At 61.2% G+C, this 113059-nt stretch carries 104 protein-coding genes, 1 tRNA gene and 1 other RNA gene (2 of these 106 running past the window's edge); 64 read left to right on the top strand and 42 right to left on the bottom strand.

What is annotated here, in order from left to right:
• From G7026_RS17880 to efp, 16 genes are all read left to right on the top strand, one after another.
• A protein-coding gene (locus G7026_RS17880) for a glycosyltransferase family 4 protein (protein ID WP_181072264.1) crosses the window boundary here: on the top strand, positions 1 to 994 show its end. It extends 1580 nt beyond the left edge of the window; the window shows 994 of its 2574 coding nt (coding positions 1581-2574); the start codon falls outside the window, past its left edge; its stop codon occupies positions 992 to 994.
• Positions 995 to 997: 3 nt separating this feature from the next.
• Positions 998 to 2095 carry a CDP-glucose 4,6-dehydratase gene (gene rfbG / locus G7026_RS17875; RefSeq protein ID WP_181072263.1) on the top strand — a complete coding sequence of 366 codons (1098 nt, stop codon included), beginning with the start codon at positions 998 to 1000 and terminating at the stop codon, positions 2093 to 2095.
• Positions 2092 to 3042 (top strand): NAD-dependent epimerase/dehydratase family protein, encoded by a 951-nt coding sequence (locus tag G7026_RS17870; protein WP_181072262.1) that lies wholly within the window; start codon positions 2092 to 2094, stop codon positions 3040 to 3042. Before rfbG ends, G7026_RS17870 begins: the two co-directional genes overlap by 4 nt.
• On the top strand, positions 3035 to 4012 hold the full coding sequence (locus G7026_RS17865) for a glycosyltransferase family 2 protein (RefSeq protein ID WP_181072261.1): 978 nt from the start codon (positions 3035 to 3037) through the stop codon (positions 4010 to 4012). Before G7026_RS17870 ends, G7026_RS17865 begins: the two co-directional genes overlap by 8 nt.
• 9 nt (positions 4013 to 4021) lie before the next feature.
• Entirely contained in the window at positions 4022 to 4798 is a 777-nt protein-coding gene (gene rfbF, locus G7026_RS17860; RefSeq protein WP_181072260.1) for a glucose-1-phosphate cytidylyltransferase, read from the top strand.
• Positions 4756 to 5823, top strand: coding sequence for a lysylphosphatidylglycerol synthase transmembrane domain-containing protein (locus tag G7026_RS17855; RefSeq protein WP_258190324.1), 1068 nt, complete (start codon positions 4756 to 4758; stop codon positions 5821 to 5823). Before rfbF ends, G7026_RS17855 begins: the two co-directional genes overlap by 43 nt.
• Before the next feature lie 16 nt (positions 5824 to 5839).
• The gene (locus tag G7026_RS17850; RefSeq protein WP_181072259.1) at positions 5840 to 7138 is read left to right on the top strand and encodes an NAD(P)/FAD-dependent oxidoreductase; all 1299 of its coding nucleotides are present in this window, start codon (positions 5840 to 5842) and stop codon (positions 7136 to 7138) included.
• Between the two features lie 51 nt (positions 7139 to 7189).
• On the top strand, positions 7190 to 9130 hold the full coding sequence (locus G7026_RS17845; RefSeq protein WP_181072258.1) for a hypothetical protein: 1941 nt from the start codon (positions 7190 to 7192) through the stop codon (positions 9128 to 9130).
• A gap of 50 nt (positions 9131 to 9180) precedes the next feature.
• Positions 9181 to 10326: a glycosyltransferase family 4 protein gene (locus G7026_RS17840; RefSeq protein WP_181072257.1), complete on the top strand. Its 1146-nt coding sequence runs from the start codon at positions 9181 to 9183 to the stop codon at positions 10324 to 10326.
• Positions 10323 to 11432: a glycosyltransferase family 4 protein gene (locus tag G7026_RS17835; RefSeq protein WP_181072256.1), complete on the top strand. Its 1110-nt coding sequence runs from the start codon at positions 10323 to 10325 to the stop codon at positions 11430 to 11432. The genes G7026_RS17840 and G7026_RS17835 overlap by 4 nt, the downstream gene beginning before the upstream one ends.
• 10 nt (positions 11433 to 11442) lie before the next feature.
• Positions 11443 to 12399 (top strand): UDP-glucose 4-epimerase family protein, encoded by a 957-nt coding sequence (locus G7026_RS17830; RefSeq protein ID WP_181072255.1) that lies wholly within the window; start codon positions 11443 to 11445, stop codon positions 12397 to 12399.
• Positions 12396 to 13406, top strand: a complete 1011-nt coding sequence (locus G7026_RS17825; RefSeq protein WP_181072254.1) for an MraY family glycosyltransferase — start codon at positions 12396 to 12398, stop codon at positions 13404 to 13406. Before G7026_RS17830 ends, G7026_RS17825 begins: the two co-directional genes overlap by 4 nt.
• A gap of 114 nt (positions 13407 to 13520) precedes the next feature.
• Complete coding sequence (locus G7026_RS17820) at positions 13521 to 15533, top strand: polysaccharide biosynthesis protein (RefSeq protein WP_181072253.1); 2013 nt, start codon at positions 13521 to 13523, stop codon at positions 15531 to 15533.
• Positions 15534 to 15676: 143 nt separating this feature from the next.
• Positions 15677 to 15773: signal recognition particle sRNA small type (gene ffs / locus G7026_RS17815), an RNA gene on the top strand.
• A 172-nt stretch (positions 15774 to 15945) separates the two neighbouring features.
• Complete coding sequence (earP, locus tag G7026_RS17810; RefSeq protein WP_181072252.1) at positions 15946 to 17082, top strand: elongation factor P maturation arginine rhamnosyltransferase EarP; 1137 nt, start codon at positions 15946 to 15948, stop codon at positions 17080 to 17082.
• 42 nt (positions 17083 to 17124) lie between these two features.
• Positions 17125 to 17691, top strand: a complete 567-nt coding sequence (gene efp / locus G7026_RS17805; protein ID WP_003280508.1) for an elongation factor P — start codon at positions 17125 to 17127, stop codon at positions 17689 to 17691.
• Positions 17692 to 17879: 188 nt separating this feature from the next.
• Here the strand turns inward: efp and G7026_RS17800 are convergent, their stop codons facing one another.
• The 5 genes from G7026_RS17800 to coxB all read right to left on the bottom strand — a co-directional run bounded on the left by G7026_RS17800 (position 17880) and on the right by coxB (position 24076).
• The gene (locus G7026_RS17800; protein ID WP_181072251.1) at positions 17880 to 19328 is read right to left on the bottom strand and encodes an SLC13 family permease; all 1449 of its coding nucleotides are present in this window, start codon (positions 19326 to 19328) and stop codon (positions 17880 to 17882) included.
• A gap of 164 nt (positions 19329 to 19492) precedes the next feature.
• Positions 19493 to 20320 (bottom strand): cytochrome c oxidase assembly protein, encoded by an 828-nt coding sequence (locus G7026_RS17795; protein WP_181072250.1) that lies wholly within the window; start codon positions 20318 to 20320, stop codon positions 19493 to 19495.
• Positions 20311 to 20673 (bottom strand): hypothetical protein, encoded by a 363-nt coding sequence (locus tag G7026_RS17790; protein ID WP_181072249.1) that lies wholly within the window; start codon positions 20671 to 20673, stop codon positions 20311 to 20313. The genes G7026_RS17795 and G7026_RS17790 overlap by 10 nt, the downstream gene beginning before the upstream one ends.
• Entirely contained in the window at positions 20673 to 23186 is a 2514-nt protein-coding gene (gene ctaD, locus G7026_RS17785; protein ID WP_181072248.1) for a cytochrome c oxidase subunit I, read from the bottom strand. The genes G7026_RS17790 and ctaD overlap by 1 nt, the downstream gene beginning before the upstream one ends.
• Positions 23183 to 24076 carry a cytochrome c oxidase subunit II gene (gene coxB / locus G7026_RS17780; RefSeq protein ID WP_181072247.1) on the bottom strand — a complete coding sequence of 298 codons (894 nt, stop codon included), beginning with the start codon at positions 24074 to 24076 and terminating at the stop codon, positions 23183 to 23185. Before coxB ends, ctaD begins: the two co-directional genes overlap by 4 nt.
• 147 nt (positions 24077 to 24223) lie before the next feature.
• On the opposite strand from coxB, the gene G7026_RS17775 reads away from it, so the two are divergent.
• Complete coding sequence (locus G7026_RS17775) at positions 24224 to 24688, top strand: DUF2231 domain-containing protein (RefSeq protein ID WP_181072246.1); 465 nt, start codon at positions 24224 to 24226, stop codon at positions 24686 to 24688.
• Positions 24689 to 24738: 50 nt separating this feature from the next.
• Here G7026_RS17775 and G7026_RS17770 read toward each other — a convergent pair whose 3' ends face one another.
• Together G7026_RS17770 and G7026_RS17765 are read right to left on the bottom strand one after the other, a co-directional pair.
• Entirely contained in the window at positions 24739 to 25155 is a 417-nt protein-coding gene (locus tag G7026_RS17770) for a CopD family protein (protein ID WP_181072245.1), read from the bottom strand.
• A 148-nt stretch (positions 25156 to 25303) separates the two neighbouring features.
• The gene (locus tag G7026_RS17765; protein WP_181072244.1) at positions 25304 to 26158 is read right to left on the bottom strand and encodes an ion transporter; all 855 of its coding nucleotides are present in this window, start codon (positions 26156 to 26158) and stop codon (positions 25304 to 25306) included.
• Between the two features lie 207 nt (positions 26159 to 26365).
• Between G7026_RS17765 and moaA the strand changes: the two genes are divergently transcribed.
• The 9 genes from moaA to G7026_RS17720 all read left to right on the top strand — a co-directional run bounded on the left by moaA (position 26366) and on the right by G7026_RS17720 (position 39940).
• Positions 26366 to 27361 (top strand): GTP 3',8-cyclase MoaA, encoded by a 996-nt coding sequence (gene moaA, locus G7026_RS17760; protein WP_181072243.1) that lies wholly within the window; start codon positions 26366 to 26368, stop codon positions 27359 to 27361.
• A 325-nt stretch (positions 27362 to 27686) separates the two neighbouring features.
• Positions 27687 to 31175, top strand: a complete 3489-nt coding sequence (gene smc / locus G7026_RS17755) for a chromosome segregation protein SMC (protein ID WP_181072242.1) — start codon at positions 27687 to 27689, stop codon at positions 31173 to 31175.
• A 204-nt stretch (positions 31176 to 31379) separates the two neighbouring features.
• Positions 31380 to 32198, top strand: a complete 819-nt coding sequence (gene zipA, locus G7026_RS17750; RefSeq protein WP_181072241.1) for a cell division protein ZipA — start codon at positions 31380 to 31382, stop codon at positions 32196 to 32198.
• A gap of 309 nt (positions 32199 to 32507) precedes the next feature.
• Positions 32508 to 34877, top strand: a complete 2370-nt coding sequence (gene ligA, locus G7026_RS17745; RefSeq protein WP_181072240.1) for an NAD-dependent DNA ligase LigA — start codon at positions 32508 to 32510, stop codon at positions 34875 to 34877.
• 567 nt (positions 34878 to 35444) lie between these two features.
• A complete protein-coding gene (locus G7026_RS17740; RefSeq protein ID WP_181072239.1) occupies positions 35445 to 36911 on the top strand; it encodes a flagellin in 1467 nt (488 codons plus the stop codon).
• A 75-nt stretch (positions 36912 to 36986) separates the two neighbouring features.
• Complete coding sequence (locus tag G7026_RS17735) at positions 36987 to 37349, top strand: flagellar protein FlaG (RefSeq protein ID WP_181072238.1); 363 nt, start codon at positions 36987 to 36989, stop codon at positions 37347 to 37349.
• An 82-nt stretch (positions 37350 to 37431) separates the two neighbouring features.
• A complete protein-coding gene (fliD, locus tag G7026_RS17730) occupies positions 37432 to 38892 on the top strand; it encodes a flagellar filament capping protein FliD (RefSeq protein ID WP_181072237.1) in 1461 nt (486 codons plus the stop codon).
• A gap of 278 nt (positions 38893 to 39170) precedes the next feature.
• Positions 39171 to 39548, top strand: coding sequence for a flagellar export chaperone FliS (gene fliS / locus G7026_RS17725; protein ID WP_181072236.1), 378 nt, complete (start codon positions 39171 to 39173; stop codon positions 39546 to 39548).
• A gap of 95 nt (positions 39549 to 39643) precedes the next feature.
• Positions 39644 to 39940, top strand: coding sequence for a flagellar protein FliT (locus G7026_RS17720; protein ID WP_181072235.1), 297 nt, complete (start codon positions 39644 to 39646; stop codon positions 39938 to 39940).
• 83 nt (positions 39941 to 40023) lie between these two features.
• On the opposite strand, the gene ppnP is transcribed toward G7026_RS17720, so the two are convergent.
• Positions 40024 to 40305 (bottom strand): pyrimidine/purine nucleoside phosphorylase, encoded by a 282-nt coding sequence (gene ppnP / locus G7026_RS17715; RefSeq protein ID WP_181072234.1) that lies wholly within the window; start codon positions 40303 to 40305, stop codon positions 40024 to 40026.
• A 69-nt stretch (positions 40306 to 40374) separates the two neighbouring features.
• Positions 40375 to 40983 carry an exonuclease domain-containing protein gene (locus G7026_RS17710; RefSeq protein WP_181072233.1) on the bottom strand — a complete coding sequence of 203 codons (609 nt, stop codon included), beginning with the start codon at positions 40981 to 40983 and terminating at the stop codon, positions 40375 to 40377.
• A 482-nt stretch (positions 40984 to 41465) separates the two neighbouring features.
• Here G7026_RS17710 and G7026_RS17705 point away from each other — a divergent pair, with 482 nt between their 5' ends.
• Positions 41466 to 41717 carry a YkgJ family cysteine cluster protein gene (locus tag G7026_RS17705; protein ID WP_181072232.1) on the top strand — a complete coding sequence of 84 codons (252 nt, stop codon included), beginning with the start codon at positions 41466 to 41468 and terminating at the stop codon, positions 41715 to 41717.
• Between the two features lie 354 nt (positions 41718 to 42071).
• Here G7026_RS17705 and G7026_RS17700 read toward each other — a convergent pair whose 3' ends face one another.
• On the bottom strand, positions 42072 to 43076 hold the full coding sequence (locus G7026_RS17700; RefSeq protein WP_181072231.1) for an alpha/beta fold hydrolase: 1005 nt from the start codon (positions 43074 to 43076) through the stop codon (positions 42072 to 42074).
• 267 nt (positions 43077 to 43343) lie between these two features.
• On the opposite strand from G7026_RS17700, the gene G7026_RS17695 reads away from it, so the two are divergent.
• The 4 genes from G7026_RS17695 (at position 43344) to G7026_RS17680 (ending at position 49140) form a co-directional block, all read left to right on the top strand.
• On the top strand, positions 43344 to 45602 hold the full coding sequence (locus G7026_RS17695) for an ATP-binding protein (RefSeq protein WP_258190323.1): 2259 nt from the start codon (positions 43344 to 43346) through the stop codon (positions 45600 to 45602).
• A 12-nt stretch (positions 45603 to 45614) separates the two neighbouring features.
• Positions 45615 to 46088: a response regulator gene (locus tag G7026_RS17690; RefSeq protein ID WP_181072229.1), complete on the top strand. Its 474-nt coding sequence runs from the start codon at positions 45615 to 45617 to the stop codon at positions 46086 to 46088.
• 84 nt (positions 46089 to 46172) lie between these two features.
• Positions 46173 to 48593 (top strand): response regulator, encoded by a 2421-nt coding sequence (locus G7026_RS17685; protein ID WP_181072228.1) that lies wholly within the window; start codon positions 46173 to 46175, stop codon positions 48591 to 48593.
• On the top strand, positions 48577 to 49140 hold the full coding sequence (locus G7026_RS17680) for a biliverdin-producing heme oxygenase (RefSeq protein WP_181072227.1): 564 nt from the start codon (positions 48577 to 48579) through the stop codon (positions 49138 to 49140). Before G7026_RS17685 ends, G7026_RS17680 begins: the two co-directional genes overlap by 17 nt.
• On the opposite strand, the gene G7026_RS17675 is transcribed toward G7026_RS17680, so the two are convergent.
• Positions 49118 to 50026 carry a DUF6685 family protein gene (locus G7026_RS17675; protein WP_308811813.1) on the bottom strand — a complete coding sequence of 303 codons (909 nt, stop codon included), beginning with the start codon at positions 50024 to 50026 and terminating at the stop codon, positions 49118 to 49120. The two genes, G7026_RS17680 and G7026_RS17675, sit on opposite strands and share 23 nt — an antisense overlap.
• A 182-nt stretch (positions 50027 to 50208) precedes the next feature.
• Here G7026_RS17675 and G7026_RS17670 point away from each other — a divergent pair, with 182 nt between their 5' ends.
• On the top strand, positions 50209 to 50430 hold the full coding sequence (locus tag G7026_RS17670; RefSeq protein ID WP_181072226.1) for a DUF2835 domain-containing protein: 222 nt from the start codon (positions 50209 to 50211) through the stop codon (positions 50428 to 50430).
• Positions 50431 to 50499: 69 nt separating this feature from the next.
• On the top strand, positions 50500 to 51531 hold the full coding sequence (locus tag G7026_RS17665; protein WP_181072225.1) for a quinone-dependent dihydroorotate dehydrogenase: 1032 nt from the start codon (positions 50500 to 50502) through the stop codon (positions 51529 to 51531).
• A gap of 84 nt (positions 51532 to 51615) precedes the next feature.
• Here G7026_RS17665 and rmf read toward each other — a convergent pair whose 3' ends face one another.
• Entirely contained in the window at positions 51616 to 51831 is a 216-nt protein-coding gene (rmf, locus tag G7026_RS17660) for a ribosome modulation factor (RefSeq protein WP_138408564.1), read from the bottom strand.
• 366 nt (positions 51832 to 52197) lie between these two features.
• Here rmf and rlmKL point away from each other — a divergent pair, with 366 nt between their 5' ends.
• Positions 52198 to 54375 carry a bifunctional 23S rRNA (guanine(2069)-N(7))-methyltransferase RlmK/23S rRNA (guanine(2445)-N(2))-methyltransferase RlmL gene (gene rlmKL, locus G7026_RS17655; RefSeq protein ID WP_181072224.1) on the top strand — a complete coding sequence of 726 codons (2178 nt, stop codon included), beginning with the start codon at positions 52198 to 52200 and terminating at the stop codon, positions 54373 to 54375.
• Positions 54376 to 54415: 40 nt separating this feature from the next.
• Here rlmKL and dacB read toward each other — a convergent pair whose 3' ends face one another.
• Positions 54416 to 55873, bottom strand: a complete 1458-nt coding sequence (gene dacB / locus G7026_RS17650; RefSeq protein ID WP_181072223.1) for a D-alanyl-D-alanine carboxypeptidase/D-alanyl-D-alanine endopeptidase — start codon at positions 55871 to 55873, stop codon at positions 54416 to 54418.
• Positions 55874 to 56128: 255 nt separating this feature from the next.
• On the opposite strand from dacB, the gene G7026_RS17645 reads away from it, so the two are divergent.
• On the top strand, positions 56129 to 56476 hold the full coding sequence (locus G7026_RS17645) for a YggL family protein (protein ID WP_181072222.1): 348 nt from the start codon (positions 56129 to 56131) through the stop codon (positions 56474 to 56476).
• Here G7026_RS17645 and G7026_RS17640 read toward each other — a convergent pair.
• From G7026_RS17640 to G7026_RS17615, 6 genes are all read right to left on the bottom strand, one after another.
• Positions 56457 to 57560, bottom strand: a complete 1104-nt coding sequence (locus G7026_RS17640) for an FUSC family protein (protein ID WP_181072221.1) — start codon at positions 57558 to 57560, stop codon at positions 56457 to 56459. The two genes, G7026_RS17645 and G7026_RS17640, sit on opposite strands and share 20 nt — an antisense overlap.
• A 4-nt stretch (positions 57561 to 57564) precedes the next feature.
• Positions 57565 to 58896 carry a deoxyguanosinetriphosphate triphosphohydrolase gene (locus G7026_RS17635; RefSeq protein WP_181072220.1) on the bottom strand — a complete coding sequence of 444 codons (1332 nt, stop codon included), beginning with the start codon at positions 58894 to 58896 and terminating at the stop codon, positions 57565 to 57567.
• Positions 58897 to 59104: 208 nt separating this feature from the next.
• Complete coding sequence (locus G7026_RS17630) at positions 59105 to 59428, bottom strand: hypothetical protein (protein WP_181072219.1); 324 nt, start codon at positions 59426 to 59428, stop codon at positions 59105 to 59107.
• The gene (locus G7026_RS17625; protein WP_181072218.1) at positions 59425 to 59805 is read right to left on the bottom strand and encodes a phage holin family protein; all 381 of its coding nucleotides are present in this window, start codon (positions 59803 to 59805) and stop codon (positions 59425 to 59427) included. Before G7026_RS17625 ends, G7026_RS17630 begins: the two co-directional genes overlap by 4 nt.
• Before the next feature lie 17 nt (positions 59806 to 59822).
• Complete coding sequence (locus tag G7026_RS17620; RefSeq protein ID WP_181072217.1) at positions 59823 to 60233, bottom strand: DUF883 family protein; 411 nt, start codon at positions 60231 to 60233, stop codon at positions 59823 to 59825.
• A gap of 183 nt (positions 60234 to 60416) precedes the next feature.
• Complete coding sequence (locus G7026_RS17615) at positions 60417 to 61727, bottom strand: OprD family porin (RefSeq protein WP_181072216.1); 1311 nt, start codon at positions 61725 to 61727, stop codon at positions 60417 to 60419.
• 469 nt (positions 61728 to 62196) lie between these two features.
• On the opposite strand from G7026_RS17615, the gene G7026_RS17610 reads away from it, so the two are divergent.
• On the top strand, positions 62197 to 62433 hold the full coding sequence (locus G7026_RS17610; protein WP_181072215.1) for a glutaredoxin family protein: 237 nt from the start codon (positions 62197 to 62199) through the stop codon (positions 62431 to 62433).
• 13 nt (positions 62434 to 62446) lie between these two features.
• Here the strand turns inward: G7026_RS17610 and G7026_RS17605 are convergent, their stop codons facing one another.
• The 4 genes from G7026_RS17605 to mobA all read right to left on the bottom strand — a co-directional run bounded on the left by G7026_RS17605 (position 62447) and on the right by mobA (position 63816).
• Positions 62447 to 62626 (bottom strand): hypothetical protein, encoded by a 180-nt coding sequence (locus tag G7026_RS17605; protein WP_181072214.1) that lies wholly within the window; start codon positions 62624 to 62626, stop codon positions 62447 to 62449.
• A gap of 147 nt (positions 62627 to 62773) precedes the next feature.
• A tRNA-Pro gene (locus tag G7026_RS17600) sits at positions 62774 to 62850 on the bottom strand.
• Between the two features lie 99 nt (positions 62851 to 62949).
• Positions 62950 to 63168: a YgdI/YgdR family lipoprotein gene (locus G7026_RS17595; protein ID WP_181072213.1), complete on the bottom strand. Its 219-nt coding sequence runs from the start codon at positions 63166 to 63168 to the stop codon at positions 62950 to 62952.
• Between the two features lie 51 nt (positions 63169 to 63219).
• Positions 63220 to 63816 carry a molybdenum cofactor guanylyltransferase MobA gene (gene mobA, locus G7026_RS17590; RefSeq protein ID WP_181072212.1) on the bottom strand — a complete coding sequence of 199 codons (597 nt, stop codon included), beginning with the start codon at positions 63814 to 63816 and terminating at the stop codon, positions 63220 to 63222.
• A gap of 66 nt (positions 63817 to 63882) precedes the next feature.
• Here mobA and moaB point away from each other — a divergent pair, with 66 nt between their 5' ends.
• Positions 63883 to 64422, top strand: coding sequence for a molybdenum cofactor biosynthesis protein B (moaB, locus tag G7026_RS17585; protein ID WP_181072211.1), 540 nt, complete (start codon positions 63883 to 63885; stop codon positions 64420 to 64422).
• Positions 64419 to 65627 carry a molybdopterin molybdotransferase MoeA gene (locus G7026_RS17580; protein ID WP_181072210.1) on the top strand — a complete coding sequence of 403 codons (1209 nt, stop codon included), beginning with the start codon at positions 64419 to 64421 and terminating at the stop codon, positions 65625 to 65627. Before moaB ends, G7026_RS17580 begins: the two co-directional genes overlap by 4 nt.
• On the opposite strand, the gene G7026_RS17575 is transcribed toward G7026_RS17580, so the two are convergent.
• From G7026_RS17575 to G7026_RS17520, 12 genes are all read right to left on the bottom strand, one after another.
• Positions 65608 to 65991, bottom strand: coding sequence for a VanZ family protein (locus G7026_RS17575; protein ID WP_181072209.1), 384 nt, complete (start codon positions 65989 to 65991; stop codon positions 65608 to 65610). The genes G7026_RS17580 and G7026_RS17575 overlap by 20 nt on opposite strands.
• Positions 65992 to 66087: 96 nt before the next feature.
• Positions 66088 to 67188 (bottom strand): polysaccharide biosynthesis/export family protein, encoded by a 1101-nt coding sequence (locus G7026_RS17570; RefSeq protein ID WP_181072208.1) that lies wholly within the window; start codon positions 67186 to 67188, stop codon positions 66088 to 66090.
• Positions 67189 to 67649: 461 nt separating this feature from the next.
• On the bottom strand, positions 67650 to 68417 hold the full coding sequence (locus G7026_RS17565) for a WecB/TagA/CpsF family glycosyltransferase (RefSeq protein WP_181072207.1): 768 nt from the start codon (positions 68415 to 68417) through the stop codon (positions 67650 to 67652).
• Complete coding sequence (locus G7026_RS17560) at positions 68407 to 69288, bottom strand: glycosyltransferase family 2 protein (RefSeq protein WP_181072206.1); 882 nt, start codon at positions 69286 to 69288, stop codon at positions 68407 to 68409. Before G7026_RS17560 ends, G7026_RS17565 begins: the two co-directional genes overlap by 11 nt.
• Positions 69248 to 70501: a hypothetical protein gene (locus G7026_RS17555; RefSeq protein ID WP_181072205.1), complete on the bottom strand. Its 1254-nt coding sequence runs from the start codon at positions 70499 to 70501 to the stop codon at positions 69248 to 69250. The genes G7026_RS17560 and G7026_RS17555 overlap by 41 nt, the downstream gene beginning before the upstream one ends.
• A gap of 42 nt (positions 70502 to 70543) precedes the next feature.
• Complete coding sequence (locus G7026_RS17550; RefSeq protein ID WP_181072204.1) at positions 70544 to 71794, bottom strand: Coenzyme F420 hydrogenase/dehydrogenase, beta subunit C-terminal domain; 1251 nt, start codon at positions 71792 to 71794, stop codon at positions 70544 to 70546.
• Between the two features lie 48 nt (positions 71795 to 71842).
• On the bottom strand, positions 71843 to 73072 hold the full coding sequence (locus G7026_RS17545; protein ID WP_181072203.1) for an oligosaccharide flippase family protein: 1230 nt from the start codon (positions 73070 to 73072) through the stop codon (positions 71843 to 71845).
• A 3-nt stretch (positions 73073 to 73075) separates the two neighbouring features.
• Positions 73076 to 74263 carry a polysaccharide pyruvyl transferase family protein gene (locus tag G7026_RS17540; protein WP_181072202.1) on the bottom strand — a complete coding sequence of 396 codons (1188 nt, stop codon included), beginning with the start codon at positions 74261 to 74263 and terminating at the stop codon, positions 73076 to 73078.
• 40 nt (positions 74264 to 74303) lie between these two features.
• Entirely contained in the window at positions 74304 to 75383 is a 1080-nt protein-coding gene (locus G7026_RS17535) for a glycoside hydrolase family 5 protein (RefSeq protein WP_375138213.1), read from the bottom strand.
• A gap of 276 nt (positions 75384 to 75659) precedes the next feature.
• On the bottom strand, positions 75660 to 77873 hold the full coding sequence (locus G7026_RS17530) for a polysaccharide biosynthesis tyrosine autokinase (RefSeq protein WP_181072201.1): 2214 nt from the start codon (positions 77871 to 77873) through the stop codon (positions 75660 to 75662).
• Positions 77874 to 77890: 17 nt separating this feature from the next.
• Positions 77891 to 78328: a low molecular weight protein-tyrosine-phosphatase gene (locus G7026_RS17525; protein WP_181072200.1), complete on the bottom strand. Its 438-nt coding sequence runs from the start codon at positions 78326 to 78328 to the stop codon at positions 77891 to 77893.
• 172 nt (positions 78329 to 78500) lie between these two features.
• Complete coding sequence (locus G7026_RS17520; protein ID WP_181072199.1) at positions 78501 to 79934, bottom strand: undecaprenyl-phosphate glucose phosphotransferase; 1434 nt, start codon at positions 79932 to 79934, stop codon at positions 78501 to 78503.
• A 353-nt stretch (positions 79935 to 80287) separates the two neighbouring features.
• Between G7026_RS17520 and yegS the strand changes: the two genes are divergently transcribed.
• The 3 genes from yegS (at position 80288) to G7026_RS17505 (ending at position 83170) form a co-directional block, all read left to right on the top strand.
• Positions 80288 to 81214 (top strand): lipid kinase YegS, encoded by a 927-nt coding sequence (gene yegS / locus G7026_RS17515; protein WP_181072198.1) that lies wholly within the window; start codon positions 80288 to 80290, stop codon positions 81212 to 81214.
• 164 nt (positions 81215 to 81378) lie between these two features.
• Complete coding sequence (locus G7026_RS17510; protein ID WP_181072197.1) at positions 81379 to 82311, top strand: chemotaxis protein CheV; 933 nt, start codon at positions 81379 to 81381, stop codon at positions 82309 to 82311.
• 55 nt (positions 82312 to 82366) lie between these two features.
• A complete protein-coding gene (locus G7026_RS17505; RefSeq protein WP_181072196.1) occupies positions 82367 to 83170 on the top strand; it encodes an MOSC domain-containing protein in 804 nt (267 codons plus the stop codon).
• 42 nt (positions 83171 to 83212) lie between these two features.
• On the opposite strand, the gene G7026_RS17500 is transcribed toward G7026_RS17505, so the two are convergent.
• A complete protein-coding gene (locus tag G7026_RS17500) occupies positions 83213 to 85138 on the bottom strand; it encodes a transglycosylase SLT domain-containing protein (RefSeq protein WP_181072195.1) in 1926 nt (641 codons plus the stop codon).
• Between the two features lie 228 nt (positions 85139 to 85366).
• Between G7026_RS17500 and G7026_RS17495 the strand changes: the two genes are divergently transcribed.
• Both G7026_RS17495 and G7026_RS17490 read left to right on the top strand, forming a co-directional pair.
• On the top strand, positions 85367 to 87274 hold the full coding sequence (locus G7026_RS17495) for an ATP-binding cassette domain-containing protein (RefSeq protein ID WP_181072194.1): 1908 nt from the start codon (positions 85367 to 85369) through the stop codon (positions 87272 to 87274).
• A 27-nt stretch (positions 87275 to 87301) separates the two neighbouring features.
• On the top strand, positions 87302 to 87994 hold the full coding sequence (locus tag G7026_RS17490; RefSeq protein WP_181072193.1) for a DUF6901 family protein: 693 nt from the start codon (positions 87302 to 87304) through the stop codon (positions 87992 to 87994).
• Between the two features lie 37 nt (positions 87995 to 88031).
• On the opposite strand, the gene G7026_RS17485 is transcribed toward G7026_RS17490, so the two are convergent.
• Positions 88032 to 88472 carry a universal stress protein gene (locus tag G7026_RS17485; protein ID WP_181072192.1) on the bottom strand — a complete coding sequence of 147 codons (441 nt, stop codon included), beginning with the start codon at positions 88470 to 88472 and terminating at the stop codon, positions 88032 to 88034.
• 248 nt (positions 88473 to 88720) lie between these two features.
• On the opposite strand from G7026_RS17485, the gene G7026_RS17480 reads away from it, so the two are divergent.
• The 3 genes from G7026_RS17480 to G7026_RS17470 are packed head-to-tail and all read left to right on the top strand — an operon-like array spanning position 88721 to position 90543.
• Positions 88721 to 89194 carry an MFS transporter gene (locus G7026_RS17480; RefSeq protein ID WP_181072191.1) on the top strand — a complete coding sequence of 158 codons (474 nt, stop codon included), beginning with the start codon at positions 88721 to 88723 and terminating at the stop codon, positions 89192 to 89194.
• 42 nt (positions 89195 to 89236) lie between these two features.
• Positions 89237 to 90019, top strand: coding sequence for a class II glutamine amidotransferase (locus G7026_RS17475; protein WP_181072190.1), 783 nt, complete (start codon positions 89237 to 89239; stop codon positions 90017 to 90019).
• Positions 90013 to 90543 carry a DUF2937 family protein gene (locus G7026_RS17470; protein WP_181072189.1) on the top strand — a complete coding sequence of 177 codons (531 nt, stop codon included), beginning with the start codon at positions 90013 to 90015 and terminating at the stop codon, positions 90541 to 90543. The genes G7026_RS17475 and G7026_RS17470 overlap by 7 nt, the downstream gene beginning before the upstream one ends.
• A gap of 91 nt (positions 90544 to 90634) precedes the next feature.
• Here G7026_RS17470 and G7026_RS17465 read toward each other — a convergent pair whose 3' ends face one another.
• Positions 90635 to 90964, bottom strand: coding sequence for a YnfA family protein (locus G7026_RS17465; protein ID WP_181072188.1), 330 nt, complete (start codon positions 90962 to 90964; stop codon positions 90635 to 90637).
• A gap of 205 nt (positions 90965 to 91169) precedes the next feature.
• Between G7026_RS17465 and G7026_RS17460 the strand changes: the two genes are divergently transcribed.
• On the top strand, positions 91170 to 92705 hold the full coding sequence (locus tag G7026_RS17460) for a catalase (RefSeq protein ID WP_181072187.1): 1536 nt from the start codon (positions 91170 to 91172) through the stop codon (positions 92703 to 92705).
• A gap of 168 nt (positions 92706 to 92873) precedes the next feature.
• The gene (sstT, locus tag G7026_RS17455; protein WP_181072186.1) at positions 92874 to 94124 is read left to right on the top strand and encodes a serine/threonine transporter SstT; all 1251 of its coding nucleotides are present in this window, start codon (positions 92874 to 92876) and stop codon (positions 94122 to 94124) included.
• Between the two features lie 91 nt (positions 94125 to 94215).
• Here the strand turns inward: sstT and fabB are convergent, their stop codons facing one another.
• Entirely contained in the window at positions 94216 to 95433 is a 1218-nt protein-coding gene (gene fabB, locus G7026_RS17450; protein ID WP_181072185.1) for a beta-ketoacyl-ACP synthase I, read from the bottom strand.
• 11 nt (positions 95434 to 95444) lie between these two features.
• Positions 95445 to 95960: a 3-hydroxyacyl-[acyl-carrier-protein] dehydratase FabA gene (gene fabA / locus G7026_RS17445; protein WP_138407528.1), complete on the bottom strand. Its 516-nt coding sequence runs from the start codon at positions 95958 to 95960 to the stop codon at positions 95445 to 95447.
• 362 nt (positions 95961 to 96322) lie between these two features.
• Here fabA and G7026_RS17440 point away from each other — a divergent pair, with 362 nt between their 5' ends.
• The 9 genes from G7026_RS17440 (at position 96323) to G7026_RS17400 (ending at position 103388) form a co-directional block, all read left to right on the top strand.
• Positions 96323 to 97348 carry an NAD(P)H-dependent glycerol-3-phosphate dehydrogenase gene (locus G7026_RS17440; protein WP_181072184.1) on the top strand — a complete coding sequence of 342 codons (1026 nt, stop codon included), beginning with the start codon at positions 96323 to 96325 and terminating at the stop codon, positions 97346 to 97348.
• 18 nt (positions 97349 to 97366) lie between these two features.
• On the top strand, positions 97367 to 97705 hold the full coding sequence (locus G7026_RS17435; protein WP_181072183.1) for a DUF4389 domain-containing protein: 339 nt from the start codon (positions 97367 to 97369) through the stop codon (positions 97703 to 97705).
• Positions 97702 to 98166 carry a phosphohistidine phosphatase SixA gene (gene sixA, locus G7026_RS17430; RefSeq protein WP_181072182.1) on the top strand — a complete coding sequence of 155 codons (465 nt, stop codon included), beginning with the start codon at positions 97702 to 97704 and terminating at the stop codon, positions 98164 to 98166. The genes G7026_RS17435 and sixA overlap by 4 nt, the downstream gene beginning before the upstream one ends.
• Before the next feature lie 222 nt (positions 98167 to 98388).
• Positions 98389 to 98832, top strand: coding sequence for a hotdog fold thioesterase (locus G7026_RS17425; protein WP_181072181.1), 444 nt, complete (start codon positions 98389 to 98391; stop codon positions 98830 to 98832).
• Positions 98833 to 98956: 124 nt separating this feature from the next.
• Positions 98957 to 99763 (top strand): alpha/beta fold hydrolase, encoded by an 807-nt coding sequence (locus G7026_RS17420; RefSeq protein ID WP_181072180.1) that lies wholly within the window; start codon positions 98957 to 98959, stop codon positions 99761 to 99763.
• Positions 99760 to 100617 carry an alpha/beta fold hydrolase gene (locus tag G7026_RS17415; protein ID WP_181072179.1) on the top strand — a complete coding sequence of 286 codons (858 nt, stop codon included), beginning with the start codon at positions 99760 to 99762 and terminating at the stop codon, positions 100615 to 100617. Before G7026_RS17420 ends, G7026_RS17415 begins: the two co-directional genes overlap by 4 nt.
• A gap of 105 nt (positions 100618 to 100722) precedes the next feature.
• A complete protein-coding gene (locus G7026_RS17410) occupies positions 100723 to 101385 on the top strand; it encodes a glutathione S-transferase family protein (protein WP_181072285.1) in 663 nt (220 codons plus the stop codon).
• Positions 101385 to 102203, top strand: a complete 819-nt coding sequence (locus tag G7026_RS17405; protein ID WP_181072178.1) for a DUF4892 domain-containing protein — start codon at positions 101385 to 101387, stop codon at positions 102201 to 102203. Before G7026_RS17410 ends, G7026_RS17405 begins: the two co-directional genes overlap by 1 nt.
• Positions 102204 to 102323: 120 nt before the next feature.
• Positions 102324 to 103388: an AI-2E family transporter gene (locus G7026_RS17400; protein ID WP_181072177.1), complete on the top strand. Its 1065-nt coding sequence runs from the start codon at positions 102324 to 102326 to the stop codon at positions 103386 to 103388.
• Positions 103389 to 103404: 16 nt separating this feature from the next.
• On the opposite strand, the gene G7026_RS17395 is transcribed toward G7026_RS17400, so the two are convergent.
• Positions 103405 to 104406, bottom strand: coding sequence for a patatin-like phospholipase family protein (locus G7026_RS17395; protein ID WP_181072176.1), 1002 nt, complete (start codon positions 104404 to 104406; stop codon positions 103405 to 103407).
• 170 nt (positions 104407 to 104576) lie between these two features.
• Here G7026_RS17395 and selD point away from each other — a divergent pair, with 170 nt between their 5' ends.
• From selD to G7026_RS17375, 4 genes are all read left to right on the top strand, one after another.
• On the top strand, positions 104577 to 105611 hold the full coding sequence (gene selD / locus G7026_RS17390; RefSeq protein ID WP_181072175.1) for a selenide, water dikinase SelD: 1035 nt from the start codon (positions 104577 to 104579) through the stop codon (positions 105609 to 105611).
• On the top strand, positions 105611 to 106744 hold the full coding sequence (gene mnmH / locus G7026_RS17385; protein WP_181072174.1) for a tRNA 2-selenouridine(34) synthase MnmH: 1134 nt from the start codon (positions 105611 to 105613) through the stop codon (positions 106742 to 106744). Before selD ends, mnmH begins: the two co-directional genes overlap by 1 nt.
• Entirely contained in the window at positions 106741 to 107019 is a 279-nt protein-coding gene (locus G7026_RS17380; RefSeq protein ID WP_178077442.1) for a hypothetical protein, read from the top strand. The genes mnmH and G7026_RS17380 overlap by 4 nt, the downstream gene beginning before the upstream one ends.
• 82 nt (positions 107020 to 107101) lie before the next feature.
• A complete protein-coding gene (locus G7026_RS17375; protein ID WP_181072173.1) occupies positions 107102 to 107710 on the top strand; it encodes a flavin reductase family protein in 609 nt (202 codons plus the stop codon).
• Positions 107711 to 107713: 3 nt separating this feature from the next.
• Here G7026_RS17375 and G7026_RS17370 read toward each other — a convergent pair whose 3' ends face one another.
• Entirely contained in the window at positions 107714 to 110398 is a 2685-nt protein-coding gene (locus G7026_RS17370) for an HAD-IC family P-type ATPase (RefSeq protein WP_181072172.1), read from the bottom strand.
• A 170-nt stretch (positions 110399 to 110568) separates the two neighbouring features.
• Between G7026_RS17370 and G7026_RS17365 the strand changes: the two genes are divergently transcribed.
• The 3 genes in view from G7026_RS17365 to G7026_RS17355 are tightly spaced (at most 22 nt apart) and all read left to right on the top strand, a layout consistent with a single transcriptional unit that may run on beyond the window.
• On the top strand, positions 110569 to 111486 hold the full coding sequence (locus G7026_RS17365) for an AAA family ATPase (protein ID WP_181072171.1): 918 nt from the start codon (positions 110569 to 110571) through the stop codon (positions 111484 to 111486).
• 22 nt (positions 111487 to 111508) lie between these two features.
• Complete coding sequence (locus G7026_RS17360; protein WP_181072170.1) at positions 111509 to 112477, top strand: DUF58 domain-containing protein; 969 nt, start codon at positions 111509 to 111511, stop codon at positions 112475 to 112477.
• Positions 112474 to 113059: the 5' end (the start) of a transglutaminase TgpA family protein gene (locus G7026_RS17355; protein ID WP_181072169.1), read on the top strand. 1409 nt of this gene lie beyond the right edge of the window; the window shows 586 of its 1995 coding nt (coding positions 1-586); its start codon is at positions 112474 to 112476; its stop codon lies off the right edge, out of view. The genes G7026_RS17360 and G7026_RS17355 overlap by 4 nt, the downstream gene beginning before the upstream one ends.

Here is a 113059-nt window from a genome sequence, read left to right as displayed (position 1 = left end):
AGTAGGCGATAGCGCAATAGAGTATGGTTCCGGCGATGTTTTTTTAGGCCTTGACCTTCAGCATCACGTCGTGATCCGGCAGCAGGCGGCCCACCAGGAGATGAGAAACTCAGGAGTGAGGGTCTATTTCGTCGTATACGACTTGCTTCCGGTCGTCATGCCAGAAGTATTCAGGGATTTTATTAGTGCCCTGCATAATGAATGGCTCGAGGCAATTTCAAGAAATGACGGCCTGCTCTGTATATCGCATGCAGTTGCAGAAGACATGCGGCAATGGCTGGAAACTCACCCTGTAGAACGCCATCGCCCACTTCAAATTAGTTGGTTTCACCTCGGCGCGGACGTTGAGAACTCTGTTCCAACTAAGGGGCTTCCGGACGATGCCGCTGACGCGCTCGCCAAGTTCAAGGCGTGTCCTACCTTTCTATCAGTAGGTACCATCGAGCCGCGCAAAGGCCACGACCAAACGTTGAAAGCTTTCGAGCGACTTTGGAGCGAAGGGGTCGAGGCGAATTTGGTTCTGGTAGGTCAGGCGGGGTGGAACGTCGATGAACTCATTAATGACATCACACAGCACGAATTACTGGGTAAACGACTTTTCTGGCTGAAGGGAATCAGTGACGAGTATCTGGAGAAGATCTACCAGAACGCTACCTGCCTGGTGTTCAGTTCTAAAGGCGAGGGCTTTGGCCTACCACTGATCGAGGCAGCGCGGTTTGGACTGCCCATTATTGCCAGGGATATTCCCGTTTTCAAAGAGATAGCGGAGGACAACGCCCATTATTTCGACGGAAACAACCCCGAGGATCTGAGCGAAGAGATCAAGGCCTGGCTGGCGCTCAGAGCCAGTGGCTCGCATCCATCATCTCTTAATATGAGATGGCTGACATGGAAACAAAGCGCTCAGCAGCTAACTAAGTTACTAGTACCGAAGGGCGGGGACTCCTGTAGCGCCCCTCAGGGGTCTACAGCTGGCATTTTGAATAGGAGCTAGAGCATGCCGTCGACACTAGATTTCGAAGCAGCGTTGAAAGGGAAGCGGGTATTAATTACCGGCCATACGGGCTTCACCGGAAGCTGGGTCTGCGCATGGCTTACTTCCATCGGCGCTGAGGTTACCGGCTTTGCTCTGAAGCCTGATACTTCCCCGTCCCTTTACGAGGCACTTGGGCTCGCTTCCTGCATCCAGGGGCACCTAGGGGATATATGCGACTACGATGTTGTGCTCGGCGCAATTCAGCGTTATCAGCCGGAACTGATTCTTCATCTCGCGGCGCAGCCACTAGTCCGGCGATCTTATAGAGAGCCGCGCTATACATTTGCCGTCAATTCACAAGGTACGGCAAATGTATTGGACGCTGCTCGGGCGGTGAGCTCTGTGAAAGGTGTGGTTTGTGTAACCACGGACAAAGTCTACAAGAACAATGAATGGGACTGGCCCTATCGGGAGAATGATCCTTTGGGGGGTAAGGACCCCTACAGTGCCTCTAAATCGGCGGCCGAAATGGTCATTCAGAGTTATGTGGCGTCGTTTCCCTGGGCTAATGGTGCTGGGCCAGCAATAGCCATTGCGCGAGGTGGCAACATCATTGGTGGGGGTGATTGGTCTGAAGACCGGCTTATCCCTGACTTCGTAAGAGCTGTCGTCAGCGGTGAAACATTGACCCTAAGGTACCCCGCTGCGACGCGACCTTGGCAGCATGTGCTAGCTCTGGTTCATGGTTACATGGTGCTGATGGCAGGCCTTCTCTCTGAGAATCCCGAGAAGTACGCGCGGGCATGGAATCTGGGGCCGCATGATCTGCGTCAATACTCGGTGCGTGACGTATTGGAACTATTATCTGCACATTGGGAGAGACCAAAGCTGGATTACATGGCTGCGCCGTTACATGAGGCCGGAGCGCTTGCTCTTGATAGTTCATTGGCCCGTAATCTGCTCGACTGGTTTCCTCCATGGAACACGGAACAAGTGATCATCAGGACCGCAGAGTGGTATCGCGACTATTACCGCGATCCTGACGGAGCCTCTGCAACGACACATGCCCAGATTGCGGACTGGCGATCGGCGTTGCTAGAGCAGAAGCCAGACAAATGAGAGTAATGGTGACGGGAGCATCTGGGTTCGTTGGGCGTAGACTAGTATCGAAACTAGCTCATGAGGGGCATCAAGTACTGGCTGTAGTGCGAAATCCATCTTTCAGGCCGGGCGTCGGGGTGGAGAGAATTCTGTTGCCGCAAATGGACATGCCGAGCCTATCGGAAGGCCTTGGAAAGCATTCTGTCGACGTCGTTATCAATCTCGCGGCAGCCGGTGTCAGCCCCAATGACCGTGACTTAGCGGCGCTTACCAACACCAATGCTTCCCAGCCTCCAGCCTTAGTCGCGCTTGCGAAGGATCATGGGGCGGTTGCCTTTATTCACATCGGAAGCAGTGCGGAATATGGTCCTCTGCCAGGCCCCACCCGTTATGCCGAACGGTCTCCTCTAGAATGCCAGAAACTCTATGGCGCGACTAAGGCTGCCGGCACTCTTCTTACGATGGCTAGTGGCACTGCACTTGGTTTGCCGACAGCGTGTCTGCGTTTGTTTAATATCTTCGGTCCTGGTGAATCCGCTCACCGCCTCTTCCCATCTCTGGTATCGCGCCTAACTCGAGGGGAACGGGTAGCTTTGTCCGAAGGTACCCAAGTTCGTGATTTCATGCATGTGGATGAAGCCTGCAGCGCAATCATTCATGTGCTCGACTCGCTAGTGTGCAGCCCAACGCTCGCGGGTATCTATAATGTTGCGACTGGACAAGGCCATACTGTAAGGGACTTTGCTGAGAAGGTGGCTGATATGGTAGGTAAGTTAGAGCTATTAGATTTCGGAGCCATTCCGTTACGGGCCGATGACTTACCCTATGTAGTAGGTGACCCATCCGCGTTTGAAGAAGCTTTCGGTTGGTCGCCGACATTGAGCTACCAAGATGGTGTGAAGGCCGCGGTTGTGGAGATGCAGGGTTTAACTTCACGGTGTCAGGACGGGATAATCGATGGTTAACAAAAAGGAAGGCAGCGTACTGCCGCTTGTGTCTATATGTATTCCTGTACTAAATGAGGCAGGAAATATAGAGGCTCTTTATAAGCGGCTGTGTTCGTTGGCGACTCGAATGACTGGTCAATGTCGGCTCGAGTTCGTTTTTTCTGATAATCACTCATCTGACGAAACTTGGGGCCAGCTAAAAATTCTCGCAGAAAAAGACGCACGGGTTCGGGCGGTGCGCTTTGCCAAAAACGTAGGGTTTCAACGCTCTATCCTCGCCAACTTCATGCATGCGCAGGGTGATGCGGTAATGCAGATCGATGCCGATCTGCAGGATCCGCCGGAGATGCTTGAACAATTCTTCGGAGAATGGGTTCGCGGGTATCATGTTGTGTATGGCGTTCGTAGAAAGCGTCGTGAAAATGTTTTTATCAGTCACTTCCGACGTCTCGGATATTGGTTCATTGATATGGTGAGCGAGCATCCGATTCCCAGAGATGTGGGTGATTTCAGGCTGGTGGACAGAAAGGTTATCACTGCTCTTTGTAAAATGAAAACGCCGAGCCCATATTTGAGGGGAATGATTGCCGGGCTGGGCTTCAGTCAAACAGGTATCGTCTATGATCGAGAGGCGAGAGTTGCTGGTGAAAGTAAGTTTGGGCTTTCGAGGCTTATTCGATTGGGCCTAACTGCCGTTTTCAATCACTCATCGGTGCCGCTGCGATTCGCGACGTTGGCGGGCTTGGTTATGCTTGGCGTCAGCGTCTTGGGATCCTTTTATTACCTTGTTCTCAGAGCTTTGCATCCAGAGCTGCCTCAAGGATTGGCTAGTATCCATATATTGGTCCTATTTAGCACAGGGTTGCAATCATTGTTATTAGGCATGATCGGTGAATATCTACTAAGGATTTATTTAATACTTAGGGCTGAGCCGGTAGCTATAGTGGAGCAAAGCCTAAATTTCTCACAGGACGAGCTAAAACTCTGAGGATTGACAATGAAAGCAGTGATACTGGCTGGAGGCTTAGGTACCCGCATTGCCGAGGAGTCGGACACCAAACCTAAGCCGATGGTAGAAATCGGTGGAAAGCCACTTCTTTGGCACATCATGAAGACCTATGCCCATCATGGCGTGAAAGACTTCGTTATATGTCTTGGATATAAGGGCTATGTAATCAAAGAATTCTTCTTTAATTATTATCGGCATATGGCTGATATGCAGATCGACCTTAAGACCGGCGAGCATCGGATATTGGATAGCCAGTCGGAAGACTGGCGTGTCACGCTTGTGGATACCGGCCCGGATTCGATGACAGGAGGTCGGTTGAAGCGGGTAGCGCCTTATCTGGATGATGAACCGTTCTGCCTGACCTATGGTGACGGCCTCGCAAACATCGATATCGCTGCCGAAATCGCGTTTCACCGGAAGCATGGCAAGCTGGCAACTGTCGCGGCTGTTCAGCCACCAGGCCGATTCGGCGTGCTGAATATTGATGAGTCGATGAACGTCAGTAGCTTCGAGGAAAAACCCAGCGATGAGATCGGTTGGATCAACGGTGGTTTTTTTATCCTAGATCCTTCAGTTATCAAATACATCGACGGCGATGAAACATCGTGGGAGCGAGAGCCTTTGTCGTCGCTCGCTCGCGACGGGCAGCTGGCTGCGTTCGAGCATGCAGGCTTCTGGCAGGCCTGCGACACATTGCGTGATAAGCGCGAGCTGGAACGTCTTTGGGCTTCTGGTTCTGCGCCCTGGAAGGTCTGGCAACGCTAATGGGCTCATCGCATGATCCATCTGCGAAAGCGCTCGCCGGAAAATGGCTCCCTCATCTAGCCGGATGGGGCATCTCCCTAGGCTGCCTGGTCTTCATTGCAAGCCAAATCGAGTTTCCCGCGGTTGCTGAGGCTTTGGTCGTTTTTAACTGGCCGTATCTCGCGGTAGCCGTGGTGTCGCTCGCGTTTGGATATCTGTTCCGGATCGTGCGGTGGTACCTGATGCTTAGAAGCGCCGGCGCTTTGGTGACGTTGCAGAGCTGCGCCGTTCCGTTTCTAGGCTCTATAGCGTTGAATAATGTTCTGCCCCTACGCCTGGGAGATCTTGTTCGCGCGCTAGTGTTTCCAGTCGCCATAGGGCTTAGCCGGGTCACGGCGACCGGTAGTCTTCTTATAGAACGCCTCGTGGACCTCCTAACGCTTCTCGCGGTGCTTGGGGTCGGCCTAGCCTATAGCGGCAAGCTAGATGTCCCTCCGTGGCTACCGGAGGTAACGATGGGACTCAGCGTCTTCGGTGGTCTTGCGCTATTGATGGTGTTTCTGTTCAGCGGGCTTATTGCAAGTTGGCTCGAGTCCAGATTCGCGTCGCGCGCAACGGCTATATCTGGGCGGGTGGCTTTGCTGGTGGCTACGCTGCTGCGCAGCGTGGAGAGCATGTCACGGCTTAGGGCTTTGCTTGCAGTGTTCGGCTTGTCCATCCTCGTCTGGTTGGGGGAAGCCGGGTTGTTCCTCTCCTTGCTACATGGTTTTGGCTTTGATGCAGGTCTCTCCGTCGCAGTGATCGTGATGGCGATTGCGACACTTTCTACCTTGGTGCCTTCATCGCCGGGCTATGTTGGCCCGTTCCACCTCGCCGCGTACGCCGCGATCACGATGCTGGGTGGAACTCCCGAGCAGGCAGCGGGGTTCGCTGTCTTGTCCCATCTGAGTCTCTGGGTGCCTACCACGCTTGCCGGCACTCTCTGTATGGCAATCAAGCCTAAAATATTTAAAGGGCTCCGGGCGAAAGCTGCGGTGCTCAATTAAAAAACTGGATACATATATGACTTATGACAGCGTAATTGTTGGCGGTGGCTTCACCGGTCTCACTGCAGCATATTTTCTCGCGAAGAAAGGGCAGAAAGTGCGGGTAATTGAGGCCGATAGCTCGGCCGGCGGCCTTGCGGGTACGTTCGAGTTCTCGGACGGAGTCACGCTGGAAAAGTTTTACCATCATTGGTTCAACAATGATGAGTACGTGCCCGCCCTCGTAAAAGAGTTGGGCATGGAGGGCGATGTGATTACGCTGCCGTCTCGCACCGGAATGTATTACAACGGTCGAATGTGGAAGCTTTCCACACCGCTTGACCTACTTCGCTTCAAGGCGCTTTCGCTAGTGGACAGAATCAGGCTGGGCCTGCTGGTATTTCAGGTGCGCCGGGTCAAAGACTGGAAGACCATTGAACATCTGAGCATACGCGAGTGGCTCGAACCCTTGTGCGGGAAGGCAGTTTATCGGACGGTTTGGGAGCCTCTGATTAACTCCAAGTTTTCGGTCTATGCCGAGGACGTCAACGCGGTGTGGTTCTGGAAAAAACTGGTTCTGCGCGGAAGTACCCGCGACAGCAAGGGGGGCGAGCAGCTCGCTTATTTCAAGGGTGGTTTCGGCCGGCTGGCAGCCGCCATGGTCACGAAGATTGGAGAAATGGGCGGCGAGGTTAGCTTCGGAACGAAGGTGCTTGGTCTGCAAACAGAAGGTAACCAAATAACGGCCTTGAGCACCAGCCTGGGAGAGGTGTTGGGCAGGAATTTTCTGTTTACTCCCGCGTTTCCGATCATTGCCGACATATTTGAAGGTCATGCTCCGGAGCAGTGGCTTACCGCGCAGCGTCGCGTTAAGTACCTAGGCAACATGTGCCTTGTGCTACGGCTCAATCGCAGCCTCTCCGAAACCTATTGGCTAAACGTGAACGACCCTGGCTTCCCCTTCGTGGGCGTTATCGAACATACCAATTTCGATTCGCCCGATAATTACGGAGGCGACCATATCGCCTTTCTATCCCGGTATTTAGCTGTTGAAGATCCTGTTTGGAGCTACAGCGATGAAGAGTACGTGGAGTTCGCGCTAGGCCATTTGAAGCGTATGTTTCCTGAGATGGACCGTTCTTGGATCTTGGATCATAAGGTATGGCGTGCGGAGTACGCGCAGCCTGTCACCGAACGTGGATATTCGAAATATGTGCCGGGCCGAGAAACCCCTTATGTGAATGGATTTATATCGACCATGGCACAGATTTATCCGGAGGATCGAGGCACGAACTACGCGATACGTGAAGGGCAGGCGGTCGCCAACTCAATGTGACTGGCCTCGCTTGATTAGCGGGGGAATGCTTAATTATGGGGTGTGAGTAGAATGTTGACGGGTTTAAGCGCGAAGCTGCAGTCTCGGGTAAATATGCTCGCCCCTTTTTTGGTGATCGTATTAATTATTGGTTTGTTATTTTTCACGTTAGCTATTCTTCCGGCGATAAGGGTTGGCGATGGCTCTGAGTATTACGGTCTTTATCTAGCTTTTGAGTCGGCCTTTCATCCATGGATGACGTCGGACGTTTTTTCTTCTTATCAAGCGTTCGCAGATAGTAGAGCCGTGCTTGGTTTGGTTTCAGCTGATCAACTTGCATCTGCATTTCCAACTTTGAGGTTAGGCGATACAGCTGATTTTAATCATTTTTGGTTTTACAGCTTCCTGGCTTTTTTGATTGGATACCCCCTTTCTATAAGCCCCCATAGCGCGTTTTTGGTTTTGCATGGGGCTTTATTTACTGTGCCGGCTTTTATGTCCTTTCTTTATTATCGCTGGTTAGGGTTTGGCGTATTTTTTTTGTTTAGCCTAAGTACGCCGCTTATTTGGTTTTCGAACAAGGCGCATACGGAGTTTTTAACTTACTGCCTGGGTTTGGCTGCGGTATTAGCCGTGTTGCAAGCACGTTATGTGGCTGCGGCTTTTTTTATGGCTGTGGTCTCCACACAAAACCCAAGTTTCGCATTGCTGGCAGGCTTGCTGCTCTGCTTTCGGATATTTCAGTTATCCGAAAAGCAGTATTCTTTTGGGGATGTAGTTGCCATTGTTTGTACTGTGCTGCTTGTGCTTTTGCATCCCGTTTATTATTTTTTACGTTTTGGAGTGGCTACGCCGCAGCTGCTCGCCGGCGGGGCCGATCTTGGCAAAAATATTGGTTACTTCTACATTTGGTTGGTGGACCCGGATATTGGTTTATTGCCAAATTGGCCGCTCGGGGTGCTGTTGCTAATATTTGCATTCGTTGGTTTTAGGCTTTTTCGCCGCGGCCCTGATTTTTTTGAAAATAGGATGGCGTGGTTATTTTTTCTTGTTTCTTATTTCTTGGTTTCGGTTTATTCACATTCCTCAACAGTGAACCTGAACTCAGGGGCAACTATTAATATAGCAAGGTATTCCCTGTGGTATATTCCGTTATTTTTCCCAATTGCTTTGATTGCTGCTAAATGGCTTGTGCTTTCGCGAGCTAGATGGGTTTCAGCTTTTTGTATTATTATTCCTTTTTTAGGTATAGCCTTGCTAACCTTTTTTCCTGCTAAATATGAGTCATATACCACTCCTACGAGGCTATCTTATTTTTTACAGAGCCGTTTCCCCGCGCTTTATGATCCGCCACCGGAAGTTTTTTTGGAGCGTTTTTCTGGCGTAGGCGAAGCTGCAGATAAAAAGCGTGCCCTTGTAGTTGGCCCTGATTGCAAGAAGATTCTATTTATCCCAGGTGATACAGATCTGCTCGTGACCACGCCGAGAGGATGTCTCCTGAGTCAACAGCGTTTGGCCGAGCTTCTGGAGTCTAAGAACTATCAGAGTGAAACTTATTTTCGCTTGACATCGGATGAGATGCGGTCTTCGGCGCTGCGTATCGAGCCGGGCGTGCGGTATGAATTCAAGCGAGGCGGTAGCGGCAACTTCGCGCTAGGTGACGGCTGGGGACGTGGTGAGGACTGGGGGGTGTGGTCTGAAGGTGCCCGAGCGAACCTCCATATACCATGTACTGTTGGGCGCGATTTAAGCGTGGTCATTAATGCGGGTGGCTTCGTATATCCCGGCCGGGACTCGACTGCGTTGGAAATCTCCGCTGCAGGTATAAAATTATGGTCAGGGGGCCTCAGTGACGCTCGGGATATACCACTGACAATTCCGGCCAGTGGCTGTGTGGAGGGCTCACTACATATTTCCTTTGACTTGGCTAATCCCCAGTCGCCCTTGCATGCAGGCTTGTCTAATGATCCAAGAGTCGTTGGCGTCTCGCTCTATTCGTTCCGGTATGAATAAGAACCAGACGGCCATTGTTGGGTGCCTATGACCAACTGGCTGCTACGCCGATGAACCTAATCCTCTCCGTCGACCCAGTCCGTTTTCCGTTAACCGGTATCGGTCGCTATACCTACGAACTCGCCCGCGTCCTCGAAAGTACCGACGGCGTTAAACGCTTGCGCTACTTCTCCGGTGCACGCTTCGTCTCGGGGTTGCCTAGCCCGAGCGATACCTCCGATAGCGGGCATGGCCTGCGACGTATGGTGCAAAAAAGCGCTCTGGCGATTGAGGCTTACCGGGTGTTGATGCCGTTGCTCCGCGCGCGTGCATTACGCGATTGCTCAGACGCGCTGTACCACGGCACCAATTTTTTCATCCCGCCGTTTCCCGGAAAAAGCGTCGCCACCTTTCATGATTTGTCACCGTTCACGTGGGCGCATTGCCATGCACCGCAGCGGATTCGCTACCTGCAAAAGGAGCTCGGCAAGACGCTCGAACGAGCTGATGCGTTGATCACCGATTCCGAGTTCACGCGCCGCGAACTCGCCGCGTATTTTTCATGGCCAATCGAGCATATCCATGCGGTGCCCCTGGCGAGTTCGGAGGAGTTTCGTCCGCGCACGGCGGATGAGCTGCGCGATGTGCTGGCTGGTCATGGGCTTGAGCCGGGAGGCTATAGCCTGTTCGTCGGTACCCTGGAGCCGCGCAAGAACATCGAGACGCTGCTCGATGCATACGGGCGATTGCCTGCACCGTTAAAAAAGCGCTGGCCATTGGTGCTGACTGGTTATCAGGGCTGGCGCAACGATGAAATACGCAAACGCTTGGATCAGGCAGTGGACGAGGGGTGGGCCAGGCATCTGGGGTTCGTCCCAAGCGAGGACTTGCCATTGCTGTTCGCAGGGGCGCGTCTATTCACCTTTCCGTCCCTGTATGAGGGGTTCGGCTTACCGGTTCTGGAGGCGATGAGCTCGGGGGTGCCGGTCGTTTGTTCCAACAGCTCCTCGTTGCCGGAAGTCGCCGGTAACGCGGCGTTGATGTGCGACCCACAGGACACCGTAGCACTGACCGAGCTGATTGCCCGGGGGTTGGAAGATGAATCGTGGCGCGTTTCGGCGATCACCGATGGATTGACTCATGCTGCCTCATTTTCCTGGCAGCGCTGTGCCATGCAGACCATGGATGTCTATAGACGGGTGCTGAGCGTCGGATGATCAAGGTTCTTCATTTCTTCAAAACGTACTGCCCGGAGACCATGGGTGGTATCGAGCAAGTGATCTTTCAGCTCGCCGAGGGCGGTGCCGCCCATGGTATATCTCCGGAGGTGCTGTATCTGAGCCCCAGGGGTAGTGCGCGTTGCGAAACGGTCGGCCACCATGTGGCGCACCGCTCCCGGCTCGACTTGCACCTTGCATCGACCGGCTTGTCCTGGTCGGCCATCGGGGACTTTGCCGAGCTGGCCGAGCAGGCCGATATCGTTCATTACCATTTCCCTTGGCCATTCATGGACGTCGCGCATTTTGCCGCGCGCATCCGGAAGCCGTCGGTCGTGAGTTATCACTCGGATGTGGTCAAGCAGAAGCTCCTGATGAAACTCTATGCCCCCTTGATGCATCGCTTTCTTGGTCGTGTCGACCGCATCGTGGCGGCGTCACCGAACTACGTGCGAACCAGTCCTATTTTGCAGCGCCACAGGGAGCACGTCAGCGTGATTCCCTACGGGCTGGATCGCCGCACCTATCCGGTGCCTCGCCCCGAAAGGCTAGATTACTGGCGTAACCGCTTGGGCGAGCGGTTCTTTCTGTTCGTCGGCGCGCTTCGCTATTACAAGGGGCTCGACTACCTGCTAGAGGCGGTGCGCGGAACCGAGCTGACTGTCGCGGTGGTCGGGACCGGGCTCGAAGAGCCGAGGCTTCACGAGCAGGCCCGGCAGATGGGGCTGGGCAATCTACATTTGTTAGGCAGGTTGCCCGATGAGGACAAGGCTGCACTGCTAACGCTGTGCCAGGCGTTCGTGTTTCCTTCGCATCTGCGTTCGGAGGCCTTCGGTATTTCCTTGCTGGAGGGTGCGATGTATGGCAAGCCCTTAATCTCATGCGAAATCGGCACTGGTACCACCTTCATCAACGTCAACGAGGAGACGGGGCTGGTCGTGCCGCCTCGCGATCCGCTGGCACTTCGTCAGGCGATGCTGAGATTACAGCGTGAGCCGGAACTGGCTGCGCGCATGGGGAAGAAGGCCGCGCAGCGCTTCGAGCAGTTGTTTCGTGCCGAGTCGATGCTGAGCGCTTATGCCGAGCTCTATCGTGAGCTGGTGTGATGGAAATGCCATGCGCGTATTGGTGACCGGGGCATCTGGTTTCGTGGGGGCCGCACTGGTAACCATGCTCAAACGTCAGGGGCATGACCTTGTCGCCGCGACGCGCGGTCCTGTATCGGTCCCTGTGGACGGGGTCGAATATCATGCCGTCGGAGATATCGGCAACGCGCCGGACTGGCAAGCCGTATTGCCGAATATTGACGTGGTGGTGCATGCGGCGGCTCGTGTGCATGTGATGGATGAGCGTAGCCAGGACCCTTTGCAGGCCTTTCGCCGCGTGAATGTCGTTGCGACGCTCGACCTTGCGCGTCGGGCGGCTGAGTCGGGTGCGCGCCGCTTTATTTTCATCAGCTCGGTCAAGGTCAACGGCGAGTTCACCCTGCCGGATCGCCCCTTTCGGCCAGACGACGAGCCCGCGCCGCTCGACCCCTACGGCATTTCCAAGCTCGAGGCGGAGCAGGGCCTGCTGGCGCTTTCGCGCCAGTGCGCAATGGATGTGGTGATCATTCGTCCCGTACTGGTCTACGGCCCAGGCGTAAAGGCGAATTTCCGAAGCATGATGAACTGGCTTTGCCGGGGTATTCCGTTGCCCCTGGGGGCGGTAGCGAATCGCCGTAGCCTCGTGGCGCTCGATAATCTGACCGATCTGGTGGCGACATGCCTGGCCCATCCGGCTGCGGCCGATCAAATCTTTCTGGTGAGCGATGGCGAGGACGTATCGACTCCTGAGCTGCTGCAGAGAATGGCCGGCGTGCTAGGGCGTCGCGCGCGGCTGGTGGCGATTCCAGTTGGCTGGATGACTGCATTTGCCCGTGTGTTGGGCAGGGGAGCCATAGTCCAGCGCCTGTGCGGCTCTCTGCAAGTGGATATCACCAAAAATGAAACTCTGCTGGGGTGGAGGCCGCCGGTCTTAATGAATCAGGCGCTCGCCAGGACCGCGGCGGACTACCTGGAGCATCGATCTTGAGTCTGTGGTGGCTACCGTTGCTGTGTTTGCTCGCCTCTTGGGTGCTGACCGGTCTGGTGCGCCGCTACGCGCTGGCTCGAAGTCTGTTCGACATACCTAATGCCCGCAGTTCTCACACCCTTCCGACGCCGCGTGGCGGCGGTGTTGCCATCGTCGTGACCTTCCTCGTGACGTTGCCGCTTCTGGCAGCCGAAGGCCTCGCCAGCTGGCCGTTGGTCTGGGCGTTATCGGGAGCCGGCGGCGCGGTGGCCTTGTTGGGATTTCTGGACGATCACGCCCATGTTTCCCCGCGTTGGCGTCTGGCGGGGCATTTTCTCTGTGCGACGTGGGCATTGTTCTGGCTGGGTGGTGTACCTGCCTTGAATTTGTTTGGCATCGACGTCCAGTTGGGCTGGTTCGGTCAAGCGCTGGCGGTCATAGCTCTGGTCTGGCTGCTCAATCTCTACAATTTCATGGATGGCATAGACGGCATCGCCAGCATCGAGGCGATCACCGTGTGCCTGGGCGGTGCGTTGCTCTATCACTGCGTAGGGCAACCTGACCTGATCATATTGCCGGCGCTCCTGGCTGCTTCGGTATCTGGATTTCTGCTGTGGAATTTCCCGCCGGCAAAGATCTTCATGGGTGATGCAGGAAGCGGATTTCTGGGGATAGTGCTCGGCGTCTTTTCGCTACAAGCGGCCTGGGTATCACCGCCGTTGCTGTGGGGGTGGATCATACTGCTTGGGGTATTCGTGACCGATGCGACTTTCACCCTGGCTGGCAGGCTGCTGCGCGGCGACCGGGTCTTTGAGGCGCATCGCAGCCATGCTTATCAGCACGCCTCGCGCCGTTATGGAAGCCATCGCCAGGTGAGTCTCGCAGTCGGGCTGATCAACCTGTTCTGGTTACTCCCCATCGCCATGGTCGTAGCCCTGGGATATCTAGATGCGGTCCTCGGTCTTGCTGTGGCTTACATTCCGCTTCTGCTACTCGCCAAAGGATTCAGGGCTGGGGCGGTGGAGTAACAATCGGGTGGGCTGGTATGGAGATATTTTCCAACGTTGCGCTGCGGACATTGTTATTCGGCAAAGGTCTGATGGCGCATCAGTCGTAACAATTCATTGGAACAAGGGTGACCGGTGTTAAGAGTCGCTGAAAATCTGCGTTGCCGACTGGTTAGCCTTCCCCGTCGGTCCAAGCGCGCCATTCAGGTGGTCGTAGATGTGCTGCTAGTGTGGGTAGCACTCTGGCTGGCGTTTGCGGTCCGTCTGGGAGAGGTCAAGGATATAGAGCCGTTAGGGGGGCATCTCTGGCTGTTCCTGCTGGCGCCGATGATTTCCGTTCCTCTGTTCATTCGGCTCGGCATGTATCGGGCGGTGATGCGTTACCTAGGCAACGATGCCTTGATTGCCATCGCCAAGGCTGTGACCCTCTCGGCGCTGACGCTGTCGCTGGCGGTGTACTGGTACCAGGACGCGCCGAAGCTGATCCCCCGTTCGATGGTATTCAATTACTGGTGGTTGAGCCTGGTGCTGATTGGCGGCTTGCGCTTGGTGCTGCGCCAGTACTTCATGGGGGACTGGTTCTCCTCCAACCACACGCTCAATTTTCAAGGACGGGATGCAGGGCTCACCAAGGTCGCGGTATACGGGGCGGGTGTCGCCGGTAACCAATTGGTCGCCGCGCTGCGACTTGGTCGTGCGATGCGGCCCGTGGCGTTTATCGATGATGATCCGAATATCGACAATCGGGTCATTGCCGGTTTGCGTGTATACAGCGCCGCTCATATCAGCCAGATGATCGACGATACTGGCGCCGAGGAGATTCTTCTGGCGGTTCCTTCTACTTCGCGCGGCCGTAGGCGGGAAATACTCGAAGCGCTGGAGCAATACCCTCTACATGTGCGCAGTGTGCCGGCGTTCCATGATCTGGCCAGTGGCACCGTACGGGTTGAAGATATCCAAGAGGTGGACATCGCCGACCTGCTTGGACGAGACGCGGTCCCGCCAGACCGGGCCCTGTTCGAAAAATGCATACAGGGCCGTGTGGTCATGGTGACGGGCGCGGGAGGTTCTATCGGCTCGGAGCTTTGTCGCCAGATACTTGCCACCCAGCCCAGCACCTTGCTGCTTTACGAACACAGCGAATTCAACCTCTACCGCATTCACACGGAGCTGGAGGAAGTCGTGGAGCGGGTGTCGCAGCCCATTCGGCTGGTGCCGATTTTGGGGTCCATACGCAACCCCCAGCGTCTGGAAGACGTGTTGCGCACCTGGGAGGTGGAAACCATCTACCACGCCGCCGCTTACAAGCATGTGCCGATGGTTGAGCACAATGTCGCAGAGGGGGTGCTCAACAACGTGTTCGGTACGCTCCATACCGTGCAGGCGGCCATCCGCTCAGGCGTCAGCCATTTCGTACTGGTATCGACTGATAAGGCGGTGCGGCCGACCAATGTCATGGGAAGCACCAAGCGGGTCGCTGAAATGGTGCTGCAAGCCCTGGCGCGCGAGACCGCTCCGGTGCTCTTTGACTCAGACCCGGTGCATCACGTGAACAAGACGCGGTTTTCCATGGTGCGCTTCGGTAATGTGTTGGGGTCCTCCGGTTCAGTCATTCCTCGCTTCCACGAGCAGATTCGAGCCGGTGGCCCGGTGACCGTGACGCATCCCAACATTACCCGCTATTTCATGACTATTCCGGAAGCGGCACAGCTGGTCATTCAGGCAGGCTCGATGGGCGAGGGCGGAGATGTCTTCGTGCTGGACATGGGGCAACCGGTCCGTATTGCCAAGTTGGCCCAGAAGCTCATCCACCTGTCGGGACTCAGCGTGCGTTCCGAGAAGAATCCGCAGGGCGATATCCCAATTGTCTATACGGGGTTACGGCCAGGAGAAAAGCTCTACGAAGAGCTGCTGATTGGCGAGAACGTCAGTCCGACCGAGCATCCGATGATCATGCGGGCGGCAGAGGAATGCATGAGTTGGGACGACCTGAAACAGTTTTTGGGCAGGCTGCACAAAGCGGTGATGGACGACGACTATCCCGCTGTCCGCCTGCTGCTGCGCGAGGCGGTGAGTGGCTACATGCCCGAAGGGGAGATCGTCGATCTCATCTACCAGAAGCGTCGCGCCGGTCCCAGCGACCTGTGAAGGTCTATTGGGCTTCGGCCAGCGGACATTGCGCGGCTGTGGCATTTTGTCGGTGCAATTGATGGGCGGCGCAGGTTGTAACTTGCTCGCAAGCCGGTACAATGGCGCGGCTCGCCGCCAGGCGGGTTTCGTTATGGTGGCCCTGCCGGTCCCCCCGCAACGATCAGCCGTGAACCCGGTCAGGTCCGGAAGGAAGCAGCCGCAGCGGTGACATTGTGTGCCGGGGTGTGGCTGGTAGGGTCGCCTCCATAACGTCAGGCCTGTCGATGACAGGCTCCAGTCAATGGCTGATCAGCCACTTCGCTCTCTCGATTCTCCTTATTATCAAAAATTGCCTGCGCTCGATGCGCGGCGCTGCCGTGCCTGCCTCGGATAGAGCGACAATCAACGTTTTCGCCTAATGGAGCTTCTCGTGGCTGCAAGACCTCTATGGGACATCTTCTGCGCCGTGGTGGACAACTATGGCGACATCGGCGTGACTTGGCGCCTGGCGCGGCAGCTTGTTGCCGAGCACGGTCAGGCGGTGAGGCTGTGGGTCGATGACCTGGAAACCTTCGTCGCGCTGTGCCCGGGAGCGCGGGCGGATGTACAGAGCCAAGTCCACGCGGGCGTCGAAGTTCGGCACTGGCCGCGCGAGTGGCTCGGTGCCGAGCCGGGCGATGTGGTCATCGAGGCGTTTGCCTGCAACCTGCCGCAGGCCTACATCCAGGCGATGTCTGATAGCGGACGACGGATCCTCTGGCTCAACCTCGAATACCTCAGTGCAGAGGGCTGGATCAAGGGCTGCCATACGTTGCCATCGCTGCAGCCGAACGGGCTGCAGAAGTACTTTTTCTTTCCGGGCTTCGAGTCGGAAACCGGCGGCTTGATACGTGAAACTGGTCTGCTCGACGAGCGCCGGGCGTTTCAGCGGGCCGCTTCGCGCGAAGCCTTTCTCGGTCAGATGGGTGTCACCGTGCCGGACGGGGCGCAGGTCGTTTCGCTGTTCGCCTACGAAAACGCTGCGGTGGCAGGCTGGCTCGACGCGCTGGCCGAGGGGTCGGAGCCGACATTGCTTCTGGTGCCGGTTGGTCGCGTGCTGGCCGATGTGGAGCGCTGGCTCAACGAAGGCCAACTGATGGCTGGCACGCAACGGCAGCGCGGAGCGTTGCAGATCGCGGTGCTCCCGTTCATGACCCAGGATGAGTATGACCGTCTGCTCTGGTGCTGCGATTTCAATGCGGTACGCGGCGAGGAGTCCTTCATTCGCGCACAATGGGCGGGTCGGCCACTGGTCTGGCATATCTATCCGCAGGAAGAGGGCGCCCATTGGGACAAGCTGCGGGCGTTCTTCGAGCTGTATGCCGATGGCCTCTCCACTGCAGCTCGCGATGCGCTCTGGGCGTTCTGGCAGGCCTGGAACGCAGGGCAGGGCGCGGGACAGGCTTGGCGCCAGATGCGCGAGCACCACGCCGAGCTGGTGAACCATGCCGAGCGATGGACGCAGATTCAGACCAGCAACGGTGATCTGGCCGCAAAGCTGGTGTTTTTTTACACAGATTGGCTATGATACGCGGCCTGTTTTTTGTCTCTAATCCCATCGGATATTCGTATGAAAACCGCACAAGAGTTTCGTGCCGGCCAGGTGGCCATCATCAATGGCGCGCCCTGGGTTATCCAGAAAGCCGAATTCAACAAGTCCGGCCGCAACAGTGCCGTGGTCAAGATGAAGCTGAAGAACCTGCTCAACGGTTCTGCCACCGAGACCGTGTACAAGGCCGACGACAAGCTCGAGCCGGTTATCCTCGAGCGCAAGGAAGTGACCTATTCCTACTTCGCCGACCCGCTCTACGTGTTCATGGACGATGAGTTCAACCAATACGAGATCGAGAAAGATGATCTCGAAGGCGTCATGACCTTCATCGAAGACGGCATGACCGACGTCTGCGAAGCGGTGTTCTACAACGACAAGGTGATCTCCGTCGAACTGCCGACCACCATCGTTCGTGAAATCGTCTACACCGAGCCGTCCGTTCGTGGCGACACTTCCGGCAAGGTCATGAAGACCGCCCGCCTGAAGAACGGTGCCGAGCTGCAGGTTTCCGCCTTCTGCGAAATCGGCGACTCGATCGAAATCGACACCCGTACCGGTGAGTACAAGTCGCGCGTTAAGGCCTGAGGCCCTCGCGACTCGAGAAGCCCGGCCAAGCGCCGGGCTTTTTTGTGGGCGTTATTGCCGCGTTTAGCTGCTGCAGGGACCGCGGTCGTGGCTGTCCGTAGTGAGCCTGGCGGTGAGCGGTAGCCGCTCCCACAAGGATGGGATGTGCCGTACCCGTGGGAGTGGATCACATCCGAGGCGAGGCCGCGTCACGCGCCCCAGATCACCCCGATCAGCAGGTAGCACAGGCAGGTGACCAGCACCACGCCAAACAGGTTGATGGCAAAGCCGGCCTTGATCATCGACTGGATCTTCATCTGCCCGGTGCCGAAGACGATGGCGTTCGGCGGTGTTGCCACCGGCATCATGAAGGCGCAGCTCGCCGCGATGGCGGCTGGAATCGCGAGCATTTCCGGTGGCAGGCCCTGGGCCACGGCCAGTGCGCCGAGCAGAGGCAGGAACGCTGCGGCGGTGGCGGTGTTCGAAGTGATCTCGGTAAGGAAGGTGATCACCAGGGTGACCAGGCCGATCATCAGGATCAGCGGAAGGGCATCGATGCCCTGCAGGCTCTGCGCGATCCACTGGGCCAGCCCCGAGGCGCCGATCACACCGGCCAGCGACAAGCCACCGCCAAAGAGCAGCAGCACGCCCCACGGCACCTTGTTCGCGGTATCCCAATCCATCAGGAATACCCGCTCGCGGCGGTTGACCGGGATCAGGAACAGCGACAGCGCGGCCGCCATGGCAATGCTGGTGTCGTCGATGCCACTGATGTAGCCGGCCAGCATCGGCTGGAAGATCCAGGAGAGGGCCGCCAGCACGAATACCACGGCGACCAGCTTTTCCGCACGGGACATGGGGCCGAGCTCGGCCATTTCCTTTTCCAGCAGGCCGCGGCTGTCGCCACCGTGGAGCTTGAAACCGCCACGCGTCAGCCACCACCAGATGAAGGTCAGCATGGCGACCGTTACCGGCACGCCGAGCAGCATCCACTGGCCGAAGCCGATATGCACGTCATGGTTCTCGCGCAGGAACGCGGCCAGCAACGCATTGGGCGGCGTGCCGATCAGCGTGGCGACCCCGCCGACGCTGGCGGCGTAGGCGATACCCAGCAGCAGCGCGACCGTGAAGCGCTCGCTCTCCTTCGGTTCGCTGTTGGATACCAACAGGCCGATCACCGACAGGCCGATCGGCAGCATCATGATGCTGGTGGCGGTGTTGCTCACCCACATGCTGATGAATGCGGTGGCGATCATGAACCCGGCGATCTGCTTGCTCGGCTGGCTGCCGACGGCGAGCAGGGTCGCCAGTGCGATGCGTTTATGCAGGTTCCAGCGCTGCATGGCCAGGCCCAGCAGGAAACCGCCGAGAAAAAGGAAAATGGTGGGGTTGGCGTAGGGCGCGGTCGCCTTGGCCATGGTGTCGATCCCCAGCAGCGGGATCAGCAGGATCGGCAGCAGCGAAGTCGCGGGGATCGGTAGCGCTTCGGTGGCCCACCAGATCGCCATCAGCGCAGCCAGGCCGACCGTAAGCCAGGCCGTGTCCGACAGGCCGGCCGGTGGCTCGGTCAGAATACACAGCAGCAGGCACAGGGGCCCCAGGAACAGGCCGATCCAGGCGGCGATATCCGCCGTTCGGCTTGGAGTGGATTCCGTCATGGGTGTTGCTTCCTCTTACAGGGGCCTGCAGGTGCCGCAGGCCGGTTAACGCGTACGCTTGGCTTGAACCGCTACCTTCCGGGGTGCCCGGTGTGCTGGCAGGGGCGCATTAGACCGCAACCGGACAGTCTTGCGGCCAGCCATGCGTAACAAGGTCTGACCGCTTAGAAGTGGTGGTCGGTAGCGGGCCGCTCCTGCTGACGACGCCACATCCGCGTGAGCCAGCGCCAGGCGATCCAGGCGCCGGCCCCCAGATACACCAGCCCACCGGGCACCCACATGATCAGGCCGGCCAGTTGCTGATCCTGCACGTCACGGTGCGCACCATAGAAAGACGAGGTACCGAAGGTCAGCAGGGCGCCCAGCAGGCCGGTGTGCATCAGCGTCAGCAGCAAGGCCATCAGCGCCTGGGGTACCTGCTTGGGATTGGCCCGCAGCACTGACCACCAGAACAGCCAGCCGCTGAACAGAAAGCAGGCATGCTCGAAGGCATGCCACCAAAGGTTGTCCAGTGCCAACAGGTAGAGCTTGGGGGCGTGCCAGATCCAGATGATCGCGCCGTGCAGCATTGCCAGCGCGGTGGGGTAGCGCCCGGCGCGCAGTATCGCCGTCCACAACGGCTGACCCAGGCGACCGGTGACGCCACGCCACTGGGGCAATGGTCTGGCCAGCGCCCACATGGGGGCGATGACCACGATGAACAGCATGTGCTGAGTCATGTGCAGGCTGGTGCTGGTCTCGGCCCAGTCGTCTATCGGGCCGAACACCGCATAGGCACAGATCAGCATCGCACCGTGGAACCACGCCGCTTCGCTGCGTCGTGGCGGCACGCGACGGGAACCGAGCAGATACAGCAGCCAGGCGCCGGCCAGCAGCAGTGCGGTGAGCAGCAGGGGCAGGCGCTCGCTGAAATGCGCATCGAACAGGCCGTGGGCGGCGGCGGGGCGGGCCAGGACGAGCAGGGCCAGGGCCGAAACCGATTTCATATGCATGGCGGCAATTGCACCAGAGGGATGCCGACGTAGAGGGTCGCCAGTGCGGCGATCAGGTGGAGCCCAGAGGTGATTTTGGTGACGAAGATCTGCCGCTCGTTGAGCTCGTCGGTCATGCGCGACAGCTTCCAGAAGCGCCGCGCCTGCACCAGCAGGATCGCCAGGGTGACCAGCGTGAGCAGGCCCAGCACCGCATTGAGCCAGTTCCAGGGGCCCAGCGTCGGGTCGGGTGGGTTGATTTCGCAGGCTATGGCATGGCCGCCATACATGGCGACGAACCAGCAGCTCCAGAGCACGAAGCCCAGGGGAATCTGGATCGGGTGGTAAGGCGATGTACGGGCGTATTTCGACATCAGGCGCCTCCCCAGGTGCCGGGGAACAGGACCAGCGCGAGGAAGCTGATCCACAGCACGGCCAGGTTGTAGTACCAAAGCTGCAGAACCACCACCGGTTCGTAGGGCGCCTTCTCCCCCACGTAGCCGTAGCCGACGCGCCAGGCCTGAAGCGCGGTGAGCACGGCAGCCAGGGCGCAATGCATGATGCTGTAGAAAAGCATCACGAAGACCACCGCATCGTGCGCGGTTTCGGTGACATGCAGCCCTGCGTTGACCAGTACCCAGATCAGTACGCCAGTCTGGACGAAGGCAAGCCCGCCCGACAGCGCCAGATTACCGAGCAGGTTGTGAATGTCGCCCTGCCGCATCCGGTGCACGATCCGCTGCATCCAGAGTGAGCCCACAGTCAACATGGCGGCGCTGGCGCCCATCAGCCAGCCGTCGAGCGTGGTATCCGGCACCTGCCATTCCGGCGAGACGGTCCAGAGATAGAACCAGCCGAATATCAGCGAGAGGTAAAGCGCGCCATCAGCCAGCAGCGTCACGCCCATGCCCCACAGCCCCGGCCCGTCGAAGGTCCGCGAATGGAGCGGGGGCTCTCCCGGCTGGGTGCGGGCGTCCGGCGCGGCGAGCGGATGCGCGCCGTTCTCCCACGACCAGCGCAGCAGCGTCACGATGGCTGCGGCGCAGGCTACGAGTGCGAGCATATAGACCTTGGTCAGCAAGCTCAGGCAGAGCACCGCGAGAAACACCGATGCGATGAAAGGCAGCCAGCTGTTCCCCGGTAGGTGAATGATTTCCCTGACCTTGCCACTCAGCGGGTCCGAACCCCAGGTCTCCCGACGGCCATGGTCGATCACCGTGAGGGCGTGCTCGCCCCGCGCGATGCTGTCGGGCAGGTCCGGGTCCTTCCACAGCGGATGACGATCCGTGATGTCCGGCAGGCTGACGAAGTTGTAGGCGCTGGGCGGCAGGCTGGTGCCCCATTCCAGCGTGTCCGCGTTCCACGGGTTTTTCGGCGCAGGTTGGCCGAAGCGGAAATGCAGGACGATATCCAGCAGGATGGTGGCGATGCCGATAGCCATGATGAAGCTGCCTATCGACGACACCAGGTTCGGCATGTCCCAGCCCAGGCCCGTGTCGTAGGTGTAGACACGGCGCGGCATGCCGAGCAGCCCGGTCCAGTGCATCACCAGGAAGGTCACGTTGAAGCCAATGAACACCAGCCAGAAGCCCCAGCGTCCGAGTCTTGCCGAAGGCATTCGGCCGGAAAAATGCGGTAGCCAGTAATACAGTCCGGCCATCAGCGGGAAGAACATGCCGCCGACCAGCACGTAGTGCATGTGGGCGACGACAAAATGGGTGTCATGCACCTGCCAGTCGAACGGCACCAGCGCCAGCATCACCCCGGTCAGCCCACCGCAGACGAAGACGATCAGAAAGCCTACCAGCCACAGCATCGGCACCTTGTAGACCGGGCGGCCGAGCCATAGGGTGGCGATCCAGGCGAAGATCTGCACCCCGGTGGGTATCGCCACGAGCATGCTGGCCGCCGAAAAGAACCCCAGCGCCAACTGCGGAATGCCGACGGTGAACATGTGGTGGACCCAGAGCCCGAAGCTGAGAAAGCCGGTGGTCACGACGCCCATCACTACCCAGCGATAACCCACCAGCGGGCGCTGGCAGAACACCGGCAGCAAGGTCGAGACGATGCCGGCACCCGGCAGGAAGATGATGTACACCTCGGGGTGACCGAACAGCCAGAAAAGATGCTGCCATAGGATCGGATCGCCACCGCGGGCGACATCGAAGAAGGGCATGCCGGCGGCGCGCTCGAGTTCGAGCAGAATGCTTCCCAGGATCAGCGGTGGGAAGCCAACGACGATCATCAGGGCCATCACCAGGATGTACCAGGCATACAGCGGCATCTTGTGCAGCGCCATGCCGTTGGTGCGGGTACGCAGGATCGAAACCACCAGCTCGACCCCGGCCGAGACGGCGGAAATCTCCACGAAGGTGATGCCGAGCAACCAGAAATCGGAATTCACCCCAGGCGTGTGGGCAGAGCTGGACAGCGGTGTGTACATGAACCAGCCGGCCTTCGGCGCCAGGTCCAGGAAAACACTGGAGAGCAGGATCAGGCCACCGAACAGGTAGCAGAAGTAGCCAAGGGCCGAGAGCCGCGGGAAGACCAGGTCGCGTGCGCCGATCATCTTCGGGATCAGATAGACCGCAAGCCCTTCCATCATGGGCACGGCGAACAGGAACATCATCACCGTGCCGTGCATGGTGAAGATCTGGTTGTAGACGTCCGGCTCCATGAGTTCATAGCCGGGCAGCGCCAACTGGGTGCGGATCAGCATGGCCATCAGCCCGCCGACCAGAAAGAAGAACGCCCCGGTCACCAGAAAGCGCAGGCCGATGGAGGTGTGGTTGACGATGGTCAGTGCGCGCCAGCCGCGCGGATTGCCCCAGACGTCGTTGAACTGATCGTGGAGCTGGTCTGGATCGGTTGCCGGAGCGTTATTCATGGTGCGAGCGTCTCCAGCCAGTCGGCGATGCCATCCAGGGTCTCGCCGGGAATATCGTCATGCAGAGGCATTGCGTTACCCGATTTCAGGGATTTGTGGTCCTGCAGCCAGCGGCGAAGACCCTCATGGTCGTTTGCGATCACGCCGGCGCCCAGGTATGGGCGCGAGGCGAGGTCGGTCAGGTCTGGCGCGCGGTTTCCATCGCTGACGCCCGCGACGCTGTGGCATAGGGCGCAGCGCGCTTCGAATACCGTGCCTGCTTCACCGGTGGGGGCGGCTGGGCTGAAATTCCGGCGCGCCGCGAGCCAGCGTTCGAAGTCGGCTTCCTCCAGCGCTTCGACGTGCAACACCATGTTGGCGTGCTGGGTGCCGCAGAACTCGGAGCATTGACCGCGAAACACGCCAGGCTGGTCCGCCTGATAGCGCATGACGTGGGTGCGCCCTGGCACCATGTCGATCTTCCCGCCCAGGCGCGGCACCCAGAACGAATGGATGACGTCGGCGCTGGTGACGTGCACGTCAATCAGCCGCCCGGCGGGAATGATCAGCTGGTTGGCGGTGACGATGCCGCCGTCGTCGGGATAGCGCACCTCCCACCACCACTGGTGGCCAGTCACCTCCACACGCAGGGGCTGCTCGCCCTCGACCGGCAGGGGCAACATGCTGCGTCCGGTGGGAATGCCGAACAGCAAAAGCAGGACGATGCTGACGGTAGGCAGCACGATGCCTCCACCGATCACCCAGCGTCGGTTGATGCGGATCGCATCCTCGTCGCTGACTTGGCGCGGCGTGCGCCACATGGCATAGATCCAGATAGCGCTGACCACCACCAGCACCAGCGTGAAGAAGCCGAACATCGCCCACCAGACGTTGGCGACCCCCTGGGCCATCGGTCCGGCGGGGGAGATGGCCGACTGAGGACCTTCGCACGCAGTGAGTAAAGGAACTGCCAGCGCCAGCGCGGTCCATTTGAAGAGACCGCCGCTTCGCCGTTGCGACGTGGCGGCCGGCTTTGATCGGTTGCCTGGGAGGGCCCAATGGGCATTGAGCGCGAAAATATCGAAAGCAACGCGGCGATCGGCGGACACCCGCTGCACCCGATGATGATTCACTTCCCGGTCGCTGCGCTGATCGGGTTGTTGCCGGCTGACCTGGCGCACCTGTGGACGCTCGACGAATTCTGGTGGCGAATGGGGCTCTGGCTTGCCGGCGTAGGCGCCATCGGCGGCTGGATTGCCAGCGTGGCCGGTCTGATCGATCTGCTCACCGTGCGGCAGATCCGCCAGAAGGTCACCGCCTGGTGCCATGCCATCCTCGCGGTGATGATGCTGTCGATGGCATCGCTCAACTGGCTGTTGCGCTTCTACACCAGCCCGAACGACGAAAACGCCTTGTGGGGGCTTTACATGTCGGCCGTCACCGCCGTGCTGATCTCCCTGGCGGCGTATCTCGGCGGGCGCCTGGTCTACGATCATGCGGTGGCCGTCGATGTTCAGCCCTGAGGGCTTGGCGCAAGAGTGAAGGGTCATGGGGCTCGGTCGAATCCTTTTGCTCAGAAGGGTTTGGCCAGCACCAGCCACAGCGTGGCCGAGATCAGCAGGGGGATCAGCGCGCCGACCGCGAGGCATGAAACGGTCAGGCCGCCGCGCTCGGGTTGGCTCTCCATGCGCACCAGCAACGCACCGCAGAAGGCGTGACACATCGCCATGCCCGCCACCGCGGTGAGCTTCATCACCAACCAGCCTTCGATGATGCCGTCGCGCAGAAACAGTGCGGTGCCCGATCCGATGGCAATAAGCGCGGCCGGTGTTGCGATGAGGGTGAACACCATGCGCGTGAGCTGAGCATGGTTGCGTTCGAAGATGTCGTCGCTGCGCTTGGCCCCGCCGGCGATCAGCGCGGGCAGATAGAGCAGAGCGCCGCACCAGCAGAGCAGGGCTGCGAAGTGCAGCAGTTTGAGCAAGGGCATCTCGGTCTCCATCCGGCCCGCGGTCTACGCCCGCTTGAGTGGGTGCAGCCTCGATCACTGGATGTGACAGTCGCCTGCCTTGACGGTTCGGCGCGGCTGGCCGAGGGATCGTGATGTCGTTTCGACGGCCGGTTAGCGGGATGTCAGGTCAGTCACTGGCTTCGCGCTGGGCCTGCTCTTGCTCGTTGCGTCGTTCGAACAGCTGGCTGCCGCAGCGGCTGCAGAACGCCGCGTTCGGTTCATGGCTGAGCTTGGCGCAACCCGGGCACTTGTGCTGGAGACTGTCGGCACGCATGGCATTGGCCAGCTCGGCGGTGAAAATGCCGGTCGGCACCGCGATGATCGAATAACCGGTGATCATCACTGCGGTCGCAACGCTCTTGCCCAGGGCCGTGTGCGGAACGATGTCGCCAAAGCCTACCGTCGTCAGGGTGACGACGGCCCAGTAGATGCTCATCGGAATGCTGGTGAAGCCGTTCGCCGGCCCTTCGATGACGTACATCAGCGTGCCGTAGATCAGCACCAGCGTCGTCAGGCTGAGCAGGAATACGATGATTTTCTGCTTGCTGCCGCGCAGTGCGACCAGCAGGTAGTTGGCCTGGCTCAGGTAGGGAGTCAATTTCAGCACGCGGAAGATGCGCAGCATGCGGATGCTGCGCACCACCAGCAGATACTGGGCGTCGGGCAGCAACAGTGCGAGGAAGGCGGGCAGGATCGACAGCAGGTCGATCAGCCCGTAGAAACTGAAGATGTAGCGGCTCGGCTGTGGGTGGCAGTAGATCCTCAGCGCATATTCGATGGCGAAGATGGCAGTGAAGCCCCATTCAAGCCCGGTGAGCAGCATGCCATGACGCTCGCGGTAACCGGTGATGCTGTCGAACATCACCACCACCAGGCTGGCCATGATGACGATGAGCAGCCAGGTATCGAAGCGTTTGCCGGCTGGCGTATTGGTAAAGAAAATGATGGTGTAGAGGCGTTCGCGCCAGCTCTGGGATTGCATGTTCAGGTCCGTTGATCCGCCTGGTTAAACTGCAGGAGACTATCACGGGCTTTGGTTCGCATCGCAGCGCCAGGTTCCCCGGAGAGCCGTTTCGCGGCCTTCATTCATCCGTCGGCTTTGCCTCGCGCGAACCGGCGGCGTAGTCTTGCGCAATTGCTTGTCTACTGCTGTACCTCGCCAAGAATGTCTCTGCGACTGGAGAGCCTGATGTCCGATTCGCAGCTGGTCGATCCCTTCGGCCGGCGCATTACCTATCTGCGGTTGTCGGTGACCGATCGCTGCGATTTCCGCTGCACCTACTGCATGAGCGAGGACATGGTGTTTGCGCCGCGCGCGCAGATTCTGACCCTTGAGGAACTCTATGCGGTGGCCGATGCGTTCATTGGCCTGGGCGTCAAACGCATTCGCGTCACCGGTGGCGAACCGCTGGTGCGCAAAGGGTTGACCGGACTGCTGGCTAGGCTCGGCGCACGACCCGAACTCGAAGATCTCGCGATTACCACCAATGGTTCGCAGCTCGGCGTGCTGGCGCCGCAACTGCGCGAGGCGGGTGTCACCCGGCTGAACGTCAGCCTCGATTCGCTCAAGCGCGAACGCTTTGCCGAGCTGACCAGGCGTGACAAACTCGATCAGGTGCTCGCGGGCATCGCCGCGGCACAGGCCGCCGGCTTCGAACGAATCAAGCTCAACAGCGTGGTACAGAAGGGTCGCAACGACGATGAGGTCCTCGATCTGGTTGACTTCGCCGTCGACCACGGGCTCGACATCAGCTTCATCGAGGAAATGCCCCTTGGTGCGGTCTCCAGCCACCAGCGCGAGGTGACCTTCTGCTCGAGCGACGAAGTGCGCGAGCGTATCGAGGCACGTCATACGCTGGTGCGCAGCAGCCACGCCACCGGCGGGCCGTCGCGCTATTGGCAGGTAGCCGGTACCAACACCCACGTCGGTTTCATTTCGCCGCACAGCAACAACTTCTGCGGCAGCTGCAACCGGGTTCGGGTCACCGCCGAGGGCAAGCTCGTGCTGTGCCTGGGCGACGAGGGCGCGCTGGACCTCAAGGGTCTGATGCGCCGTTATCCCGGTGACGCGGATCGTCTGCGCGAGGCGCTGGTGTCGGCCTTGCAGCTCAAGCCCGAGCGTCACCACTTCCGCACCGACGAGCAGGTCCAGGTTATCCGCTTCATGAGCATGACTGGGGGCTAGCGTCAGTCTTGTTGCGGGGCGGGCTTTAGCCCTCCAATAGCGCTGACCAAACGGTGGGTGAAGCTTCGCGGTCAAGACCGTTCCCACGTCACTACGGGAGTCCGTTCGCGTCTATGACCAGTCGATCAGCGGCGCTCGGCGTTGGAGCTGCTATCGATCGCCTTCGCTTCGGGCCAGTGCGCAGCGGTTCCGCTAAACAGGGCGGGGCGCGTGCTAGACTCCGCGCCCGCGCGCCGCCGAACTCCACGATGCCCCCGGATACCCATGACGCTCACGGCAACCCTCGTCCTCAAGACCGAACGCTGACTGCCACGGAACGGCCACCATGCGACTGAAAAGCATCAAGCTCGCGGGATTCAAATCCTTCGTCGATCCCACCACGGTCAGCTTCCCGAGCAACATGGCCGCGGTCGTGGGGCCCAATGGTTGTGGCAAGTCCAACATCATCGACGCGGTGCGCTGGGTGATGGGGGAAAGCTCGGCGAAGAACCTGCGCGGCGAGTCGATGACCGACGTCATCTTCAACGGCTCCAACACCCGCAAGCCGGTGACCCAGGCCAGCATCGAGCTGATCTTCGACAACTCCGACGGCACCCTCACTGGCGAGTACGCCGCCTTCGCGGAGATTTCGATTCGTCGGCGCGTGACCCGGGACGCGCAGAACACCTACTTTCTCAACGGCGTGAAATGCCGGCGGCGCGACATCACCGACATCTTCCTTGGCACCGGTCTTGGCCCGCGCAGCTACTCGATCATCGAACAAGGCATGATCTCCAAGCTGATCGAGGCCAAGCCGGAGGATCTGCGCAACTTCATCGAGGAGGCCGCGGGCATTTCCAAGTACAAGGAGCGCCGCCGGGAGACTGAAAGCCGTATCCGCCGCACCCACGAGAACCTGGCGCGCCTGACCGACCTGCGCGAAGAGCTGGAGCGCCAGCTCGAGCGACTGCACCGCCAGGCCCAGGCGGCGGAGAAATACCAGGAATACAAGGCCGAGGAGCGTCAGCTCAAGGCGCAGCTGTCGGCGTTGCGCTGGCAGGCGCTGAACGAACAGGTCGGCCAGCGCGAGTCGGTTATCGGCAACCAGGAAGTGAGCTTCGAGGCGCTGGTAGCCGAGCAGCGCAGCGCCGATGCGAGCATCGAACGGCTGCGCGACGGCCACCATGAACTGTCCGAGCGTTTCAACCAGGTCCAGGGTCGTTTCTATTCGGTTGGTGGCGACATCGCCCGGGTCGAGCAGAGCATCCAGCACGGGCAGCAGCGCCTGCGTCAGTTGCAGGACGATCTGCGCGAGGCCGAGCAGGCGCGTCTGGAAACCGAGTCGCACCTCGGGCACGACCGCACCCTGCTGGCGACCCTGGGCGAAGAGCTGGCCATGCTCGAACCTGAGCAGGAACTGGCAGCGGCGGCGTCAGAGGAATCGACCGTCGGGCTAGAGGAAGCCGAAGCTGCGATGCAGTCCTGGCAGGAACGCTGGGACGCGTTCAACCTGCAAAGCGGCGAGCCGCGGCGGGCGGCCGAGGTTCAGCAGTCGCGCATCGCCCAGCTCGAGCAGAGCCTGGAGCGTCTGGCCGAGCGGGGCAGGCGGCTGGAGGAGGAGCGCATGCTGCTCGCGGCAGACCCGGAAGACGCCGCGATCGCCGAACTTGGCGAGCAACTGGCCGTTGGCGAACAGCAGCTCGAAGATCTGCACCTGGCCGAGCAGGCCGAAATCGAAACCCTCGAGCAATTGCGTGGCGAGTTGCAGCAGGCTACCCGCGCACAGCAGCAGGCCCAGGGCGATCTGCAGCGCCTGAGCGGCCGCATTGCGTCGCTGGAGGCGTTGCAGCAGGCTGCGCTCAACCCCGGTAAGGGCGCCGTGCAGTGGTTGCGCGAGCAGGCCCTGGAAAGCCAGCCGCGATTGGCCGAGGGTCTGCGTGTCGAGCCCGGCTGGGAATTGGCCGTGGAAACGGTGCTCGGGGCGGACCTGCAGGCGGTGCTGCTCGATGACTTCGGCAGTCTGGACCTGGCCGGTTTCGATCAAGGTGAGCTGCGCCTGGCACAAGCCGGCGCCCAGGCGACACGGGTGCCGGGCAGCCTGCTGGACAAGATTGACGCGGCGGTCGACCTCGCGCCCTGGCTGGGTCAGGTCAAACCGGTCGAAACGCTCGATGAAGCGCTTGCGGGTCGCTCCGCATTGACTGACGGACAGAGTCTGATCAGCCGCGACGGTTATTGGGTCGGCCGCCACTTCCTTCGCGTGCGCCGCGCCGCGGAGGCTGAATCCGGCGTGCTGGCCCGCGGTCAGGAGCTAGAGCGTCTCCAGGCCGAACGTGAGGAAGGCGAGGCGGCGCTGGCTGCGCTCGAAGAACAGCTGGGAGCGCTGCGTGATAGCCAACGCGGGCATGAGCAGCAGCGCGAAGACCTCCGCCGGCGCGTACAGGAGCTGGCGCGGCAACAGGCTGAGCTGAACGCGCAACGTTCGGCGCAACAAGCCAAGGTCGAGCAGCTCGCGCTGCGTCGGCATCGTTTGGACGAAGAAGTCGCAGAGCTGGCCGAGCAGCGTGCGCTGGAGACCGAGGCGCTTGGTGAGGCGAGGCTGCAGCTTCAGGACGCTCTGGATGCTATGGCGCTCGACACCGAGCAGCGCGAGGAGCTGCTCGCCAGCCGCGACCTGATACGCGAGCGCCTGGATCGGATTCGCCAGGAGGCGCGCCAGCACAAGGACCATGCTCACCAGCTGGCGGTGCGGGTGGGCTCGCTCAAGGCCCAGTATGATTCGACTCGCCAGGCGCTCGAGCGTCTCGAACAGCAGTTCGAGCGTGCCGTGGAGCGTCGCGAGCAGCTCAGCCTCAACCTGGAAGAGGGCGAGGCGCCGCTCGAAGAGTTGCGCATGAAACTGGAGGAACTCCTGGAGCGGCGCATGGGTGTGGAGGAAGAACTCAAGCATGCACGCCTGGCGCTCGAGGACGCCGACCGCGAGCTGCGCGACGCTGAAAAGCGCCGCACCCAGGCCGAACAGCAATCACAACTATTGCGCGGCCAGCTCGAACAACAGCGCCTGGAATGGCAGGCCCTGACCGTACGACGCAAGGCTTTGCAGGATCAATTGCACGAGGACGGCTACGACCTGCACGGGGTACTGGCGACCCTGCCCGCCGAAGCCGGCGAGCCGGAGTGGGAGGCGGAACTCGAACGCCTGGCGGCACGGATCCAACGGCTGGGTCCGATCAACCTGGCGGCCATCGACGAATACCAGCAGCAGTCCGAACGCAAGCGTTACCTCGATGCGCAGAACGACGACCTGGTCGAAGCACTCGAAACACTCGAAAACGTGATCCGCAAGATCGATCGGGAAACCCGTAATCGCTTCAAGGAAACCTTCGACCAGATCAATGGCGGCCTGCAGGCCCTGTTCCCGAAAGTATTCGGCGGCGGCAACGCCTATCTGGAACTTACCGGGGAAGATCTACTCGATACCGGGGTGGCGATCATGGCGCGCCCGCCAGGCAAGAAGAACAGCACGATTCATCTGCTTTCGGGCGGTGAAAAAGCGCTGACCGCACTCGCTCTGGTGTTCGCCATCTTTCAACTCAACCCCGCACCGTTCTGCATGCTCGACGAAGTCGACGCGCCGCTGGACGACGCGAACGTTGGCCGCTATGCCCGATTGGTCAAGGAAATGTCGGAGAAGGTGCAGTTCATCTATATCACTCATAACAAGATCGCCATGGAAATGGCCGACCAGCTGATGGGCGTCACCATGCACGAGCCCGGTTGCTCGCGCCTCGTCGCCGTCGACGTCGAGCAGGCCGTGGCGATGGTGGAGGCCTGATAACCCTGTTGGCGTGACCAAGCCGCCGTACCTGGCGCATTGGCCGTCCGGCTTGACATACGGAGACCTATAAAACGACGCAGCCCGGCGGTGCACAGCCACCGTTCGTCGTGCTAGTTTAGGGCACCATTTTTATGACGTGAGAAGCAGCCTGATTAGTGAAGCTTCCCGTTTTTATCATCGAATTCAGAGGTCTACGCATTAATGAATATCGGTCTGCGCGAGTGGCTGATCGTCATCGGCATCATCGTCATCGCCGGCATCCTGTTCGATGGCTGGAGGCGGATGCGCGGCGGTAAGGGCAAGTTGAAGTTCAAGCTGGACCGTAGCGTCTCCAACCTGCCCGAAGAAGACGAAGCACCTGCCGAGCTACTCGGCCCACCGCGGGTGGTGAGCCGCGCCACCGACTCCCAAGTCGAGGAAGATGACGATCTGCCTTCGATGACCGCCCGGGACCCCGGCAAGCGCCGCGTCAGCGAGCCGCGTCAGGGCGACCTCAATCTGACGGCCGATGAGCCCGTGCCGACGCTGCTCGACCCGGTCGCCGATGACATGAGCGACGCCGACGAAGAAGAAATGGACCAGCTGCCTGTCGAGGAAGTGCTGGTCATCAACGTCATCTCACGTGATGCCTCGGGTTTCCGAGGACCTGCACTGCTGCAGAACATCCTTGAGAGCGGCCTGCGTTTCGGCGAGATGGATATCTTCCATCGCCACGAAAGCATGGCCGGCAATGGCGAGGTGCTGTTCTCGATGGCCAATGCGGTCAAGCCCGGCACCTTCGATCTGGACGACATCGACCATTTCACCACGCCGGCCGTGAGCTTCTTCCTTGGTCTGCCGGGCCCGCGTCATCCCAAGCAGGCTTTCGATGTAATGGTCGCGGCGGCGCGCAAGCTGTCCCAGGAGCTCAACGGCGAGCTCAAGGATGACCAGCGCAGCGTGCTGACGGCCCAAACCATCGAGCATTACCGCCAGCGTATCGTCGAATACGAGCGCCGGCAGATGACCATCAAACGGTGAATCAAACCGCTCCTCCTGGAGCGGTTTTTGTTTGAACCCGGGTGGGGCCGGAGCGCGCTGCCTCGATCTGGCGTTTCGGTCAAGCGTAGGGCGGGTGCAACCCGCCATGAACATCGACGTCGTTGCCGATTGTGCTTGCCCCCCATGATGCTCCCTGCAGCGGACGCAATCACCGATCGAGCTCGCCGACATTGCAGGGCGCAACGCCTGCCCTTGGCGCCGGGATCGGCTAGAATCGCGTGCCTCCATATCAACCAAGGCGCGCTGATACGGTCTGAATCAGCACAGCCCCAGCCACGGCTCCGTTATATGCTTTCCGCCCAATCCGCCGCCGAGCGCATCGCTGCACTGCGCAGCGAAATAGACGCCCACAACTACCGTTACTACGTGCTCGACGAGCCGAGTGTGCCCGATGCCGAATACGATCGGCTGTTCAAGGAGCTCAAGGCCCTGGAGGCCGAGCACCCCGAACTGGTGACACCGGAGTCGCCGACCCAGCGCGTCGGCGGCGAAGCGCTGGCCGCCTTCGGCCAGGTCCGCCATGAAGTGCCGATGCTCAGCTTGGGCAATGCGTTCGAAGAGCGCGACCTCGTCGACTTCGATCGGCGCGTACGCGAGGGGCTCGACCTGCCAGCCGGCGACCTGCTCGATGAAGGGGCGCAGGTCGAATACAGCTGCGAGCCAAAACTGGATGGCCTGGCGGTCAGCCTGCTGTACGAGGATGGCTATCTGGTGCGGGGTGCCACACGGGGCGATGGCACCACCGGCGAGGATATCAGCGCCAACGTGAGAACCGTGCGCAATATCCCGCTCAAACTGCAAGGGGCGGGCTGGCCACGGGTACTCGAGGTGCGCGGCGAAATCTACATGCCCAAGGCCGGCTTCGAGGCGCTCAACGCAAGGCAGCTAGAAGCCGGCGGGAAGACCTTCGCCAACCCGCGCAACGCTGCGGCCGGCAGCCTGCGCCAACTCGATTCGCGGATCACCGCCAGCAGGCCGCTTGAGCTCTGTGCCTATGGCGTCGGCCGCAGTGACGGAGCGCTGCCCTCTACCCATTACGACATGCTGCATGCGCTCAAGGAGTGGGGGTTACCGATCAGCCGCGAGCTCAAGCGTGCAAAGGGCGTCGAGGCCTGTCGCGCTTACTTCAACGATATTGGCGAGCGCCGCGACGCGCTGCCTTATGAAATCGACGGCGTAGTGTTCAAGGTCAACGATCTTGGCCAGCAGCGCGAACTCGGCTTTCGCGCCCGCGAACCGCGCTGGGCAATAGCCCACAAGTTCCCGGCACGCGAGGAGATCACCGAGTTGCTGGGCGTCGAGTTCCAGGTCGGCCGCACCGGGGCGATCACCCCGGTCGCGCGCCTGAAACCCGTGCAGGTCGCCGGCGTGACGGTTTCCAACGCTACTTTGCACAACATGGACGAGGTCGCCCGGCTTGGCGTGATGATCGGCGACAGCGTCATCGTGCGGCGCGCCGGTGATGTGATCCCGCAGATTCTCGGCGTCATCGCCGAACGCCGTCCGGCGGACGCCCGGGCGGTCGCGGTGCCGCAGCAGTGCCCGGTCTGCGGGTCGGCCGTCGAGCGCACGCAGCTCATCAAGCGGGGCAAGGGGCGCGAGACCATCAGCGAGGGCTCGATCTACCGTTGCGTCGGGCGTCTGGCCTGCCAGGCCCAACTCAAGCAGGCGATCATCCACTTCGTGTCGCGTCGCGCCATGGATATCGACGGGCTGGGCGACAAGATCGTTGAGCAGTTGGTGGACAAGGGGCTGGTTAGCTCGCCGGCGGACCTGTACCAGCTCACCTACGAGCAGGTCTTCGCGCTCGAAGGGTTCGCCGAGATCTCCAGCCGCAACCTGCTCAAGTCCATCGAGGCGAGCCGCAACCCGACACTGGCACGTTTCATCTTCGCGCTGGGCATTCCCGATGTCGGCGAGGAGACCGCCAAGCTGCTGGCGCGCGCACTCGGTTCGCTGGAGCGCATCCAGCGCGCGCTTCCCGACGTGCTGGTTTACCTGCCGGACGTGGGGCTCGAGGTCGCCCATGAAATCCACAGCTTCTTCGAGGACCAGCACAATCTGACGGTCATCGCCCAGTTGCTCGAGCGCGGCGTGATCTTGCAGGAGGAGGGCGGCGTACATCCGGAGTTCGCTGCCTGCGCCAGCCTCGCCGGTCTGCTCGATCGCCTGGATATCCCCTACATCGCCGCGACCGGCGCCCAGCGCCTGGCCGAGCGCTTCGGTTCGCTGGAGGCGATCATCACGGCCGACTGGCTCGACCTTCGCCAGGTCGAACGCCTCAACGAGCGGGCGGCGCGTGCGTTGCGCGATCATTTCGACAATCCCGACAACGTCGCCCGGGCACGTGCCATCGAGGCGCAGCTGCGTGAGTTCGGCATGCACTGGGAAAGCGAGCGCAAGCGCAGCGAGGGGCTGCCGCTGGCGGGGCAGACCTGGGTGCTGACCGGCACGCTGGAAGCCATGAGCCGGGACGCCGCGAAAGCGCGCCTCGAAGCACTCGGTGCGAAGGTGGCCGGGTCGGTGTCGGCCAAGACCAGCTGCGTAGTCGCAGGACCGGGCGCGGGGTCGAAGCTCGCCAAAGCCAGCGAGCTGGGGCTCAAGGTTCTGGATGAAGCCGCGTTCCTCGAGCGCTTGACCGCGCTAGAGCAAGCGTAGGGCGGGTGAAACCCGCCGCCAATCGAAGCCTGTGTCCACATCGAAGCCGCCGCTCATGTTCACGCCCAGCTTTCATGATACGTGGCGGGCCTCTGTGCTGGGCGTCTTCAGGTAAGGACCGGGTTCATTCGCCCTATGGGTGTGTCCGGTTGCTAGCTGCAGGATTGGAGGTGCTAAGCAGGTTCGAAAACGGCGGCGGGTTTCTCCCGCCCTACGGCTTAGGCGCCCGGGGGAGCGGTCGGGGACGCCCAGTCTTGACCTCGAATGTTGGGGGCGTGGAGGTTATAACCCCGTCTGCATAGCCACCAAGCCAGGCGCATCTGGCATTAAAGAATTTCCAATCGGCGCCGATACCTTGGGCATGCGGACTTGCTCGTCAAGCCGGTCCGCAGGCGCTGCGGCGGTCGATCTTCGAAAATCAATAAAAATTTTCGAAAATCCCTAAAGCAAACCGAACAGGCGCCGATAAACGGTAGGAATGCGAACTCAATGGGTGCCTGGGTAGAAGCCGGCCCGGAGTCGCAAGCTCAGGCAACCATGTAAACAGCGCCCTTGGAGGCAAACGCCATGGCTCTCACAGTCAATACCAACATCCCGTCGCTCAATACTCAGCGCAACATCAACAATACGTCCAACGCCCTGAATACCTCCATGCAGCGCCTGTCCACTGGTAGCCGCATCAACAGCGCCAAGGACGATGCGGCCGGCCTGCAGATCTCCAACCGCCTGAGCAACCAGATCAGTGGTCTGAACGTGGCGGTACGGAACGCCAACGACGGTATCTCGCTTGCCCAGACCGCTGAAGGTGCCCTCCAGCAGTCCACCAACATCCTGCAGCGCATGCGTGACCTGTCCATCCAGTCCGCTAACGGTTCGAACAGCGACGCCGACCGCTCTGCACTGCAGAAGGAAGTATCTGCACTGCAGAACGAACTGACTCGTATCGCCGAAACCACCACTTTCGGGGGCCGCAAGCTGATGGATGGCTCGTTCGGTACCTCCAGCTTCCAGGTGGGTTCGAACGCTTACGAAACCATCGACGTTACCGTCAAGAGCGCTTCGGCCAGCGACATCGGCTCTTACCAGGTCGGAAGCGACAAGTCGGCAGGTACCCCAACTGTCAGCGGAAGTGTTGTAGCTGATGCTGCCACTGCCTTCACTGCTGGCGATCTGACCGTTGTGGGCAACGGTCAGACCAAGACCATCAGCGTTGCCGTCGATGATAGTGCCAAGAGCCTGGCCGCCAAGTTCGACGGCGCTATCTCTGGCTTGACCGCGACCGCACGTACCGTGTTCAAGGTCGAAGTCAATCAGGTGGCAGAAGGTGATACTGCCAACTTCACCATGACTGTAGGTAGTGGCACTGATGCCAAAACTGTTGATTTCGTCGGTGTCACCTCGACCAAGGACCTGGCGGAGCAGATCAACTCCAACTCGGCCAAGCTGGGTCTGAAGGCGAATCTGGATACGAACAACGTGCTGACGGTTGAATCTAGTACGGGTGAGAACGTGTCGTTCGGTACGATCACCGGTGACGTGACCATGCAAGCTTCGGTGCAGGACGCCAAGGGTGAATTTACCGATCTAGCAGATATAGGTGGTGATGAAACCATCGTCGGTTATATCCAGCTGAACTCGCCAACGTCCTTCTCGGTGGCAACCCCAGACGCCTCAACAGCCGTGTCTGGTGAGTTGTTCGGCGCTGCCAACGCTGAAAAGAGCTCGGTTGCTAATGTCGATATCTCTACGGCGGATGGTGCACAGCGTGCCCTGGCCGTAATCGACAACGCCCTGGCCGGCATCGATTCTCAGCGCGCCGACCTCGGTGCGGTGCAGAACCGCTTCGACAACACCATCAACAACCTGCAGAACATCTCGGAAAATGCCTCGGCCGCCCGCAGCCGTATCATGGACACCGACTACGCTGCGGAAACCGCCAACCTGTCGAAAAACCAGGTGCTGCAACAGGCCGGTACTGCCATCCTGGCCCAGGCCAAGCAGTTGCCGCAGTCGGTCCTCTCCTTGCTTCAGTAAGCGAGGGCGCTGGTTAGTGAAAGTGGAGGAAGGGGTTGAGCCCCTTCCTCCTTTTTGCGTTGCGAGGTGACAAAGATGGAAACAATAATTCCCGCCTCTACGGTGGCGGTCATCAATACGGCACGGCGCGATGTACCTCTCGTCGGCAATCTGCCGCTAAGCGCGGTGGGGCCGTCGGCCAACGTTGCCAAGCAGGGCGAGCCTGAAATCGCCTCTGTTGAAAGTGCCCACTCCGCCGCCGAGACGTTCAAGACATTTGTGCAGGACATCCAGCGCAACCTGGATTTTAGCGTGGACGATTCCACGGGGCAGGTCGTGGTCAAGGTAATGGATGGTGACTCGGGCAAGCTGATCCGCCAGATTCCTTCCGAGGAGTTGCTGCGTCTGTCAGAGCGGCTCGAGGATATGCGCAGTCTGCTGTTCAAGACGCAGGCCTGACTACAAAGGCACGATTATTGGATGCACCCACCAAACGCTGGAGATTCTGCAGCCTTTGGACATTTTCTTGACGAGGTGAGTTATGGCGGGGATCACGGGAATTGGGTCCGGGATGGATATCAAGGGGATGGTCGACGTCATCGTCGCTGCGGAGCGGGCGCCGAAGGCAGGTCAGCTCGCGACGCTGGAAAAGAAGACCACCACGCAATTGACCTCCCTGGGCCAGTTGAAGAGCGCCATCAGCAATTTCCAGTCCGCGCTGAGCGCTCTGAACAGCCCTTCCTCATTCTTGGCCCGCACGGCCACCTCGTCCGACAGCAAAGTTATAACCGCCAGCGCCAGCCAGAGCGCGCAGGCCGGCAACTACAAGGTCGACGTCCAGCAACTAGCCAGCAGCAGCAAGGTCGCTTTGGCGGCGATCGATGGTGGTGCCAAACTCAATTCAGGCACATTGAACATCAAGGTCGGCGGCACCGCCTTGCCGGACATCACCATCGACTCATCGAACAACACCCTGACCGGTATTCGCGATGCGATCAACGAAGCCGGCAAGAGTGAAGGGGTGAGTGCGACCATCATCACTGACGATCACGGCTCGCGCCTGGTTCTGAGCAGTAGCAAGGCCGGCGAGGGTAACGATATCACCGTCGCGGTCAATGAAACCGGCGTGGAAGAAGGCCATGTTTCCTTGAGCGAGCTGGCCTACAGCGGCCCTACGGCCAAGCCCAGTGCTGATGATTTTGGAGGTGAGGATGACCCCGCGTATATCTCCGCACTTGCTGCTTATGAAAAGGGCAGCCAGACGTTGGCTACCGCCCAGAGCGCTAAGCTGACCATTGACGGGTTGGCGGTTACCCGCGACAGCAACAGCATCGATGACGTGGTCGGTGGCCTGAGCTTCGATATCAAAAGCACCGGCTCCAGCACCCTGAGCGTGACGAAGGACGAGGCCGGAGTGGAGGCTAACGTCCAGAAGTTCGTCGAGGCCTATAACACCCTGATGACCTTCATCAACACCGAAACCAAGGTCACCACCGTCAATGAAACCTCGGCCCCGGTTGTGGGGGCGCTGGTGGGCGATGCTTCGGCTCGCTCGCTGGTCAATGCTATCCGCTCCGAACTGGTCTCCCCGCAGGGCGATGGAGCCATCCGCGCCCTGGCGGATATGGGAATCACCACCAAGAAGGACGGCACGCTGGAAATGGACGGCGACAAGGTGAAGAAGGCCATCAGTACGGACTTCGAAGGGGTGGCCGCCTATTTCACCGGCGATAGCGGGTTGGCTACTCGCCTGGGCGACAAGCTGAAGCCCTACACCGATGGCGGAGGCATTCTGGAGTCGAGAACCACCTCGCTGCAGGCGACACTCGACAAGGTCGACAAGCAGAAGGAAGACCTCGATACCCGTATAAAGGCGCTGGAAGAGCGCCTGTACAAGCAGTACAACGCCATGGACAGCCTGGTTGCCCAATTGATGAGTACCAGCGACAGCCTGACGCAACTGTTTGACAGCATGCCGGGCTTCGTCACCCAGAAGACGTAAGCCATCCCATGCTCTTCCGGTGATCGAGCCGGGATGGTATAGGGGTAGCTTACTGGCGATGGTCGACGATCCGATCGCCAGCGCTGGCTCCTACCTCTCATCGATACCGCTCGCTGTAGGGCAGGTGCAACCTGCCCCAGCGGCAACCACCGTGTGCTTGGCCGTGCAGGTTTCACCCTACGGCTGGAGTTGCAGTTCGCCGCCTGTGTTTCGATTAAAGGTACCCAGCATTCTGCCGATACTTGTATCAGTATCGTTGAACAGCTTGGAGTCACCAAATGAACGCTATGTTGGCCATGAAACAGTATCAGCGAGTCGGCGTGCAGGCTCAGGTTACTGAGGCCAGTCCGCACCGCCTGATCCAGATGCTGATGCAGGGAGGCCTGGATCGTATCTATCAGGCCAAGGGGGCGATCGAGTTCGGCCGGGTCGCCGATAAGGGTGAGTTGATCGGCAAGAGCATCGCGATTCTCGGTGGTCTGCGCGAAGCGCTCGATCACGAGGTGGGTGGGGAGCTGTCTGCCAATCTGGATCGGCTCTACGAATATATGATTAGGCGTCTGACCGATGCCAATCGCAACAACGATGCAGCCGCGCTCGCAGAGGTGGCTGGTTTGCTGCAGGAAGTGAAAACCGGCTGGGATGGCATCGCGTAGTACGGTTGGTAGAGCCGGCGTTTCGTCGAGCCATCCGCGCCCCTGCCGTGAGCGAAATCTGCGCCCCGTTATTTAATCGAACCCGGAAAGGGCTTATGCAATCCATTCTCCAGTCGCTTGAGGCTCTTTGGACAGATCTGGGCGATGCGTTGTCCCGGCAGGACTGGGAGGCGGTCAACGCTTTGGACCCAAAGTGCCGTATGTTGGTCGGAGAGGTGGTCGCTCTCGAGTCCTGGGGCGAACCAATGCTGCGCGAGCAGGTTGGAAAACTATCGCAGCTATATGCAGAACTGCAGCAGGCCGCTCGGACCGAGCGTGAGCGGGTCGCTGGCGAGCTGACCCGGCTCAATCAGTCGAAGCGGGTCGATCGGGCGTACAAGACGTTCGGTTGATCTGCGCCGATGCTGGTTTACTGTGTATTGTCGTTGGTGGAAAACGCTTCGCGGTTTTCCACCCTACGCATCATTTCGTTCGTTTAACGATATTCGCACAGATAGGCCGTGTCGGCCGCGACCTTCAGTTGGAACTTGCTGTTCGCCGGGACGGTGAACTGGCTACCGCTCGCGAAGGTTTCCCAGGTGTCGCTGCCAGGCAGCTTCACGTCCAGGCTACCCGCGACGACATGCATCACTTCCAGCTGACTGGTACCGAATTCATAGTCGCCTGGGGCCATGACTCCGATGGTGGCAGGGCCGGCGGCCATTTCGAAGGCGATGGATTTGACGGTGCCGTTGAAGTATTCGTTGACCTTGAACATCTGGATATCCTGTGAGAGCTGAAGGTGCTTCAGTATGCCGAAGCCCCCACAGGTCGTCATCCGGTCTCTCTAGTGCGGGTTGTTGATGCCGCCAGCCGCCTCGATCGGCAGGTGGGTCGCGGTCTGCGTATGAATGGCCATTGGCAGTACAAGCGGTAACAGCCGTGCAGTGTTACGAGCGTCTTCCAGGGCGCGATGCTGCTGGCCGTTGAACTGGTAGCCTGCGAGCTGCAAAGCAGTTAGCAGGCCTACCGGGCGGTGCAGTTGTCTTACCCGGGCGAAGCATTGCTTCAGGTTTAGATGCGTCGTCGCGTTCAGGGCGCTGTGCAGCCCATGCTGGGTCCATTCCTGCTGCAGCTGCAGGCGGTCGTAATCTCCCCAGCTCGTCCATCCGCACAGGTTGGTGAAGTTGGCCTTGAGCCAGCGTTCGAACGCCGACCAGACGACCGGAAAGCTCTGCGCAGCGTCGACCTGTGCCTGGCTGATGTGCGTCAGTTCCTGGCAGAACGCGGTCAAAAGGGGCCGCCGTACGGGTCTCACGAAGCGCTGAAAATGATCGGTCTCTCGTCCGTTTTCATCGACCAGGCTGGCGCCAATCTCGATGACTTCCATTTCGTTGAGCGGCCAACCGCCTTCCTCGGTCGTGGCCTCCAGGTCAATTACCAGCCAAAGCTTCATGATCGCGTCCTTCGGTACGGTCCGTGGCCCGTTAGCTCAGGTGTGGCGGCCGTCTGCGCGGGCCAGGGCGCGTCGGGCTACATCTTCGAATCGGCGGCGGCGCCTGAGGGGCGAGCCAGATAAAACATCATCTATGTACGACTCCCCGCCATCACACCGGTTCGCCAGATTCAGGGCAGGCTCAAAGCTTCCGGGCGCAAGAGAAGCGCAGGGCACAAATTGCTTGAGCGTGATGGGCATGGCATGTGCGCCTATAGCTGGATGCCGAAGACGCGAGGCCTGGTTGGAGGAGTAGCCTGGCGTCATGCGCAGGCCGGATCAGGTGCCAGCAGGCGAGTTGGTGATAACTACGTCGGAAGGACGCTTGCGCAGTCTAAAGCACGAGCTGGAAGGCTGCCGGACGCGCTGCAAGCAGCGTCATCTGGTTCTTTCCCGCAGCTGCAATTATTATCGCGACCTCGAGTTTTCCGGATTTTCCCAGCATGAATTGCCGCCCTGGTTGCGGTGCTTGTTGCATCGCGCCTTCAATCACTTCGCCGATCCCTGGACTGCCGAATGGGAAGCCGGCGGGGTTGCGTTGTCCACATCTTTCCAGCCACAACCTTTGCGGATTGTTCGGCCGACCGGAGCGCCCCGAGGTGTGTGCTGCGTTTCAGGCTGACCCGGCGGTCTGTGGCTCGAGTACGGACGAGGCGATTCGCTTGATCGGTTGGCTGGAGCAGGCTACCGCCTGATTTTCTCGTTCAAGGGGCTGGTTATGACGGTCGTACAGGGGATGGTGGGCTTGTGCGTGCTGGCATGACTGCTGGAGCGGCCGATGTCGGACGTTGGCCAGGACGAGGGCGGTATCAGGTCTTTCTGACGTCGGAGTCGGGATCGACCTATAGGCCCTAGGGCGAAAATCGCTTGTTTCGATGATCGAGGACTACGACTGTCAGCAGCGCCGTGGTGGGGCGAGGCAGCGGGATGAGCAGCGCGCCGGACGGCGCGGGGGGCTGCGCACATAGCAACCAGGAGCCTCGCCGCGTTCTGAAATAAAACGCCCGATGCAATGCATCGAGCGTTCAGGCGTTAGGCAGCACGAAAGGCTAGATACGGCGCAAAGCTTTCAGTAGCTGCTCATGGAAGCGCTCGGGAGCCTGGATCTGGGGCGAGTGCCCGAGGTCGTCGAACGTCACCAGCTTGGCATTCGGAATGCGTTTGGCAGCCATGGGACCGAGCTTGCTGTAGTTGCCCAACGTCGCTCTGACTGACTCGGCCGCGGCATCTTTACCGATCGCGGTGTTGTCCTTGTTGCCGATCATCAGCAGCGTCGGAGCCTGGATGTGATCGAGCTCGTAGACGACCGGCTGGGTGAAGATCATGTCGTAGGTCAGCGCCGAGTTCCAGGCGACCCGTTTCTTGCCTTCGCCTTGAAACAGGCCTTCCTGCATGGTTACCCAGCGGTCGTACTCCGGGCGCCACTCGTTCGCGTAGTAGGTGCTTTGCTGGTAACGCCGAATCCCTTCGGCGTTGGTTTTCAGCTCCTGTGCATACCACGCATCCACCGGCCGATACGGCACGCCCTTGGCTTTCCAGTCTTCGAGGCCGATGGGATTGACCAACACCAGTTGTTCAACACGGCTCGGGTAGGTCAGCGCGTGTCGCATGGCGAGCATGCCTCCCATGGAATGCCCCATCACTGCGTAGCGGTCGATACCCAGGTGCGCCATCAGCCCCTGGGTGTTGTAAGCCAGCTGGTGAAAACTGTATTGATAGTTTTCCGGTTTGCTCGATCTGCAGAAACCCACCTGGTCCGGCACGACCACCCGGTATCCGGCATGGGTCAGTGCCCCGATGGTGCCTTCCCAAGTGGCGCCGCAGAAATTCTTGCCGTGCATCAGTACGAAGGTCTTGCCGTTGGCTTCACCCGCCGGCGCGATGTCCATGTAGCTCATTTCGAGTCGCTGGCCCTGGGAATCGAAGGCGAAGATCTGGCTGGCGTGTGGGTACTCGAAACCCTCCAGCCGCTCGCCGAAGCGAGCCGGTTCGGCGTTGGCAGTCATGGCCATGGTCAGGGCGGAGAGGGCGGTAGAACTTAGCAAGACGCGCATCGTGAGCCTCGAGATAGCAGTGAGTTATCCGCATCATAGCGGCTCAGCGGCGATCGGTTCGCCAGGATCTGTAAACGGATGTGCCTGCTGTGCCGACCGCTCGCGGTGGCGGGAGTCCGAGTGTCCCTGTAGAGTAATCGTCGTTTTTGAAGTGTCCCGATCGACACCGCGCTCCATCCCAGCACTCGCTGGCCCTGCCTGTAGATAAGAGCCGCACCATCTTCGATGCCCATCGGGCAGGCTGGTCCGTCTTCAAAGGAGAGGCCCTTGGCCGTCACCGCAGATCAGTCCTTCCTTGCAGAAGCCGTTGCCAACTGCGCCAACGAGCCGATTCACATTCCTGGGAGCGTTCAGCCCCATGGCTTTCTCTTCGTGCTGAGCGAGCCGGAATTACGGGTCGTGCAGGCAAGCGAGAATGTGGGGCAGTGGTTGGGCATGGATGTGCGATCCCTGCTCGGCAGCCGCCTGGAGGATCTGATCCCTGGCCGCAATATCGGCGAGCGTCTGGGAACGCTGGTGGAGGGCGACAACAATCCCTTTCACCTGAGCGATGTGACGCTGCTGCTCAACGGCGAACAGAGCGAAGCGCTGGCACTGATGGCGCACCGCTACAAGGGTCGCCTGATCGTCGAATTCGAGCCCGCCGGCAATGCGGGGCAAGCGTACGGCGACCTTTATCCGCTGATGCGCACCTTCGTCGCGCAGGTACATGAAACACAAGGCGTCGTTGCGCTATGCGGCCTTGCCGTGAGCGAGGTCAAACGGATCACAGGTTTCGGGCGGGTCAAGGCGTACCGCTTCGACAACCAGGGCAACGGGTTGGTACTCGCCGAAGAGGCCGATGACGGATATCCCAGGTATCAGGGGCTGTGCTTTCCTGCATCCGACATTCCCGCCCAGGCGCGCCAGCTGTACTGCAACAACCTGATCCGTGTGATTCAGGATGCGAACTACGAGCCGTCACCCATCGTGCCGGCCATCAACCCCGACAGCGCCGAACCGCTGGATCTCAGCTTCGCCTCGCTACGCAGCGTTTCGCCGGTGCATCTGCAATACATGAGGAACATGGGGACACTGGCCTCGATGTCGATCTCGATCGTCATTGAAGGCAAGCTCTGGGGCCTGATCTCCTGCCACGATGCCAAGCCCCGCCAGGTCGGCTTCCATACCCGCACGGCCTGCGAACTGCTCGGACGTGTCCTGGCTCTGCAGATCGAGGCCAAGGAAACGCACCATTTGGCTGAACGCAAACTGGAGCTGCGTCGGCAGATCGTCCATCTGCTCGCAGGCATGGCCGACCGCGACAGCGTGGTCGAAGGCTTCACGAGCATGGCCGACGTGGTGCTGGGCTTCGCCCGGGCGAGCGGCGCGGCGATTCTTTCCGGCGATGTCTGCGAGCTGGTTGGCCAGACGCCGCCTGCGGAGGACATTCACGACTTCGCTCGATGGCTGAGCCAGAAACGTGACCAGATCGTCTTCCATAGCGACAGCCTGCAGCGCGATGCTCCGGGGCTGGTCGGCCTAGCCAAGCATGCCGCTGGCGTGCTGGCGATCTCCATCTCACGTCTGCATCCGCACTATCTGATCTGGTTCCGACCCGAGCAAGTCAAAACCGTCGAATGGGCCGGACAGCCGGAAAAACAGATCGACCAACAGAGCGGGGCGTTGAGCCCGCGGCACAGTTTCGAACGCTGGCAGGAAGTGGTACGCGGCTTTTCATCTGCGTGGGACCAGGCGGAGCTCGATGCCGCACTGGAGTTGCGCAACGCGGTGCTCGGCATCGTGCTGCGCAAGGCCGAGGAAATGGCGCAGTTGGCCGGCGAACTCAAGGAAAGTAATAAAGAGCTCGAGGCATTTTCCTACAGCGTGTCCCACGACTTGCGCGCGCCCCTGCGCCATATCGCGGGTTATGCCGAGCTGCTTGGCGAGATGGAAGGCTCCAAGCTTTCCGAGCGCGGCGTGCGCTTTCTCGACAACATAGGTGATGCGGCACGGTTTGCCGGCACCCTGGTCGACAATCTGCTCAGTTTCTCGCAGATGGGCAGGGCCGCGCTGCGATTGTCCGACGTCAATCTGGGCGCATTGGCGGAGTCGATCCGCCAGGAAATGGCCCCCGATTACGATGGACGTAACATCGAGTGGCACCTGCAGCCGATGCCGGTGGTGGTGGCCGATGCCGCCTTCATCCATCTGGCTCTGCGTAACCTGATTTCAAATGCCATCAAATACAGCCGTACGCGCGAGCGGGCGATGATCGAAATCGGCGCCGAGGAGCGCGCCGACGAGGTCATCGTTTACGTGCGCGACAACGGCGTGGGTTTTAACATGCAATACGCCAACAAGTTGTTCGGTGTGTTCCAACGATTGCATCGGATGGAGGAGTTCGAAGGCACCGGTATCGGTCTTGCCAGCGTTCGACGCATCGTCGAACGGCACGATGGGCGGGTCTGGGCCGACGGGCAGTTGAATGAAGGGGCGACCTTCTTCTTCGCGCTCCCCAAGCTCACCTATACCTCCCCCATTTAGGATATGGCACAAATGCTCAAACCCATTCTTTTGGTGGAAGACAACCCGCACGACCTCGAGCTGACGCTCGTCGCGCTCGAACGGAGCCAGTTGGCCAACGAGGTCGTCGTGCTGCGCGACGGTGCCGAAGCGCTGGACTATCTGCAGCGCAAGGGGGACTACGACAATCGCAAGGGCGGAAACCCTGCGGTGCTGCTGCTGGATTTGAAACTGCCCAAGGTTGACGGATTGGAAGTGCTCAAGATCGTGCGCGAGACGCCGGATCTTCGCAGCATGCCGGTCGTCATGCTGACCTCGTCGCGCGAGGAGCCCGATCTGGCCAAAGCGTATTCGCTTGGCGTGAACGCTTATGTAGTCAAACCGGTCGAATTCAGGGATTTCGTCTCTGCCATCTCCGATCTCGGCATATTCTGGGCTGTTCTGAACGAGCCGCCGCCAGGTTCGCTGCGCGCCCACCGCCGCCGCGGTGACCGCGAACCTGACTGAATCAGGTGTGAGATTCATCCTGTTGCACATCGCCCGGCCGCCTTTGCGGCGGAACTCAAATCGCCCTCGGTCGGCGGGATAGCTATGCCAGCGCCAAAAAACATAAGCCTGCTGTTCGTAGAAGACAGTCCGCACGACGCCGAACTGGCGCTTCTGACACTAGAGCGTAGTGGCTATCGCGTCGATGCCACGGTGGTCTTCGACCGCGCTGGCGTCATCGGTGCGCTGGAGCGCCTCAGCTTCGACCTGATCCTGTCCGATTTCATCCTGCCCGGCTTTTCAGGTGCCCTGGCGCTCCAGGAGGCGCAGCGCCTGGCGCCCAAGACGCCGTTCATTTTCCTTTCCGGCGTGTTCGGCGAAGAGCACGCAGTGGACATGATGCGCTCGGGCGCCATCGACTATGTGCTCAAGCAAAACCTCAATTTTCTGCCCAAGGCTGTGCAGCGAGCGTTGTCTGAGGTGAGTGAGCGCCGCGGCCGACTGCGTGCCGAGGAGGCGCTGCAGGAAGTTGAGGTGCGGGCGCGCCTGGCGATCGATGCGGCTCGCCTGGGGATGTGGGATTACGAGCCGCAGACTCGCCGGCTGATCTGGGATAACCGCTGCAAGGCCATGTTCGGACTGCCGCCGGAAGCCAGCATCGATCTTGGTATTTTCGAGCAGCGGCTGCACCCGGATGACCTGCCACGCCTGTGCGCGGACGTGCGTCGAGCGACCAACCCGCAGAACGACAACGCATACAGCGCCGAATACCGTGTGCTGCTCGAGGATGGACAGCTGCGCTGGATCGAGACCCGCGGCCAATCGTTCTTCGAAGACGGCGTCTGCAAGCGTTTCATCGGCGTGCTGATGGATATCACGGCGCAAAAGCTGGCGACCGAATCCCTCGAGCGGCTCAACGAAACCCTTGGCGAGAGGGTTGAAGAACGCACGCGTGAGCGTGATCGGACCTGGGAATTGTCCAGGGATCTGCTCGCCGTGACGCGTCTGGACAGCGAGCCGGTGGCGCTCAATCCTGCCTGGGAAGACACCCTCGGCTGGCCGCGCGAGCAGTTGATGAAGGCGTCGCTGTGGGCGTTGGTCCACCCCGACGACTACAGCACGACGCTCGAGGAGACCGAAAGCCTTAAGCACGGACAGGCGACCAATCGTTTCGTCAACCGCATGCTGCATGCCGACGGTAGCTATCACTGGCTGTCTTGGACCGCGGTTCCGGAGGCTGGAAGGATGTATGCAGCGGCGCGCGACATCACCGGTGAAATCGCGGCGGTGGACAAGCTCGCCGCGGCCAACCGGCAACTGGTCGAGCAGATCAAGGAACGCGAGCGGGTCGAGGCGACGCTGCAGCAAATGCAGCGTCTCGAAGCGGTTGGCCAGCTCACCGCCGGGCTTGCCCATGACTTCAACAACCTGCTCACGGTAATTCTGACCAGCGCCAGTTTCCTGTCCCGCGACCTGGAGCAGGGTACGGTGCTGGCCAAATCGTTGCAGCGCCTGCAGAACATTCGCGAAGCCGGAGAGCGGGGCGCGAAGCTGACGGGCCAGCTGCTGGCGTTTTCCCGGCGTCAGCAGCTGGCGCCCAAATCGGTGGACCTCAACGACACCGTGGTCGGCATGCTCGACCTGCTGCATAGCACGCTGGGCGGCAGCGTGACCATCGAGACCGATACCTGTGCCGGCCTCTGGCATGCGCTGGTCGACCCGACGCAGATCGAGCTGATCATCCTCAACCTGGCGATCAATGCGCGTGACGCCATGGGCGGTGGCGGTCTGCTGGTGCTGGGTACCGATAACGTCGTGGTCGATACGCCACCCCTGCGAGCCGAGGATCCGGAACCAGGCGAATACGTCGTGCTGTCGGTGAAGGATTCGGGCAGCGGCATGGATGACGAAGTGCTCGCCAAGGCGTTCGAGCCGTTCTTCACGACCAAGGAAGTGGGCAAGGGGTCAGGGCTGGGTCTGGCGCAGGTGTTCGGCTTTGCCAAGCAGTCCGGTGGTGGCGCGAGGATCGAAACACGTGTCAACGTCGGGACCACGGTCAAGGTATTCCTGCCGCGGGTGAGCGCCCCGAAACCTCTAGTGCGCCTCGAGTCCGGGGGCGGCGCGACGGCAACTCTGGACGGCGTGCAGCGCACCATCCTGTTGGTCGATGACGATGCTGGGGTACGCGAAGTGACGTCGATGATGTTGAATGACTTGGGGTTTCGAGTCATTGAGGTCGACAGCGGGCGCAAGGCGCTGGGGCAGCTCGAAAAGGACTGCGCGGTCGATCTACTGCTGGCCGACTTCGCCATGCCGGGCATGAACGGCGGCGAACTCGCCAGGGCGGTTCGGGCCCGTTATCCGGGTCTGCCTGTGGTGTTCATTACCGGTTACGCCGAGCTGGGCGAGTTCGGCATGGGCGATGCACTGGTCATTCAAAAGCCATTTCGGGAGCAGGACCTGGCCGAAAAGGTCGTAAGTGCCATCAACCAGGCAGATACGTTTCGCCATGGCACCCTTGCGTAGTCGCCTGAAAGCCGCGACCTCCGGATTGCATGAGCGGGTCGATCGAGGTTACGGCGATTTCCGTCTTGAGACGCCGACCGGCTACCGCGACTTTCTGCTTGCCCATGCGCGTGCCGTGATACCGGCCGAAGAAGCCCTCGAGCAAGCCGGCATCGTCAGCCTGGTGCCTGACTGGCTCCAGCGTCGCCGGCGAGACGCTCTGCGCCTCGATCTCCTCCAGTTGGGCGAAGCGATTCCCACCCCCCTGCATGTTCCTCGGTCAACTTCGGCTGCATGGTGCTGGGGCTTTGCCTATGTGCTGGAAGGATCGCGGCTGGGCGCAAGGGTATTGAGCCGCATCGTCGAATCGCAGCAGGCCGGATTGCCGCTGCGGTATCTCGGCCAAGGCAGCGATCAGCCACTGTGGCCGCGTTTCGTCGACATGCTCGAAACCGCCGCGCAGGAGCAACCCTTCGATGAAGTGGCCGAAGGGGCTCGGGCAGCGTTCGAGTTGTTCGTGGAGGCGGCGTGGCTGCAGCGCGAGGCTACAGCGGACTGCCTCGCCTGAACCGCGTGATCTGCGGCAGGCCCTTGAGGTAGGTGATGACATCCGGTGACCCTGCTACTTTCAACCCTTCGCCTAGCGCATTAGCCGTGACATGGCCTTTTTCCAGCAGCAGCAGCTCCGAGTTGCTGGCGTTGCGCAGCAGCGTTAGCCGCGCGTAGGGCACCTGGCCGTCGAGCAGCAGGCCGACGAATGCCGGATCGTCCCACGCGCTCGCCGGCATCGCCAGTACATGGTAAGCCGCATGCAGTGTCTGAATACCCGCAAGGTCGAGTCGGTAGTCGGTCAGTTCGGCAGGCAAGGCGGTATCCAGCCCTCTGCGTCGGGCATAGGCGATGGCTGCGGCGAAGGTGGTCGTATGCTGTTCCCCCGCCCAGTAGATGCGCTCGCCCAGCCAGCTCGCTTGGCGCAACTGGATGGTTTCCCTTTGCTCGAAGCGAGGCAGGGCCTGGTTCAGGGCCCGGGTGAAGTCGCGATAGCTGATGATGCGCACCTTGCGGCAGGCCGGTGTCGCCGCAAAGGTTTCGAATGTCGGATATATCCGGTCATCGAGCGGCTGTCCGCTCAATCCGTCGATCTGGCGGAGGTCGAATTGCGGATGAAACTCGCTGACCTTGGTGACCAGTCGGGTAAGTGCCAGATGAGCGCGCGCCTTGTCCTCCTGCACAGGGCCGGAGAGCGCGCCTCGTGGGAGGTCGACCAGATGCTGGAGAGGAGGGCCCTCATGCCAGAAAATGTTCGGCTGTGGCTCGGGCAAGGCTTCGAACGCGAATTGCAAACGGCTCGCCCGCTCAAGCACCAGACGCGGCGTTTTACCGGTCAGCTTGAGGCGCTGCGCCAGATTGGCGATGCGGGATGTCAATGAGGGCATTTGCTCGGAAAGGCTCATCGTCATGACAGAGCTCCTGGAACACCGGCCGCAGTGTGGCAGACATCACGCTGTTGCGCACTGGCTTTGCACACTGAGAAGGCGCAACGGTGAGTTTCCAGATGGCCGGCAACTGGCGTCGTGGCGTCGGTTGCTTTGCGAAGCTGTGGCAGAATCGCGAGCATTGTCATTCAGGAGCCTCCATGCCGAACCTGGTGTTGGACATCGCGCTGTCCGCGGATCGACTACTTGCAGTCTACCAAGGGCGCGCCAACCGAATCCTGGCTACCAGCCGCGACGGCCGGCGTGTAAGCCTGCCGGCCCATCATTTGCGCCCGTTTCTGACAAGGGACGGGGTATATGGTTCCTTTTGTCTCGAGTTCTCTCCCGCCGGGGAGCTGATCAGGCTCACGCGGCTCGCTTGACTCGCCTCGCTAGCCAGTACGTGTGGCGGCTATACTGCGCGCCTCACTTTTCACCCGCTTAGGTTGCGCATGTATAACCTGGCTCGCGAGCTACTGTTCAAGCTGTCCCCGGAAACATCCCATGAGCTGGCCCTGGACCTGATCGGTGCAGGGGGGCGTCTTGGACTCAATGCACTGATGGCCCGCACTCCCTCGAGCCTACCCGTACAGGTCATGGGGCTGGAGTTTCCGAACCCGGTGGGGCTGGCCGCGGGCCTGGACAAGAATGGTGAAGCGATCAACGGCCTATCCCAGCTGGGGTTCGGTTTCATCGAGATTGGCACCGTCACACCGCGAGCGCAGCCAGGTAACCCGAAGCCGAGGATATTTCGTCTGCCCGAGGCCGACGCCCTGATCAACCGCATGGGTTTCAATAATCACGGGGTCGATGCCTTGCTCGCCCGTGTCGACGCGGCGCGGTTCAAGGGCGTGCTGGGAATCAATATCGGCAAGAACTTCGACACGCCTGTCGAGCGCGCCGTCGACGACTATTTGTTGTGTCTGGAAAAAGTCTATTCGCGCGCGAGCTATGTGACGGTAAACGTCAGCTCACCGAACACTCCGGGTTTACGCAGCCTGCAGTTCGGCGACTCGCTCAAGGCGCTGCTCGAATCGCTACGCGCTCGCCGCGAGGACCTGCAGGCGCTTTATGGCAGGCGCGTGCCGCTGGCCATCAAGATCGCGCCGGACATGAGCGATGAGGAGATCGTGCTGGTGGCGCAAACGCTGGTCGAGACGGGTATGGACGCTGTCATCGCGACCAACACGACGCTTGGCCGAGACGGTGTCGCCGGCCTGGCGCATGCCGACGAAGCGGGCGGCCTGTCGGGTGCACCGGTTCGCGAGAAGAGCACTCACTCCGTCAAGGTGCTGGCCCAGGCGTTGGGCGGGCGCCTTCCGATCATCGCAGCGGGCGGCATCCTGGAGGGGCGTCATGCAGCGCAGAAGATCGAAGCCGGTGCCAGTCTCGTGCAGATCTATACCGGGTTCATTTACCGTGGGCCGACGTTGATACGAGAGGCGGTGGATGCGATAGCGGGCTCGACTGCCGGCCGGCGCTGAGGGGAGGGCTCCCGTTTCGGGAGCCCTGGGCTTGAAGCCCGCAGCCCGGGTGGGGCTGCAGAAAGAACTTAGAGTGATCCTGCCTTAACTGACCGCGTGAAGCTGGTTAAGCCGATGCAAGCCGGCCGTGCCGGTCAAGCCATCCCAGTTGTCGCCGCGACCCTCGCGCCAGCCGTTGATCCAGGCTTGGCGTACCGTTGGATGTGAAAAAGGACATAGGTCGCGAGATTTGCCGTGTATGCCGTGTTGATAACCGCGCAGAAATGCTCGTTCCATCGGATCACGCTTGAGTCTTCTCATAAGGTGTAGCCCTCAGTGGTTGACTTGGTTCCAATGGCCTCACGGCGAGGCCGGGCAGCTAGACTGCCATCGAGGTCCGTTGCCGGCGTGACGGACCTCTGTGCCCATCATTGCGATGCGACTGGATCGAGTTCTAACCCATGGCTTGGCCGTGTGGAAACTATCGTTTTGTCATAAGGACGTAATTCGATAGTGGTTCCGCCCATAAGCTAGACGCCGTGGCGGGTGCAACCACCCATCAACGTTGAGGTCCAGCGCGTTTGGTCTTCGGCTTGATAAGCGGGCAAGCCGATTTATTCGGCAACAATCAATGCGGGTTCCGACGAGGAGTCACCTCTCCGGACCGCTGACCATTTTGGAATGAGCATGACCGATCGCCACGAACTGATTTTGACTTGCCCTAAAGGCCTGGAGTCGCTGCTGCTCGAGGAAGCGACAGCGCTCGGCCTGGAAGAAGCGCGCGAGCAGACTGCCGCCGTGCGAGGGTTCGGCCCGATGGAGGTCGCCTACCGGCTATGCCTCTGGTCGCGGCTCGCCAACCGTGTGCTGTTGCTGATCCAACGGTTCGCGGTGGCGGATGCACAAACGCTGTACGACGGCGTTCATGCGGTGGACTGGGCTGAACATCTGACCAGTGATGGCAGCCTGGCGGTGGAGTTCAGTGGGCATGGGTCTGGAATCGACAACACCCATTTCGGAGCGCTGAAGGTCAAGGATGCGATTGTCGATCGCCTGCGTACGTCCTCCGGGCAGCGCCCCAGCATCGACAAGCTCAACCCCGACCTGCGGGTGCATCTGCGGCTCGACCGTGGACAGGCCGTATTGTCGCTCGACCTGTCCGGGCACAGCCTGCACCAGCGTGGCTATCGTCTTCAGCAAGGCGCGGCTCCCCTGAAGGAAAATCTTGCCGCGGCGGTACTGATTCGTGCCGGCTGGCCACGGATCGCGGCGGCTGGTGGTGCGTTGGCCGACCCCATGTGTGGGGTCGGTACCTTTCTCGTCGAGGCCGCGATGATGGCGGCCGACATGGCGCCCAACCTCAAGCGTGAGCGCTGGGGCTTCAGCGGATGGCTGGGGCATGTACCCGCCATCTGGGCACGCCTGGTCGAGGAAGCCCGGCAACGGGAGCAGGCGGGGTTGGCGCGTCCGCCGCTGTGGATCCGCGGCTACGAGGCCGATCCGCGTTTGATCCAGCCCGCCAAAAACAACGTCGAGCGCGCCGGGTTATCCGACTGGATCCGTATATATCAAGGCGAAGTCGCGACGTTCGAACCACGCACCGACCAGAACCAGAAGGGCTTGGTGATCTGCAATCCGCCCTATGGAGAGCGGCTGGGTGACGAGGCGAGCCTGCTTTATCTCTACCAGAACCTCGGCGAGCGCCTCCGTCAGGCCTGCCTGGGCTGGGAGGCCGGAGTGTTTACCGCTGCACCGGATCTGGGTAAGCGAATGGGCATTCGCAGCCACAAGCAGTACGCCTTCTGGAACGGTGCGTTGCCGGCCAAGCTATTGCTGATCAAGGTCAGTCCGGACCAGTTCGTGACGGGCCCTCGTGCGAGCGGACCACAACCGACAGCAACGCCCGCGATGGAGCCTGCGCGGTTGACCGAAGGCGGGCAAATGTTCGCCAACCGCCTGCAGAAGAATCTCAAGCAGCTCGGCAAATGGGCGCGCCGAGAAGGGATCGAGTGCTACCGGGTCTACGACGCAGACATGCCCGAATATGCGCTGGCCATCGACCTCTATGGTGATTGGGTCCATGTTCAGGAATACGCGCCGCCTCGTTCCATTGATCCGGAAAAGGCCCAGGCGCGGCTGCTCGATGCGCTTGGCGCCATTCCCCATGCCCTAGGGGTCTCCCAGGACCGGGTGGTGGTCAAACGCCGCGAGCGGCAGAGCGGCACGCGCCAATACGAACGTCAGGGCAGCCAGGGACAATTTCTGGAAGTGGCGGAAGGCGGTGTCCGGCTACTGGTCAACCTCACCGATTATCTGGATACCGGGCTGTTCCTCGACCATCGTCCGCTGCGTCTGCGGATACAGCGCGAGGCAGCCGGCAAGCGCTTTCTCAATCTGTTCTGCTACACCGCTACCGCGACGGTCCATGCGGCCAAGGGCTGCGCACGGAGTACCACCAGCGTGGATCTGTCGAAAACCTACCTGGATTGGGCGCGTCGCAATCTGTCGCTGAACGGGTTCTCCGACCGCCATCGACTCGAGCAGGGCGACGTGATGGCTTGGCTCGCGGCCGACCTCGGCGAGTACGACCTCATCTTCATCGACCCGCCGACGTTCTCGAATTCCAAGCGCATGGAAGGTGTTTTCGACGTACAGCGTGACCATGTGGCGCTGCTCGACCAGGCGATGGCGCGCTTGGCACCTGGGGGCGTGCTGTATTTCTCCAACAATTTCCGCAAGTTCGTGATCGATGCGGGGCTCGAAGCGCGGTATGCGGTGGAAGAGATTTCCGCGTCGACGCTCGATGAGGACTTCAAGCGAAACGGCAAGATTCATCGCGCCTGGCGCTTGCAGGCGCGGCAGTGATCTGCCGCCAGGCCCAGGCGCTATCGCCTGGGCCTGGCTGTTAACGCTGCGCGGTGCTTTGGCTGCGTGGCTGGTTGTACAGGCTGACCAACACCTGATCGAGAATCGCCGACGCACCCCAAGGGCGGTCGTGATTGAGTATCGCAACGACGGCCCAGGTGTTGCCTTCGTCGTCCCGGCTGTAGCCAGCGATGGCGCGAACGGTGTTCAGGGTGCCGGTCTTGATGTGCGCCTTGCCGGCCACCTCTGTGTTGCGCAGGCGTTTGCGCATGGTGCCATCCACTGCCGCCAGCGGCATCGACGAGATGAACTCCGCCGCATACGGGCTGCGCCAGGCAGCCTGCAACAGCGTGGCCATCTCGCGGGCGCTGATCCGCTCGGCGCGTGAAAGACCGGATCCGTTTTCCATTACCAGTTGGGAGGCGGTGATGCCTTTCTTCGCCAGCCACTGGCGGATCACCCGCTGCGCGGCCATTGCGTCGTCGACATCGGCTTCGTTGCGAAACTGCGCGCCCAGGCTCAGGAACAACTGACGCGCCATGGTGTTGTTGCTGTATTTATTGATGTCGCGAATGACTTCGACCAGGTCCGGAGAATAGGCCCGTGCCAGCAGGCGCGCGCCCTTGGGCACATTAGCGACCCGATCTTCTCCGGCGATGGAGCCACCCAGCTCCTTCCAGATCGCCCTGACAGCACCGGCGGCATAATGGGCGTGGTCGAGCAGGGCGAGGTAGGTCTGGGCGCTGCAGCCTTCGGTCAGCCTGCCTGTCACCACCACGGTCACCCCATTCAGCTCTTTGACCGGGTTGTAGCGGACATCGGGCGCAGGGCATTTCCCACCCTTGAGTACCTGGACGCGATTGTCGATGCGCACGCTTTCGATGGGCGGCTCGACGGCGATATTGACCTTTCCGGCGTCGGCCCGGGCAATGAAGCGCAGCGCCTTGAGGTTGACCAGAAGCGAGTCGGGTTCTACGAGGAAGGGCTTGTTCTGATCGCCACCGTCGTCATCGAACGCCGGCAGGTCTGGGTGAACGAAGTGGCTGCGATCGAGCACCAGATCGCCCGTTATCTTCTGTACGCCGTTGGCGCGCAGGTCGCGCAGCAGCAGCCAGAGTTTTTCCATGTTGAGCTTGGGATCACCGCCGCCCTTGAGATACAGGTTGCCGTTGAGCACACCGTTCTCGAGCGGGCCATCGGCATAAAACTCGGTTTTCCACTGATGGTTGGGTCCGAGCAATTCGAGAGCCGCATAGGTGGTGACCAGCTTCATCGTCGAAGCAGGGTTGACCGAGACGTCGGCGTTGACGATGGTCGGTGTGCCGTTGCCATTGAGTGGCAGCATCACCACCGATAGCGCATCTCTACCAATCTTGTTGGCCTTGAGGGCTTGCTCGACACGAGAGGGTAGCGTCTGGTTGACCGAGGCGGCCGTCGCTGCTGTGGATAGCGGCAGGGCGAGCGCAGCAAGGGCAACGCGGAAAAAAAATGCTTTCATGAAAGGATGCGCCCATTGCAAGAGGCGCAATGGGTAAACCGTGCGTTAGCGTATGGCATGGTGACTTCCCACTGCTTTAGGGAAAAATTGACGCGATTATGCCCGAGCCATCAAGGCACGGTGCCGCTATCCGACAAGCGTAGCGGGTTTTATCGAGTGGCCAATTTTATTGGCGCCGCTGCCGCGGTTTTTACATGAGCGGGCCTCCAGCTGTTAGAGTGCGCGCCCCGGTTATTGATGAAAAAAGGAACGACCATGGCTACCAATCGCTCGCGCCGCCTGCGCAAGAAACTCTGTGTCGACGAGTTTCAGGAGTTGGGCTTCGAGGTGACGATGAACTACCGCGACAGCCTCGATTCGGCCGCGGTGGATGGGTTTCTCGAATCCTTCCTGAACGAGGCGATCGAGGCCAACGGCCTGGGCTATGTCGGCGGGGAAGACTACGGCTTCGTGTGTCTGGGCCGTCGCGGCTCCGTCACCGAGGAGCAGCGGGGCGCCGTGGAGTCCTGGCTCAAGGGCCGTGAGGAGCTCGCCGAAGTGACCGTCAGCCCGCTGATGGATGTCTGGTATCCACAGACCCCGATCAGGACTCAGGACCAGTAACGTCCTTGCGCTGATCGCTCGTGGTCAGGGCCACCCGCTCGCGGATTCCGGCCTTGCGCCTGGCGATCAGGTGGCGAATCAGGTGAATCAGTGCGGTTACGGTCAGCGCAATGCCGACGCCGATGAGCGCATTGATCAACCGGACCTGGGGCAGGTTCCAGTCCTGCGCCAGGCTCTCGGCCAACAGCACGAAGCAGACCGTGGTCTGCATGACGAATAATCCGTAGTGATGAGCCTGAAACGCCCGGCTGAGCATCACCAGCGGTAGCATCACCATTACCATCAGCGGTGGATCGGCCAGGCTGTGGCCCATGTAGATGAGCAGCACAGCCGCCAGCAGGATGGCGAGGCTTGCCTGAAAGGCCCTGATCAGGCTGTGCTGAAACGTCGGTTGCAGCGTGGTGAAGATCGCCAGGGTCAACCAGTAACCTCGCGGCAGTTCGGCAAGTGTCACTGTCAGACCTCCCAGCGCACAGCACAGCACATAGCTCAGGGCAATCATCCGCCATTGGCGGATAGGCGTGCGTCTTGCGTGGCGTTGCAGCACCTTGAGCAGGCTTTTGATTCGGGGCATGTACGGCCACATGCGCAGCCCGTGCATGCCTCGCATTCCGAACGCCAGCAAGGTCACCCATAGACCTCCTAGGGCGAACAGCACAGCGATTGCCTGGGGATTGTTGAAGTTGCCAATGCCGTATTGGCCCTGCCCCAGGCACAGGCAGATCGCCAGTCCGATACCCAGTTTGCCGGCCTCGGTGCCGTAACGCTGCAACCACGCCAGCAGCAGGCCATAGAAGGCGAACAGGCCGAGGCTCACCAGCGGATGGGTGGCCGACCAGAACCCCAGGGCGGTGCTCAGCGCGCCCAGGGCGATGAGCAACAGCATGCGCAACATGCCGAATCGGTGCAGCGGGTTGGCCTTGGCGGCCTGGAAGGCACCTACCGTGGCCCAGAGAAACCCGGGATGGCCGCTGAACAGGCCGAGCAGCAGGGGCAGGGCGCAGCCAAAGCCAGCCATCGCGGCAGCGCCCCAGGCAGGGCGCCCGGCGTGCCAGCGAAAGCTTTGCTGTAGCAGAGCTTTCACGTCGTCATACCGGGCTTGAACGGCCAGTCATCTCGCCGGCCATTTCGGTCGCGTAACTGTCGGTCATGCCGGCGATGAAATCGATCATTCTCAGAAAGGCCAGATACAGTGGCCAAGAGGGATCGGGCGCGCTGTTGCCCAGCAGATCCAGTATTCGACGGTTCTTGAACGACAGGCTCTGCCCGCTGTGCTGCTGCAGTGCCGCGCCGCAAAACGCATTGAGCAGGATTTCCAGCGTGGTGTAGGCGCCGATCTCATGCAGCGTCTTGCGCTTGTCGTGGAAAATCTTCTCCCGCGCCATCGCCTTGGCCTGCAGGACGCAGCGCTTTGCCGGGCCATGCATGTGCTCTACCAGATCGCCTGGCAGCTCGCCGGCCAATAGTGCCTGCTGCTGCTCGACGAAGGCGCGCGCCGCAGCATTGGTCAGGTGCTCGATCGCCTTGCCACGCAGGATAGCCAGCTTGCGCCGCCGGGAGTCACGAGGGCCTAGCTGTCTGTAGGTTTCCGGCAGGTCGTCTCCAACCAGGTCAAGAAGCAGCGACTCCACTTCGGCGTAGTCGAGTAGCTCCATCTCCAGGCCATCTTCGAGATCGATCAGCCCGTAACAGATGTCGTCGGCGGCCTCCATCAGGTACACCAGCGGGTGCCTCGCCCAGCGCTGGTCGTCGAGTTGCGGTAGGCCCAGTTTTCCGGCGATCTGCTCCAGCAGCGGCAGTTCATTCTGGTAGCAGCCGAATTTGTGTTTCTTGTAGCCCAGTGCCTCGGCATGGGACGAGGTCCAGGGGTACTTGAGGTAGGTGCCCAAGGTGGCGTACGTGAGCCGGGTGCCGCCATCGAACTGGTGGTATTCGAGCTGCGTCAGTACGCGAAAGCCCTGGGCATTGCCTTCGAAGTTCAGAAAATCCGCGCGCTGGCCATCGGACATATCGTCGAGCCAACCACGCCCGGCGGCCTGCTGGAACCAGTAGCGAATGGCGTCTTCACCGGAATGGCCGAACGGCGGATTGCCGATGTCGTGCGCCAGACAAGCCGATTGAACAATCATGCCCAGGTCCGCCGGGCTGCACCATTCGGGCAGGGAATCGCGAAGCACCTCACCTACGCGCATGCCGAGCGAACGGCCTACGCAACTCACTTCCAACGAATGGGTCAGGCGGGTATGGATATGATCGTTGCTGGAGACGGGATGGACTTGGGTTTTGCGGCCGAGGCGGCGAAAAGCTCCGGAGAAGATGATGCGGTCGTGGTCCTTGTGGAAAGGGCTACGGCCCAGCTCCTCGTTGCTGTGAACGGGTTTTCCGAGCCGTTCACGGGTGAGCAAAGTATGCCAATCCAAGGGCGTTGTTCTCCAGGTTGGATCAAAGCCGCATCGCTGCGGCGGGCAGGCGTGTCGATACCTGCAGACGAGAGGTTGGATGTCAGTTTAGTGGTTTGCCATCTAAGCGGCTCGGAAGTCTCGTTCTTAATCTCGACCCGGTCAACTTTGGTAGGGCGCATCTGAGAACGCTTCCGCCTGGGCGGACCGGCTCAGATGCGAGGCCAGGCTAACGCTTCTGCGCCAGCATTTTTCCGCCTTTCACCAAGGGGTAAACGGCCAGGGCGAGTTTGGCCAAGCGCCCGACGCGTCCCAGTCGCCGGCCGAACAACGAAAGCCCAATCGTCGCCGCAATCATCAGTGGCGTCTTGCCGGAGCCTGAGCCGGAACTGGACGAAGCACTGCGTCGACTGGCCATGTTGCGTACCAGCTGGAACGGATGCGACAGGGGTTGGGCGTTGTACAGCAGCTGCTGGCGGTGCATTTCCATGCGAAGGCGGACGAGGTCCTTGCGCATGCCTATGTCCTTGGAAGTCGTCAAAGGAAGGCTCATGGCAATAGTCTCTCCCGGTTGCGGGCCAGTTCTTCCAGGGTCGCCTGGAAGGGCGCCGCGCATTCCTTGGCCAGTTTCAGCGCTCTGGCAATGCAGATGGCCAGGGCGACGGCGTAAACGGCGCACAGCACTAGAATCGCGGCGATGCGGTGGGTTTCCCAGAAGGCGATGACGATGGCCGCTGACAGGCCAACCAGGATCAGCAGCCCCAAAATCAGAGAGACACCCGCCAGAAGGAAAAGGCGAAAGGTGCGTGCCTTCTCCTCCTGGAACTCGATGCCCAGCAATTCCAGATGGCCCTGCATCAACCCAACGAATGCGCCGCCCAATTTCTTCAGGGACGGCTTTGGTGGTTCATCGCTGTGCGTGGAGTCCATTGGTGTATCCCTCTGCATCAGTTGCGCGACGACAACAGGCCCAGCAGGAAGCCAACACCTGCGGCGATGCCGACAGACTGCCAAGGGTGGGTCTGGACATAGTCCTCGGTGCATTGGATAGCCGCCTGGCCCTGGCCGCGCATCGTGCCTTCGCGGTCCTTGAGCATTCCGCGTGCCCTGGAGAGATTTTCGTTGAGTTTGGTGCGTAACTCCTCAGCCTGGGTGCCGGCGGTGTTCTGGGTGTATTTGAGCAGTCGCTCGGTGTCGCCGATAAGCGTGTGGAATTCTTCGATCAGTGCGCTCTGGGCATTTTGCAGGTTGCGCTTGTGGGCGTTCTTGTCAAACAGAGGCATCTGCTGTTCGCCCGTGGCGTTGGAAGAGGGCTGGGAAGCATCGCCGGGGAGACCGTTTGTGGATTCGAGAGTCATCTGCCGCTCCTTTCATCGAGGTTTTTCAACAGGACGTGACGCCCTGTACCTCGAAATTCGAGCCTTTCAGCCACTCAAGGTTCCGCTACATCCTGTCTATCGCTTCGCTGAGTACGTGCGCAATAAAAAACCCGCCCTGGCAAGCCAGGGCGGGTTCTTGGTACTGCCTGCGGTTGCGCTGTATTACAGCAGCGGCAGGGTGTAGCTGACGATCAGGCGGTTCTCGTCAACGTCGCGGGCGAAATTGCTACGCATGGTCGCGTTTCTCCAGCGAATGCCCAGGTTCTTCAGAGCACCGTCCTGGAACACATAGGCGATGTCGGTGTTGCGTTCCCACTCTTTGCCTTCTGCAACGCCAGCACCACGTTCGACGTTGTCACCGGACAGGTAGCGGGTCATGAAGGTCAGGCCAGGGATACCAACCGACGCGAAGTTGAAGTCGTAGCGGGCCTGCCAGGACTTCTCGTCGCGGTTGCCGAAGTGGCCGATCTGAACATAGTTCACCAGGAACGGGTCGGTGCCGCCAACATAGGCGAAGCCGGTGTCACCGTCCATTTGCTGGTAACCCAGGCCGAAGCTGTGGCCGCTCAGGGCGTAGGTGACCATGGCGCCGAACGCGTTGTTGTCGACGTTGGTGTTGCCGTCGTCCTTGGAGCGGGCGTAGCGCAGGTCGGTCTTCAGCGACTGCTTGTCAGCCAGGGGCAATACGTGCACCAGGTTGAAGGAGTGCTGCTTGTACAGGTCTTCCAGCTTGCTGTGGTAGTACGACGCGGTCAGGTTGTCCATGACCTTGTAGCTACCGCCCAAGAAGCGGAAGTCCTTGGATTCGTTGGAAGCACCGCCGGTGTTTACGATGCCGCTCGCATTGGAGCGAATCCCGGAGGAGTTCACTGTGCCGCGGTTGCTGATCGACATTACTTCATTGTTAGTCGAGTCGCGGTTGTTGACACGGTTCAGGTAGCCCGCATCAATCGTCAGACCACCGATTTCCATCGAGTTCAGCTGGCCGCCCTTGAAGGTCTGGGGCAGCAGGCGGCTGTCGCTGGAAGCGATGGCCATGTTCTTCAGCTGCAGGTCGCCGACCTTCAGAGTGGTCTTGGAGATACGCGCTTTGGCGGCATAAGTGATGTGCGAGTAATTGTCTTGCGAGCCACCGGAGCCATCGGCAGGAAGCAGGCCGCTGCCCGCGGTGCCGTCGCCACCGTCAAGCTTCACGCCCAACAGGCCCATCGCATCAAGGCCGAAACCTACGGTGCCTTCAGTGAAGCCAGACTCGTAGCGAAGCAGGAAGCCCTGCGCCCACTCGTCGATCTTGTTCTGGCCACGCACGGTGTCGCTGGTGGGTTCACGGAAGTCACGGTTGAAATAGAAGTTACGCAGCTCCAAACCGGCCTTGCTGTCCTTGATGAACTCGGCGTGAGCCATGGTCGGGATGGTCAAGCTTGCTCCCAGAGTGGCGAGAGCCACGGCCCGGGCGATGGGGGTCTTGAGCATTTCTTATGTCTCCTGTTGGATGATGCTCTGGTGTCGCGCTATTGCGGCGCCACGGATGAGTCCTTGCTTCCACTGCGTTGGCTCTTGGACGTGAGTCTTCAAGACTTCCCCCACCGACGCACTGGATGCATCGAGCATCCCTGGGCTGCATTGTTATTTCCCGCAACGTCGCTCATGCAATCCTCCGACCATAACGGAAGATTGCAGGCAAACCGTTTGGTTTGCCTTCGGCGCCGCATCCTATCGCTTTGTTTGGCGAACGTCGAACCCTAAAGTGAAGAATTCCATCGGCTGCGTTGAAAATCACAATATTGTGAAGAGCTTGGCGAAACTGTGCGTTTGTCATCAAGTTGAAATGTTCTTGTTTAGCGCACTGTCCGCGAGCGCCGCCCCGATTAAAGGCGAGCGTGGAGCTTCGCAGACCGGCTGCTAGACTGTCGCATTACATATAGGAGAGTTAATAGCCAACATGTTGCCCGAATGCCAACTTTTCGGAACGCTAGGTTGCCACTTATGCGAGCAGGCCGAGGCGATTCTTTTGCCTTTGGTCGAGCATGGGCTGATGGTCGAACTTCTGGATATAGCGGAGCAGGAGCAGTGGATGGACGATTACGCCCTGCGTATTCCGGTGCTCAGGCGAGTCGATAGCGGGGCGGAATTGGATTGGCCGTTTGAAGCGGAGCAAGTAGTGTGCTTCCTAAGATGAGCAGTACTCTCGCTTAGCGTAGCCAGTCGATCACCGCCAAACCCGCGAAGCCGAGCGCACTCAGTGTGCTCAGCATACTTAGCGAGATCAATGCGAAGGCGGCGGGTAATGTTCTGGCTCGTCCAGACTGGCGAAACAGGATCGCGGCCATAAGAAACAGTGCGGCGGCCAGTGCGGCGGACAACCAATCCATAGTGCCAGCTCCGAGCGTATCGTTTGAATGCGGGTTATTAGCAGAAAGGCAAAGCAGGAGCCTGGATTTATCTGCTGTAGAAACAATAAAACCGGCCAAGGCCGGTTTTATTGTTCCAGAACGTCAACAGGCGTTCTGGTCGGGATATGGTCGGAGCGACTGGATTCGAACCAGCGACCTTCTCGTCCCGAACGAGACGCGCTACCAAGCTGCGCTACGCTCCGAAGCTGGCGCGCATTTTACAGAAAAACCATTGTTCCACAATACCTTAGGGCCAGGTTTTTGGTGCCCTCGGATTCGAGGGCACCGCACGCCGCTACGGTTCAGAGTTGTTGAACGGTACGGACTTGGTCCTTGTTGACCTTGCCGGGCTTGCCATCGATCTGTTCGTACTCGTAGAAGCCGGATTCTTCATCGTAATCCGGGCGATCGAGTGTCTGGATCTCACGGCCATCGTTGAGCGTGATCACGCTGGGTGTCGAGCAACCAGTCAAAAGGATGCCAGAGGCAACCATGAATGCTGCAACTAGGCGATGCCGCATTGCGCTTCTCCTTAACGTTGATGGGACTACGGTGTGACGGAGGCTGCCGCGCTAAGTTCCCGCGGGATCCTGAGTGGCCAGCAACTCAGGAGTGTTGAAATTGGCCACCCGTAGGTCGCCTGTGTCGATGTTCACCGCCTGCACGCCAAGCGGAAAGAGCACCTGCCTCGGGCTTCGTTCGCCGGCCTGCCAGGCCTGCTCGACCTGCTCCGCGAGGCGGGTCGGAATCATGCAGAACAGCGGTTCCCATTGCTCGTCACGGCGCAGCATGGCCGCGGTGTCTCCTTCATATGCCGAGCGATGCAGCTGCGACAGTAGTGCTGCGTCGATCAGCGGAGCGTCGCAGGGGATAACCAACAGCCAGGGATGTCTGGCTACGCCTAAACCTGAGCGTATGCCGGCCAGTGGACCGGGAAAGTCCGGTTGCTCATCGCTTATCAATCGATCGGCGAAAGCGGCATAACGGTCCTGATTGCGGTTGCAGGAGACGATCAGGTCATCGGTCAGCGGGCGAGCGACTTCGTGGACCCACTGGATCAGTGGCTTGCCGCGCCACGCCACCAGCCCCTTATCCTGACCGCCCATGCGTTGGCCGCGTCCTCCGGCCAGGACGAGTATCGAGCAGGCTGGCGACAGGTGTTCGGGCATCGGGCGGCTCCGCAAAAGGCTGTGATATAACACCTGCTTGGCATGTCAACAACCGGATGAAGCTCCATGAGTCACAAGGCTGAACAACCTTTCGCGCCTTTGAATATCGCCGTCCTGACGGTAAGCGACACGCGTACCTTCGAGACCGACACTTCCGGCCAGTTGCTGGTCGACAAGCTGACCGGCGCCGGGCATCGGCTGGCTGAGCGGGTGCTGCTCAAGGATGATCTGTACCGGATTCGCGCGCAGGTCGCCCACTGGATCGCCGAGGACGTGGTTCAGGTGGTGCTGATCACCGGCGGTACCGGGTTTACCGGACGCGACAGTACTCCCGAGGCGGTTGCCTGCCTGCTGGACAAACAGGTCGATGGCTTTGGTGAGCTGTTCCGGCAGATTTCCTTCGCCGATATCGGCACCTCGACGGTGCAATCGCGGGCGCTGGCAGGGCTGGCCAACGCGACCCTGGTCTGCTGTCTGCCGGGCTCGACGAATGCCTGTCGCACGGCGTGGGAAGGAATCCTCGAGCAACAGCTCGATGCTCGCCACCGGCCTTGCAACTTCGTTCCGCATTTGAAACAGGCGGCGCCCTGCGAAACTCGCTCATGAGCGGCGCTTCTTCGCTTCTACCCGTCGAGAAGGCCTTGGCGCTCCTGCTGGAACAGGCCGATGCGGCGCCGATTCGCGACGTCGAGCGCGTTCCCCTGGCGCAGGCAAACGGACGGGTCCTGGCCGAGCCGCTGATCTGCGATCTGGATCTGCCACCCTGGCCGAACAGCGCCATGGACGGCTACGCCTTTCGACATGGGGATCTGGCTGGCGAGCCGTTGCCGGTCAGCCAGAAAATCTTCGCTGGCATGCAGCCGGCTCCGTTGCGACCGGGTAGCTGCGCGCGCATCTTCACTGGTGCACCCATGCCCGAAGGTGCCGATACCGTCGAAATGCAGGAAAACGTCGAGCTGCTCGACGGCGAGCGGGTTCGCTTCGCTGAGTCGGTGCGGGCGGGGCAGCATGTGCGTCCCCAGGGCGGTGAGGCCCGCCGCGGCGACACGATGCTCGAGGCCGGGACTCGTCTGGGTGCAATCGAACTTGCGCTGGCTGCGTCGGTAGGGGCCGATACCCTCAACGTGATGCGCAGGCCGCAGGTTGCGTTGCTTTCGACAGGCGATGAACTGGCGGAGCCGGGTCGCCCGCTCGAGACGGGGCAGATCTACAACAGCAACCGCAGCCTGCTGGACCACTGGTTACGGGCGCTTGGCTGCGACGTGCTCGACCTGGGGGTTCTACCTGATGATCCGGTGCAGATACGCGAGGCGCTGGGGTCATTGCAAGGCGTGGACCTGATTCTCTCCACCGGCGGTGTGTCGGTTGGGGAAGCCGATTTTCTCGGCCAGGTTTTGCGCGAAGAGGGCGAGCTGACCTTCTGGAAACTCGCCATCAAGCCGGGTAAGCCACTCACCTGCGGGCATTACCGTGCGATCCCGGTGATCGGCTTGCCCGGTAATCCTGCTTCGACGCTGGTGACTTTCGGCCTGTTCGCACGCGCTTATCTGTTGCGCCGTCTCGGTGTTGCGGCGATAGAGCCATTGACCCTGGATGTTCCGGCAGGCTTCGATTGGGCCCGAGCAGGCACGCGCCGCGAATACTTGCGCGCGCGCCTGGAGCAGGGCAGGGCCGTGCTCTACCCGAACCAGAGCTCGTCGGTTCTGCGTAGTGCGTCCTGGGCGGATGGTCTGGTGGAGGTGCGCGAGCATCGCACGTTCGAGGCGGGAGCGACGGTGCCCTTCATCCCTTTCAGCGAGCTGATGCACTAGTCGGTGCAGCAAGCGCGCGTAATTGGAACCAGCGGTAGCACCACAGGATGAGTGCGCCGCTAGTCGCACCAGCCAGGTTCGCCAACATGTCTTTCCAGGAGCCGATCCGGGTGGGCAGGAAGGCCTGGATCAGCTCGATGGATGCGCCGATAGCGAGCACCGACGCGAGCACTGTCACCAATGCCGCACGGGGATGCGCGACTTGGGCGCATAGGGTCAGCACCATAAAGCCAAGCCAGTGGTAGAGCTTGTCGGCATTGTCGATGGGTTCGGGTAATGGCGTGCTGGCCAGGGCCGCTGCGAGCAAGGCGGATAGAGCCGCAAGGAAGGGCAGGCATCTCAATAACTTCCCTCGTTCCATCATCGGTTCTCACTGAAATGTCGTTCAATAAAAAAGGCCGCAAATCTCAGATCTGCGGCCTTTGGATACGAGCCGATCAGTGGCTCTCAGCTTGCGGTATCACCGGCTGAGGTTGTAGTCAGCTGCTGCGCCGGTACCAACGATGCTGGCCGAAGGCAGCAGCTGGCTGATGAAGCGGTTCCAGCGGGTGATGTTGGCCGGGCCAACGAACACCACGTCCTGGGGCTGCAGTGGGAAGTGCTTGGCCAGGGCGAACGCGGTCGGCGACTTGGCGTTGAGCTGGAACACCTTGGCAGGCTCGGTGGCCATGCTTTCCGCGCCGCGGATCACATAGATCGCTTCACCGTCGGCAGTTTCCTGGCGAAGACCACCGGCGGTGCCGATGGCGTCCATCAGGTTCATGCTGGTGGCTTTGAAGGTCAGCGCCTGCGGCTGATGGATTTCGCCCAGCACGTAGATCTTCTTCTGGTCGTTGTAGGGCAGGTGCAGCGTGTCACCGTCCTTCAGATAGACCTGGTGCAGCCAGGAGTCGGGACGGTTCAGCGAGTCGACGTCGAGCAGGTACTCGCGGCCGTCACGCTTGAGGGTCAGGCCGGTGAGGTCGGCGTCCTCGGTGGCAACGCCGGCCTGGCCGATCGCCTGGACGATGGTCATAGGGGCGGTGGTCACCGGGATCTCGCCGGCGGTGTTGAACGCGCCGGACAGGACCACGCGCTGGCTGCCGAAGCGCAGGATGCTGACGTCCACCTGAGGGCTGTCAATGTAGGAGGTCAGGCGACGGGCGATGGTGGAGCGCAGCTCCTCGATGGTCATGCCGGCGGCATTGACGTTGCCGATGTAGGGATAGAACAGGGTGCCATCGGGGCGAACCAGACGACCGTTGGCATCCATCTGCTGCTGGGAACCGGACGGTGTGGTCAGTTCAGGGTGGTCCCAGACGGTGATGTACAGCAGGTCATTGGCGCCGATGCGGTAGGAAGACGGCTTGTAGCTCAACAGTTCTTCTTTCGAAGCGGTGCCCATGTCCGACGTCAGATCGCCTTTGAGCAGGTCGGGCGTGATGCGGACCAGCTGGACCGTACCGTGCTCGGCTTCGGCGCCTTCTTTGAATTCGTCGGGATCCAGATATTGGCCGGGCGCGAATGCGCAGCCCTGCAGAGTCAGAGCAGAGGCGACGGCGAGAGCGAATATTGATTTCATGGTTTCATCCTTGACGGAGAGGTTGTTGTTCACTGAGTGACGCGGCTTGATTCACATTCGTAAGCGAGGCGGACATGTTTATTGTTCGCCCAGCTAAGAGGATCGGAGTCATCTCTCCTCACTCCTCAGCAACCAGATCAGCTCGGTAGCCAAAGTGCTTTCTCCTTTTGACCTATTGTTATGCCTGGCGCACCAGCACGCGGGGAACAGAAGCGGGCTTAGGGATTGTTGTTGTTTGCCTTCACCTGAGCCTCGATTCGTCCGCCTGATACGTCAGGGGCGGAGCTTCCTGCACGATGCATTCGCCTGGGCGACGTGGCGACAAAGCGAAGTGTGCAGGTTGCGGTCATTTCGATATCGAATTGCCATCGAACTGACCCTTGACAGTAGGGATAGACCCCTGCGCTCCGATCTGGTTCACCGCGTTCAGCGCATTCATGGGCCAATTCGCGGTTCCCGACTCAAGAGTCCTGCTTGGCCGGTTTGACCCGCTGTTGGCGATAGCTGCGCTCGCGCAAATACGCCGGCCCGATGAAAATCGCATCGTTCCAGTAGCGCCTGGCCAGGCGGCGTGGCTCGCGCAGCATGCGATACAGCCATTCGAGCTTCGCCCGCTGCATCCAAACAGGCGCGCGCCTGATGGTGCCGGTAGCGAACGAAATGGAGGCGCCAACGCAGAACGCCATCCCGGTGCGTTCGTGGCTGGGAACCATGCTGGCAACGATCTCTCCCTGGGGCGTACCGACGGCGTAGAACACCAAGTCCGACGGGTGTTGCACCACGAAATCGACGCAGCGCTGAACTTCTTCCGGGTTGCGGATGAAACCCATCGGCGGATTGTGGTGATAAATGGTGATGCCGGGGTATAGCGCGCGAAGCCGCTCGCATTCGTGAGTGGTGGCGCCAATCTGTACAAGCGTGAGGCGTTCGCGGTCGGCCCACTTGAGCAGGTCCACCGTAAGGTCGCTACCCGGTATCGCTTCGGCTATCTCGATGCCCAGCGAGCGAAGCATTGGCAGCAGAACGCGGCTGTCGCAAATCCGCAGTCGGGCGTTGTCATACGCCTGACGCAGCGAATCGTTGCGCTGCAACTGAGGCAGGTGATCGACGTTAGGGGTGACGACATAGGAGTAAGGCTGCCGGATACCGTCTTTGATCAGTTCCAGCAGGGCGGCCTTGCTACCCGTATAAAAATGTACCCCGAAGGCATAGTTCGTTTCACTTGACACTCATCGTTACTCCCTTGAAAGCGCCCTTTATTCCCGACCAGGCATGGCCGGGATTCTTGAATTCCTTGATGACCGTGATTGCAGATAGGAAGACAGCGGATACGAACGCGAACAGCGATCCATAGAACCGCTTGTTAAAGCGGGTAGCGGCGCGGTTACGGTAGTAATGATAAAAAGCAGAACGCCCACCGGAGCTGAGCGATCCATAGTGGAACAGGCGGCTCTCGGGGATGACCTGGATGGTGATTCCGGCTTGCTTGCGTGCCTGGAACTGCCAGTCCACCTCTTCGGAATACATGAAGTACCGCTCGTCCATCAGGCCGATCTCGTCGACCAGATCGGCCCTGAACGCCAGGCTGCAGCCCATCAGGTAATCCGGCGTCTCATGGGTGTTGCGCATCGACTCGATGGTCTGGCCCTTGCCTAGCAATTTGGCCTTGCCCAACAGCGGGTAGAGTTTGCCTCCGCCGTAACATTCGAGGTTTCCGTCGGCCGCGTTGAGGATCACCGAACCGACGAACTGCCGCGGGTCGGTCTTCAGAGCCGCGAGCATGGGCGCGAACGCGTCCGAATCGACATAGGTGTCGTTGTTGATGATCCAGAAATGCTCGACGTCCAGGTTTTTGCGCGCCCAGATCAGTCCATAGTTGTTGCCACCTGCATAGCCGTTGTTCTCCGGATTGGCGAGCACCGTGATCTTGGGGCTGGCCTTTTCGGCATGCCAACGGTTCAGCGTATCGATCGACCCATCCTGAGAGTCATTATCGATCACCACCACATGATCCAGATCTGCGCAGTGGGCCAGCAGGCTCTCGGCGCAGCTGATCGTCTCAGTAGCTGCCTTGTAATTGAGGATAAGTGCGACGTTCATGAGCTGGTTCCTTGCTGCGTAGATGACGGGCTTTCAAAGACTGGATGACGAACAGCATTGCAATGGACGCCTGGTTGTATTCCAGCAGGCCCGAGAGGGGCCAGATGACGAAGAACGCCAGCATGGTGGGGTAGAGGAACGTCGTATCCTTGCAGATGCGCTTGGCGATGCGCTGGTAAAGGAACAGGGTCAGCGGAACGACCAGCAATACCAGGAAGCCGAAGCGGAACAGGGTGCCGATGACGCCTACGTCGGAGAGAAAGAAATGCTCGCCGAAATAGGGGATGAAGCCGTCTTGCCACATCAGCGAGAGCGAGCCGCTGGGCAGCCAATTGACCAAGTCCAGATGGGCCATGATCTGGCCGATGGTGTTGGAGCGGACGTTGTCTTCGACACCTTCGAGCTGGCTGCTGTAGAACTCGATGTTCAGGCCCAGCACTTCCAGCAGGACGGGATAGAAGTAGAACGGCGACAGCAGTACGCACAGCGCCGCAGCCCAGATCACGGCCTTCGCACGCAGGCAGAACAGCGTGAAGCACAGGCACATGAAGATGAGCTGGCGGGTCTGGGTCGCGAAGACCAGCGTCAGTAGCAGGATCACCGCGACCAGCAGGTAAAAGTTTTTGTTGCGGGGCGCACCATTGATCGGTGAGGCGCCAATAGACCAGATCTGGATGCAGTAGAAATAAGCCAGGCACATCAGGTGCGCGCCGATCGAGGAGCGGTCCGGACGGTCCCAGGCAACCTGCTCGGTGCGCTGGTCGGGGATCACGCCGAACTTGAAGCACCACGACAGGAAGACCGCCACCAGCGCTGCGTAAAGGAAAGCGCGCTCGAACTGCAGCGTGCTCAGTCGCTTGCTCAGCAGCAGCAACGGCAGAAACCCGAGACAGAACAGCACCCGGCGCTCTTCAATGAAGCCGTAGACCAGGGGCTGGCCGAAAGTCATGTTGGAGAAGATCGCCGGCAACACGATGAACACGGCGCAGGTATAGACGGCGTAATAGGTCAAGATTCTCAGCTCGGGCGAGGCCGTCTCCGCCCTGGCCAGGGCCGCGAAGATTGCCAGCAGGATGCACGCCGCCAGGTACATTTCGGTCAACGGCCTGATGCCGTACGGGTTGTGCGTTCCTTCACCTAGCACCTGAAAGTGCAGGATGAACACCAGCATTAGGAGGGGAACGAAGAAAAAGCGTGAACTGAAACTGGTCATTCCTGAGTCCTTAGGTGTTGGTCCCTTGTTCGCCGCACCGGATCATGCCGTTTCCAGTGGGCGCTTCTTGATTTTCTTGCGTCTTACCAGCAAGCCGGTAAACGCCTTGAAACTTTGGTAAAGCCCGATTTCACGCATCCCTTTAGCCAGTTCGAAGCCTTTGTAGCTGGGCGTCTTGAGCATTAGAAGTTTCATCGCCATCAACCGCGGCAAGATGGTCGTGCGGCGGTAGTACTGGAACGGCTGTATCGAAAAGATGCTGTTGGTATCGAAGGTTTCCGCTTTGACAACGCCATCGGCCTCGGCGTTTCGGAAAAGTTCTCGGCCTTTTGCCGTGCGTACCAGAATCAGCGAGTTGCCTTCTCGCTCAGCGAAAGAGGGATAACCTTTTTCATCTCCTTCCCAGCCATCAGCGCAGACAATGTCGGCGAACTCACCGATGCCGTCGGGGCAGATCTTGCAGCGGGTCTGCAGGTGTCGGTTGAGTACCTTTCCCCAGGAGTCGTTGTAGGTCATGGTTCGCGAATCGCCATTTTTCAGCGTGGCCTTGGTCAGGCCTGGCCAGCCGTCGCCGCGATAACGGAAGGTGGTGACGTCGTCGCGCTTGACGTTGAGCTGGTCTAGCACTTGGTAGGTGCCGTGGAGGCTCGGTGTACCCGCGCACATGAAGGAAACGATCAGCGGAATATTTTCCTTGAGCCGTGGGTTGTGCTGCTGCATCTGGCGAACGGCACCGACGTCGCAAGGCTTGCCAATGAACAGGTACTTTTCGGTCGACATCGCCACCCACTTAAGGGCTTCGGCTGGCGAGGCCGGCGCGTACCGCGAACCCGACGAGGCGATCACGTTCTGCCGCGAGCGGCTGATCACCGCGACGTTCTCCAGCGGGTCGTCCAAGGAGGCCTGGATCTGGATCACGCCGTCGACCAGCTTCTTGTCCAGGCAATACTGGGCGAGCGCGGAAATCACACCTCCGGACGATCCAGCCTGACGAATCTCGTCGTCGGCTGCGTACCCTTTGAGCGTGTCCAGGATTTCACCCCAGATGGGATGGTAGTTCTCCGATTTGTAGGGGCGGATATCGAGGTTCAGGGCGGGGCAGGATTTGCCGAATGCCGCGGAAGTCGTCGCATCGGCAACCGGCTTGGATTGATAGGTGGGATTCAGGAAAGGTCGACGGTAACCGTCCTCATTGATCCTGATCTTGATGGCGTCATCTTCTGCGGCGGCGCTGCACATCCCACAACCGCTGCACAGATCGTTGTTCATGACGCGTTTCAACAATGCTTTCATACCTGCCTTTTCCTTAAGCGACCACTGCGCCGACCCCGGCCGGCATAATTAACTGACCCGCTGCTTGCGGAAAATATTGAGCACCGCATATCCATAGATGAGTGTCAGCACGATCATGCCGAGAGTTGACACCCAAGGCGCCGCTTGTATCCCGTGGCTCGGTATAAAAAACCAATAGCAAAGCACGGTGATCACGCCCGAGGAGATGATTCCGAAAGTGCGCAAGAATCCGGTTCCCAGCGCGATCAGCTGCACGCCCAGGCCTGCAGCGACGAAGCGCGAAGCGGTGAAGCAGGCAAAGGCCAGCCACAGCGTGTTGAGCTCTGCATACTCGGGGCCCAGGAAGTAATCAGTGAACAGCGGGCCGATGAACAGGAACGCCAGCGCGAAGACAAGCCCCATCCCTACGTACTCGGCAAGAATCCTCATCCCGTAGCGGAACAGGCCGGCGCTCTTGTGGTGCAAACGATGGGCGAAGCGCGGGATATGCACGCTGGCGAGCAATACGCTGAACGGGACCGCGCCCTGGATAAGGCGCGATCCGGCGAAGTAAATCCCTGCGGCTTCACGGCCGGCCAGATGATTGACGAGGATGACGTCGAGCTGGGCGAAGATGTTCGTCGCGCCGCTGTCCACGGCAAAGCTGGTCGAGGACTTGAAGCGCTCGGCAAGCACTCGCCAGGAATTGCGCATGATGCCGCGCAGATCGAGGATCTTCGACAGGGCGTGCAATGCCGCACCGGCATAGATCAGACGCGAGACGAGGAAGGCGATACCGATCACCAGCACATCGTTGTGGGACAGGATCGCCATCCCGATCAGCACGAAATGCAGCGCGGCGGTAATGGCCACGATCTTCGTTTCCCGGTGGAACTGGCCAATGCTGCGGAATACCGTCAGCCCCAGGTCGCCATAGGAAGAGGCGAGCGTGCCGAGCAGAAACAGCACGGCGGCGAAGCGCTCGATCGGTTGAAGTTCGAACACGAAGAGAATCAACGGAATCAGAATCACGCACGCGGGCAGGACCAGCAGCGTCTTGGCTGCCAGGCTTGCCGACATGATTTCTCCCGCGCGGTCGCGCTCGGCGCCAATGTCGCGCAAGGCGCGCATGCCGAAGCCGTAGTCGGTCACCAGGGCCACGATGGTGGACCAGGTGATGACGATGGAGATGAAACCGAAGTCGCTAGGCCCGAGGGTACGGGCCAGAATCAAAAGCGTGCCGAGGGCCACCGCGGTGCGAGCCGCGGTGGTGATCCCCATTAGGGCATGATCGCGCATGCGTCATTCCTGATAAGCGGGCTGTCCCTGGATGAGCGAAGTCATGATGTCTTCCAGAGCTGCGCCATAGGCTGCGAGCTTGCGCTTGATGATCTCTGCGCCAGCGGCGACCTCCTGGCGCAACTGCTCACGGTTCTCGAGGCTATCGAGAACCTTTTGCAGAGCGCTGTCGGTGGACTCGGTCTTGAGATCGACGACGCGGTGGTAGTCCAGCGACTCGTACAGGCCGGAAAACTTTCGGCTGTAGGCGAGCGGCACCACGGGAATACCCGCCGAGAATGCACCGATGGTCGCGTGCATCCGCGCGCCTATGAAAAAGTCCAGGCCACTGATATAGGACTTCGCCTCGATCGGACCCTTGAAGCGGGGGGCGAGCTTGAGCTGCGGATAGCGCTCGCGAAGCGCTTCTGACACGGTGTAGTCGTCTTCTTCGGGGAAGCCGAGGGGGATCACATGTGGCACCAAATGGACTTCATGGCCCTGGGCAATCAGCGCCTCGATCAGTCGCGAGGTGAGTTCCTCGTAGTTGGCGCGCAGCCCGAACTGGTTCGAACTCCCCTCGTAGCCGCCATGGTGCAGCAGCGCCGAGACGCTGATGCCAACCGCCAGCCGATCAGGTGAACGATGCTCGCTGCTGCGGGTGAAGGGCAGGGCGAAAGCAACGTCGATGACCTCGTCGCGGTTCTCGATGTCCAGGCGGTTCAGGACGCTGAACGACTGATGGTCGCGGGCGAACACCATCGACGACTTTTTCATCACGTATGCTGACGCCTTCGCTGCGATATCGGACTTGAACGGCCCGATAGTCTGTGGCGACAGGATCAGTGGAACGTGCCCGGTCAGCGCCATGCCTTTGCTCAGAAGCAGCTTGATTAGGCGCTTGTTGCCATAAATGTCGGAGAAGCTGTCGCCTTCACCGATGTCGAAGACTGCGTCGCAGGACCGGATCGCGTTGAGCAGCGTCAGTGGGCTCTTGAGCAGCGTTTTCTCGTTGAACTCGATGAATTCATATTTGAAGCGCTCGGTCGATGGCGGATAGTTGCTTGGACCGGACGAGCCAATGATAAGGAATTCCGGCGTAATCCCTTTTTTGCGCGCGGCTTCGTCGATCAGCAACATGTTCGAGATGCTCAACGCACCTACGCCGAGGTTGCCGGAAGAGAACGAATGCCATAGCAAGCCGAATTTCATGTGGGAATAACTCCGTTAATGTCTTTCTTGAACCGTCGCGTCAATCAGGGAAAGGTCCAATCTCGGTGCAACTGTTAGCGAGGTGTTTTTGCATGATCTTCATTTGAGGGCGGTCCTGGCCGTCGCGCGGCTCAAGTGAAAGTTTGTAAGTGCCCCAGCCAGGTCCTGCGGACCAGTAAGCGCTGGGTACGCAATTGTCGTTGAGGTAGGCGAGCAGGTTATCCATGGCGACTTTCATTTCTTCGTTGTCGTCTGGAATCCCGTATTCCCCAAGGAACCCTCTGAGGTTGTGCGTCTTCAGCCATTCGATGAAGGGTCGAGCACGCTCGACGCCCAGCATCGGATCGATGTCCTTGCTGTTTTCCGGCTCGTACTTGCCGGAGAAATCAGAGTCGAGATAAAGGTGCGCCGAATAGATGAGATTGTCCGCTGGATCCTCGATCAGAAGATCGGCGTTGTAATGCGGCCAGTGGAAGGCACTTGCCCAGCGGTCGCCTTCAATGATGATCGGTGTCTTCCGGTCGACTTCACGAATGGCGTACACGGCTGCCTGGGCGGCACCTGGCCAGAGACCCTGGGTGCTATGCGGCTCGTTCATGATGTCGTAGCCGTACAGCGCAGGATGGTCCTTGAACGTTTCAGCCAGTTTGCGCCAGATGTTGGCGTAGGCCTCGTAGGGAACGGCCGGGCTACCGATCAGCTGGTCCTTGTAGCGACCATAGTTGTGCATATCCAGAATGATCTTCTGGCCATGGGCCGCAGCGTAGTCCAGGGTTCGTCTCAACAGACGGATCTGGTCGAAGTTCAGCCCTTTATCCAGATCGTGCTGAACGCGCTCCCAGATAAAGGGGAAGCGGATCAGCCGGATATTCTTCGAGCTGTAGTACGCGAAATAGCTTTTGTCGGGATAGAAGTAGTTGGTCCCCAACTTACCGGGAAGAATGTGCGGGGCGAAAAGCGCCGCCGACATATTGGTCCCTACAAGGTCGAGACCTGAATTCACCGTTGCGCGCTGCGCCGGCTTCTGGTCTGCCATAGCCAGTGAGCCTGCCAGGGCAGCGGCAATGCCAAGCAGCCATCGCCGTTTGCCAGCTACCTGCTTATACGTTTTCTTTTCCATATGGATGTGCACCTTCGTCGGCAAAGAGGAAGAGGCCGAGGGCCTGCGTGGCTCGGGGAGTTCTTCTTGATGCGAGAGGCTTATTGTCGCGTTGCAAGAAGCCTCGTAAGGCTCGTTATGCCGCGACCTAGAGCGGTAACGACGCGTTATGGACAACATCGCGTGCGTCTAAATTCCCTTTTGTTTGTGTCGCTGGGCAAAGCGACTCGTTGCGCTGGTAACCGGTTCACATCTCGGCCTCTCCGATGCGCGAACGCATCGGAGAGCGGATGACCGTTACTTGGTGGTCTGATAGTCGTACTGGTAGTAACCGTACTCGCCATAGGTGGAAGCCTTGCGCTCCACGGCGTTGAAGATCACACCTTTGACCAGCAGGCCGTTCTGCTCGAGCCGGCGCTTGGCCGCTTCGATTTCCTTGACGCCATTGAGGCCGTAGCGGGTAACCATCAGGGTGGTACCAGCCTGGCTGCCCACCAGGGCCGCGTCGGTTACCGCGAGAATCGGCGGGGTATCGAAGATCACCAGGTCGTACATGGTGCTCACTTCCCGCACGAAGCGTGCAAAGTTCTCGTGCATCAGCAGTTCGGACGGATTGGGCGGCAGTTGACCGTGGCTGATCACGTGCAGGTTGTTCAGCTGGGTCTTCTGGATCGCATCGAACAGCGTGATACGGCCCGACAGGATGTCCGACAGGCCCTTGTCAGGCTGGCAGCGCATGACCTTGTGCATGTAGCCCTTGCGCATGTCGGCATCGACCAGCAGCACCTTCTTGCCGGACTGGGCGATGACCGCCGCCAGGTTGGTGGTGACGAACGATTTGCCGACGGCAGGGCTTGGGCCGGTGATCATCAGGACGTTGTTCTTCGCCTCGATCATGGCGAAGTGCAGGCTGGTACGCAGGCTGCGCATCGCTTCGGTGGCCAGGTCCGCCGGATCTGTGACGGAGAGCAGGTAGGACGCGTTGCTCTTGTCGCGCTTGAAGTTGGCCAGGCGCTTCTCGATCGCACCCTGCTTCTCGCTGAACGGGATGGCCGCATAGACCGGAGTACCCGTGCGCTCGATTTCTTCGGGGTTTTCCACGCCGCGCTTTAGCGCTTCACGGACGTATACGAATAGCACGGCCAGGATGCCACCCAGGATGGTGGCGACGATCACCACCAGCGGCTTGTTCGGCTTGACCGGGTTTTCGATGTCGGCCGCCGCATGGTCGATGATGCGAACGTTACCCACGGTGCCGGCGCGGATGATGTCCAGTTCCTGGGTCTTGTTCAGCAGCATCGAGTAGGTTTCGGACGTTACTTCCACGTCGCGATTAAGGCGCAGCAGCTCCTGTTGAGTAGACGGCAGGGTGCCGATCTGCTTTTCCAGGTTTTCCTTCTGTCCTTCGAGCTGAGCGATCTGATTCATCAGCGACTGGAAGTTCGGGTGCTGACGCGTGAAGCGGCGCTCCATCTCCGTGCGCTTGAGGTTCTGTTCGGAGATCTGCTTTTCCAGGTCGACGATGCGGTCGAGTACCGATTGGGTTTCGGCCGTGATGTCCACCGAGCGGTTACCGGTCTGGAACTTGTTCAGTGCAGTCTGCGCTTCGTTCAACTGAGCACGGATCTGGGGGATCTGCTCGTTCAAAAATTCGAGGCTCTGAGTCGCTTCGGCCGCGTTGCGTGCCACGTTCTGGCCGACGTAGCGATTGGCGACTTCTTCGAGGACCAGAACGGCTTTTTCCGGATCCGGATCTTCCAGCGAGACGCCGATGATGCCCGACTGCTTACCGCGCTCGCCCGCGCTCAGACGCTGCTGATAGCTTTCGGTGGTGTTGTAGGTGCGGTTCTTGATGACCGAGAAGGTGGTGCCCGGGCGAGCCAGCAATTCCGCGACGGTGATGCGGTACTCGCCGTTTTCGATAGACTCGCCGACGGTGCCCTGGACGACCACTTCGTTGTCGATATCACGCAGGATGAAGCCGTTGTTTTCAGCTGCCTCGAGAGTCAGCTCTTCGCCGTGCATCTTGTCCGGAACCAGCAGTTCGGTGATACGCAGCTTCTCGCCACCCCAGGCAAAGGAATCGAACCCTGCCGGGTACCAGCCCAGCTCACCTTCTTCGGAAGGTTCGAAGCGGCGCGCCATGAAGCCGCCGATAAGCGGGAAGTGATGCGGCTCGGTGACGATGTCGAGGTTGAGCGCCTCGACTGCGGAGCCGACGACGGTACGCGACTTGAGCAGAGAGATTTCGGTTTCTGCAGGGGAGACCGGTGGATTGACCTTCACGACGTCGGTCAGGCTCGGCAGGCCGTTTTTCGGCTCGATCTGAATCAGCGCGGTGGCCAGATACACCGGTGTCGACAATAACGCGTAAGCGATGCCCAGCGCGGCAAAGAAACCGGTAATCCCAAGAATCAGGCCACGGTTGTTGAGGAAAGTGTCAAAGAGGTGGGCAAGATCAATGTCCTTCTCCTCTTTGTTTTCATAAATAGGGCGAGGCATGGTAGTCATCGAAGTTCCTTCTTCTACTATTTAAGGTAAGGAAGCCAGCTTTCGACGGACTGGGTCAAAAGGCTGTAGACATGTTCAAAGGCGGGTTTGGATTGGCGATAGGGATCGGGTATTTCCAGATCCTGTTGCCATTTCCCAATAAGGAAAGTCTTGCCATGCACCTCGGGCGCTATCTGGCGAATGTGCTGGATATGACTGTTTTCCATTGCAAGGATCAGATCGGCCTGGTGAAGCATGTCGCTTTCCACCTGGCGCGCACGATGCGCCGAGTGTTCCAGTCCGTTGTCCTGCAATACTTCATGGGCGGTCTTGTCCATAGGGTTCCCTACTAGTGCGCCTATGCCTGCCGAATGAATCGTCAGGCCTTTTCCCTGGAGTCTGTGACCGAGCAACGTTTCGGCCATCGGACTTCTGCAGATATTCCCGACACAAACGATCAAGATGTTATTGAACATACTCAGCTCCGCACCGAATCGAGGGGCAGGTTGAGGTGTCTGCGTCATGGATCGTCAATGAGATAATCACGAGATTCATTTAGTTCCTTATCCGTCCTTCGGAGTACGTAGGCGACTCCGGTTCACACCGATTGCACCGTCGCGCAGTGCTCGGTAGCGACATAGAGAAAGGTCAGTACACGTCCTTGTTGAAGAGCAGCGCCGGGACGGTCAAGAACAGGATCTTCAGGTCGAACCACACCGACCAGCGCTCGATGTAATCCAGGTCGAATTCGACGCGCTTTTCGATCTTTTCCAGCGTGTCGGTTTCACCGCGATAGCCATTGATCTGCGCCCAGCCGGTGATACCGGGTTTGACGCGATGGCGTGCCGAGTATTCGGCCACGGCGTCTTCGAACAGCACGCCGGCAGCCTTGGTGGCGGTGGCGTGGGGACGAGGGCCTACCATCGACATGCTGCCCAGGAACACGTTGAGCAGTTGTGGCAGTTCGTCGAGGCTGGTCTTGCGGATGAAGCGGCCCACACGGGTGATGCGATCATCGCCGCGGGTGGTCTGGCGCTCGGCGTTGGCATCGCTCTTGGCGTGGTACATCGAGCGGAACTTGAACACTTCGATCAGGCGGTTGTTGTAGCCGTAGCGCTTTTGGCGGAACAGCACCGGGCCGGGCGAGTCGAGCTTGATGGCAGCGGCGATGATCAGCATCACTGGGGCTGCGAACAGCAGCGCGATGCCGGAAAGAATGATGTCTTCCAGGCGCTTGAACAGCGGCGACCAGCCGCGCAATGGCAGATCGGATGCCATCAGCGTTGGCAGGCCTGCCACTTCGGTGATGCGTTTGTTGGCGTGGCGGAAGGCAACCATGTCCGGTACCAGCAACACGTTGACCGGCAACTTGCGCAGTTCGTTGATCACCTGGCCGATTCGGCTGTCGGCGAACCAGGGCAGGGCGACCAGTACCTGGGAGACCTTCTCTTCGCGAATCATCCGCTCCAGGTCACGGGTGTTGCCCAGCAGCGGGAGGTCAGCGAGGGTGCTCGGCAAGCGCTCGAGGCGATCGTCGATGAAGCCGAGGACTCCGGTGCGGATGTCCTGGTTGTGCTGCAGGTATTCGGCCACGCGGATGCCGTTGTCGGTACCACCGAGAATCACCGCGTTCTGCAGGAACATTCCGCGAGCCATCAGACGGCGGAACAGAGCGAGCATCATCAGGCGCTCGGCACCGAACAGGACCGTGCTGGCGATGAACCAGAACGCGAGGTGCGCCGGCTCGAGGTAGCTGAACATGCCCATGCCCTGGTGCATGAAGATCAGCAGGCTGAACGCCGCTGCCCAGGCGAGCAGCATGACGCGAAAGCGCAGCAGCGTACTGAAGACTTCTTCGCTGTAGATGCCAAGGCTCTGAAAGATCACCACGCTGATGATGGCGAAGAAAAACAGAAAGGCGCTGAACACGCCGCCAGCTGTAATCGTGTCCGGGAAGTAAGCCAGCAGCAGAAGTCCGGGCAGGATGGCAGTGAGGCCGTGAATCAGCCGGACGCTGGCCAGGAAATAATCGACGAAACTCGGATGTGCGTATTCAAGGGTTCCCACAGACTGCAAGCGCATAAAGGCTCCTTCCCCAGCTAACTAGCTAGCTCAATACTCAATTTGAAACGCGGCGGTGCGCGGGTCTGGTGGCCGTGTGCCAGAAGCGACCATCATTCGGACCTCTGCTCCGACCGTCCGCTCTGAAATGAGTTCATTCGTTCGGACGCGCTGAAAAGAAATTCCCGAGCTACGCCACAGCTGCCGAAAACCTTGTTTTAACAGCGCTTTTTCGGTGCGCTCCAACAGGCTGTTCGGCACCGTTGAGGTGCCAGTTGTCCGAACGTCGCTCCGCGAAATACTGGTCCGAGGGCTTGACAACTTAACCGCCTGGCTCGGGTCTGATCGACGTACGGGTTAACGAAGGAGCGGTAATGAGCGAGCCCAAGGCTTTATTGGTGCTGCATGGCAAGCAGGCCCTCAACGACGATGTACGCCTTGCGGTGGAAGAGCGGCGCAAGTTGGGTTGGGACCTTGCCGTGCGGGTGACCTGGGAGGCTGGAGACAGTCAGCGCATCGTGCGCGAGGCCCTCGCGGCCGGATACCGCACGATCATCGCGGGAGGGGGGGACGGCACCCTGCGGGATGTGGCCGAAGCGTTGGTCCTGGAGCAGGCCGAGGCGAGCCTGGCGATACTGCCACTCGGTACCGCCAACGATTTCTCCAGAGCCGCCGGAATCTCCCTGCAACCCGATGAGGCGCTGGCCCTGCTCGACGAGTCGCCGGTCCCGATGGATGTGGGCGAGGTCAATGGTCAGATCTTCCTTAATATGGCTACCGGCGGTTTCGGCTCCAGGGTGACCGCCAATACCTCCGAAGACTTGAAGAAAGTGCTCGGTGGTGGTGCGTACCTCCTCACGGGTCTCACACGCTTCGCCGAAGTCAGTTCGGCCTGGGGCCATTTCCGCGGTCCCGACTTCGAGTGGGAGGGCGATTTTCTCGCTCTCGGCATCGGCAATGGGCGGCAGGCGGGCGGGGGGCAACTGCTGTGTCCACATGCGCAGATCGACGACGGCCTGCTGGATGTCTGCATCGTGCCCGCGCCAGCCGACGCGGTGGCCACCTTGGGTACCCTGCTCAGTGGCGGGCTGCGCGGGCTCGAGTCGGTTTCGATCAGCGCCCGCATGGCCTGGATCGAGCTGGATGCGCCTGAAGCCATCGACATCAACCTGGATGGCGAGCCGACGGCGGCGAAGGAGCTGCGGATTTCGCTGCGCGAGCGCGCGTTGCGTGTGCACCTGCCGCCGCGCTGCCCATTGCTCATGGCCCATCCAGATCCGGTCACGCCGATAGACAGCTGAATGCCTATCGGCGGTGCCCTATAGCGGGGCACCACATGCGCCCGGCGAACGGCGATGATGGCATTGTGCTAGGTTAGGTTCCGTTAAATCCTGTCGATAACGGGTTCAAGAGCGGCCCCCGGCCGCCGATATTCCGTTATCCCGATATCATTTAGGAGCCTGAAATGGCCGGTATTCTCGATTCGGTCGATCAACGCACGCAGCTGGTGGGCGAGAATCGACTGGAAATCCTCATGTTCCGCCTATCGGGACGTCAGCAGTTCGCGATCAACGTGTTCAAGGTCCAAGAAGTGGTGCAGCTGCCCAAGCTGACCCTGATGCCGCACCGCCATCGTTATGTCTGCGGTGTGATCAACCTGCGCGGGCAGACCCTGCCGGTGATCGATCTGTCCCAGGCGATCGGCCTGCGGCCGCTGATTCCCGATGAGCGCAGCACCATCATCGTCACCGAGTACAACCGCTCCGTGCAGGCGTTCCTGGTGGGCGGTGTCGATCGAATCCTCAACCTGAACTGGGAATCGATCCTGCCGCCGCCGGGCAGCGCCGGTCGTCAGCACTACCTGACTGCGATCACCAAGGTGGAAGAGCAGCTGGTCGAGATCATCGACGTTGAAAAGGTGCTGGCCGAGATCGTGCCCTACAACACCAAGATATCCTCCGAGCACCTTGACGATCCGGTGCTCAAGCGCGCCTATGGCCGTGAGGTGCTGCTGGTTGACGACTCCTCGGTGGCGTTGGCGCAGCTGCGCGAGACGCTCACCCAGCTTGGCCTGAAGATGCATACCGCCAGCGATGGCCTGAAGGGCCTGAAGCTGCTCAAGAGCTGGGCCGATGAGGGCGAGGTGCTGACCGACAAGCTGTTGATGGTCTTCACCGACGCCGAGATGCCGGAGATGGACGGTTACCGCCTGACCACCGAGATTCGCAACGATCCACGCCTGCGCGATCTTTACGTGGTGCTGCATACTTCGCTGTCGGGCAGCTTCAACCAGGCCATGGTGCAGAAGGTTGGTTGCAATGACTTCCTGTCCAAGTTCCAGCCTGAAAGACTCGTCGAAGTGATCCGCGAGCGCTTGCTGCTCGATCAGGCAAGCTGACCGGTTCCTGAGGTATGCTGCTGCGCTTTCGTTCCGAACAAACGAGGCGCAGTCCGTGCACCTTTCCTCCCTGTATCGCTTCCCTCTGAAATCCACCGCTGCCGAGCCGCTGCAGCGCGCTGGCATCGAGCGTATCGGGTTGGCCGGCGACCGTCGCTGGATGGTGGTCGATGCTGCCAGTGGCGCCTTCTTCACTCAGCGACTATTGCCTAGCATGGCGCTGCTCACCGCCCGTTGGGTCGGAGAAACGGCGTTGCGTCTGCAGGCGAACGGGATGCCGGACCTGTTGGTCGAGGTGCCAGCTGCCACGGCCGATTTACGCGGGGTGCGTATCTGGCGTGAAAGCGCGCTGATGCCCGATGCAGGCGACGACGCAGCGCAATGGCTGAGCTTATTGCTAGGTCGCCCGTGCCGTCTGGTTTACCTGCCGAGCGAACGGGCTATGCAGGTCGATACCGGATATGCACGGGTGGGCGAGCGCACCGCCTTCACCGATGGCTTTCCGTTTCTGCTGATAGGCCAGGCATCGCTGGACGACCTTTCAGAAAAAGTCGGCCGACCGCTGCCGATGACACGGTTTCGCCCAAATCTGGTAGTCAGCGGGGCCGCCCCTTATGCGGAAGACCAGTGGCGACGGATTCGAATCGGCACCGTAGAGTTTCGTGTCGTAAAACCCTGCTCGCGCTGCATCATCACGACCATCGACCCACTCCTAGGCGTACGCGGCGAAGACCGCGAGCCGCTCGCGACCTTGCAGTCCTATCGCAAGGGCGAGGGTGGGGTGTTCTTCGGGCAGAATCTGATCGCCGAAGGCGAGGGCGAGCTGGTCGTGGGCATGCCGGTAGAAGTTCTCGACTGAGCGTGCCCGCGCGCCGGAAGCGAGGCCGACGCGGGACTGGGCTCAGCGCGCGTCGAAGTAACGCTCGTGCCACTCCACCAAGGGCTGGGGAGCGTTGAGTTTCTGCCCGTAGATCACCGCGTACGACAGCACGTTGTGCACGTATTGGCGGGTTTCGTCGAATGGGATGCTCTCGGCCCATACATCGAACGACAGGTGCTCGGCACCGCGTAACCACTGCCTGACACGCCCTGGGCCGGCATTGTAGGCAGCCGAGGCAAGCACCCGGTTGCCGTTGAATTGCCCGTAGACCTGGCTCAGGTAAGCGGCGCCGAGCTGGATGTTGGTGTCCGGGTTCAACACCTGCTGTGCTGAGGCCAGCGGAATGTCGAAGCGGCGGGCGGTTTCCTTGGCCGTTGTCGGCATCAATTGCATCAGGCCGGTGGCGCCAGCGCCGGAGCGGGCATCGGCCATGAACGCGCTTTCCTGCCGGGTGATGGCGAACACCCAGCTGGGGTGCAGCTCGCGCTTCTTCGCTTCGCGTACCAGTGTCCCTTGGTGTGCCATCGGAAAGCGGACGTCCAGGTCATCCCAGTATTGCGCCTGGCTGATGGTTCGAATGGCGGGGAAATACCACTCCATGTCATAAGCCAGTCGGGCTTGGGCCACCATCTCGTCACGGTTGAAATGCCGGCTCACGTGGTACCACTCGCGCCGCCCATCGACGATCTGGCCGCGGGCATGGAACTCCAGCGCCCGGCGAATGCCCGGAGTGTTGCGCACCTTCTCCGTCACCGATTTGCTCAGCGCGAGGGGCTGGTGGTTGAGCTTGTAGGGCGCCTGGATCCGGTCAGCCGCGAGAAAGCCATAAAAGTCGCGTTCCTTGGCCACTGGCTGATAAAGCTGGGCGATTTGTGGGCTTTTGGGCTGGGCAAGCTCCAGGCTACGCGCTTTCCAGTAACGCCAGCGATTGGTCTCGGCCAGCTCCTGCGGGAAACGCTGGATCAATGCATAGGCCTCATCCCAGCGCCCCAGGCGCAATAGCAGACGGGCGTGCCACTCGCTCACGGTGTTGTCGCGCAGCTCCGGATCATAGCTGGCCATCACCTGCAGGCCCCTGGGGTCGAACCGTCGTGCGAAGGTCAGGCCGATCTGGCGGGCGATCGCGACCCTTTCGTCGCTCGAGAACTTCATCCGGGCCGCATAGCTTTCCAGCATGCCCATCGCCTTTTCAGGATCTTGCCGGGCCAGCCGGCGCAGGCCGATGCCGACCACGTCACCCATGACTTCGCTGGTTGGGGCGAACCGGTTGGCCTGGCTGAGCATCTGCGGCTTCTGAGCCACCTCGATCATCAGCTGTGCCTGAGATTGCAAGGTCGGCAGGCGCTTGGACAGAAAGGTTGCCAGGCTGTAGTTGCCGGCCTCGACGGCCAGCTGGGTGCGCTTCCAGATGCGCTCTTCGGTCAGCTGGCCCTCAGCGGCCCAGCGATCGAACAGGCGGTCGCAGGCGTCTGGCTGGGATTTGCCGACCAGCCACAGCCGCTCGGCGGTGGCGAATCCTTCGTTGAGCTGACCGTGGCTGAGCTGGTACTGCCCATGGAGGCAGTCGAGTTCGGTGAAATTGAGCTTGGGATCGTAATACTTGACGAACGGCTGCCAGTCTCCGCGCTGGGCCAGCAGGCGCAGCCAGCGCAGTTTCATCCAGCTGGCCTGGGGCAGGTCGCCATGCTCGGTAAGGAAACGGTCGACTTCGCTGTTGCTCGCCGTCTTCAATCGTGCGGTGAGATCGTCATAGGCCAGATAAGGCGTCAGCGGGTAATCCTTCAAAACGCTGGCGTACCGGGTGTACGGCCCTCGATCGCCTTTGGCGAGCGCGTTCTTGGCTTCATCGTAGTACTGGCGCTGTTGGCTGAGTGTGGCGGCATGCGAGGTGAGGGAGGCGGCAGAAAGGAACAGGCAAACAACGAAACTGGAAAGTCGACCGCGCATGATACTTCCGAAGGACGGGGACATTAGGGGGTTGGCGGTAGCTTAACGTGCTCACCGAGGCAGCGGAATGAGGGGAAAACTCCCGACACCATTGAGAGCGATACTTCCGACGAGCGTAGCAGGAACGAGGAGCGTGACCGGTCTTTACCGCCTGGCGAAAGCCTCGCGCACCGCCGTTGGGACGGCCTCCTTCTGTTAGAATGCGCGCCCTGTTTCCGGGAGGTACCCATGACTCTGCTCAAGTTCACCGATGTGTCACTCGCCTATGGCACCACCCCATTGCTGGATCAGGTGTCCTGGCAGATCGCCCGGGGCGAGCGGGTATGCATCATCGGGCGCAACGGTACGGGGAAGTCCAGCCTGCTGCGTCTGGTCAAGGGTGATCAGGCCGCCGACGACGGTGAGATCTGGAAGGCGCCGGGGCTGAAGATCGGTGAACTGCCCCAGGAATTGCCTCGTGCCGACGAGCGCACCGTATTCGACGTCGTCGCCGAGGGCCTGGCCGGTGTGGGCGAGCTGCTCGCCGAGTACCACCACTTGAGCCAGAACATCAAGGACGAGGCCGATCTCGACAAGCTCATGCACGTGCAGCAGGCCCTGGAGGCCAAGGATGGCTGGCGGCTGCAGCAGTTGGTGGACAGCACGCTGAGCCGCCTGCAGCTGCCTGCCGAAAAGACCCTGGCCGAACTTTCGGGTGGCTGGCGTCGGCGGGTGCTGCTGGCGCAGGCGCTTGTGTCCGAACCGGATCTGCTGCTGCTGGACGAGCCGACCAACCACCTGGACATCGGTGCGATCGCCTGGCTGGAAGAGGCGTTGATGGGGTTCAACGGCGCGGTGCTGTTCATCACCCACGACCGCGCCTTCCTGCAGAACCTGGCGACACGCATTCTGGAGCTCGACCGTGGCCATTTGATCGACTGGGCGGGCGACTACGCCAGTTTTCTGGTTCACAAGGAGCAACAACTCGCAGCGGAGGAAACGGCCAGCGCGCTGTTCGACAAGAAGCTCGCCCAGGAAGAGGTCTGGATTCGCCAGGGCATCAAGGCCCGGCGTACCCGCAACGAGGGGCGTGTCCGCGCCTTGAAGGCGATGCGCGCCGAGCGTAGCGAGCGACGCGAGCGCCAAGGCAAGGCCAGCTTCCAGATCGAAACCGCCGAGAAGTCGGGCAAGCAGGTGATCGTCGCGGAGCACGTCGACTTCGCCCATGCCAATGGTGAGCCGCTGATCCGAGACTTTTCCATCGTCCTGCAGCGTGCCGACCGTATCGGTCTGCTGGGTGCAAACGGCACCGGCAAGACGACGCTGCTCAAGCTGCTGCTCGGTGACCTCCAACCCACCGCGGGCACCATCGAAGCCGGCACCAAGCTCGAAGTGGCATATTTTGACCAGTTGCGTCACCAGCTCGAGCCTGAGAAGACGGTCATCGACAACATGGCCGAAGGCCGTGAGTTCATCACCATCGATGGGCAGAACCGCCACGTATTGAGCTATCTGGGCGACTTCCTGTTCAGCCCTCAGCGTGCCCGGACCCCAGTCAAGGCGCTGTCCGGAGGCGAGCGGGCACGTCTCTTGCTCGCCAAGCTGTTCAGCAAGCCCGCCAACCTGCTTGTGCTGGACGAGCCGACCAACGACCTGGACGTCGAAACGCTCGAATTGCTCGAGGAAGTGCTCCTGGGATTCCAGGGCACGGTGCTGATGGTCAGCCACGACCGTGCCTTTCTGGATAACGTGGTCACCAGCACGCTGGTTTTCGAAGGTGAGGGCCAGGTCCGTGAATATGTAGGGGGTTACCAGGACTGGCTGCGCCAGGGTGGGTCACCGCGACTGCTGGGTGTGGGGGAACAGAAGGAGAACAAGTCCGGACCCGCCAAGCCGGCCACCGAAGCACCGGCAATGGCCGGGCCCGAGCCTGCTGCGCGCAAGAAGCTCAGCTACAAACTGCAGCGCGAGCTCGAGGCGTTGCCGGGACTCATCGATGCGGCGGAGCGGAACATACAGGCGCTGCAGGCGCAGATGTCCGCCCCCGCGTTTTATCAACAATCCGCCGACCAGACCAGCGAGGTGCTGTCCCGTCTGGAAGGCCAGCAAGAGGAACTCGATCGCCTGCTGGAACGTTGGGCCGAACTCGAAGAGTGAACGCCACGACCAGGTGATCGGCACGAGATGGCTATCGACTATCGCATCACCCTGGACGATCAACACGAGTTTCATTACCGGATACAGCTCGAGCGCGGCTATGACGAGCGCGCCACGGCCGAAGCGCCCCGTTGGACGCGCCTCGAGCATCAGCAGTGCAGCAACTGCCCATTGTCGAGAGATCAGTTCAGCCACTGCCCTGCGGCGCTGGACCTGCAACGGGTGATCGAGGATTTCCGTGGCCTTGCGGCGGTACATAAAGCGCAGGTGTGGATCCGTACCCGCGAGCGTGAATACAGCAAGCTGGTCGGCCTGGACGAAGGCCTGCGCTCGCTGCTGGGCTTGATCATGGCGACCAGCGCCTGTCCTGTACTGGCAAGACTCAAGCCCATGGCCCAGCAGCATCTGCCGTTCGCCAGCAATCAGGAGTTCGTGCTGCGTTCGATTTCGCTCTATCTGGCGCGGCAGTACTTCAACATGCGCGAAGGTCGCCACGTCGATTGGGAGCTGAGGGGGCTGGTGCGTTTGTTCCAGCAGCTGCAGCTGGTCAATCAGGCGTTCTGGCAGCGCATTCACGAGACCTGCAGCGCCGACGCCAATCTGAAGGCCTTCCTGGCTTTCTTTTCGATGGCTACGAGCCTGACCTATTCGCTGGAAACCCAGTTGCAGAAGATCAGGCCGTTGGTGATGAGCGCCGGCGAAGAGCTCGACAGCGACTAGGAGGGAGCTGGCACCTGCGCACCAGGCGCCAGCGAAGTCATTCGGCGCGATTGAGGCGCACGGCCAGTACGTCGCAAGGCGCTCCGTGCAGAATGTCATTGGCAGTGGAGCCGAGTAGCAGCGCCAACCCGTGGCGACCGTGGCTACCCACGACGACCAGGTCGCAACCCTGTTCCTTGACCAGGCGGTGGATTTCCTGACGCGGCTGGCCGTAGGCCAGGAAACGCTGCTCCGGACTCAGGCTCGGGTAATGGCTGGCGAAGCCGTCGAGCCGTTCGCGGGCCTGGTCGAACTGTTGCTGCTGCAACATCGACAAGTCCATCGGGACGTCACCGCCGAACGCCATGGCCATTGGCTCGATCACGTGCACGAGCGCAAGCCGGGCGCCGCTGGCGGTCGCGAGGTCCTGTGCCCGAGCGACGACCGGATGGCATTCGTCGTTCAAATCGGTTGCGACCAGAAGATACTTGTAAGTCATGATGGCGCTCCTCCTGAGATGACAGTTGTATTCAGTATGGCATTGCGGCGGTCATTTTAGGTGCCCGGCTTGTGAATCCTTTCTGTCCTGGTATTTCCTACGGGCCTCGTCACGGGCGGTTTTTGGCAAGCTCGCGCAGGTCGTGCGACAGGCCTGTTATCATCGCGCTTCGAATGGCCTGCAGGCTGGCGCGAAGCGCGATCCGGTCCCGCCGATCATCGCTCCGCTTCGGTAGTTGAGAGTCCTACATGCTGATTGCACAAAACGAATACCTCCTGGCCTGGGCCCTTTATGGGGTCGGCGCCCTGGGACTTCTTCTGGTCTGGTTCCGCATGACCCGCCCGCTATGGCGCTGGCTGCGTGAGCCGCTGCGGCTGGTGGTGGCAGTCTTGCTGTTCACGCCTACGATCGTGGAGCCCACTCGTGAACTGTTCGCGCCAGCGATCGCCATCACGGCGCTGGATGTGTTGTTCAAGATCGGCAACAACGCCTGGCGTGCCGTCGCAGACCTCGCACTCTACGGCCTGATCGCTTTCGGTCTCTACCTGGCCCTGGTCGCTCTCCGTTGGCCGCTCGAGCGCTGGCTGAGGCAGCGTCGCGGCGAAGAGGACGAGGGGCAGGGCGACTCGCGTACCCTGCGCGAACGCATGGAGGACGGTGAGTTGGATGACGACAGGAGAAGGCCGATCGGCCGCTCCGCGCGCACGGAACCGCGTCTATAGTCGCCGGGCAGCAAGACTCTGGTCGAACAGCGGAGGCAAGGCATGTGTGAATTGCTCGGCATGAGCGCTAACGTCCCCACTGATATCGTGTTCAGCTTTACCGGTCTGATGCAGCGCGGTGGCAAGACCGGCCCGCACAAAGACGGTTGGGGCATCGCCTTCTATGAGGGGCGGGGGCTGCGCCTGTTTCAAGACCCGGTGGCGAGCTGCGAGTCGGAAGTCGCGAAGATGGTGCAGCACTATCTGATAAAGAGCGAAGTGGTCATCGGCCACATCCGGCAGGCCAATGTCGGCAAGGTCTGCCTGGTCAACACGCACCCCTTCGTTCGCGAACTCTGGGGCCAGCACTGGTGTTTCGCGCACAATGGCCAGCTTGCCGATTTCCAGCCCGCTCGCGGTTTCTATCGCCCGGTGGGCGAAACGGACAGCGAGGCGGCCTTCTGCGACATGCTCAATCGCATCCGCAAGGAGTATCCCGAGCCGGTCGATGTCCAGGCGTTGTTGGAAACGCTGATTGGGGCCTGCTCCGAATACCGTAGCCGAGGCGTGTTCAATTGCCTGCTGAGCAATGGCGAGTGGTTGTTCAGCTTCTGCAGCACCAAGCTGGCGGAAATCACTCGACGCTCGCCCTTCGGTCCTGCTCAACTGCGTGATGCGGAGCTGACCGTGGATTTTCACGCCGAGACCACCCCCAACGACGTGGTCACCGTCCTGGCCACCGAGCCTTTGACTGACAACGAATGCTGGACCCTTCACGAGCCCGGCGACTGGACGCTATGGCGGGGTGGCGAGTGTGTCGCCCGCGGGCAGGTCCCGGCATGCTGAGAAGCTACCTGCGGCTGATGCTGTTCGGTCTCGGGCTGCTGGTCGGTGTACAGGTGCCGGGTTTCATGGCCGATTACGGCAAGCGCGTCGAGGCTCACCGAATCGAGGCGACCCTCAGTCTCGAAGGGTTTCAGGACACGGCGCGGCGCTTTTTCGGAGGCGACCTGAGCGCCCTTGTCGCGCATTACGCCGACAGTGAGGATCCGGTTTTCCGCAGTGATGCGCGCAGCCTGAACGCACTGCTGCAGCGCAAGGCGATGCTGGATCACGAATGGCAGGCGATGCAGTCGCCCTGGTACGCCAGGGCCTGGCACCTGCTCACCGGTGCCGATCGGGCACTGCTCAATGAAACCTACACCGGGTACCGCTATCAGGTGCTGCTCGCACCGGATGCCATCGCCTGGGCACTTTGTTGCGGCCTGCTGCTGGCTTGGCTTACGGAGCTGTTGGTGATGCTGTTCGCCGCCGCCTTTGCGCCTCGTGCCCGCGGCGTCCGGCGGCAACGGAGCCGTTCAGCGCAGTGAGCGCAACCTGGTGATTGCCAGCACTTCGAGGGGCAGGCGCGGTCCGCCCGTAATACCCCATTGCGGGCGCTGCTTTCGCTGCAGGGAATGATCAGCCGGAGCGCGGCGCAAACATGATGATCAGCATTCCTGCCAACGCCACCAGGCTGCCCAGCACATCCCAAGCGCTGGGTCGAATGCCATCGACCAGCCAGAGCCAAAGCAGCGCCGTGCCAACGTAAACCCCACCATAAGCTGCGTAGACGCGTCCCGCGCCCTCGGTCGGATGCAGGGTGAGCAGCCAGGCGAAGAGTGCCAAGGCCACGGCGGCTGGCAACAGCAGCCAGGCGCTCTTGCCCTGCTTGAGCCAAAGATAGGGCAGGTAGCAGCCCACTATCTCGGCGATGGCAGTGATGCCGAACAGTGCGAATGTCTTAATCATCGAGCGGTAAGTCCAGGTCCTTCGTGCGCCGCCATGGCGCGTGAGTGGCAATGCCAAGCCTAGGCGTTTCGGTTGTGGCTTTGCAGCTGTCTTTTTTCAATTACGGGGCAGGAAAGCAGCGTTCGTCGGAGAAAGAGAACCCTTGCGGCAGGGGGATTTCAGAATCCATAGCAAGCGGATTCATAGATCAGCCTGGAGTTCTGTCATGACCGAAGACATCAAATCCCTCACCAACCGACAGGGGCATCCTGTCCACAACAACCAGAGCCTGCGTAGTGTCGGTGAACGTGGTCCCGCCACGCTGGAAAACTACCAGTTCCTGGAAAAGATCACCCACTTCGACCGCGAACGTATTCCCGAGCGTGTCGTGCATGCGCGGGGCACCGCTGCCCATGGATATTTCGAAGCCTACGGCAAGATCGGCAGCGAGCCTGCAACCACTTACACGCGGGCCAAGGTGCTCACCGAGGCGGGCAGCAAGACGCCGGTCTTTCTGCGTTTCTCAACCGTCATCGGTGCCAAGGAATCCCCGGAAACTGCGCGCGATCCGCGCGGTTTCGCGATCAAGTTCTATACGGTCGAAGGCAACTGGGATCTGGTGGGCAACAACCTGAAGATCTTCTTCATCCGCGATGCGATCAAATTTCCCGACATGATCCATGCCTTCAAACCCGACCCGCTCAGCAACCGTCAGGAGCCCTGGCGCTTCTACGATTTCGTTCAGCATCATCCCGAGTCGCTGCACATGGTGACCTGGGTGAAGAGCCCCTGGGGTATTCCGGCCAATTACCGGCACATGGAAGGCTCCAGCGTGAATACCTACAAGCTGGTCAATGCCGAGGGTGAGGCGGTGCTCTGTAAGTTCTCGTTCGAACCCAAGCTTGGGGTCAAGAACCTGACCAGCGAGCAGGCGGCCGAGATTCAGAAGCACGACGTCGGCCATGCTACCCGTGACCTGTACGATTCGATCGAGCGCGGCGAGTACCCGGAGTGGGAAATGTGCGTCCAGATCATGGCCGACGGCGAGCACCCTGAACTCGACTTCGATCCGCTCGATGACACCAAGCGCTGGCCAGAGGATAAGTTTCCGCTGCTGCCGGTGGGGCGTCTGGTGCTCGACCGTAACCCGTCGAACTTCTTCGCCGAGACGGAACAGGCCGCCTTCGGTACCGGCGTGCTGGTGGATGGCATCGACTTCTCCGATGACAAGATGCTGCAGGGCCGCACGCTGTCCTATTCCGATACGCAGCGCTATCGCGTCGGCCCCAACTACCTTCAGCTGCCGATCAACGCACCAAAGCGCCCGACGGCCACCAACCAGCGTGACGGGCAGATGGCTTTTCATGTAGACGCCGGCGGTGAAAATCCCCACGTGAACTACGAGCCCAGCTCCCAGGGCGGGCTGAAGGAATCGCCCTATCCCGGCACGGAACATACCCCTTGGGTCGAAGGCAATCTCGGGCGCTACCAGACGGTCAAGACAGCAGCCGACTACACCCAGGCGGGCGAGCGCTATCGAACCTTCGAGGACTGGGAGCGCGACGATCTGATCGCCAACCTGGTAGCTGACATGAAGGAGTGTCCGGAAAATATCCAGTTGCGCATGGTCTGGCATTTCTGGCACTGCGACGAAGATTATGGTCGTCGGGTCGCCGAGGGTGCCGGCATCGATCTGGAGAAGGCCATTATGTTGCCGCCGCTGGAAGGCAAGCCCGCTCCGGGGCAGGACCGGACCGCCTGACGGCCTCGTCTTTCTTCGAAATGCCCCGCTTCGCGGGGCGTTTTGGTTGGGTCGCATCATTTCGGCGCGCCCGCAGGCTGGGCTTTGGGGCGTTGGCAGCGTAGTATCCGCCGTTTTTTGGCAGGGCAGGTGGGGCCTGTCCGCCAGTCACCAGAGGGATGCACGCCAATGTCTGAAGCGACAAACCCCATACTTCGCGCCATTATCCGAACCAGCCTGGTGGGTCAGATCCTTATCGGTCTGGTTGCCGGCTGTCTGTTGGCGCTGATTGCGCCGGGCCTGGCGGCGTCAGCCAGTCTGGTCGGCGATCTCTTCGTCGCGGCATTGAAAGCGGTGGCGCCCATTCTGGTGTTCGTGCTGGTCATGTCATCGTTGGCCAACCACAAGCGCGGCCAGCCGACCCATATCAAGCCGATCATGCTGCTCTATGCGCTGGGCACGCTGAGCGCTGCGATCGTTGCGGTGCTGGCGAGCTTCGCCTTCCCATCGAGCCTGGTGCTTGTCAGCCAGGCCACCGATGTGGTGCCGCCAGAAGGCATCTCGGCCGTGTTGCGCACGCTGCTCTTCAGCGTCGCCGATAACCCCGTGTCGGCACTGCTCAATGCCAATTTCATCGGCATCCTGGCCTGGGCGATCGGGCTCGGCTTCGCCTTCCGCCACGCCAGTGAAAGCAGCCGCGCGCTGATCGGCGACCTGTCGTCCGGCGTGTCACTGATCGTGAGGGTGGTGATCCGTTTCGCGCCGCTGGGGGTGTTCGGCCTGGTCGCCGGGGCCTTGGCCGAATCCGGCTTCGACGCGCTGCTGGGTTACCTGCATCTATTGGCCGTGCTGGTTGGTTGCATGCTGTTCGTCGCACTGGTGATGAACCCGCTGATCGTCTTCTGGAAAATCCGTCGCAACCCGTACCCGCTGGTGTTGACCTGTCTGCGCGAAAGCGGTCTGACGGCGTTCTTCACGCGCAGCTCGGCGGCCAACATTCCGGTGAACCTGCAGCTCTGCCAACGCCTCGGTCTGCATGAGGACACCTATTCGGTCTCCATTCCGCTGGGCGCGACCATCAACATGGCGGGCGCGGCGATCACCATCACCGTGCTGACCCTGGCGGCAGTACACACGCTCGGTGTGGCGGTCGACATTCCGTCTGCGTTGTTGTTGAGCCTGGTAGCTGCGGTCTGCGCTTGCGGCGCCTCGGGCGTGGCCGGCGGCTCGCTGCTGCTGATTCCGTTGGCGTGCAGCCTGTTCGGCATTTCCAATGAGCTGGCGATGCAGGTGGTGGCGGTCGGTTTCATCATCGGCATCGTTCAGGATTCGGCCGAGACGGCGCTCAATTCGTCGACCGACGTGCTGTTCACCGCAGCCTCCTGCATTGCCCACGGCGATTACGATCCGCTGCCGCAAGGCGAGGCTGATCGCGTATAAGAAGGAGCAGGCATGGGCCATGGCCCATGGTGTTCAACGTAGAAACAGAAACGGCGCCCTAGGGCGCCGTTTTTGCTTGCACGTCAGTTGCTCAGCCGTTCCAGCGCTTGAGTACCAGCGTGGCGTTGGTGCCACCGAAACCGAAGCTGTTGCTCATGACGGTATCGATCTTGGCGTCTTCGCGGGTTTCGCGAACGATCGGCAGGTCGGCGACCTCGGCGTCCAGCTCGTCGATGTTGGCCGAGCCGGCGATGAAGTTGCCTTGCATCATCAGCATGCAGTAGATCGCTTCGTGTACGCCGGCAGCGCCAAGGGAGTGGCCGGACAGGCTCTTGGTGGAGCTGATGGCCGGGATCTTGTCGCCGAACATGTTACGTACGGCCTTGGCTTCGGCCACGTCGCCCACCGGCGTGGAAGTACCGTGGGTGTTTAGGTAGTCGATCGGACCCTCGACGGTGGCCATCGCCTGCTGCATGCAGCGCAGCGCGCCTTCGCCGCTCGGGGCGACCATGTCGTAGCCGTCGGAGGTCGCGCCGTAGCCGACGATTTCTGCGTAGATCTTGGCGCCGCGCTTGAGCGCATGTTCCAGTTCCTCGACCACCACCATGCCGCCGCCGCCGGCGATGACGAAGCCGTCACGCTTGGCGTCATAGGCCCGCGAGGCTTTTTCCGGCGTAGCGTTGTACTGGCTGGAGAGGGCACCCATGGCGTCGAAGAGGCAGCTCTGGCTCCAGTGTTCTTCTTCACCGCCACCGGCGAAGACCACGTCCTGCTTGCCCATCTGGATCTGCTCCATCGCATGGCCGATGCAGTGCGCACTGGTGGCGCAGGCCGAGGCGATGGAATAGTTGATGCCCTTGATGCGGAACGGCGTGGCCAGACAGGCCGACACGGTGCTGCTCATGGTGCGCGGTACGCGATATGGGCCGATGCGCTTGACGCCCTTGTCGCGCAGGATGTCGATGGCTTCCATCTGGTTGATGGTCGACGCTCCGCCGGAGCCTGCGATCAGGCCGAAGCGCGGATCGGAGATTTCGTCGGCGTTGAAGCCGGAATCCTTAACGGCTTGCTCCATGGCCAGGTAGGCATACGCCGCCGCATCGCCCATGAAGCGCAGGACCTTGCGGTCGATGAGCTCTTCGAGGTTGAGGTTTACCGAGCCCGATACCTGGCTGCGCAGGCCCATGTCGGCGTATTCCTGGTTGAAGCGAATACCGGGGCGGCTGGCGCGCAGGTTGGCGGAGACGGTGTCTTTATCATTGCCCAGGCAGGAAACGATGCCCAGACCGGTGATCACGACGCGGCGCATGCGGAAGTCCTTCAGAAACTGTCGGTAGAGGTGAACAGGCCGACACGCAAACCTTCGGCACTGTAGATCTCGCGGCCATCGACGCTGACGGTGCCATCGGCGATGCCGAGGATCAACGAGCGGTTGATGGTGCGCTTGATATGAATGTTGTAGGTGACCTTCTTGGCTGTCGGCAGGACCTGGCCGAAGAATTTCACTTCACCCGATCCCAGTGCGCGACCGCGGCCGGGGTTGCCCTGCCAGCCGAGATAGAAACCCACCAGCTGCCACATGGCGTCGAGCCCGAGGCAGCCCGGCATCACCGGGTCGCCTTCGAAATGGCAGGCGAAGAACCACAGGTCCGGGTTGATATCGAGTTCAGCGACCAGTTCGCCCTTGCCGAACTTGCCGCCGACTTCGCTGATATGGACGATGCGGTCGACCATCAGCATGTTCGGCGACGGCAGCTGTGCATTTCCGGGTCCGAACAGCTCACCGCGGCTGCAGCGCAGCAGTTCTTCCCGGGTAAATGCGTGTTGTTTGGTCATGCGTATTCCTCAATGGTCCTCTTGATGGAGGCTTGCTGCTTCGTCGGGCCCATGGCCTGACTCAAGACTAGTCATAGACTGCGGCGTGGCGTTGAAAGTCACAGCGCCGGTCTCTACCGGTATGGTGATCGCACACCCATTTCGGTACTGCGCGAGGTACAAATCGGCAGCTACTTTAACACTAGTGATCGCCGGGCGAAGCCTTGGGCGCTTATGAGAAAGAATTCGGTGCGGGTATGGCCGCGCTGCGAAGTCGCAGCAGACCCGCTTGCGGCACACTTGTCTGGCGCCGGCTGGTCGCCGAGGACGGGCAACGTATAATGAGCGGCATTGCCATTCGCATGGCCTAGAACGGAACCCCCATGACAGATCAGCAACCAATCGCCGTGCTCGGCGGCGGCAGCTTCGGCACCGCCATCGCCAATCTGTTGGCCGAGAACGGGCACACCGCGCGGCTATGGATGCGCAATGCCGAACAGGCTGAAACGATGCGGCGGGAACGGCGCAATCCACGTTATCTCAAGGGCGTGACGGTTCTTCCCGGGGTACAACCGGTAACGGATCTGGAGCAGACCCTGGCCGACTGTTCGCTGATCTTCGTCGCGCTGCCCTCGAGTGCCCTGCGCCAGGCGCTACGGCCCTATGCCGAGCACCTCGCCGGCAAGGCGCTGGTCAGCACCACCAAGGGCATCGAGGCCGACAGCTTCCTGTTGATGAGCCAGATTCTCCAGCAGGTAGCTCCGGACGCCCGGGTGGGCGTGTTGTCCGGACCCAACCTTGCCCGGGAAGTGGCCGAGCATGCCTTGACTGCCACTGTCGTCGCCAGCGATGACGAAGCCTTGTGTCGCGAAGTCCAGGCGGTGCTGCACGGCCGCACCTTTCGCGTCTATGCCAGTCGAGACCGTTTTGGCGTCGAGCTGGGCGGCGCGCTGAAAAATGTCTACGCGATCATCGCCGGCATGGCGGCGGCGCTCGGCATGGGCGAAAACACTCGCAGCATGTTGATTACGCGTGCGCTGGCCGAGATGACCCGCTTCGCGGTGCGGATGGGTGCCAATCCCATGACGTTTCTCGGATTGGCCGGGGTAGGGGACCTGATCGTCACCTGTACCTCGTCCAAGAGTCGCAACTTTCAGGTCGGCCATGCGCTCGGCGAGGGGCTCAGCCTCTCCGAGGCGGTCGAGCGGCTGGGAGGCGAGACCGCTGAAGGTGTGAATACCCTGCGGGTTCTCAAGTACAAAGCCGAGGAGCTTCAGGTGTACATGCCGCTTGTCGCGGGGCTGCATGCCATTCTGTTCGAGGGGCGTACCCTTGAGCAGGTCATTGAAATACTGATGCGCGGGGAGCCGAAGACCGACGTGGATTTCATTTCCACCGACGGTTTCTAGGCGCCCGCAGGAGTAGCCATGAACCATTCCACTCGCACCACGGACCGGGAAAATCTCATCCTGCGCACCGTCTGGATGCTGTTGTTCTTCTTCGTCTGGCAGCTCGCCGAGCTGTTATTGCTGGCCGTCGTGGTGCTGCAGATGCTGTTGCGCCTGATCAACGGAGCCCCGCACGAGGGTATGCTGCGGTTCGGCGATAGCCTGAGCCAATACGTTGCGCAGATCGGCCGGTTCGCGACCTTCAATACCGATCGCAAGCCCTGGCCGATGTCCGACTGGCCGACTCCGCGTCCGGCCGATATAGAAGTGGTCGAGGTCGTCACTCCGCCGTCCGGCGCGCAAGAAGGACAGCCATGAAGCTCTGGCTGTTGCGCCACGGCGAAGCCGAGCCGCGTGCCCGTACCGATGCCGAGCGCAACCTCACTGAATCTGGCCGCGAGGAAGTCCGTCGCAGCGCGGGGCATCTGGAAGGGCAGCAGCTCGGGGCGATCCTGGTCAGCCCTTACAACCGTGCCCAGCAGACCGCCGAGCTGGTGCGCCAGGTGCTGCAGTTCGACGGGCCGGTGGTCACGGTGCCCTGGTTGACGCCCGAGTCGGACCTGCGCGAAGCGATGCTCTACCTGGATCGGCGCGAGGAGCGCGACCTGCTGTTGGTGACCCATCAACCTTTCGTGGGCGCGCTGGGCAGCTGGCTGGTCGACGGTCATCGCAACGGGTCGCTGCCGATGGCAACCGCTAGCCTGGCCGAGCTCGAGGGCGAGGATCTGGCCGCTGGCCTGATGAGCCTGGTTTCCTTGCGACACCCCCGCCAGGCCTGATAGCGGCTCTGTGCGGCGCGCTTGTCAGGGCGATGCCGCACGGGGCGACAACCGCTCGACAGCGGAGTCGCCTTGGCACTGCGGGTGGTTAGGCCATCTGGCCATCGATATTCGACTTCGCTTGGCATACCCTCAAGAACAGACGCAGCGCGGCCAGGGCGCCGTTTTGGCGGCCTGCTCGGCGAGCAGCGGCTACGACCAACCCAATAACAAGGAAACCGCATGACTCTCTGGAAACGTGAACCCGACCTGGACCAACTGAACGCCAACCAGAAGAACACCATTGGTGAGCTGCTCGACATCCGCTTCGAAAGATTCGACGACGAATCGATCACCGCAAGCATGGCGGTCGATTCCCGCACCCATCAGCCCTACGGCCTGCTGCACGGCGGCGCTTCGGTGGTGCTGGCCGAGACGCTCGGATCGACCGCCAGCTATCTGTGCATCGACCCGACGGCCTTTTACTGCGTGGGAATCGAGGTCAACGCCAACCATCTGCGCGCGCTGCGCAGCGGGCGGGTCAGCGCGGTCTGCAGGCCAGTGCACGTGGGGCGCTCGACCCACGTCTGGGACATTCGCCTCAGCGGCGATGACGGCAAGCCCAGCTGCATCTCTCGATTGACCGTTGCGGTGGTGCCGCTGGGCAGTGGCACGCCGGGCAGCTGACGTCTTTGGCCGGCGCCGCGCCAGATTTGGCTGGTGTGCCGCCTATTCAGGCCAGCTATGGCGATTGTCTGGCGACCCGGCGCTGCCAGACAATGTCCGCTCCTGATCGAATGTTGTGCAGTCCATGCAAAGTGTCTTTTTCGCCCACGCCAATGGATTCCCTTCGGCGACCTACGACAAGCTGTTCAGAAGCCTGGCGCCCGACTACCGGGTAACGCACCTGGAACAGCACGGCCACGATCCGCGTTTCCCGGTGGACGACAATTGGGGCAGTCTGGTCAGTGAGCTGGTCGAGCAGCTGGCCGCTTTGCCGGAGCCGGTCTGGGGCGTCGGGCATTCGCTGGGCGGGGTGCTGCACTATCACGCCGCGCTACAGCGACCGGAGCTTTACCAAGGTGTCGTGATGCTCGACTCGCCGGTGCTGACCTGGCTCGACCAGATGACCATCTGGACCGCCAAGCGTATGGGCTTCATCGATCGGCTGACGCCTGCCGGGCAGACGCTTGGCCGCCGCGAGCGCTTCGCCAGTGTCGAGCAGGCCAGGGAATATTTCGCTGCCAAGCCACTGTTTCGCGCATTCGACCCGGACTGCCTGGATGCCTACGTAACCTACGGGCTGATGCCCGACCGCGACGGCTTCAGGCTGCGCTTCGATCCACAGACCGAAATTCGTATCTATCGCAGCGTGCCCCACGTGACGCCGGGCTGGCCGCTGATGCTCAAGGTGCCGCTGGCCGTGATCAGGGGGCGCGAGAGCCGGGTGGTGCGCCCCCATCACGCCATGCTGACCCGTCTGATGCCTCACGGCGAGGCGCTTTGCATGCCGGGCAGCCACATGTTCCCGCTGGAACATCCGCAGCAGACGGCCGTCCTGCTGCGCGAGCTGTTCAGCCGCTGGGCGCTGACCCATCTGGACCAGGAGTACGCATGAGCGCGCCGTTCGAAGAGATCCGCATGAGCCTGTCGGGCGTCGACCTCGCGGCACATCAGTATGGTCCCGCCGATGGGCGACCGGTCATTGCACTGCATGGCTGGCTCGATAACGCGGCGACCTTTTCCCGCCTGGCGCCGCGGCTCGAGGGGCTACGCATCGTCGCGCTGGATCTGCCTGGACATGGCCATTCGGGGCACCGTCCGCCGGGTGCTGGCTATGCGATCTGGGACTATGCGCTCGATGTCTTGCGAGCAGCCGAGCAACTCGGCTGGCAGCGCTTCTCGCTGCTGGGGCATTCGATGGGAGCGATCGTGTCGGTGCTGCTCGCCGGCGCGTTACCTGAGCGCATCGAGCGCCTGGCGCTGATCGACGGGGTAATTCCCTATACCGGCGAGGCGGACAGCGCCCCGGCCAGGCTGGGCGAAGCGTTGCTGGCGCAGATGGCTGTCGACAGCAAGCGCAAGCCGGTCTATGCCCGCATCGAGGATGCGGTGCAGGCGCGCATGAAAGGGGTTGGCGCGGTGAGTCTCGAAGCGGCACAGGCGCTTGCCCAGCGAGGCCTGATGCCGGTCCCTGGCGGTTTTACCTGGCGTACCGATCCGCGGCTGATGTTGCCCTCGGTGATGCGCCTGACGCGCGCCCATGCGCAGGCCTTCGTCGACCGCATCGCCTGCCCGGTGAGCCTGGTTCTCGCCGAGCAAGGCTTGATGACCCAGCCGGCGCAGCTCGCTTTCGTCGAGCAGTTGCCGTTCCAGATGCATCGGATCGCAGGGGGGCATCACCTGCACCTGGACGATGATGCGGGCGCCGATGCGGTGGCTGAGCGCTTCAACGCCTTCTTCGCCGGGTGAGCCTGGCTCCGCGCAGGCTATGCAAAAGTCTGTCGCAAACCGCGCCTTGACTTGATTCGGGCAACTGGTGAGGCTGGGCGACTGGAACCTGCCTTGAGTGCCCCGATGATCGATCTCTACACCGCCGCGACGCCAAACGGCCACAAAGTGTCCATCGCCCTGGAAGAACTGGGCCTGGCGTACCGGATGCAGGTCTTGAGTTTCGACCGCAAGGAGCAGAAGGCTCCAGCGTTCCTGAAGATCAATCCCAACGGCCGGATTCCTGCCATCGTCGATCGCGACGAGGGCGATTTCGCCGTATTCGAGTCGGGGGCAATCCTGATGTACCTCGCCGAAAAGACCGGCCAGCTGATGCCATCGGATCCCAAGGGGCGTTCTCGGGTAGTGCAGTGGCTGATGTTCCAGGTCGGCGGAGTAGGGCCGATGCAGGGGCAGGCCCATGTGTTCTTTCGCTATTTTCCAGACAAGCTGCCAAGCGCGATCGAGCGCTACCAGAGCGAGACGCGGCGGTTATACGAAGTGCTCGATACGCGCCTGTACGCCTCGCGTTTCCTGGCGGACGAGTACAGCATCGCCGACATCGCCACCTATCCATGGGTCGCTTCCCATGACTGGGCGGGCGTACCGTTGGACGATCTGCCCAACCTGACCCGCTGGATGCACGAGATGGCATCCCGGCCAGCGGTGCAGCGTGGCATGCAGATGCCTACGCGTGAAGGCGACGGCGGGCGCCAGGTGCGCACCGGCCAGTCGATGCTGGTGCGCTGATGGCCAGGTTTTCTTCGCTGCGACCCTTCACCTTCTCGCTTTTACTGCTGACTGGTCTTGGCGCCTCGGCCGCAGACGTGCCCGGCAGCGCCGATCTGCAGATACTGGCGCGCTACCCCCAGGCCGAAATCGTCGACTACCGCGAGCGGCACGTCGACGAGCGCATCTACCCGCAGGATTCGCTGCGGCGTATCGGTGGAAACCTGCGCATGGCGGCCCAGATCGTTGTCGCCGGAGAGCTGACCGCCATCACCTATCTGTTGCCAAGCACCCACAGCGGTATCGAGGCCTTTACCCAGGGCCGCGAGGCGCTGTTGGAGCGCAATGCCGAATTGTTGTTCTGGTGCGAGGGTCGAGATTGCGGTTCGAGCAGCCTCTGGGCCAATTCGATCTTTGGCAAATCCATGCTCTACGGACCGGAAGGACAGCAGGCGTATCTGTTGGCGCGCCTGCCCGACGACGCCGACAGCCTGGTCGCCCTCTACGGGATAACCCGGGGCAACGGCCGACCTTACCTGCATGTCGAGCGTCTCGCACCCGATGCACCGCTCGGCGAACTGTTGCCCACATCGGCGACGCTGCTTCGTCAGCTACGCGATAGCGGTGAGCTGAGCCTGCCGCGCCTCGGCGAGCCTGGTCCTGCCTGGATCGACCTGCTCGCCAGCGTGTTGCGGCTCGACAGCAGCCTGCGTGTCAGCCTCGCCGGCCAGTCCGCCGAAGGCTGGCGCGACGCGTTGGTAGCCGAGCGCATCAGGGCGACGCGCCTTGAACTCGAGCCTTCGGAAGCGGACGGCCTGCGCATTCGCCTGCTGCGCTGAAAGACGTTCGGGACCGCCTGCAAAAAGAGGTAGCGCCGCAGCGCCATTAGGGCACACTTGCGCGCCGGCAGCTTCTGCCTGCCCGTTGCTCGCGCTGTTCATTCGATAGGGTTCGCTCGCATGCTCAACAACGACCGCCTACTGGTGCAGATCCTGCTCCTGGCCTTGCTGGGTGCCTGCCTCTGGGTACTCGCGCCCTTCGTTTCCGCACTGTTCTGGGCAGCGGTCCTGGCTTTCGCCAGTTGGCCACTGATGCGCCTGCTGACTCGGTGGTTACGCGGTAACCAGACCCTGGCGGCGGGCCTGCTTGCAGTTGGCTGGATGGTTCTGGTGGCGGTTCCGCTGGTCTGGCTGGGTTTCAATATTGCCGATCACATTCGCGACGCCAATATGCTGGTCCGCGACCTGCAGGTCGATGGTCTGCCGCCGCCTCCTGAGTGGCTCGGCAACCTGCCCCTGGTGGGGCAATACCTGGTCGAGTTATGGGAAACCATCGACGAGCAGGGCACGGCGTTGTTCGACAGTTTGCGTCCGTACATCGGTCAGGTGGGTAACTGGCTGCTGGTCCGCAGCGCGCGCATCGGCGGCGGTGTCCTCGAACTGGCGCTGAGCCTGGTGCTGGTGTTCTTCTTCTACCGCGACGGGCCGCGGCTGGCGGCCTTCGTGCACAGCCTGCTGCTACGCCTGATAGGCCCCCGCGCCGATCACTACCTGGAGCTGGTGGCCGGCACGGTGCAGCGCGTGGTCAACGGGGTGATCGGTACTGCCGCCGCCCAGGGGCTGCTGGCCTTCATCGGCTTTCTCATCGCCGATGTGCCGGGCGCGCTGGTGCTCGGGTTACTGACGTTCCTGCTGAGCATGATCCCGATGGGACCGCCGCTGGTGTGGATACCGGCCACGGCATGGCTCGCCTGGCAAGGCAACTACGGGATGGCGATCTTCCTCGGTGTGTGGGGCATGTTCGTCGTCAGCGGCGTGGACAACGTGCTGCGCCCCTATCTGATCAGCCGTGGCGGCAATCTGCCATTGGTGGTGGTGCTGCTGGGCGTGTTTGGCGGCCTTCTGGCCTTCGGCTTCATGGGGCTGTTCCTCGGCCCGACCCTGCTGGCGGTGGCCTACAGCCTGTTGACCGACTGGGTGACCAAGGAAACCGGCGTACCGCCCGCGCAGGACCCTCTCGCCTGAGTCCGCACCGGTCGCCTCAACGGTGGCCGCGGGATTTCTCGTAGTCGTCCAAGGCGTCGCTGGCGACTAGTCGCCCTAGCTGAATCAGCTCCGGCGCCTTGTAGAACTCGTAGAATTTGCAGGCGCGCTTGGGGATGTTGATCAGAACGTTGGGTGGATACCCGGCGATCTTGTACTGGGCGAGGGAGGTCTGCATCACCTCGAAGCTCTGGTTGATCAGGTCCAGCATCGACGCCGGGCCGGTTACGTCTGCCACCATCGAACCTTCGGCGGACTTCGGCGCGCCTTCCGCGGATGGCGCGGCGGCTGGCAAGCTGGCATCCACGCCTTCGGCCGCTATGGCAACGTCATGCTCCAGGCTCAGCGGGTTCGCATCGCCCTTGCGGCGGAACGGGATGTGCGCCGTCAGCGAGCTGACCATCATGTCGAATCGTCCGGGCCGCTCGATTTCCGGCAGCGGATACTCGGCGTGGTTATTGCCGTTGAGGTTCACCGCGATGATCAGGTCGCAATGGCTCGACACCACCGGCACGATTGGCAGGGGATTGAGCAGACCGCCGTCGACCAGCATGCGATTGCCCTGCAGCACCGGGGTGAACAGGCTCGGAATCGCCGCGGAGGCGCGCATGGCCTGGTGTAGGCAGCCTTCCTGGAACCAGATTTCCTGCTGATGGGTGAGGTCGGTGGCCACCGCGGTGTAGGGGATCGGCAGGTCCTGGATATTAATCTCGCCGACGATCTCGCGGATCCGACCGAAAATCTTTTCGCCGCGGATCGCCCCCAGGCTGAAGCTCAGGTCCAGCAAGCGCAGGACGTCCAGGTAATCGAGGCTTTCGATCCAGTCGCGATAGTCCGCCAGGCGGCCTGCTGCCTGTATTCCACCCACCACTGCGCCCATCGAGCAGCCTGCGATGCAGCCGATTTCGTAACCGCGCGCCTCGATTTCCTCGATCACGCCGATATGCGCGTATCCCCGTGCGCCACCCGAACCCAGTACCAATGCGACCCGCTTGCTCATTCCATTCCTCCCTGCGCAGGGGTACTAGCTTCGGACTTCGCTGCGGCGCCCGCAAGCGTGTTGCCGGTAAACGCCCGCGGTGCGCCGCCCGGCCCATGGTCGGCGGGGTCGCACGGCAAACCTTTTTGCTACAATTCGCGCCCCGTTCAGCGACCGTTACGAGAAGTGCCATGAGCGAACCGATCCGCCTGACCCAATACAGCCACGGTGCCGGCTGCGGCTGCAAGATTTCGCCCAAGGTGCTGGACGTGATACTCGCCGGCAGCGGCGCGCAGAATCTGGACCCGCGCTTGTGGGTGGGCAATGCCTCTCGCGACGACGCCGCGGTGTATGGCATCGACGAGGAGCGCGGTGTGGTCTCCACCACCGATTTCTTCATGCCGATCGTCGACGACCCCTACGATTTCGGTCGCATCGCCGCGACCAATGCGATCAGCGACATCTACGCCATGGGTGGCGAGCCGCTGATGGCCATCGCTATCCTTGGCTGGCCGGTCAACCTGCTGTCGCCGGAAGTGGCGCGCGAGGTGATCCGCGGCGGACGCGCCGTATGCGACGAAGCCGGCATCGCGTTGGCCGGCGGACATTCGATCGATGCACCCGAGCCCATCTTCGGGCTGGCGGTCACCGGGCTGGTCAGCAAGGCGCAGATGAAGCGCAACGACACCGCCACCGCCGGCTGCAAGCTGTACCTCACCAAACCCCTGGGCATCGGCATCCTCACCACGGCCGAGAAAAAGGCGAAGCTGCGCGAGCAGGACGTCGGCCTGGCACGGGACTGGATGTGCACACTCAATACGCCCGGCGCGCATTTCGGCAAGCTGGCCGGCGTCAAGGCGATGACCGACGTGACCGGTTTCGGTCTGCTCGGCCACCTGGTGGAGATGGCCGATGGCAGCGGCCTGACCGCCGAAATCCTGTTCGATCGCGTGCCGCGTCTGCCAGGGGTCGAGTACTACCTGGAGCAGGGTTGTGTGCCGGGTGGCACGGGGCGCAACTTCGAAAGTTATGGCGCACGCATCGCGCCGCTCGATGACAGCCGTCAGCAACTGCTTTGCGACCCGCAAACCAGTGGGGGGCTGCTGGTGGCGGTGAGCCCTGAAGGTGAGGCCGAATTCCTCGCCATGGCCTCGCAGTTGGGGTTGCAGCTCGAAGCGATCGGGCAACTGGTCGAAGCACGACAGCATGCGGTCGAGGTTCTTTGATGCGCGCTGACGTCAGCGATTTCCGCCAGCTGTTTCTCGACGGAGCGCCGCTGGTGGATGCCCGCGCGCCTGTCGAGTTCGCCAAGGGTGCGTTCCCGGGGGCGGTCAACCTGCCCTTGATGAACGACATCGAGCGGCAGAAGGTCGGCACCTGCTACAAGCAGCACGGCCAGCAGGCTGCCATCGAGCTTGGCCACAAGCTGGTGTCCGGCAACACCAAGGCCGAGCGGATCCAGGGCTGGGCCGACTTCGCTCGCGCTCACCCTGACGGGTATCTCTACTGCTTCCGTGGCGGTCTGCGCTCGCAGCTGGTCCAGCAGTGGCTCAGGGACGAGGCGGGCATCGACTACCCGCGCGTCGTCGGCGGCTACAAGGCGATGCGCGCCTTCCTCATGGAAACCCTCGACAGTGCCCTGGCCGAATGCCAGTTCTTGCTCGTGGGCGGCCTCACCGGTACCGGCAAGACCGAGGTGATCGCGCAGCTGGCCAACGGTCTAGATCTCGAAGGGCTGGCCAATCACCGAGGTTCCAGCTTCGGCAAGCGGGCCACACCGCAGCCATCGCAGATCGACTTCGAAAATGCGCTGTCCATACACCTGCTCCGGCTGCGAGCCGCCGGCCACAGCCAATTCGTCATGGAAGACGAGGCGCGTCTGGTCGGGCGCTGTTCGATTCCGTTGCCGCTGTTCCAGGGCATGCAGCAGTACCCGCTGATCTGGCTCGAAGACAGTTTCGAAGGGCGAGTGGAGCGCATCCTCAAGGATTACGTGATCGACCTGTGCGCTGAGTTCAGCGATGAGCACGGCGCCGACGGGTTCGCCGCCTTTGCCGTGCGACTGCAGGAAAGCCTGTCCAACATTCACAGGCGCCTCGGTGGCGAGCGTTACCAGCGCCTGGCCATGCTGATGGACCAGGCGCTGGCCGAGCAATCGCGCAGTGGCGCGGTGGACCTGCACCGCGGCTGGATCGAGGGGCTGCTGCGTGAATACTACGACCCGATGTATGCCTTCCAGCGCGACAGCAAGGCGCAGCGGATCGAGTTCGCCGGGGATCAGCAGGCGGTGGTCAATTACCTGCGCGAGCGTGCCGAACAACAGAATATGGTCGATAACAACGAGAGGAAGCTCATATGAAAGGCTGTATCGCTTTGTCGTTCATCCTGCTGGTTCTGACCGGTTGCGCTGGCAAGACCGCCTACCGCGACGCCTGTGCCAGCCAGCTGAGCGCCGCCTGGGCGGAGCTGGATCTGGCCGAGGCCGAAGGCTTCGCCGGCACCGTCAGCTACTCCAAGGCGCTGGCGCTACTGACCGGCGCCAAGACCCAGCAGCAGTTCGAAGCTTTCCGTGGCTGCAGCGAAAAAGCCGAGAAGGCGCGCTTCTACATCCGCGAGTCGCGCGCCGGTCGCTGATCGCTCCGACACCTCTTTCGCCCGGCATCCGGCCGGGCGGCGGTCATTCGCCGGGCTCGCTGCCTGGCATCCCGGAGTCGCCATGCAACTCGATTTTTCCGTGCTGAGCCCGCTCGAGGCCTACCGCTGGCTCGCCTCGACCGTCACCCCGAGGCCCATTGCCTGGGTGTCGACCCGCTCGCAGGCGGGTATCAGCAACCTCGCGCCCTTCAGCTTCTTCCAGGTCATCAGCGACGAGCCGCCGACGCTCATGGTCAACGTCGGCCTGCGCGGTGATGGCGAACTCAAGGACACCGCGCGTAACGTCATGGACAGCGGAGAGCTGGTGATCCAGCTGGTCAGCGCCGATCAGGCCGAGGCGATGAACGCCAGCGCGGCGACCCTGGGGCAGGACGTCAGCGAGTTCGAGCACTGCGGCATCGCCAGCGAGGCGTCATCGCAGGTTCGCCCGCCACGTGTGGCCGGCGCTGCGGTCGCCTTCGAGTGCCGCGTGGCTCAGGTCATGCCGTACCCACCCGAGCAGCCGACCTGTCACCTGATCTTCGCTCAGGTGCTAATCGCCCATATCGACGACCGTGTGCTCGACGAGCGTGGGCGGATCGATCCGGGCCGGCTCGATCTGGTCGCCAGGCTCGGCGGCAGCAGCTACAGCTATACCCGCGAGCGCTTCGACATGAAGCGCCCTGACTGAGCCTCACAGGCGCCGGCCACGGCGGCGCCTGACGGCTTTCTCCAACTCGACCAGCACGCACACCGCCGCGCCCGCTGCCAGGCATGCGAGCCAGGCCAGTGCATCGAGCGGCTCGGTGGCGAATAGCCGCTGCAGCGGCGACCAGTGCGTGAAGGCCAGCTGCAGCAGCACGATCAGCCCTACCATGCTCCAGACCATGCGGTTGTCGCGCCAGCTGAAACGTGCCGGGGCATTCAGCCGGCGGCTGCTGAACAGATAGCCGATCTCGCAGGCAACCAGCGCATTGACCGCCAGCGTGCGGCTCGCCTCCAGGCTCCACCCCGCCTGCTCGGACCAGAGGAACAACCCGAGGCTGAACGCCGTGATCAGCGCGGCGACCAGCAGTACGCGCCACAGCAGCTGCGGTGACAGCAGCGGCGCGCGTGGGTCACGCGGGGGACGTTGCATCAGGTCGGCCTCGGCTGGCTCGAAAGCGAGCGCCAGGGCGAGGGTGACCGCGGTGATCATGTTGACCCAGAGGATCTGCAGCGGGGTGATCGGCAGGGTCAGGCCGAGCGCGATCGCTGCCAGTAACGCCAGGGCCTGGCCGGCGTTGGTCGGCAGGATGAACAGGATCGACTTCTTCAGGTTGTCGTACACCGTGCGACCTTCTTCGACCGCGTGGGTGATGGTTGCGAAGTTGTCGTCGGCGAGCACCATCTGCGCGGCTTCCTTGGCCGCTTCGGTGCCCTTGATGCCCATCGCCACGCCGATATCGGCGCGCTTGAGCGCGGGCGCGTCGTTGACCCCGTCGCCGGTCATCGCCACCCGTGCGCCGCAAGCCTGCAGGCGCTGCACCAAACGCAGCTTGTGGGCGGGGCTGGTACGCGCGAACACCGAGGTCCGCTCCAGGAGGGCGTCGAGTTCCGAGTCGTCGAGCCGGTCCAGCTCGGCACCGGTCAGCGCCTCGCCTTCGCCCAGGCCGAGCCGGGCGGCAATGGCCCGCGCGGTGGCGGCGTGATCGCCTGTGATCATCTTCACCGCGATGCCGGCGCTGTGGCATTGGGCAATGGCGGCAATGGCTTCGTCCCGCGGCGGGTCGAGCATGCCGACCAGACCCAGCAGCACGAAGTCGCCCTCCAGGTCCTCATAGCTCAGCATGTGTTGCGAAGTGCCGAGCGGCCTCAGCGCAAGACCGAGCATGCGCAGCCCCTGGCTCGCGCCTTCGGCCAGCACGCCATGCCAATAGCTGGAATCCAGTGGCTGCGTGGAACCCTCGTGCCATTGGCGGTTGCAGACCTCCAACAACCGCTCTGGCGCGCCGACCAGATAGATCTGAGCGTGACCCGCATGGTCGTGGTGCAGGCTGGCCATGCAGCGGCGCTCCGAGCTGAAGGGGATGGCGTCGACGCGCGGCAGGTGTGCCGCTTCGTGTGCGCTCTGAAGCCCGAGTTTGCCAGCGAGAGTGAGCAGGGCGGCTTCGGTGGGATCACCCGTGATGCACCATTGGCCATCGTTCTGGCTCAGGCTCGCGCTGTTGCACAGCAATCCGGCACGCGCCAGAGCGAGCAGGTCGCTCGGCTGGGCGGACGTTCCCAACGGATCTTCCGGCTCGATGGTGCCTTGAGGCGCATAGCCGACCCCTTCGACCCGGTAGCGATGCGCGGCGGTGAACACTCGTTGTACGGTCATTTCGTTGCGCGTCAGGGTGCCGGTCTTGTCCGAGCAGATGACCGTGACCGCGCCAAGGCTTTCAACCGCTGGCAGCCGCCGGACGATCGCCTGCCGCCGGGCCATGCGCTGCACGCCGAGCGCCAAGGTGATGGTCAGCACGGCCGGCAGACCTTCGGGTATTGCCGCCACTGCCAGGCCGACCGCGGCGAGCAGCATGTCATCGACGCTATAGCCGCGCAGCATCACGCCGAAGGTGAAGGTGAGCACGGCCAGGCCCAGGACGATCAGCGTCAGCTGCCTGGCGAAGCGGGCCATATCGCCTAGCAGAGGCGTCTGCAGGCTGACCACCTCGCCGAGCATGTGGCTGATGCGCCCCAGTTCGGTATCTGCGCCGGTGGCTATCACCACGCCGCAGCCGCTGCCGGCGCTGACCAGGGTGCCGGAATAGGCCATGCTGCTGCGATCGCCCAGGCTGGCATCAGAGGGTACCGCCTCGATCTGCTTGTCGGCCGGCAACGATTCGCCGGTAAGCGCTGCCTCCTCGATGCGCAGGTCGCGGCTCTCGAGCAGTCGCAGATCGGCCGGTACCCGATCGCCGGCTTCGAGCAGCACCACGTCGCCCGGCACCAGCCGCTCGGCCGGCAGACTGATTACCTGGCCGGCCCGTCGCACCCGGCTGTCCAGGGTGAGCATTTTCTGGATTGCCTGCATGGCCTGTTCGGCCTTGCCCTCCTGAACGAAGCCGACCACGGCGTTGATCAGCACCACGCCGAAAATCACCGCGCTGTCTAGCCAGTGACCGAGGGCCAGGGTCACCAGCGTGGCGAGAAGCAGGACGTAGATCAGCAGGTTGTGAAACTGCAGCAGGAAACGCTTTACCGGCCCGCTGCCGCGGCGCTGCGGCAAGCGGTTGAGGCCGTAAGTTTCCAGACGACGTTCGGCCTCTTCAGGGCTGAGCCCTTGCCGATCGATGCCGTGATGCTGCAGCGCCTCGTCCGCCGGACGCCCGTGCCAGTTGCTTGGGGATGGGCTCATGTGTCCTCCTGATTGCGGTAAATGCATTTGCTGACAGCCTAGAAGGTGGACAACGAGCCGATACCGGCCTGGATCAAGGTTCGGGTCACAACTCTGGTACCAAAGTTTACTGGCGCTTTGCCTGGGAACTGGCGGTCTATAGCATCGCGGGTTCAACAGAGGAGAGTGGTATGCGCGGTCAACTGGATGCCTGTCTGCACGCGATCAATGAGGTATTGCTCGGCAAGGATGCACAGGTGCGGCTGGCGTTGGCCTGCTTGCTGGCGCGGGGGCACCTTCTGCTCGAGGACTTGCCGGGCATGGGCAAGACCACCCTCAGCCAGGCGCTGGCGCGGGTGATGGGGCTGAGCTTCCAGCGTATCCAGTTCACCTCGGACCTGCTGCCGGGCGACATCCTCGGCACCTCGGTGTTCGACAAGGAAACCAGCCGCTTCGTGTTCCATCCCGGGCCGATCTTCGCCGAGCTGGTGCTCGCCGACGAGATCAACCGTGCCACGCCCAAGAGCCAGAGCGCACTGCTCGAAGCGATGGAGGAGGGCCAGGTGACCATCGAAGGGGCGACCCGGCCGTTGCCCGAGCCGTTCTTCGTCATCGCCACGCAGAACCCAGTCAGTTCGGGCGGCACCTTCACCTTGCCCGAATCGCAGCTCGACCGGTTCCTCATGCGTCTGTCGTTGGGCTATCCGGCCAAGGCGGCGGAAAAGGCGCTGTTGCTGGGTGAGGCCCGCCGTGACCTGCTGCCGCGTCTGCAATCCATTTTCGATCACGCCGGACTGGCGGCGGTGCAGCAGACGGTCGCCGCTGTACGGGTCAGCGATGCGCTGGCCGATTACGTGCTGCGTATCGCCGAAGCCACCCGCACCCAGCCGCAGTTCGCCTGGGGCCTGTCGCCACGTGGCAGCCTGGCGTTGCTCGCCGCGGCTCGGGCCTGGGCCTATCTCGATGAGCGTGATTACGTGATTCCCGAAGATGTGCAGGCGGTACTGCCCGCCGTGGTAGGCCATCGGCTGCGTGAGCGTGCCGACCCGACCGGGCATGGCGGCGGCGCGCTGGTGCAGTGGCTGCTGCGCGAGGTGCCGGCCCTGTGAGCTGGCCTGTCGGTTGCAACGCATGAAGCGACTGCGCGGGGTTGGCGCCCGCTGGCTGGACAAGCGCATCCCACCGGCGGCCAGCGTGCGCCTGGACCAGCGCCGCATTTTCATTCTGCCCACCGCCGTGGGCATCGCTTTTGGCGTGGCCCTGCTGCTGATGCTGCTGGCCGCGATCAATTACCAGAACAGCCTCGCCTATGGCGCTACCTTTCTGCTCGGCTCGGTCTTCGTGGTAACCATCCTGCATACCTGGCGCAACCTCGCCGGTCTGGTACTGCAGGCCGGTGGCGCGGCGCCGGTGTTCGTCGGCGAGCAGGCTCGTCTGAAAGTGCGCCTGGAGAGTCTCGGTCCGGCCTATCAGGCGGTGGCGCTGGGCTGGACGGAAAGCGGCCTGCAGCTGCTCGACGTGCCCGCCAAGGGCATCAGCGAAGTGGAACTGGCCATGCCTGCGCTGCGTCGGGGCTGGCTCAGACCAGGCCGGTTGCGGGTGGAGAGTCGTTTCCCGCTGGGCATTCTGGTGGCCTGGAGCTGGGTCGATCTGGAGCTCGCCGCGCTGGTCTACCCGCGTCCGCTCGAAGGGGAGCTGCCCTGGAGCGCGGGCGCCGACGACAGCGAGGACGAGGGCGTCCGGGCGCAGGGTGCCGGTGCGGATGACTACCAGGGCCTCAAGCCCTGGCAGCCGGGCGAGTCGCGGCGTCGGCTGCACTGGAAGGCCTATTCGCGGGGCCAGGGCATGCTGGTCAAGGACTTCGCGGCACTGGTCGGACGCGATCTGCTGCTCGATCTCGACGCGCTGGATGCCGACCTTGAAACCCGTCTGTCGCTGCTCTGCCATGCCGTGCTGGAACTGACCGATCGCCAGCGGCCGTTCATGCTCAAGCTCGGCGAGCAGGTGCTCGGTCCGGGCGATGACCAGGCGCATCGCGATCAGTGCCTGAGGGCATTGGCTCTCTATGGCCAGGCTGGCGCTGCGGGGGCAGTGCCATGAGCGGTGTTACGGCTGCTCGGAGCATTCCACGCAACAGCCTGATCTGGCTGCTGGTCGCCCAGGTCCTGGTGATCATTCCGCATCTTTCGCATCTGCCGCTGTGGGTTGTGGGCCTGTGGCTGGGCTGCGGTCTGTGGCGGATTCAGATATTCCGTATGCGTGCGCCTTATCCGAGCGCCGTGACCAAGGTCGCGCTGATGGTGGGTGCCGGGGCGGGTGTCTATGTGTCGCGGGGCAGCTTGGTCGGGCTGGACGCGGGTGTGGTGCTGCTGATTGCCGCCTTCGTGCTCAAGCTGGTCGAAATGCGTACCCGCCGCGATGCCCTGGTGCTGATTCTGCTCGGGTTCTTCGCGGTGGTGACCAGCTACCTGTTCGAGGAAAGCATCGTCGCCGCGCTGTTCAGCCTGTTGCCGATCATCGCCTTGCTGGCGGCAATGATCGGCCTGCAGCAGAACCGCCTGCATACTGCTCCCTGGCCAACCGTACGCCTGGCCGGGGGGCTGCTGCTGCAAGCGCTGCCGCTGATGCTGGTGCTGTTCGTATTCTTCCCTCGCTTCGGTCCGCTGTGGTCGCTGCCCACCT

The sequence above is a fragment of the Stutzerimonas azotifigens genome, assembly GCF_013522725.1.
Classification (GTDB): domain Bacteria; phylum Pseudomonadota; class Gammaproteobacteria; order Pseudomonadales; family Pseudomonadaceae; genus Stutzerimonas; species Stutzerimonas azotifigens_A.
The sequence above is the reverse complement of the archived record's forward strand: the minus strand, read 5'-3'. Positions and strand labels throughout refer to the sequence as shown.

What these genes read in the sequence shown, in the direction of transcription:
- rfbG (WP_181072263.1), top strand. Translation starts at nt 998, where the DNA reads ATGCCGTCGACACTAGATTTCGAAGCAGCGTTGAAAGGGAAGCGGGTA.
- G7026_RS17870 (WP_181072262.1), top strand. Translation starts at nt 2,092, where the DNA reads ATGAGAGTAATGGTGACGGGAGCATCTGGGTTCGTTGGGCGTAGACTA.
- G7026_RS17865 (WP_181072261.1), top strand. Translation starts at nt 3,035, where the DNA reads ATGGTTAACAAAAAGGAAGGCAGCGTACTGCCGCTTGTGTCTATATGT.
- rfbF (WP_181072260.1), top strand. Translation starts at nt 4,022, where the DNA reads ATGAAAGCAGTGATACTGGCTGGAGGCTTAGGTACCCGCATTGCCGAG.
- G7026_RS17850 (WP_181072259.1), top strand. Translation starts at nt 5,840, where the DNA reads ATGACTTATGACAGCGTAATTGTTGGCGGTGGCTTCACCGGTCTCACT.
- G7026_RS17845 (WP_181072258.1), top strand. Translation starts at nt 7,190, where the DNA reads ATGTTGACGGGTTTAAGCGCGAAGCTGCAGTCTCGGGTAAATATGCTC.
- G7026_RS17840 (WP_181072257.1), top strand. Translation starts at nt 9,181, where the DNA reads ATGAACCTAATCCTCTCCGTCGACCCAGTCCGTTTTCCGTTAACCGGT.
- G7026_RS17835 (WP_181072256.1), top strand. Translation starts at nt 10,323, where the DNA reads ATGATCAAGGTTCTTCATTTCTTCAAAACGTACTGCCCGGAGACCATG.
- G7026_RS17830 (WP_181072255.1), top strand. Translation starts at nt 11,443, where the DNA reads ATGCGCGTATTGGTGACCGGGGCATCTGGTTTCGTGGGGGCCGCACTG.
- efp (WP_003280508.1), top strand. Translation starts at nt 17,125, where the DNA reads ATGAAAACCGCACAAGAGTTTCGTGCCGGCCAGGTGGCCATCATCAAT.
- G7026_RS17800 (WP_181072251.1), bottom strand. Translation starts at nt 19,328, where the DNA reads ATGACGGAATCCACTCCAAGCCGAACGGCGGATATCGCCGCCTGGATC.
- G7026_RS17795 (WP_181072250.1), bottom strand. Translation starts at nt 20,320, where the DNA reads ATGCATATGAAATCGGTTTCGGCCCTGGCCCTGCTCGTCCTGGCCCGC.
- G7026_RS17790 (WP_181072249.1), bottom strand. Translation starts at nt 20,673, where the DNA reads ATGTCGAAATACGCCCGTACATCGCCTTACCACCCGATCCAGATTCCC.
- ctaD (WP_181072248.1), bottom strand. Translation starts at nt 23,186, where the DNA reads ATGAATAACGCTCCGGCAACCGATCCAGACCAGCTCCACGATCAGTTC.
- coxB (WP_181072247.1), bottom strand. Translation starts at nt 24,076, where the DNA reads ATGGCCCAGGGGGTCGCCAACGTCTGGTGGGCGATGTTCGGCTTCTTC.
- G7026_RS17775 (WP_181072246.1), top strand. Translation starts at nt 24,224, where the DNA reads ATGGGCATTGAGCGCGAAAATATCGAAAGCAACGCGGCGATCGGCGGA.
- G7026_RS17770 (WP_181072245.1), bottom strand. Translation starts at nt 25,155, where the DNA reads ATGCCCTTGCTCAAACTGCTGCACTTCGCAGCCCTGCTCTGCTGGTGC.
- G7026_RS17765 (WP_181072244.1), bottom strand. Translation starts at nt 26,158, where the DNA reads ATGCAATCCCAGAGCTGGCGCGAACGCCTCTACACCATCATTTTCTTT.
- moaA (WP_181072243.1), top strand. Translation starts at nt 26,366, where the DNA reads ATGTCCGATTCGCAGCTGGTCGATCCCTTCGGCCGGCGCATTACCTAT.
- smc (WP_181072242.1), top strand. Translation starts at nt 27,687, where the DNA reads ATGCGACTGAAAAGCATCAAGCTCGCGGGATTCAAATCCTTCGTCGAT.
- zipA (WP_181072241.1), top strand. Translation starts at nt 31,380, where the DNA reads ATGAATATCGGTCTGCGCGAGTGGCTGATCGTCATCGGCATCATCGTC.
- ligA (WP_181072240.1), top strand. Translation starts at nt 32,508, where the DNA reads ATGCTTTCCGCCCAATCCGCCGCCGAGCGCATCGCTGCACTGCGCAGC.
- G7026_RS17740 (WP_181072239.1), top strand. Translation starts at nt 35,445, where the DNA reads ATGGCTCTCACAGTCAATACCAACATCCCGTCGCTCAATACTCAGCGC.
- G7026_RS17735 (WP_181072238.1), top strand. Translation starts at nt 36,987, where the DNA reads ATGGAAACAATAATTCCCGCCTCTACGGTGGCGGTCATCAATACGGCA.
- fliD (WP_181072237.1), top strand. Translation starts at nt 37,432, where the DNA reads ATGGCGGGGATCACGGGAATTGGGTCCGGGATGGATATCAAGGGGATG.
- fliS (WP_181072236.1), top strand. Translation starts at nt 39,171, where the DNA reads ATGAACGCTATGTTGGCCATGAAACAGTATCAGCGAGTCGGCGTGCAG.
- G7026_RS17720 (WP_181072235.1), top strand. Translation starts at nt 39,644, where the DNA reads ATGCAATCCATTCTCCAGTCGCTTGAGGCTCTTTGGACAGATCTGGGC.
- ppnP (WP_181072234.1), bottom strand. Translation starts at nt 40,305, where the DNA reads ATGTTCAAGGTCAACGAATACTTCAACGGCACCGTCAAATCCATCGCC.
- G7026_RS17710 (WP_181072233.1), bottom strand. Translation starts at nt 40,983, where the DNA reads ATGAAGCTTTGGCTGGTAATTGACCTGGAGGCCACGACCGAGGAAGGC.
- G7026_RS17705 (WP_181072232.1), top strand. Translation starts at nt 41,466, where the DNA reads ATGAATTGCCGCCCTGGTTGCGGTGCTTGTTGCATCGCGCCTTCAATC.
- G7026_RS17700 (WP_181072231.1), bottom strand. Translation starts at nt 43,076, where the DNA reads ATGCGCGTCTTGCTAAGTTCTACCGCCCTCTCCGCCCTGACCATGGCC.
- G7026_RS17690 (WP_181072229.1), top strand. Translation starts at nt 45,615, where the DNA reads ATGCTCAAACCCATTCTTTTGGTGGAAGACAACCCGCACGACCTCGAG.
- G7026_RS17685 (WP_181072228.1), top strand. Translation starts at nt 46,173, where the DNA reads ATGCCAGCGCCAAAAAACATAAGCCTGCTGTTCGTAGAAGACAGTCCG.
- G7026_RS17680 (WP_181072227.1), top strand. Translation starts at nt 48,577, where the DNA reads ATGGCACCCTTGCGTAGTCGCCTGAAAGCCGCGACCTCCGGATTGCAT.
- G7026_RS17675 (WP_308811813.1), bottom strand. Translation starts at nt 50,026, where the DNA reads ATGAGCCTTTCCGAGCAAATGCCCTCATTGACATCCCGCATCGCCAAT.
- G7026_RS17670 (WP_181072226.1), top strand. Translation starts at nt 50,209, where the DNA reads ATGCCGAACCTGGTGTTGGACATCGCGCTGTCCGCGGATCGACTACTT.
- G7026_RS17665 (WP_181072225.1), top strand. Translation starts at nt 50,500, where the DNA reads ATGTATAACCTGGCTCGCGAGCTACTGTTCAAGCTGTCCCCGGAAACA.
- rmf (WP_138408564.1), bottom strand. Translation starts at nt 51,831, where the DNA reads ATGAGAAGACTCAAGCGTGATCCGATGGAACGAGCATTTCTGCGCGGT.
- rlmKL (WP_181072224.1), top strand. Translation starts at nt 52,198, where the DNA reads ATGACCGATCGCCACGAACTGATTTTGACTTGCCCTAAAGGCCTGGAG.
- dacB (WP_181072223.1), bottom strand. Translation starts at nt 55,873, where the DNA reads ATGAAAGCATTTTTTTTCCGCGTTGCCCTTGCTGCGCTCGCCCTGCCG.
- G7026_RS17645 (WP_181072222.1), top strand. Translation starts at nt 56,129, where the DNA reads ATGGCTACCAATCGCTCGCGCCGCCTGCGCAAGAAACTCTGTGTCGAC.
- G7026_RS17630 (WP_181072219.1), bottom strand. Translation starts at nt 59,428, where the DNA reads ATGAGCCTTCCTTTGACGACTTCCAAGGACATAGGCATGCGCAAGGAC.
- G7026_RS17625 (WP_181072218.1), bottom strand. Translation starts at nt 59,805, where the DNA reads ATGGACTCCACGCACAGCGATGAACCACCAAAGCCGTCCCTGAAGAAA.
- G7026_RS17620 (WP_181072217.1), bottom strand. Translation starts at nt 60,233, where the DNA reads ATGACTCTCGAATCCACAAACGGTCTCCCCGGCGATGCTTCCCAGCCC.
- G7026_RS17615 (WP_181072216.1), bottom strand. Translation starts at nt 61,727, where the DNA reads ATGCTCAAGACCCCCATCGCCCGGGCCGTGGCTCTCGCCACTCTGGGA.
- G7026_RS17610 (WP_181072215.1), top strand. Translation starts at nt 62,197, where the DNA reads ATGTTGCCCGAATGCCAACTTTTCGGAACGCTAGGTTGCCACTTATGC.
- G7026_RS17605 (WP_181072214.1), bottom strand. Translation starts at nt 62,626, where the DNA reads ATGGATTGGTTGTCCGCCGCACTGGCCGCCGCACTGTTTCTTATGGCC.
- G7026_RS17595 (WP_181072213.1), bottom strand. Translation starts at nt 63,168, where the DNA reads ATGCGGCATCGCCTAGTTGCAGCATTCATGGTTGCCTCTGGCATCCTT.
- mobA (WP_181072212.1), bottom strand. Translation starts at nt 63,816, where the DNA reads ATGCCCGAACACCTGTCGCCAGCCTGCTCGATACTCGTCCTGGCCGGA.
- moaB (WP_181072211.1), top strand. Translation starts at nt 63,883, where the DNA reads ATGAGTCACAAGGCTGAACAACCTTTCGCGCCTTTGAATATCGCCGTC.
- G7026_RS17580 (WP_181072210.1), top strand. Translation starts at nt 64,419, where the DNA reads ATGAGCGGCGCTTCTTCGCTTCTACCCGTCGAGAAGGCCTTGGCGCTC.
- G7026_RS17575 (WP_181072209.1), bottom strand. Translation starts at nt 65,991, where the DNA reads ATGATGGAACGAGGGAAGTTATTGAGATGCCTGCCCTTCCTTGCGGCT.
- G7026_RS17570 (WP_181072208.1), bottom strand. Translation starts at nt 67,188, where the DNA reads ATGAAATCAATATTCGCTCTCGCCGTCGCCTCTGCTCTGACTCTGCAG.
- G7026_RS17560 (WP_181072206.1), bottom strand. Translation starts at nt 69,288, where the DNA reads ATGAACGTCGCACTTATCCTCAATTACAAGGCAGCTACTGAGACGATC.
- G7026_RS17555 (WP_181072205.1), bottom strand. Translation starts at nt 70,501, where the DNA reads ATGACCAGTTTCAGTTCACGCTTTTTCTTCGTTCCCCTCCTAATGCTG.
- G7026_RS17550 (WP_181072204.1), bottom strand. Translation starts at nt 71,794, where the DNA reads ATGAAAGCATTGTTGAAACGCGTCATGAACAACGATCTGTGCAGCGGT.
- G7026_RS17545 (WP_181072203.1), bottom strand. Translation starts at nt 73,072, where the DNA reads ATGCGCGATCATGCCCTAATGGGGATCACCACCGCGGCTCGCACCGCG.
- G7026_RS17540 (WP_181072202.1), bottom strand. Translation starts at nt 74,263, where the DNA reads ATGAAATTCGGCTTGCTATGGCATTCGTTCTCTTCCGGCAACCTCGGC.
- G7026_RS17535 (WP_375138213.1), bottom strand. Translation starts at nt 75,383, where the DNA reads ATGGAAAAGAAAACGTATAAGCAGGTAGCTGGCAAACGGCGATGGCTG.
- G7026_RS17530 (WP_181072201.1), bottom strand. Translation starts at nt 77,873, where the DNA reads ATGACTACCATGCCTCGCCCTATTTATGAAAACAAAGAGGAGAAGGAC.
- G7026_RS17525 (WP_181072200.1), bottom strand. Translation starts at nt 78,328, where the DNA reads ATGTTCAATAACATCTTGATCGTTTGTGTCGGGAATATCTGCAGAAGT.
- G7026_RS17520 (WP_181072199.1), bottom strand. Translation starts at nt 79,934, where the DNA reads ATGCGCTTGCAGTCTGTGGGAACCCTTGAATACGCACATCCGAGTTTC.
- yegS (WP_181072198.1), top strand. Translation starts at nt 80,288, where the DNA reads ATGAGCGAGCCCAAGGCTTTATTGGTGCTGCATGGCAAGCAGGCCCTC.
- G7026_RS17510 (WP_181072197.1), top strand. Translation starts at nt 81,379, where the DNA reads ATGGCCGGTATTCTCGATTCGGTCGATCAACGCACGCAGCTGGTGGGC.
- G7026_RS17500 (WP_181072195.1), bottom strand. Translation starts at nt 85,138, where the DNA reads ATGCGCGGTCGACTTTCCAGTTTCGTTGTTTGCCTGTTCCTTTCTGCC.
- G7026_RS17495 (WP_181072194.1), top strand. Translation starts at nt 85,367, where the DNA reads ATGACTCTGCTCAAGTTCACCGATGTGTCACTCGCCTATGGCACCACC.
- G7026_RS17490 (WP_181072193.1), top strand. Translation starts at nt 87,302, where the DNA reads ATGGCTATCGACTATCGCATCACCCTGGACGATCAACACGAGTTTCAT.
- G7026_RS17485 (WP_181072192.1), bottom strand. Translation starts at nt 88,472, where the DNA reads ATGACTTACAAGTATCTTCTGGTCGCAACCGATTTGAACGACGAATGC.
- G7026_RS17480 (WP_181072191.1), top strand. Translation starts at nt 88,721, where the DNA reads ATGCTGATTGCACAAAACGAATACCTCCTGGCCTGGGCCCTTTATGGG.
- G7026_RS17475 (WP_181072190.1), top strand. Translation starts at nt 89,237, where the DNA reads ATGTGTGAATTGCTCGGCATGAGCGCTAACGTCCCCACTGATATCGTG.
- G7026_RS17470 (WP_181072189.1), top strand. Translation starts at nt 90,013, where the DNA reads ATGCTGAGAAGCTACCTGCGGCTGATGCTGTTCGGTCTCGGGCTGCTG.
- G7026_RS17465 (WP_181072188.1), bottom strand. Translation starts at nt 90,964, where the DNA reads ATGATTAAGACATTCGCACTGTTCGGCATCACTGCCATCGCCGAGATA.
- G7026_RS17460 (WP_181072187.1), top strand. Translation starts at nt 91,170, where the DNA reads ATGACCGAAGACATCAAATCCCTCACCAACCGACAGGGGCATCCTGTC.
- sstT (WP_181072186.1), top strand. Translation starts at nt 92,874, where the DNA reads ATGTCTGAAGCGACAAACCCCATACTTCGCGCCATTATCCGAACCAGC.
- fabB (WP_181072185.1), bottom strand. Translation starts at nt 95,433, where the DNA reads ATGCGCCGCGTCGTGATCACCGGTCTGGGCATCGTTTCCTGCCTGGGC.
- fabA (WP_138407528.1), bottom strand. Translation starts at nt 95,960, where the DNA reads ATGACCAAACAACACGCATTTACCCGGGAAGAACTGCTGCGCTGCAGC.
- G7026_RS17440 (WP_181072184.1), top strand. Translation starts at nt 96,323, where the DNA reads ATGACAGATCAGCAACCAATCGCCGTGCTCGGCGGCGGCAGCTTCGGC.
- G7026_RS17435 (WP_181072183.1), top strand. Translation starts at nt 97,367, where the DNA reads ATGAACCATTCCACTCGCACCACGGACCGGGAAAATCTCATCCTGCGC.
- sixA (WP_181072182.1), top strand. Translation starts at nt 97,702, where the DNA reads ATGAAGCTCTGGCTGTTGCGCCACGGCGAAGCCGAGCCGCGTGCCCGT.
- G7026_RS17425 (WP_181072181.1), top strand. Translation starts at nt 98,389, where the DNA reads ATGACTCTCTGGAAACGTGAACCCGACCTGGACCAACTGAACGCCAAC.
- G7026_RS17420 (WP_181072180.1), top strand. Translation starts at nt 98,957, where the DNA reads ATGCAAAGTGTCTTTTTCGCCCACGCCAATGGATTCCCTTCGGCGACC.
- G7026_RS17415 (WP_181072179.1), top strand. Translation starts at nt 99,760, where the DNA reads ATGAGCGCGCCGTTCGAAGAGATCCGCATGAGCCTGTCGGGCGTCGAC.
- G7026_RS17410 (WP_181072285.1), top strand. Translation starts at nt 100,723, where the DNA reads ATGATCGATCTCTACACCGCCGCGACGCCAAACGGCCACAAAGTGTCC.
- G7026_RS17405 (WP_181072178.1), top strand. Translation starts at nt 101,385, where the DNA reads ATGGCCAGGTTTTCTTCGCTGCGACCCTTCACCTTCTCGCTTTTACTG.
- G7026_RS17400 (WP_181072177.1), top strand. Translation starts at nt 102,324, where the DNA reads ATGCTCAACAACGACCGCCTACTGGTGCAGATCCTGCTCCTGGCCTTG.
- G7026_RS17395 (WP_181072176.1), bottom strand. Translation starts at nt 104,406, where the DNA reads ATGAGCAAGCGGGTCGCATTGGTACTGGGTTCGGGTGGCGCACGGGGA.
- selD (WP_181072175.1), top strand. Translation starts at nt 104,577, where the DNA reads ATGAGCGAACCGATCCGCCTGACCCAATACAGCCACGGTGCCGGCTGC.
- mnmH (WP_181072174.1), top strand. Translation starts at nt 105,611, where the DNA reads ATGCGCGCTGACGTCAGCGATTTCCGCCAGCTGTTTCTCGACGGAGCG.
- G7026_RS17380 (WP_178077442.1), top strand. Translation starts at nt 106,741, where the DNA reads ATGAAAGGCTGTATCGCTTTGTCGTTCATCCTGCTGGTTCTGACCGGT.
- G7026_RS17375 (WP_181072173.1), top strand. Translation starts at nt 107,102, where the DNA reads ATGCAACTCGATTTTTCCGTGCTGAGCCCGCTCGAGGCCTACCGCTGG.
- G7026_RS17370 (WP_181072172.1), bottom strand. Translation starts at nt 110,398, where the DNA reads ATGAGCCCATCCCCAAGCAACTGGCACGGGCGTCCGGCGGACGAGGCG.
- G7026_RS17365 (WP_181072171.1), top strand. Translation starts at nt 110,569, where the DNA reads ATGCGCGGTCAACTGGATGCCTGTCTGCACGCGATCAATGAGGTATTG.
- G7026_RS17360 (WP_181072170.1), top strand. Translation starts at nt 111,509, where the DNA reads ATGAAGCGACTGCGCGGGGTTGGCGCCCGCTGGCTGGACAAGCGCATC.